The 115343-nt window shown below is 70.5% G+C and carries 105 protein-coding genes and 5 pseudogenes (1 of these 110 cut by a window edge); 59 read left to right on the top strand and 51 right to left on the bottom strand.

Translation table 11 applies throughout. From position 1 onward, the window contains the following. On the bottom strand, positions 1–151 hold the 5' portion of the coding sequence (locus AB0F91_RS03100) for a helix-turn-helix transcriptional regulator (protein ID WP_360594252.1). The gene continues 116 nt to the left of window position 1, outside the view; 151 of the gene's 267 nt are visible here — the first part of the coding sequence; its start codon is at positions 149–151; its stop codon lies beyond the left edge, outside the window. A 97-nt stretch (positions 152–248) separates the two neighbouring features. Here AB0F91_RS03100 and AB0F91_RS03095 point away from each other — a divergent pair, with 97 nt between their 5' ends. From AB0F91_RS03095 to AB0F91_RS03080, 4 genes are all read left to right on the top strand, one after another. After that, positions 249–464 carry an NAD(P)H-dependent oxidoreductase gene (locus AB0F91_RS03095; protein ID WP_360594250.1) on the top strand — a complete coding sequence of 72 codons (216 nt, stop codon included), beginning with the start codon at positions 249–251 and terminating at the stop codon, positions 462–464. 8 nt (positions 465–472) lie between these two features. Continuing rightward, positions 473–859 (top strand): NAD(P)H-dependent oxidoreductase, encoded by a 387-nt coding sequence (locus AB0F91_RS03090; protein WP_360594249.1) that lies wholly within the window; start codon positions 473–475, stop codon positions 857–859. 38 nt (positions 860–897) lie between these two features. Then, positions 898–2421 (top strand): ATP-dependent DNA ligase, encoded by a 1524-nt coding sequence (locus tag AB0F91_RS03085; protein ID WP_360594248.1) that lies wholly within the window; start codon positions 898–900, stop codon positions 2419–2421. Between the two features lie 123 nt (positions 2422–2544). Beyond that, positions 2545–3834 (top strand): S53 family peptidase, encoded by a 1290-nt coding sequence (locus tag AB0F91_RS03080; protein ID WP_360594246.1) that lies wholly within the window; start codon positions 2545–2547, stop codon positions 3832–3834. Positions 3835–3909: 75 nt separating this feature from the next. Here the strand turns inward: AB0F91_RS03080 and AB0F91_RS03075 are convergent, their stop codons facing one another. Together AB0F91_RS03075 and AB0F91_RS03070 are read right to left on the bottom strand one after the other, a co-directional pair. Continuing rightward, complete coding sequence (locus AB0F91_RS03075; protein WP_360594245.1) at positions 3910–4977, bottom strand: iron-containing alcohol dehydrogenase; 1068 nt, start codon at positions 4975–4977, stop codon at positions 3910–3912. Continuing rightward, entirely contained in the window at positions 4961–5503 is a 543-nt protein-coding gene (locus tag AB0F91_RS03070; RefSeq protein ID WP_360594244.1) for a VOC family protein, read from the bottom strand. Before AB0F91_RS03070 ends, AB0F91_RS03075 begins: the two co-directional genes overlap by 17 nt. Positions 5504–5660: 157 nt before the next feature. Here AB0F91_RS03070 and AB0F91_RS03065 point away from each other — a divergent pair, with 157 nt between their 5' ends. Continuing rightward, a complete protein-coding gene (locus AB0F91_RS03065; protein WP_360594243.1) occupies positions 5661–6128 on the top strand; it encodes a MarR family transcriptional regulator in 468 nt (155 codons plus the stop codon). A gap of 70 nt (positions 6129–6198) precedes the next feature. Beyond that, entirely contained in the window at positions 6199–6846 is a 648-nt protein-coding gene (locus AB0F91_RS03060; protein WP_360594242.1) for a Pr6Pr family membrane protein, read from the top strand. On the opposite strand, the gene AB0F91_RS03055 is transcribed toward AB0F91_RS03060, so the two are convergent. Beyond that, on the bottom strand, positions 6806–8026 hold the full coding sequence (locus AB0F91_RS03055) for an NADH:flavin oxidoreductase/NADH oxidase family protein (protein ID WP_360594240.1): 1221 nt from the start codon (positions 8024–8026) through the stop codon (positions 6806–6808). The genes AB0F91_RS03060 and AB0F91_RS03055 overlap by 41 nt on opposite strands. A gap of 108 nt (positions 8027–8134) precedes the next feature. Here AB0F91_RS03055 and AB0F91_RS03050 point away from each other — a divergent pair, with 108 nt between their 5' ends. Beyond that, positions 8135–8758 carry an MBL fold metallo-hydrolase gene (locus tag AB0F91_RS03050; protein WP_360594238.1) on the top strand — a complete coding sequence of 208 codons (624 nt, stop codon included), beginning with the start codon at positions 8135–8137 and terminating at the stop codon, positions 8756–8758. A gap of 147 nt (positions 8759–8905) precedes the next feature. On the opposite strand, the gene AB0F91_RS03045 is transcribed toward AB0F91_RS03050, so the two are convergent. Further along, complete coding sequence (locus AB0F91_RS03045) at positions 8906–9673, bottom strand: helix-turn-helix domain-containing protein (RefSeq protein WP_360594236.1); 768 nt, start codon at positions 9671–9673, stop codon at positions 8906–8908. Between the two features lie 72 nt (positions 9674–9745). Here AB0F91_RS03045 and AB0F91_RS03040 point away from each other — a divergent pair, with 72 nt between their 5' ends. Beyond that, complete coding sequence (locus AB0F91_RS03040) at positions 9746–10474, top strand: SDR family NAD(P)-dependent oxidoreductase (protein ID WP_360594234.1); 729 nt, start codon at positions 9746–9748, stop codon at positions 10472–10474. Positions 10475–10548: 74 nt separating this feature from the next. Here AB0F91_RS03040 and AB0F91_RS03035 read toward each other — a convergent pair whose 3' ends face one another. Then, positions 10549–11019, bottom strand: a complete 471-nt coding sequence (locus AB0F91_RS03035; protein ID WP_360594232.1) for a DUF309 domain-containing protein — start codon at positions 11017–11019, stop codon at positions 10549–10551. 67 nt (positions 11020–11086) lie between these two features. Here AB0F91_RS03035 and AB0F91_RS03030 point away from each other — a divergent pair, with 67 nt between their 5' ends. Next, positions 11087–12526 (top strand): GuaB1 family IMP dehydrogenase-related protein, encoded by a 1440-nt coding sequence (locus AB0F91_RS03030; RefSeq protein WP_360594230.1) that lies wholly within the window; start codon positions 11087–11089, stop codon positions 12524–12526. 245 nt (positions 12527–12771) lie between these two features. Here AB0F91_RS03030 and AB0F91_RS03025 read toward each other — a convergent pair whose 3' ends face one another. Further along, positions 12772–14058 (bottom strand): PhoH family protein, encoded by a 1287-nt coding sequence (locus AB0F91_RS03025; RefSeq protein ID WP_360595125.1) that lies wholly within the window; start codon positions 14056–14058, stop codon positions 12772–12774. A gap of 735 nt (positions 14059–14793) precedes the next feature. Here AB0F91_RS03025 and AB0F91_RS03020 point away from each other — a divergent pair. Next, positions 14794–15039, top strand: coding sequence for a hypothetical protein (locus tag AB0F91_RS03020; RefSeq protein ID WP_360594228.1), 246 nt, complete (start codon positions 14794–14796; stop codon positions 15037–15039). A 91-nt stretch (positions 15040–15130) separates the two neighbouring features. Here the strand turns inward: AB0F91_RS03020 and AB0F91_RS03015 are convergent, their stop codons facing one another. Continuing rightward, positions 15131–15907, bottom strand: coding sequence for an isoprenyl transferase (locus AB0F91_RS03015; RefSeq protein WP_360594225.1), 777 nt, complete (start codon positions 15905–15907; stop codon positions 15131–15133). A gap of 87 nt (positions 15908–15994) precedes the next feature. Between AB0F91_RS03015 and AB0F91_RS03010 the strand changes: the two genes are divergently transcribed. Continuing rightward, positions 15995–16678 carry a hemolysin III family protein gene (locus AB0F91_RS03010; RefSeq protein ID WP_360594224.1) on the top strand — a complete coding sequence of 228 codons (684 nt, stop codon included), beginning with the start codon at positions 15995–15997 and terminating at the stop codon, positions 16676–16678. Between the two features lie 25 nt (positions 16679–16703). On the opposite strand, the gene AB0F91_RS03005 is transcribed toward AB0F91_RS03010, so the two are convergent. Both AB0F91_RS03005 and AB0F91_RS03000 read right to left on the bottom strand, forming a co-directional pair. Further along, positions 16704–16931, bottom strand: coding sequence for a hypothetical protein (locus AB0F91_RS03005; RefSeq protein ID WP_360594222.1), 228 nt, complete (start codon positions 16929–16931; stop codon positions 16704–16706). A 63-nt stretch (positions 16932–16994) separates the two neighbouring features. Further along, on the bottom strand, positions 16995–17501 hold the full coding sequence (locus AB0F91_RS03000; protein WP_360595182.1) for a hypothetical protein: 507 nt from the start codon (positions 17499–17501) through the stop codon (positions 16995–16997). Positions 17502–17540: 39 nt separating this feature from the next. On the opposite strand from AB0F91_RS03000, the pseudogene AB0F91_RS02995 reads away from it, so the two are divergent. Beyond that, positions 17541–17683: pseudogene (locus tag AB0F91_RS02995) on the top strand (hemolysin III family protein); the annotation flags it as partial. A 244-nt stretch (positions 17684–17927) separates the two neighbouring features. On the opposite strand, the gene AB0F91_RS02990 reads toward AB0F91_RS02995, so the two are convergent. Then, entirely contained in the window at positions 17928–18821 is an 894-nt protein-coding gene (locus tag AB0F91_RS02990; RefSeq protein WP_360594221.1) for an MBL fold metallo-hydrolase, read from the bottom strand. Positions 18822–18912: 91 nt separating this feature from the next. On the opposite strand from AB0F91_RS02990, the gene AB0F91_RS02985 reads away from it, so the two are divergent. After that, complete coding sequence (locus tag AB0F91_RS02985; RefSeq protein ID WP_360594220.1) at positions 18913–19788, top strand: AraC family transcriptional regulator; 876 nt, start codon at positions 18913–18915, stop codon at positions 19786–19788. Here the strand turns inward: AB0F91_RS02985 and AB0F91_RS02980 are convergent. Then, positions 19772–21667 carry an acyl-CoA dehydrogenase gene (locus AB0F91_RS02980; protein WP_360594218.1) on the bottom strand — a complete coding sequence of 632 codons (1896 nt, stop codon included), beginning with the start codon at positions 21665–21667 and terminating at the stop codon, positions 19772–19774. The two genes, AB0F91_RS02985 and AB0F91_RS02980, sit on opposite strands and share 17 nt — an antisense overlap. A gap of 126 nt (positions 21668–21793) precedes the next feature. Between AB0F91_RS02980 and AB0F91_RS02975 the strand changes: the two genes are divergently transcribed. Then, positions 21794–22237 carry a hypothetical protein gene (locus AB0F91_RS02975; RefSeq protein ID WP_360594216.1) on the top strand — a complete coding sequence of 148 codons (444 nt, stop codon included), beginning with the start codon at positions 21794–21796 and terminating at the stop codon, positions 22235–22237. Between the two features lie 588 nt (positions 22238–22825). On the opposite strand, the gene AB0F91_RS02970 is transcribed toward AB0F91_RS02975, so the two are convergent. From AB0F91_RS02970 to mca, 4 genes are all read right to left on the bottom strand, one after another. After that, the gene (locus AB0F91_RS02970) at positions 22826–23383 is read right to left on the bottom strand and encodes a hypothetical protein (RefSeq protein ID WP_360594215.1); all 558 of its coding nucleotides are present in this window, start codon (positions 23381–23383) and stop codon (positions 22826–22828) included. 117 nt (positions 23384–23500) lie between these two features. Next, positions 23501–25492, bottom strand: coding sequence for a thioredoxin domain-containing protein (locus tag AB0F91_RS02965; RefSeq protein ID WP_360594213.1), 1992 nt, complete (start codon positions 25490–25492; stop codon positions 23501–23503). A gap of 69 nt (positions 25493–25561) precedes the next feature. Further along, a complete protein-coding gene (locus AB0F91_RS02960) occupies positions 25562–25897 on the bottom strand; it encodes a hypothetical protein (RefSeq protein WP_360594211.1) in 336 nt (111 codons plus the stop codon). Continuing rightward, positions 25894–26808, bottom strand: coding sequence for a mycothiol conjugate amidase Mca (gene mca / locus AB0F91_RS02955; RefSeq protein WP_360594210.1), 915 nt, complete (start codon positions 26806–26808; stop codon positions 25894–25896). The genes AB0F91_RS02960 and mca overlap by 4 nt, the downstream gene beginning before the upstream one ends. A gap of 158 nt (positions 26809–26966) precedes the next feature. On the opposite strand from mca, the gene AB0F91_RS02950 reads away from it, so the two are divergent. From AB0F91_RS02950 to AB0F91_RS02940, 3 genes are all read left to right on the top strand, one after another. Further along, entirely contained in the window at positions 26967–27422 is a 456-nt protein-coding gene (locus AB0F91_RS02950; RefSeq protein ID WP_360594208.1) for a DUF4307 domain-containing protein, read from the top strand. Positions 27423–27619: 197 nt separating this feature from the next. Continuing rightward, the gene (greA, locus tag AB0F91_RS02945) at positions 27620–28117 is read left to right on the top strand and encodes a transcription elongation factor GreA (RefSeq protein WP_360594206.1); all 498 of its coding nucleotides are present in this window, start codon (positions 27620–27622) and stop codon (positions 28115–28117) included. Between the two features lie 76 nt (positions 28118–28193). Next, positions 28194–29006, top strand: a complete 813-nt coding sequence (locus tag AB0F91_RS02940; protein ID WP_360594204.1) for an MBL fold metallo-hydrolase — start codon at positions 28194–28196, stop codon at positions 29004–29006. Here the strand turns inward: AB0F91_RS02940 and AB0F91_RS02935 are convergent. Next, positions 29003–29467: an Lrp/AsnC family transcriptional regulator gene (locus AB0F91_RS02935; RefSeq protein WP_360594203.1), complete on the bottom strand. Its 465-nt coding sequence runs from the start codon at positions 29465–29467 to the stop codon at positions 29003–29005. The two genes, AB0F91_RS02940 and AB0F91_RS02935, sit on opposite strands and share 4 nt — an antisense overlap. Before the next feature lie 121 nt (positions 29468–29588). On the opposite strand from AB0F91_RS02935, the gene hppD reads away from it, so the two are divergent. From hppD to AB0F91_RS02900, 7 genes and pseudogenes are all read left to right on the top strand, one after another. Continuing rightward, positions 29589–30788 (top strand): 4-hydroxyphenylpyruvate dioxygenase, encoded by a 1200-nt coding sequence (hppD, locus tag AB0F91_RS02930; protein ID WP_360594201.1) that lies wholly within the window; start codon positions 29589–29591, stop codon positions 30786–30788. A 309-nt stretch (positions 30789–31097) separates the two neighbouring features. Further along, positions 31098–31646: a YbaB/EbfC family nucleoid-associated protein gene (locus AB0F91_RS02925; protein ID WP_360594200.1), complete on the top strand. Its 549-nt coding sequence runs from the start codon at positions 31098–31100 to the stop codon at positions 31644–31646. A 37-nt stretch (positions 31647–31683) separates the two neighbouring features. Beyond that, positions 31684–31998 carry a type VII secretion target gene (locus AB0F91_RS02920; RefSeq protein WP_360594199.1) on the top strand — a complete coding sequence of 105 codons (315 nt, stop codon included), beginning with the start codon at positions 31684–31686 and terminating at the stop codon, positions 31996–31998. Further along, positions 31998–35984, top strand: a complete 3987-nt coding sequence (locus AB0F91_RS02915; RefSeq protein WP_360594198.1) for a hypothetical protein — start codon at positions 31998–32000, stop codon at positions 35982–35984. Before AB0F91_RS02920 ends, AB0F91_RS02915 begins: the two co-directional genes overlap by 1 nt. Continuing rightward, positions 35962–36399 (top strand): hypothetical protein, encoded by a 438-nt coding sequence (locus tag AB0F91_RS02910; RefSeq protein WP_360594197.1) that lies wholly within the window; start codon positions 35962–35964, stop codon positions 36397–36399. Before AB0F91_RS02915 ends, AB0F91_RS02910 begins: the two co-directional genes overlap by 23 nt. A gap of 63 nt (positions 36400–36462) precedes the next feature. Further along, positions 36463–36909 (top strand): hypothetical protein, encoded by a 447-nt coding sequence (locus AB0F91_RS02905; RefSeq protein WP_285972541.1) that lies wholly within the window; start codon positions 36463–36465, stop codon positions 36907–36909. A gap of 1028 nt (positions 36910–37937) precedes the next feature. Continuing rightward, a pseudogene (locus AB0F91_RS02900) lies at positions 37938–38315 on the top strand (ferredoxin); the annotation flags it as partial. A gap of 6 nt (positions 38316–38321) precedes the next feature. On the opposite strand, the gene ilvA reads toward AB0F91_RS02900, so the two are convergent. Next, positions 38322–39527 (bottom strand): threonine ammonia-lyase, encoded by a 1206-nt coding sequence (gene ilvA / locus AB0F91_RS02895; protein ID WP_360594196.1) that lies wholly within the window; start codon positions 39525–39527, stop codon positions 38322–38324. Between the two features lie 96 nt (positions 39528–39623). Here ilvA and AB0F91_RS02890 point away from each other — a divergent pair, with 96 nt between their 5' ends. After that, complete coding sequence (locus tag AB0F91_RS02890; RefSeq protein ID WP_360594194.1) at positions 39624–39923, top strand: hypothetical protein; 300 nt, start codon at positions 39624–39626, stop codon at positions 39921–39923. Between the two features lie 127 nt (positions 39924–40050). Here AB0F91_RS02890 and AB0F91_RS02885 read toward each other — a convergent pair whose 3' ends face one another. The 5 genes from AB0F91_RS02885 to AB0F91_RS02865 all read right to left on the bottom strand — a co-directional run bounded on the left by AB0F91_RS02885 (position 40051) and on the right by AB0F91_RS02865 (position 46784). Next, entirely contained in the window at positions 40051–41208 is a 1158-nt protein-coding gene (locus tag AB0F91_RS02885; protein WP_360594193.1) for a cystathionine gamma-synthase, read from the bottom strand. Between the two features lie 121 nt (positions 41209–41329). Further along, positions 41330–42067 (bottom strand): hypothetical protein, encoded by a 738-nt coding sequence (locus tag AB0F91_RS02880; RefSeq protein ID WP_360594191.1) that lies wholly within the window; start codon positions 42065–42067, stop codon positions 41330–41332. 94 nt (positions 42068–42161) lie between these two features. Next, positions 42162–42617, bottom strand: a complete 456-nt coding sequence (locus AB0F91_RS02875; protein WP_360594189.1) for a hypothetical protein — start codon at positions 42615–42617, stop codon at positions 42162–42164. 991 nt (positions 42618–43608) lie between these two features. Next, entirely contained in the window at positions 43609–45198 is a 1590-nt protein-coding gene (locus AB0F91_RS02870; protein WP_360594187.1) for a hypothetical protein, read from the bottom strand. A gap of 215 nt (positions 45199–45413) precedes the next feature. Next, positions 45414–46784: a cystathionine beta-synthase gene (locus AB0F91_RS02865; RefSeq protein WP_360594185.1), complete on the bottom strand. Its 1371-nt coding sequence runs from the start codon at positions 46782–46784 to the stop codon at positions 45414–45416. A gap of 191 nt (positions 46785–46975) precedes the next feature. Here AB0F91_RS02865 and AB0F91_RS02860 point away from each other — a divergent pair, with 191 nt between their 5' ends. Beyond that, positions 46976–48196 carry an acetyl-CoA C-acetyltransferase gene (locus tag AB0F91_RS02860; RefSeq protein ID WP_360594183.1) on the top strand — a complete coding sequence of 407 codons (1221 nt, stop codon included), beginning with the start codon at positions 46976–46978 and terminating at the stop codon, positions 48194–48196. Between the two features lie 84 nt (positions 48197–48280). Here AB0F91_RS02860 and AB0F91_RS02855 read toward each other — a convergent pair whose 3' ends face one another. Continuing rightward, on the bottom strand, positions 48281–49837 hold the full coding sequence (locus AB0F91_RS02855; RefSeq protein WP_360594182.1) for a DHA2 family efflux MFS transporter permease subunit: 1557 nt from the start codon (positions 49835–49837) through the stop codon (positions 48281–48283). Positions 49838–50164: 327 nt separating this feature from the next. Further along, on the bottom strand, positions 50165–51031 hold the full coding sequence (locus AB0F91_RS02850) for a Bax inhibitor-1/YccA family protein (RefSeq protein ID WP_360594181.1): 867 nt from the start codon (positions 51029–51031) through the stop codon (positions 50165–50167). A gap of 331 nt (positions 51032–51362) precedes the next feature. Here AB0F91_RS02850 and AB0F91_RS02845 point away from each other — a divergent pair, with 331 nt between their 5' ends. The 4 genes from AB0F91_RS02845 (at position 51363) to AB0F91_RS02830 (ending at position 57315) form a co-directional block, all read left to right on the top strand. Next, a complete protein-coding gene (locus AB0F91_RS02845) occupies positions 51363–52868 on the top strand; it encodes a hypothetical protein (RefSeq protein WP_360594179.1) in 1506 nt (501 codons plus the stop codon). Between the two features lie 16 nt (positions 52869–52884). Beyond that, positions 52885–53604 (top strand): class F sortase, encoded by a 720-nt coding sequence (locus tag AB0F91_RS02840; protein ID WP_360594178.1) that lies wholly within the window; start codon positions 52885–52887, stop codon positions 53602–53604. A 341-nt stretch (positions 53605–53945) separates the two neighbouring features. Next, positions 53946–55937, top strand: coding sequence for an SDR family oxidoreductase (locus AB0F91_RS02835; protein WP_360594177.1), 1992 nt, complete (start codon positions 53946–53948; stop codon positions 55935–55937). Between the two features lie 121 nt (positions 55938–56058). Then, a complete protein-coding gene (locus tag AB0F91_RS02830; protein WP_360594175.1) occupies positions 56059–57315 on the top strand; it encodes a cell division protein DivIVA in 1257 nt (418 codons plus the stop codon). 65 nt (positions 57316–57380) lie between these two features. On the opposite strand, the gene AB0F91_RS02825 is transcribed toward AB0F91_RS02830, so the two are convergent. Together AB0F91_RS02825 and AB0F91_RS02820 are read right to left on the bottom strand one after the other, a co-directional pair. Continuing rightward, positions 57381–58703, bottom strand: coding sequence for an amidase family protein (locus tag AB0F91_RS02825; RefSeq protein ID WP_360595124.1), 1323 nt, complete (start codon positions 58701–58703; stop codon positions 57381–57383). Positions 58704–59075: 372 nt separating this feature from the next. Beyond that, positions 59076–59654 (bottom strand): annotated as a pseudogene (locus AB0F91_RS02820) (NAD-dependent epimerase/dehydratase family protein); the annotation flags it as partial. 113 nt (positions 59655–59767) lie between these two features. Here AB0F91_RS02820 and AB0F91_RS02815 point away from each other — a divergent pair. Next, positions 59768–59815 (top strand): annotated as a pseudogene (locus AB0F91_RS02815) (hypothetical protein); the annotation flags it as partial. 32 nt (positions 59816–59847) lie between these two features. On the opposite strand, the gene AB0F91_RS02810 reads toward AB0F91_RS02815, so the two are convergent. After that, positions 59848–60003, bottom strand: a complete 156-nt coding sequence (locus AB0F91_RS02810; protein ID WP_360595180.1) for a hypothetical protein — start codon at positions 60001–60003, stop codon at positions 59848–59850. Here AB0F91_RS02810 and AB0F91_RS02805 point away from each other — a divergent pair. After that, positions 59995–60138 carry a hypothetical protein gene (locus AB0F91_RS02805; RefSeq protein ID WP_360595179.1) on the top strand — a complete coding sequence of 48 codons (144 nt, stop codon included), beginning with the start codon at positions 59995–59997 and terminating at the stop codon, positions 60136–60138. The two genes, AB0F91_RS02810 and AB0F91_RS02805, sit on opposite strands and share 9 nt — an antisense overlap. Before the next feature lie 102 nt (positions 60139–60240). Here AB0F91_RS02805 and AB0F91_RS02800 read toward each other — a convergent pair whose 3' ends face one another. From AB0F91_RS02800 to AB0F91_RS02790, 3 genes are all read right to left on the bottom strand, one after another. Beyond that, positions 60241–60876 carry a response regulator transcription factor gene (locus AB0F91_RS02800; RefSeq protein ID WP_360594173.1) on the bottom strand — a complete coding sequence of 212 codons (636 nt, stop codon included), beginning with the start codon at positions 60874–60876 and terminating at the stop codon, positions 60241–60243. 203 nt (positions 60877–61079) lie between these two features. Then, the gene (locus tag AB0F91_RS02795; protein ID WP_360594172.1) at positions 61080–61373 is read right to left on the bottom strand and encodes a hypothetical protein; all 294 of its coding nucleotides are present in this window, start codon (positions 61371–61373) and stop codon (positions 61080–61082) included. Beyond that, positions 61370–61663: a WXG100 family type VII secretion target gene (locus AB0F91_RS02790; protein ID WP_360594170.1), complete on the bottom strand. Its 294-nt coding sequence runs from the start codon at positions 61661–61663 to the stop codon at positions 61370–61372. Before AB0F91_RS02790 ends, AB0F91_RS02795 begins: the two co-directional genes overlap by 4 nt. Before the next feature lie 330 nt (positions 61664–61993). Between AB0F91_RS02790 and AB0F91_RS02785 the strand changes: the two genes are divergently transcribed. From AB0F91_RS02785 to AB0F91_RS02775, 3 genes are all read left to right on the top strand, one after another. Next, positions 61994–65284, top strand: a complete 3291-nt coding sequence (locus tag AB0F91_RS02785) for a BTAD domain-containing putative transcriptional regulator (RefSeq protein WP_360594168.1) — start codon at positions 61994–61996, stop codon at positions 65282–65284. A gap of 179 nt (positions 65285–65463) precedes the next feature. Next, complete coding sequence (locus AB0F91_RS02780) at positions 65464–69171, top strand: BTAD domain-containing putative transcriptional regulator (RefSeq protein ID WP_360594166.1); 3708 nt, start codon at positions 65464–65466, stop codon at positions 69169–69171. A 278-nt stretch (positions 69172–69449) separates the two neighbouring features. Then, positions 69450–69575, top strand: a complete 126-nt coding sequence (locus AB0F91_RS02775; RefSeq protein WP_360594165.1) for a hypothetical protein — start codon at positions 69450–69452, stop codon at positions 69573–69575. A 28-nt stretch (positions 69576–69603) separates the two neighbouring features. Here AB0F91_RS02775 and AB0F91_RS02770 read toward each other — a convergent pair whose 3' ends face one another. From AB0F91_RS02770 to AB0F91_RS02750, 5 genes are read right to left on the bottom strand one after another with little or no spacing between them, the layout of a single operon-like run. After that, positions 69604–70980 (bottom strand): GH1 family beta-glucosidase, encoded by a 1377-nt coding sequence (locus AB0F91_RS02770; RefSeq protein WP_360594164.1) that lies wholly within the window; start codon positions 70978–70980, stop codon positions 69604–69606. Then, positions 70973–71800, bottom strand: coding sequence for a carbohydrate ABC transporter permease (locus tag AB0F91_RS02765; protein ID WP_360594162.1), 828 nt, complete (start codon positions 71798–71800; stop codon positions 70973–70975). Before AB0F91_RS02765 ends, AB0F91_RS02770 begins: the two co-directional genes overlap by 8 nt. Next, the gene (locus tag AB0F91_RS02760) at positions 71797–72705 is read right to left on the bottom strand and encodes a sugar ABC transporter permease (protein WP_360594160.1); all 909 of its coding nucleotides are present in this window, start codon (positions 72703–72705) and stop codon (positions 71797–71799) included. Before AB0F91_RS02760 ends, AB0F91_RS02765 begins: the two co-directional genes overlap by 4 nt. 8 nt (positions 72706–72713) lie before the next feature. Further along, positions 72714–73985: an extracellular solute-binding protein gene (locus AB0F91_RS02755; RefSeq protein WP_360594159.1), complete on the bottom strand. Its 1272-nt coding sequence runs from the start codon at positions 73983–73985 to the stop codon at positions 72714–72716. Between the two features lie 14 nt (positions 73986–73999). Then, positions 74000–74593: a LuxR C-terminal-related transcriptional regulator gene (locus AB0F91_RS02750; protein WP_360594157.1), complete on the bottom strand. Its 594-nt coding sequence runs from the start codon at positions 74591–74593 to the stop codon at positions 74000–74002. 175 nt (positions 74594–74768) lie between these two features. On the opposite strand from AB0F91_RS02750, the gene AB0F91_RS02745 reads away from it, so the two are divergent. Then, positions 74769–75965 carry a glycoside hydrolase family 3 N-terminal domain-containing protein gene (locus AB0F91_RS02745; RefSeq protein WP_360594155.1) on the top strand — a complete coding sequence of 399 codons (1197 nt, stop codon included), beginning with the start codon at positions 74769–74771 and terminating at the stop codon, positions 75963–75965. Between the two features lie 58 nt (positions 75966–76023). Further along, complete coding sequence (locus tag AB0F91_RS02740) at positions 76024–76899, top strand: oxidoreductase (RefSeq protein ID WP_360594153.1); 876 nt, start codon at positions 76024–76026, stop codon at positions 76897–76899. Positions 76900–76902: 3 nt separating this feature from the next. Here the strand turns inward: AB0F91_RS02740 and AB0F91_RS02735 are convergent, their stop codons facing one another. The 3 genes from AB0F91_RS02735 to AB0F91_RS02725 form a co-directional block, all read right to left on the bottom strand. Then, entirely contained in the window at positions 76903–77355 is a 453-nt protein-coding gene (locus AB0F91_RS02735) for a hypothetical protein (RefSeq protein WP_360594152.1), read from the bottom strand. A gap of 193 nt (positions 77356–77548) precedes the next feature. Then, positions 77549–77860, bottom strand: coding sequence for a hypothetical protein (locus AB0F91_RS02730; protein ID WP_360594150.1), 312 nt, complete (start codon positions 77858–77860; stop codon positions 77549–77551). 354 nt (positions 77861–78214) lie between these two features. Further along, positions 78215–79243 (bottom strand): LacI family DNA-binding transcriptional regulator, encoded by a 1029-nt coding sequence (locus AB0F91_RS02725; protein WP_360594148.1) that lies wholly within the window; start codon positions 79241–79243, stop codon positions 78215–78217. Between the two features lie 179 nt (positions 79244–79422). Between AB0F91_RS02725 and AB0F91_RS02720 the strand changes: the two genes are divergently transcribed. From AB0F91_RS02720 to AB0F91_RS02700, 5 genes are all read left to right on the top strand, one after another. Beyond that, entirely contained in the window at positions 79423–80733 is a 1311-nt protein-coding gene (locus AB0F91_RS02720; RefSeq protein WP_360594146.1) for an ABC transporter substrate-binding protein, read from the top strand. After that, entirely contained in the window at positions 80730–81716 is a 987-nt protein-coding gene (locus AB0F91_RS02715) for a sugar ABC transporter permease (RefSeq protein ID WP_360594144.1), read from the top strand. The genes AB0F91_RS02720 and AB0F91_RS02715 overlap by 4 nt, the downstream gene beginning before the upstream one ends. Beyond that, positions 81713–82558 carry a carbohydrate ABC transporter permease gene (locus AB0F91_RS02710; protein WP_360594142.1) on the top strand — a complete coding sequence of 282 codons (846 nt, stop codon included), beginning with the start codon at positions 81713–81715 and terminating at the stop codon, positions 82556–82558. The genes AB0F91_RS02715 and AB0F91_RS02710 overlap by 4 nt, the downstream gene beginning before the upstream one ends. 2 nt (positions 82559–82560) lie before the next feature. After that, a complete protein-coding gene (locus AB0F91_RS02705; protein ID WP_360594140.1) occupies positions 82561–83958 on the top strand; it encodes a GH1 family beta-glucosidase in 1398 nt (465 codons plus the stop codon). Between the two features lie 381 nt (positions 83959–84339). Beyond that, positions 84340–85689, top strand: a complete 1350-nt coding sequence (locus AB0F91_RS02700; RefSeq protein ID WP_360594138.1) for a ricin-type beta-trefoil lectin domain protein — start codon at positions 84340–84342, stop codon at positions 85687–85689. A 357-nt stretch (positions 85690–86046) separates the two neighbouring features. Here AB0F91_RS02700 and AB0F91_RS02695 read toward each other — a convergent pair whose 3' ends face one another. Beyond that, positions 86047–86826 carry a hypothetical protein gene (locus AB0F91_RS02695; RefSeq protein ID WP_360594136.1) on the bottom strand — a complete coding sequence of 260 codons (780 nt, stop codon included), beginning with the start codon at positions 86824–86826 and terminating at the stop codon, positions 86047–86049. Positions 86827–86938: 112 nt separating this feature from the next. Here AB0F91_RS02695 and AB0F91_RS02690 point away from each other — a divergent pair, with 112 nt between their 5' ends. Next, positions 86939–87466 (top strand): molybdenum cofactor biosysynthesis protein, encoded by a 528-nt coding sequence (locus tag AB0F91_RS02690; protein WP_360594135.1) that lies wholly within the window; start codon positions 86939–86941, stop codon positions 87464–87466. Further along, positions 87463–87891, top strand: a complete 429-nt coding sequence (locus tag AB0F91_RS02685; protein ID WP_360594133.1) for a cupin domain-containing protein — start codon at positions 87463–87465, stop codon at positions 87889–87891. The genes AB0F91_RS02690 and AB0F91_RS02685 overlap by 4 nt, the downstream gene beginning before the upstream one ends. Before the next feature lie 128 nt (positions 87892–88019). Here the strand turns inward: AB0F91_RS02685 and AB0F91_RS02680 are convergent, their stop codons facing one another. The 3 genes from AB0F91_RS02680 to AB0F91_RS02670 form a co-directional block, all read right to left on the bottom strand. After that, complete coding sequence (locus AB0F91_RS02680) at positions 88020–88247, bottom strand: hypothetical protein (RefSeq protein WP_285972495.1); 228 nt, start codon at positions 88245–88247, stop codon at positions 88020–88022. 237 nt (positions 88248–88484) lie between these two features. Then, entirely contained in the window at positions 88485–90659 is a 2175-nt protein-coding gene (locus AB0F91_RS02675; protein ID WP_360594131.1) for a hypothetical protein, read from the bottom strand. After that, positions 90656–91543, bottom strand: coding sequence for a 5'-methylthioadenosine/S-adenosylhomocysteine nucleosidase (locus tag AB0F91_RS02670; protein WP_360594129.1), 888 nt, complete (start codon positions 91541–91543; stop codon positions 90656–90658). Before AB0F91_RS02670 ends, AB0F91_RS02675 begins: the two co-directional genes overlap by 4 nt. Before the next feature lie 212 nt (positions 91544–91755). Here AB0F91_RS02670 and AB0F91_RS02665 point away from each other — a divergent pair, with 212 nt between their 5' ends. Further along, the gene (locus tag AB0F91_RS02665; protein ID WP_360594127.1) at positions 91756–92463 is read left to right on the top strand and encodes an NUDIX domain-containing protein; all 708 of its coding nucleotides are present in this window, start codon (positions 91756–91758) and stop codon (positions 92461–92463) included. A gap of 214 nt (positions 92464–92677) precedes the next feature. Here AB0F91_RS02665 and AB0F91_RS02660 read toward each other — a convergent pair whose 3' ends face one another. Both AB0F91_RS02660 and AB0F91_RS02655 read right to left on the bottom strand, forming a co-directional pair. Next, the gene (locus AB0F91_RS02660) at positions 92678–93559 is read right to left on the bottom strand and encodes an ion transporter (protein WP_360594126.1); all 882 of its coding nucleotides are present in this window, start codon (positions 93557–93559) and stop codon (positions 92678–92680) included. 78 nt (positions 93560–93637) lie between these two features. Beyond that, on the bottom strand, positions 93638–94168 hold the full coding sequence (locus tag AB0F91_RS02655) for a DUF4232 domain-containing protein (protein ID WP_360594124.1): 531 nt from the start codon (positions 94166–94168) through the stop codon (positions 93638–93640). A 303-nt stretch (positions 94169–94471) separates the two neighbouring features. Between AB0F91_RS02655 and AB0F91_RS02650 the strand changes: the two genes are divergently transcribed. Beyond that, positions 94472–94759 (top strand): hypothetical protein, encoded by a 288-nt coding sequence (locus AB0F91_RS02650; protein WP_360594122.1) that lies wholly within the window; start codon positions 94472–94474, stop codon positions 94757–94759. Here AB0F91_RS02650 and AB0F91_RS02645 read toward each other — a convergent pair. Then, on the bottom strand, positions 94707–95267 hold the full coding sequence (locus AB0F91_RS02645) for a M15 family metallopeptidase (protein WP_360594120.1): 561 nt from the start codon (positions 95265–95267) through the stop codon (positions 94707–94709). The genes AB0F91_RS02650 and AB0F91_RS02645 overlap by 53 nt on opposite strands. A gap of 104 nt (positions 95268–95371) precedes the next feature. Next, positions 95372–96361 carry a metalloregulator ArsR/SmtB family transcription factor gene (locus tag AB0F91_RS02640; protein WP_360594118.1) on the bottom strand — a complete coding sequence of 330 codons (990 nt, stop codon included), beginning with the start codon at positions 96359–96361 and terminating at the stop codon, positions 95372–95374. A gap of 67 nt (positions 96362–96428) precedes the next feature. Here AB0F91_RS02640 and AB0F91_RS02635 point away from each other — a divergent pair, with 67 nt between their 5' ends. From AB0F91_RS02635 to AB0F91_RS02625, 3 genes are all read left to right on the top strand, one after another. Next, a complete protein-coding gene (locus tag AB0F91_RS02635) occupies positions 96429–97619 on the top strand; it encodes an MFS transporter (protein WP_360594117.1) in 1191 nt (396 codons plus the stop codon). Next, the gene (locus AB0F91_RS02630; RefSeq protein ID WP_360594115.1) at positions 97616–98077 is read left to right on the top strand and encodes a MarR family winged helix-turn-helix transcriptional regulator; all 462 of its coding nucleotides are present in this window, start codon (positions 97616–97618) and stop codon (positions 98075–98077) included. The genes AB0F91_RS02635 and AB0F91_RS02630 overlap by 4 nt, the downstream gene beginning before the upstream one ends. Positions 98078–98139: 62 nt before the next feature. Beyond that, entirely contained in the window at positions 98140–99060 is a 921-nt protein-coding gene (locus AB0F91_RS02625) for a hypothetical protein (protein ID WP_360594114.1), read from the top strand. Positions 99061–99105: 45 nt separating this feature from the next. Here the strand turns inward: AB0F91_RS02625 and AB0F91_RS02620 are convergent, their stop codons facing one another. From AB0F91_RS02620 to AB0F91_RS02610, 3 genes are all read right to left on the bottom strand, one after another. Further along, positions 99106–99903, bottom strand: coding sequence for a family 1 encapsulin nanocompartment shell protein (locus AB0F91_RS02620; protein WP_360594112.1), 798 nt, complete (start codon positions 99901–99903; stop codon positions 99106–99108). Continuing rightward, entirely contained in the window at positions 99900–100940 is a 1041-nt protein-coding gene (locus tag AB0F91_RS02615) for a Dyp-type peroxidase (protein WP_360594110.1), read from the bottom strand. The genes AB0F91_RS02620 and AB0F91_RS02615 overlap by 4 nt, the downstream gene beginning before the upstream one ends. A gap of 250 nt (positions 100941–101190) precedes the next feature. Further along, positions 101191–101814 carry a TetR/AcrR family transcriptional regulator gene (locus tag AB0F91_RS02610; RefSeq protein ID WP_360594109.1) on the bottom strand — a complete coding sequence of 208 codons (624 nt, stop codon included), beginning with the start codon at positions 101812–101814 and terminating at the stop codon, positions 101191–101193. 121 nt (positions 101815–101935) lie between these two features. On the opposite strand from AB0F91_RS02610, the pseudogene AB0F91_RS02605 reads away from it, so the two are divergent. The 6 genes and pseudogenes from AB0F91_RS02605 (at position 101936) to AB0F91_RS02580 (ending at position 109125) form a co-directional block, all read left to right on the top strand. Further along, positions 101936–102743, top strand: a pseudogene (locus tag AB0F91_RS02605) (SDR family NAD(P)-dependent oxidoreductase). A 46-nt stretch (positions 102744–102789) separates the two neighbouring features. Continuing rightward, positions 102790–103911 carry a DUF5938 domain-containing protein gene (locus AB0F91_RS02600; RefSeq protein WP_360594107.1) on the top strand — a complete coding sequence of 374 codons (1122 nt, stop codon included), beginning with the start codon at positions 102790–102792 and terminating at the stop codon, positions 103909–103911. 16 nt (positions 103912–103927) lie between these two features. Next, positions 103928–105481, top strand: a complete 1554-nt coding sequence (locus tag AB0F91_RS02595) for an AMP-binding protein (RefSeq protein ID WP_360594106.1) — start codon at positions 103928–103930, stop codon at positions 105479–105481. Positions 105482–105753: 272 nt separating this feature from the next. Further along, positions 105754–107235 carry an LCP family protein gene (locus tag AB0F91_RS02590; protein ID WP_360594104.1) on the top strand — a complete coding sequence of 494 codons (1482 nt, stop codon included), beginning with the start codon at positions 105754–105756 and terminating at the stop codon, positions 107233–107235. 526 nt (positions 107236–107761) lie between these two features. After that, positions 107762–108052: a hypothetical protein gene (locus AB0F91_RS02585; RefSeq protein ID WP_360594102.1), complete on the top strand. Its 291-nt coding sequence runs from the start codon at positions 107762–107764 to the stop codon at positions 108050–108052. Positions 108053–108903: 851 nt separating this feature from the next. After that, entirely contained in the window at positions 108904–109125 is a 222-nt protein-coding gene (locus AB0F91_RS02580; RefSeq protein WP_360594101.1) for a hypothetical protein, read from the top strand. 76 nt (positions 109126–109201) lie between these two features. Here the strand turns inward: AB0F91_RS02580 and AB0F91_RS02575 are convergent, their stop codons facing one another. Beyond that, positions 109202–110392, bottom strand: a complete 1191-nt coding sequence (locus AB0F91_RS02575) for a thioester domain-containing protein (protein WP_360594099.1) — start codon at positions 110390–110392, stop codon at positions 109202–109204. 290 nt (positions 110393–110682) lie between these two features. On the opposite strand from AB0F91_RS02575, the gene AB0F91_RS02570 reads away from it, so the two are divergent. From AB0F91_RS02570 to AB0F91_RS02555, 4 genes are all read left to right on the top strand, one after another. Next, entirely contained in the window at positions 110683–111207 is a 525-nt protein-coding gene (locus AB0F91_RS02570; RefSeq protein ID WP_360594097.1) for a PadR family transcriptional regulator, read from the top strand. Continuing rightward, complete coding sequence (locus tag AB0F91_RS02565) at positions 111204–111884, top strand: ABC transporter ATP-binding protein (RefSeq protein WP_360594095.1); 681 nt, start codon at positions 111204–111206, stop codon at positions 111882–111884. Before AB0F91_RS02570 ends, AB0F91_RS02565 begins: the two co-directional genes overlap by 4 nt. Then, positions 111881–114154: an FtsX-like permease family protein gene (locus tag AB0F91_RS02560; protein WP_360594093.1), complete on the top strand. Its 2274-nt coding sequence runs from the start codon at positions 111881–111883 to the stop codon at positions 114152–114154. Before AB0F91_RS02565 ends, AB0F91_RS02560 begins: the two co-directional genes overlap by 4 nt. A 128-nt stretch (positions 114155–114282) precedes the next feature. After that, positions 114283–115050 carry an NPP1 family protein gene (locus AB0F91_RS02555; protein ID WP_360594091.1) on the top strand — a complete coding sequence of 256 codons (768 nt, stop codon included), beginning with the start codon at positions 114283–114285 and terminating at the stop codon, positions 115048–115050. Positions 115051–115343: the final 293 nt, after the last annotated feature.

The following is a 115343-nucleotide window of genomic DNA, read 5'->3' as shown; positions in this document are numbered from 1 at the left end:
TTTCGACGCTGATGCCGGCCCGCGCGGCGAGGTCCGATCGCCGCAGTCCGGGCGAGCGGCGACGGCCGCGCGAAGGCAGGCCCAGCGTCTCCGGCTGGGTGCTGTCGCGCTTGGCCCGGACGAAGTCCCCCCAGGAGCGTCCCCAGGTCACCGGACATAAGCCGGTTCGGGCGCGCTCAGCGTGGCCGTGGCGGGCCGGCCTGAGCGCGGTCGGGTTGCCACCTCGGCCGGAGCGCACTGTGGTGACCATGGCGAACAGACTCGTGATCATCATCAGCAGCGTCCGCGACGGCCGGTTCGGCCCGGCCGTCGCCTCGTGGGTGGCCGAGCGGGCCCGGGAGCGGGGCGGGTTCGAGGCCGAGGTCGTCGACCTGGCGGACGTCGAGATCCCGCTGTCGCTGCCCGCGGCGTCCCCAAGTACGCCGGCGACAGCTACCCACGCTCCGCCGGGCTGGCGGTGCTGACGTCGGCGTTGGAGGGCACGGACGCCTTCCTCGTCGTCACCCCCGAGTACAACCACGGCTATCCCACGTCGCTGAAAGCGGCCATCGACTGGCACTTCACGCAGTGGACGGCGATGCCCGTCGCGTTCGTCAGCTACGGCGGCGTGGCCGGCGGGCGGCACGCGGTGCTGCACCTGGAGAACGTGCTGACCGAGCTGCACGCGGTGACCATCCGCGACGGCCTGGCCTTCCCGAACTACTTCACCGCGTGGGAGAACGGCCGGCCGCTCGACGCCCAGCTCGGCGAATACGCGAAACCGCTGCTCGACCAACTCGCCTGGTGGGCGGGCGCGCTGCGGTCGGCGCGGGAGGCCGAGCCGCACCCGGCCTGCCGTCTTCGCAGGTCAGGGCCATGATCTGCGAAAATGTCGGTGCTTCGGGTCATGATGGTCGGGTGTTGCTCACCGAGATCGTCACCGCGTCCGCCGAGCTGGCGGCCACCCGGTCGAGGAAGGCGAAGATCGCCACCCTCGCCGCGGTGCTGCGCGCCGCCGAGACGGCCGAGCTGCCGGCCGTGATCGCGTACCTCACGGGGCAGACGGCGCAGGACCGGCTGGGCGCGGGGTGGCGCACGCTCGCGGAGCTGGCCGTCGAGCCGGCCCCGGAGCCGTCCGTCGAGGTGCGGGAGGTCGACGAGGCGCTCACGGAGGTCGCGGCGGCTTCGGGGGCGGGGTCGGTCAAACGCCGGGCCGAGGTGCTCACGGCGTTGTTCACGCGGCTCACTCGCGGTGAGCAGGAGTTTCTTTTCCGGCTGGTCGCCGGAGAGCTGCGGCAGGGCGCGCTGGAGGGCGTGATGGTCGACGCCGTCGCGGCGGCGGCCGAGGTGGCCGCCGCGGACGTGCGGCGGGCGTTCATGTTGTCCGGCAAGCTTTCCGTCACGGGCTACGCGGCGATGACGGGCGGCGCGGCGCGGCTGGCCGAATTCCGGCTCACGCTGGGGCGCCCCATCAAGCCGATGCTCGCGTCGCCCGCGGAGTCGCTCGACGAGGCGGTGGCGGAACACGAGCACGCGATCGTCGAGTACAAAATGGACGGTGCACGCATCCAGGTTCACCGCCAGGGCGCGGAAGTGCACGTGTACACGCGCACGTTGCGGGAGATCACGGCCAGCGTCTCCGAGCTGGTGGACCTCGTGCGGGCGCTGCCGTGCGAGTCGGTGGTGCTCGACGGCGAGACGCTCGCGCTCACCGACGACGGCCGGCCGAGGCCGTTCCAGGAGACGATGAGCCGCTTCGGCAGCACACGCGAGGAACAGGTGCGAGCCCTGCTGCTGCGGCCGTACTTCTTCGACTGCCTGCACCTCGACGGCGTGGACCTGCTCGACGCGCCGCTGTCGGAACGCAACGCGGCGCTGCGGAAGGTCGCGGGCGCGCACGTGATCCCCGGCGACGTGGAGCCGGCCGACGCGGCGGCGGTGCTCGACGCGGCGATGGCGGGCGGCCACGAGGGCGTGATGGTGAAGGACCTGGCGTCGCCGTACGCGGCGGGGCGCCGGGGCCGGGCGTGGCTGAAGGTGAAGCCGGTGCACACCATCGACCTCGTCGTGCTCGCGGTGGAGTGGGGCCACGGGCGGCGCACGGGCACGCTGTCCAACCTGCACCTCGGCGCGCGCGACCCGGACGGCGGGCCGCCGATCATGGTGGGCAAGACGTTCAAGGGCCTGACCGACGAGCTGCTGGCGTGGCAGACGAAGCGGTTCCAGGAGATCGAGACCCACCGCGACAGCTACACCGTGTACGTGCGGCCCGAGGTCGTCGTCGAGATCGAGCTCGACGGGGCGCAGATCAGCACGCGCTACCCCGGCGGGCTGGCGCTGCGGTTCGCACGCGTGGTGCGGTACCGCCCGGACAAGGAGGCGGCCGACGCCGACACGATCGACACCGTGCGCGGTCTCCTGCGGGGTGATCGGGCCGAATGACATCCGGACACCACTGGCCAAATCCCCCGGCGGGGGCCGAAAGGCCAGACGAAAGTCGATGTTGCGCCCTCCGGCGATGCATGAGAGTGGGCTGTACCGCACGCTCACCGCAGGGGAGACGACATGACTTTTCGAGTTCGGTCCGCCGTCCGGCCGATGACCCTGCTCGCGGGTGCCGCGCTGGCCGTCACGGCCGTGGCGGCTCCGGCAGGCGCGGCCACGCACGCGCCGGCTCCCTCGCTGCACCACTTCTCGGCGGCGGCGAAGTCGTTCATCGGCGCGCACACGGTGGCCGACCGCGTCGCGAAGCTCGACGCGGCGATGTCCACGCTGCCCAGGGAAAGCGTCGCGTACAACGCCACGAAACTGTGGAACCAGGGCATCACGGGCGCGGGCGCCACCGTCACCACGTTGGTGTCGTTCGGCGACGACCAGGTGAAGCAGGTGCTCGACGAGTACTCCCAGCGCCACGGCCTGCCCCCGGCCAACGTCGAGGTGCTCCAGCCGTCGGGTTTGGTCCCGGCGTGCACCGACCCGGGTGTCGACACGGCGACCTGCGAGTCCTGGGGCGGCGAAACCGACCTCGACGTCACGATGATGCACGCGATGGCGCCCAACGCGAAGATCATCGTCGCCGCGACGCCGGTCGCCGAGACGCAGGGCTTCACCGGGCTACCCGAGATGATGAACGCCGTCGACTACCTCACGAAGCACAAGCTCACCGACGTGATCTCGATGAGCTTCGGCACCACCGAGGAGAACTTCCCGTCGTTCCAGTCCATCAAGACGCTCGACCCGGCGCTGGAGCGCGCGAGCAAGGCGGGCATCACGATGGTCGCGTCCTCGGGTGACGACGGCCCGACCGGCGGCTTCCTGCAGGGCCCGGGCAACTACCCGTACCGCGTCGCGAGCTGGCCGGCGAGCGACCCGCGCGTGACCACCCTCGGCGGCACGCAGCTGCACCTCGACTCCACCGGCGCCCGCACGAAGCCGGACGACCTGGTGAACGTCGCCGACAACGGCTTCGGCGAAGGCGCGGGCCTGTCGAAGGCCTACGCGCGCCCGGCCTGGCAGGACAGTGTCAAGAAGATCACCGGCAGCAAGATGCGCTCGTTCCCGGACATCAGCATGGAAGGCGTGCAGGGCACTTCGCAGTCGGCGCCGCTGTTCGCCGGCGTGCTCGCACTGGCAGTGCAGGCCAACCACGGCAAGCTCGGCCAGATCAACCCCGCCCTCTACGAGAAGCTCGGCCCGAAGGGCGCCAAGGCCGGCATCGTGGACGTCACCACCGGCGACAACAGCCAGGACGGCGTCGAGGGCTTCACCGCCGCCCCGGGCTTCGACATCGCCAGCGGCTGGGGCACGGTCGACGCGTCGGTCTTCGTCCCGGCCTTGGTGAAGGCGCTTCGCTGACGCGGCTCTGAACTGCTACGACGAAGGGCGCGACCCACGGGCCGCGCCCTTCGTCGTACTTGTGACCGAGGGAAGTCACCAGCTCGCGGCCAGGCGCTCGACCACGCTCGATTCCGCCCGATCCCCTGCTGCCGCGGACAACTCGGCAAGCAACGGCCGAAGCTCAGCTGCACCAAGGCCGACCGAGGCCGCGACTCGCCTGGGGTCGACCTCCGCGGTCAGTCCCAGCCTCACCGCGAACTCGGCCACCGACTGCTCAGCCGACACCCCGGGCCGCAACTCCGCCAGTGCAGCGCGCGCCCCGTCGGCTGCGTCTCCGTAAGCCCGCAGCACGAGCGGAAGAAACAGCGCGTACAGAAGGCCGTACCCCAGCCCGCACCGCGTGGACACCACGTCGCACAGCTGGTGCACCACACCGGGCCGCCCCAGCTCGTGGAGCGCGTGCCCGGCCAAGCCGGCGCCGGCCAAGGCGTCTTGGCACGTCGAGAGATCACGAGCCCCGGCTGCAAGCGAAGTGAGGCTGCCCCACAGCAGAAGCAGCCCTTCGCGAGCCGACGCAAGCGCTTCCTCACTCGCCGGATGGCACAGCACCTCCAGGCAATGCGCAACGGCGGTGATGCCACTGCCCGCCACGACCTCGCGCGGCAGCCCCGCGACGAGTTCCGGGTCGTAGAGCACCGCCCGGGCCAGAACCCGGCCGGACGTTCCCGTTTCCTTGCCGCGGTCGGTGGTGACGAAGTAGCGCGACGTGCGCTCCGCGCCGGAGAAGGTGGTCGGGACCGCAATCAACGGCAGGCGCAGCGCGAGGGAAACGATCTTGCCCAGCCCGATCGCCGAGCCGCCGCCGATGGCCAGGACCGAGTCGGCGTGGGTTTCCTGTGCCGAGCCGACGGCGAGATTGGCCTGGTGGGCGGGCACGTGCGCGGGCACGTCCGACCACCGGCCGAGGTAGCGCCCGCCGAGCAGACCCGGAAGCCGGGCGACGACCGGATCCGCCGACCGGGAGGCCACCGCCAGCACGCGGCGGCAACGCAGATCGTCGGCTACCGCCGGGAGTTCTCGCAGGGATCCGCTGCCCCACACCAGGTTCTGCGCTGGCGCGGCGTCGCGGGGCCGGTGGGCAGGTTCAGCGGTCCGCGCCACCGTGGCCGTCCGGCGTGTACTGCAGCAGGTGCTGTGCGTAGACGTCCGAGCCGATCGCGGCCAGCGCCGCCGGCACCGGCTCGGGGTCCTGCAGGAAGGGCTGCGCGACGTCGCACGGGTGCTGCCACGTGGCGAACTCCAGCGCGATCTTGTTCACCGGGTCCTCGAAGTAGATCGAGTGGCAGAACCCGTGGTCGAGTTCGCTGTTGACCTTGATCCCATTCTCCTCCAGCACCGATTTCGCGTGCTGCAGTTCCCCCTCGGAGGGCACCGTGATCGCGAGATGGTTGCCCGCCCCGAGCAACGAGTTGTCCGCCGCGATCTCGGCGTCCTTGAACTCGAAGAACGCGATCGTGTCCTGCTCGCTGATGCGGAAGAAGTAGTGCCGGCTGCCGGCAAGGTTTCCCGGCACCGCACCGGGGAACGGGTCCGGGTCGGGCAGTTGCAGCGTCACCACAATGGGAAACCCGAGAATCCCGTTGTAGAACTTCACGGTTTCTTCCATGTCATTGGTGACGAAAGCCATGTGATGACACCCGGTCGTCCGAATCCCCATGACGATTCCTCTCACTGTTCCCGACGATGTGAGAATGACAGTACGCGCAATCTTGTTTCCACGTCAACGAGATTTTCACAAAGGACCCTCTCGGCCGAACACGCGCACGCTCGGTTACGGTGTGGGCGTGACCGCGACACCCGGGGAACGCCCGGTGCCCCACCTCTCGGAAGACGAGCTCCTCGCCTGGCGCGGGCTGCTCGAACTGGAAGCCCGCGTGCTCGGCGTGCTCGACGCCGAACTGCGCGCGGATCACGACCTGTCGATCGCCGAGTTCGACACGCTCTACCAGCTGTGGCTCCAGCCCAGCGGCCGCTGCCGCATGAAGGACCTCGCGGAGAAACTGCTGGTCAGCCGAGGTGGGGTGACCAAGCTGATCACCCGGCTCCGCAGCCGCGGGCTCGTGGCGCGCGTATCGCAGCCCGGCCAGCAAGCCGTCGACGCGCAGCTGACCGAGATCGGCGAGGCCCTCCTCGCGAAGGCCATGGACACCCACTTCGACGGCGTCCGCCGCCTGGTCACCTCCCGGCTGTCCGCCGCGGAGCTGCACACCCTTCGCACGGTCACCGCACGCCTGCGCGAGCCGCGTGCCTGAGCATCCCCGACGGGGTGAGACCGGGTCGTTTCGGCTGGGTCCGAACAGGCCGGAACCGTAATCTCACCGCATGCCACCGACGCGACTGACCCGGATCTGGTTCGGGGCGACGGTCCTCGTGGTCCTGATCGGCCTCGTCACGCAGGGCTTCGTGAGCGCGGGAACGCCGGGCCGCTACGCGTCGGCGGGCGCGCGCGTGGCGCACATGTTCGCGTACTTCACGATCGAGTCGAACGTGCTGGTGCTGCTGGCTTCTGTCGCGTTCACGGCCGGCGCACGGGCCAGCGGGCCGCTGCGCGTGCTGTGGCTCGACGCGTTGATCGGCATCACGGTGACCGGCGTGGTCTACCACGTCGCGCTGTCGGGGCTGTCCGACCTCAGCGGCGCGGCCCTGTTCGCCGACGTCATGCTGCACACCGTGTCACCGATCATCGCGGTGCTCGGGTTCCTCGTCGCGTCGCCGCGCATCCTGCGGTGGCGAACGGTCGTGTGGTCAGCCTGCTGGCCACTGGCGTGGCTGGCGTTCACGCTGATCCGCGGCGCGCAGGGCGGTTTCTACCCGTACCCGTTCGTCAACGCCGCCGAGCTCGGTTACGGCCGTGTGGCCGTGAACTGCGTGCTCATCGCCGTGTTGGTCGTCGCGCTGGCGAGCGCCGCGAAGGTCCTCGACGGCTGGCTCACGCACGCACCCGCCGAAACGCGTTCAGCGGATCGTTGATCCCGGTGTGCACCAGCGCGCGCCACGCACCACGGCCGCGGTCCGCCGGTTTGCCTGCCGCCAAGCGGTGCAGCTGCTGGGTGTGCCACTGGACTTCGAGCAGGCTGTCGGCCAGGCGGATCCCGGTGTGCGGGCACAGCCGTTCCGCGCGCGCGTCCTCGCCCGCCAGCAACCGCCCCGGCAGGTCCGGGTCCACAGTCAGCGGCCGGCCCAGCCCGATCACGTCCAATGCCCCGGACCGCAACGCTTCCGCCATTGCGGCGGCGGTGGTGAAGCCGCCGGTGACCATCAGCGCGACGTCGCTCACCTGCCGCGCTTTCGCCGCGTAGTCCAGGAAGTACGCCTCGCGCCGCGCGGTGCTCTCGCGACCGGAGCCCATCATCACGGCCTTTTCGTAGGTACCGCCCGAAATCTCGAGCAGGTCGATGCCCGCGTCGCTCAGCGCGCGGACCACCCGCAGCGACTCGTCCTCGTCGAAGCCACCGCGCTGGAAGTCGGCACTGTTGAGCTTCACCGACACAGGCACGCCGTCGCCGACCGCCGCGCGCACGCGGCGCACGAGCTCCAGCAGGAAGCGGCTGCGGTCGCGGCCCCACTCGTCGTCGCGGAGGTTCGTGAGCGGCGAGAGGAACTGCGAGATCAGGTAACCGTGGGCGCCGTGCAGCTGCACGCCGGTGAACCCGGCGTCGACGAAGGTCCGCGCGGCCAACGCGAACCGGTCCACGATCGTCTCGATCTCGTCGCCGGTCAGCGCGCGCGGCGCCGCGAACGCGGTCCGCACCCCGCGGTTCCCGAATGGCACCGCGGACGGCGCAACCGGTTGGCGGGAGAGGAATCGCGGGCTCTGCCGGCCGGGGTGGTTGAGTTGCACCCACAGCTGCGCGTCGGTGCCGGCCACGCTGCGCGCCCACGGCTCGTACGCGGCGGGATCGGGGACGGCGGGCAGCGCGACGTTGCGGGGTTCGCCGAGCGCGGCAGGGTCGACCATCACGTTGCCGGTCACGAGCAGGCCCGACCCGCCGTGCGCCCACGTCCGGTACAGCTCGGCGAGCTCGCGCGTGGGGGCGTTGCGCCGATCACCGAGCTGCTCACTCAGCGCCGACTTCCCCAGGCGGTGGGGCAGCACGGCCCCGCAGCGCAGCTTGAAAGGTTCGGCCAGCAGATCCCGAGCGGCGATCATGGGCGGCTCCCGTCGTCGCGGCTAACTTACCGAGAGTAAGTCTACCCGAAAGTAGATACCGGCGGTATGTCTGCTGGACGGGCGCTGGGGCACTAGGGTCTGCAGAGCATGACGGCGATAGTGCAGAACCTGGTCACGTCGGGCGTGTTCGAGCTCGACGGCGGCAGGTGGGACGTGGACAACAACGTGTGGATCGTCGGCGACGACACCGAGGTGATCGTGATCGACGCGGCGCACGACGCCGACGCGATCGCCGACGTGGTCGGGGACCGTGCGCTGCGCGCCATCGTCTGCACCCACGCCCACAACGACCACGTCAACGCCGCCCCCGCCCTCGCCGAACGCACCGGCGCGCCGATCCTGCTGCATCCGGCCGACCGCGTTGTCTGGAACCTGACGCACCCGGACCGCGCCCCGGACGGCGACCTCGCCGACGGCCAGACCATCACCATCGCCGGCACCGACCTGAAGGTGATCCACACGCCTGGCCACGCCCCGGGCGCCGTCTGCCTGCACGCCCGGGACCTCGGCGTCCTCTTCACCGGCGACACCCTGTTCCACGGCGGCCCCGGCGCCACCGGACGGTCCTATTCGGACTACCCGACCATCGTCAAGTCCATCCGCGAACGCCTTTTCTCCCTCCCGGACGCCACCTCCGTCCGCACCGGCCACGGCGAGGGCACGACGATCGGCGACGAGAAGGCGGCGTCGAAGGACTGGCCGGAAAGCTGAGCCGAGCGCGCTGATCCCGGGCCGTGGGCCGGCCGGAAACCGAGCCGGTCACGTCGGCGCCTGGGCCGAACGAACCGCCCGCCCAGTCATGGCGGTCGGCGCCGTCCGCACCTCGTGCCCGGCAGCATCCACGCCGCCGGCCGAAAGCTAAGCCAGCCGGGCCAGCGCGTGGGCGGAAGGGCTGCCCGGTTCGGCGTGGTAGAGCAGCACATCCCACTCCCCACCCGGCACCGTCAGCACCTGCCGTCCCAATGACAGCTCACCCACCACCGGGTGGCGGAAAACCTTGCGCGGCGCGGCGTTGGTGCACACGTCGTGGCGGGGCCACAAGCGGGCGAAGTCCGGGCTCGCGGCGAGCAGGTCGGCAACGAGGGCGTCCAGCGCTGGATCACGCAACGCCGTCCGAGCGCGCAGCATCGCCGCGACGTTGAGGGCCATCGCGGCCCAGCCCGGGTGCAACGAGCGCACCGAGGGGTCGAGGAAAAACGCGCGGGCGAGGTTGGTGCCCGGGCGGTACATCGGCGCCAGCACGACGGCGAGCGGGCTGGCGGCGAGCACGTCCATCCGCCGGCCCCACGCGAGCGCCGGGGCACCGTGGTGCTCGACCAGCTCACGCACGCCCGCCGGCAGCTCCCCGCCGGCGACCCGGGGTGGCGACGCGAGCCGGTGGAGGTGGGCGGCGCCGTCGTCGTTCAAGTGGAGCGCGCGGGCCAGCGCGTCGAGCACCTGGGGCGACGGATGCCGGTCGCGGCCCTGTTCGAGGCGCACGTAGTAGTCCACGCTCACGCCGGCGACAGCGGCCAGCTCCTCGCGCCGCAGCCCCGGCACGCGGCGCGGGCCGCCGTCGGGCAGGCCGACGTCGGCGGGGCTCACCAGCGCCCGCCGGGCGCGCAAGAAGTCGCCGATGGCGTTCACATTCCCAGGTTAACCGTGGGTGGCCCTGGTGCGGCCTGGTGACCGTCGAGCCCCGCGACGACGCTGGCCGCCATGATCACAGCCCTCGTGAGCGGCGCCAATAAGGGTCTGGGCCGCGAAATCGCCCGCGGTCTGGCCCGCCGGGGCGGCACCGTCCTGCTCGGCAGCCGCGACCTCGATCTCGGCGAGAAGACCGCTGCCGAACTCCGCGCCGAAGGCCTGGCCGTGACACCGGTCCGGCTCGACGTGACGTCCACAGCGGACATCGACGACGTCGCCCGCCACCTCGAAACCCGCCACGGCAAGCTCGATGTCCTCGTCACCAACGCCGGCGCCCGCTTCTCCGTCGAACCCGCCGAGCTGACCGCAGAACACCTTCGTCGCGCCTATGAAACGAACCTCTTCAGCGTCGCCGCCGTGACGCACCGGATGCTGGACCTCCTGCGGGCCGCGGAAGCTCCGCACGTCGTCAACGTCGCCAGCACCTCCGCGTCGCTCGCTCTCACCACCGCCGAGGGCTCGCAGTTCGCGGCCGCGACGGACACCATCGCCTACTCGTCGCCGAAAACCGCGCTCGTCATGCTCACCATCCGCTACGCGACCACCTTCCGCGCCGACCCCGCGTACGCGCACTTCCGCATCAACGCCATCACCCCCGGCTTCATCGCCTCCGACCTCAACGGCCACACCGGCCCCCGCACCGCCGAACAAGGCGCGCGCATGGTCCTCGACCTGGTCGCGCTGGGCGCCCAGGCGCCGACCGGGACGTTCCTCAACGAGGACGGTCCCGTGCCCTGGTGACCTCAGGACGTGTGCCGGCGGGCGAGCGCGGCACCCACAGCGGTCCGCAGCCTGGCGGCCGGCACCGACGGAAATCAGCCCGCTTTCAGCCGCGGCGGAACGGGCTCGGCCCGCACGCGCGCCTTCGCTTCGCCGGCCAGCTCGCGAGCCCACTCCTGCAAGCCGGGGACGTCGATCCCGTGCGGTGGCGCAGCCGCGAACGGCTCGAGGTTCGCCGCACCGCGCAGCAACAGCGCGACGGCGCCCCTGCCGTTGCCGCGCAGGGCGTGCGTCATGCCGACGGCCAGCTGCGCCAAGCCGCGCCACAGCTCGCGCTCAGGGCCGTCCGTGGCCTTCCACGCGTCCTCGAAGACCTCGTGGGCGTGGAACGGGCGGCCCTCGTCGAGCAGCCGCTGCGCTTCGGTGAGCGTCTCGCCCGGGGCGCGGACCACGCCTTCCGGCTGACGGGCGACACCATCGGCGCCGTACGGCAGGGGCCGGCCGAGGCCGTCGCGCGGGCGGGCGTTGCGCGCTCGGCCCGATTCGTCGCGGTCACGGCCGTTCATGACGGCATTGTTCCACGGGTCACGCCGAGTTCGCGTCCGCGGCGTCAGGCACGTAGTCTGGGGACTCGTGCGCTTTCTCGACGGGCACTTGCCCCCTCACGACCTGACCTACGACGACGTGTTCCTGCTGCCCAACCGCTCGGACGTGGAGTCCCGCTTCGACGTCGATCTGTCGACTGTGGACGGCACCGGTGCGACGATCCCCGTGGTGGTGGCCAACATGACGGCCGTCGCCGGGCGGCGGATGGCCGAGACGGTGGCCCGCCGCGGCGGCCTGGTGGTGCTGCCGCAGGACGTGGACACCGCCGCGGTGGCCGAGATCGTGACGTGGGTGAAGAGCCGCCACACCGTCTGGGACACCCCGCTCGTGCTCACGGGCGGTGACGCCGTGGCCGACGCCCTCAACCTGGTCCACAAGCGCGCCCACGGTGCCGTCGTGATCGTGGACGGCGAAGGCCGTCCCGTCGGCGTTGTCGACGAAGCCGCGTGCGCGGGCGTGGACCGCTTCGCGCGCCTGGCCGAGATCGCGCAGCCCGCGACCGTCGCCGTGCCGCTGGACACGCCGCCGCGCGAGGTTTTCGACCTGCTCCACACCCACGGCGGGCGCCTCGCGCTCGGCCTCGACGCCGAAGGCCGCCTCGCCGGCGTGCTGACCAGCGTCGGCGCGCTGCGCGCGGGCGTGTACACCCCGGCCACCGACGCCGGCGGCAAGCTGCGCGTGGCCGCCGCGATCGGCGTGAACGGCGACGTGGCCGCGAAGGCCGAGGCCGTGCTGGCCGCCGGTGTCGACACGCTGGTCGTCGACACGGCCCACGGGCACCAGCAGAAGATGATCGCCGCGCTGAAGGCGGTGCGCGCGGTGTCGCCGGCCGTGCCGGTGGTGGCGGGCAACGTCGTCACCGCCGAGGGCACCCGCGACCTCATCCACGCGGGCGCGGACGTCGTGAAGGTCGGCGTCGGCCCGGGCGCCATGTGCACCACGCGCATGATGACCGGCGTCGGCCGGCCGCAGTTCTCCGCCGTCGCCGAGTGCGCCGCAGCCGCGCGCGAACTGGGCAAGCACGTCTGGGCCGACGGCGGCGTCCGCCACCCGCGCGACGTCGCCCTGGCCCTCGCCGCGGGAGCCTCCGCCGCCATGGTGGGCTCCTGGTTCGCCGGCACCCACGAATCCCCTGGCGACCTGCGCTACGACGAACAGGGCCGCCCGTACAAGGAGTCGTTCGGCATGGCGTCCAAGCGCGCCGTCGGCGCCCGCACCCGCACCGACAACGTCTTCGAGCGCGCCCGCAAGGCCCTGTTCGAAGAGGGCATCTCCACGTCGCGCATGGCCCTGGACCCCAACCGCCCCGGCGTGGAGGACCTGCTCGACTCCATTTGCTCGGGCGTCCGCTCCTCCTGCACCTACGCCGGCGCGCGCACGATGGAGGAATTCCACGAGCGCGCGTTGCTGGGCGTGCAGTCGGCTGCGGGGTTCGCGGAGGGGCGGCCGTTGCCTTCCGGCTGGTAGGACCAGGCTCACCGCCACCTCACCGGAGGTGGCGGTGACCGGTCACCTCGCTTCGTGAAGCACGGCTCGCGGCCCGCCGGCTGCCCAAGCGAAGTAGCCACGCCACCTCAACCAAAGCGCGTCGACCGGCCCCGGGGAGAGGTACGCGCGTCGGCCCCCGTCGAGCCCAGTCGCGCCACGCCATCTCGAGCCAACTACCCGGAGCCTGCCCGCCCCAGTTCGGGACGGGCAGGCTCACGAGCAGATCAGGCGTGATCCTCCAGCATCTCCGTCACGAGCGCCGCAATCGGCGACCGTTCCGAGCGCGTCAACGTGACGTGCGCGAACAGCGGGTGGCCCTTCAGCTTCTCGATCACCGCCGAGACGCCGTCGTGGCGGCCGACGCGGAGGTTGTCGCGCTGGGCGACGTCGTGGGTGAGGACCACGCGCGACGCGGTGCCGAGACGGGAGAGCACCGTGAGGAGCACGTTGCGTTCCAGGGACTGGGCCTCGTCGACGATCACGAAGGAGTCGTGCAGCGAGCGGCCGCGGATGTGGGTCAGCGGGAGCACCTCGAGCATGCCGCGGTCGAAGACCTCGTCGAGCACGTCCTGGCTGACCAGCGCGCCGAGGGTGTCGAACACCGCCTGCGCCCACGGCTGCATCTTCTCGCTCTCGGACCCGGGCAGGTAGCCGAGATCCTGGCCACCGACCGCGTAGACCGGGCGGAACACCACGACCTTGCGGTGCTGGCGGCGTTCCATCACCGACTCGAGGCCGGCGCACAACGCGAGCGCCGACTTGCCGGTGCCCGCGCGTCCACCCAGCGACACGATGCCGACGTCCGAGTCGAGCAGCAGGTCGAGTGCGACGCGCTGTTCGGCGGAGCGGCCGTGCAGGCCGAACGCCTCGCGGTCGCCGCGCACCAGCCGCACTCGCTTGTCCGCCGTGACGCGGCCCAGGGCGCTGGAGCTGCCCGCGAGCAGCCGCAGGCCGGTGTGGCACGGAAGCTCACCCACTTCGGGCAGGCCGAACTCGACCGGGTCGACGGTGCCACCCGAGAAGAGGCTGTCGATCAGCTCCTGAGGGGCGTCCACGTCGGCCATGCCCGTCCAGCCCGACGGCGTGACCTCGCCCGCGCGGTACTCGTCGGCGGCCAGACCCACGGCCCCCGCCTTGACCCGCAGCGGGATGTCCTTCGTCACCAGCGTGACCGACGGCCGTTCCACCGCGAGGTTGAGCGCGCACGCGAGGATGCGGTGGTCATTGGAGTCGGTCCGGAAGCCCACGGGCAGCACCGACGGGTCGGTGTGGTTGAGCTCCACCTGCAGGGTGCCGCCCTCTTCGCCGATCGGGATCGGCGTGTCGAGCCGGCCGTGCTTGAGTCGCAGGTCGTCGAGCAACCTGAGCGACTCGCGGGCGAACCAGCCGAGCTCGGGGTGGTGGCGCTTCGCCTCCAGTTCACTGATGACGACCAGGGGCAGCACGACCGCGTGTTCGGCGAACCGCGTCACCGCCCACGGGTCGGAGAGCAGCACAGACGTGTCGAGCACGTACGTGGACTGCCCGGATTCGGGCGAGATCGAGGCTTTCTCCGGGCCAGAGGCACCGGTCGAAGAACGGCCAGAGGCCTTGCGGGGTGAACGCTGCGCAGTCACGACGGCATCTCCCTCGAGGGCGTGTTGCACCCCACGCCCGCACTCGCTGGGCCGGGCACCTCCCTGGCTGGGTCCACACTCCCTGACGTTGGCTACGTCAGCGCGCGCGGCCACGAGGGCCGGGTGCCGGCCCCCTCGTGCATCGTGTGGGCGGCTGTACCGCCCCCTCGATCAACGCCACGACCAGGGCCTCCCGTGAGGACCCGCACGGAACGCGTGCCCTCACTTCCGGAAGGTACCGACGGATCGCGGTTCGTGCAGGCAGCCACACAGGTGATTCGCTCATTCGTCACCTCACCGTAGGTCGCCCGACATCGACAGGCCGTCACTGTCACGCTGCGTCACAATGCCAGCGATCGAGCGATCACGCGGTGGGATGATCACGGAAAAACGATCACCGGACGCGTTCGCAAGATCAGCGCAAAGGCTTGTACCACGGGAAGGACGAGAATGCATTTCGCATCCTGAGAACAGAACCGGACCGGGTGAACCACGCGTTTTCGGCCTCACACAATGGGCGTACCCGGCATTCATTTCCGCCTTGGCAAGGGTAATTTTCTCACTGCGGGACACACCACCGGAAACTTCGGTGCCCCGGATCCCAGATATCTCTACCTAGGAGTGTGCGAAGTGCTGAAGAAGGCTGGAATCGTCGCCGGTGCCGCTGCGGGCCTGATGATGATCGGCGGCACGGCGTTCGCCTCGCCGGCAGACCACAGCTACACCCCGGACCCGACGTTCGGCGACGCCTACGCGACCTTCATCGAGGGTGGCGGGGCCCTGGGCTTCGGCGCTGCCTCGCTGGTCGCCGGTGCCTACACGGGCATCGCCACCACCCCGGCGCTGGTCCTCCACTCGCTGGAGCACCACGGCTGATAGCCGACCTCGGCTACGGAAGGGCCCCGGAGTTCCGACTCCGGGGCCCTTCCGCTGTGCGCTGTTCTTTCTCCGGCCAGGTTCGGGCGCCTCAGGTTCCGAAGCGGCGGTGGCGCCAGGCGTAGTCGCGAAGCGCGCGAAGGAAGTCGACGCGCCGGAACGCCGGCCAGTACGCCTCCGTGAACCAGAATTCCGAATGCGCCGACTGCCAGAGCAGAAATCCGGAAAGCCGCTGCTCTCCTGACGTTCGGATAATAAGGTCGGGATCCGGCTGGCCGGACGTGTACAGGTGTTCCGAGATGTGGTCCACGTCGAGGATTTTCGCCAGCTCGCGGATCGAGGTGCCCTCGTCGGCGTGCTGAAGCAGCAGCTTGCGCACGGCGTCGGCGATTTCCTGCCGCCCGCCGTAACCGACGGCGATGTTGACCTCCATGCCCGTCCGGTCCTCCGTGCGGGCCGCGGCGGCGGTGAGCCTCTTCGCGACGTCCAGCGGCAGCAGGTCCAGCGCCCCCATGATCCGCAGCCGCCACGGCACGGCGGGACCCGCGAGCTCGTCGGTGACGTCGGTGATGATCTTCAGCAGCGGCTCGAGCTCGTCGGGGTCGCGGTTGAGGTTGTCGGTCGAGAGCAGCCACATGGTGACGACCTCGACGTCGGCCTCGCGGCACCAGCTGAGGAAATCGGCGATCTTCTTGGCACCCGCGCGGTGCCCGTCGGCCACGTCGGTGAACCCGGCTTCCCGCGCCCACCTGCGGTTTCCGTCGAGCATGATCGCGATGTGCCGCGGATGGCGGCCCCGCGCCTGCTGGATCAGGCGGCGGCCGTAGACGCTGTAGACGACGTCGGACAGGAAGGACCGGAGGCTCACGTCGGCTGAGCGTACGCACCCCCACGTCGCACGTGTGACGCGCCACGGGGGGTGGCGAAAAACCTACGCTCCCGTAGCGTGGGGTCGGTGAGCGTGACGACCGAACCCCCACCGTCCGGCCCTGCGCCAGTGGACACCCGCCCGCGCCTGCGCGGCCACATCCACTTCTGGGCCTTCTTCGGCGCCGTGGCGGGGACCGCCGTCCTCGTGAGCCTCGCCGCGTCGACCGTCTCGCCTTTGGCCGCCCTCGCGACGTCCGTCTACGGACTGACCGTGCTCGGCGTCTTCGGCGTGAGCGCGCTCTACCACCGCCGCCTGTGGGGCCCGCGTGCGTACAAGTGGATGAAGCGCGCCGACCATTCGATGATCTTCCTCTTCATCGCCGGCACCTACACCCCGTTCACCCTGCTGGCCATGTCGAAGCCCACGGGCTACATCATCCTGGCCATCGTCTGGGGCGGGGCGGTGCTCGGTGTGGCGATGAAGATGCTGTGGCCGCACGCGCCCCGCTGGCTGGGCGTACCGATCTACGTCGCCCTGGGCTGGGTGGCCGTCTTCGTCATGCCGGAGCTCGCTCAGCACGCCGGCGTCGCTGCGCTGGTGCTCATCTGCGTGGGCGGCCTGTTCTACACCATGGGCGCGGTGTTCTACGCGGTGAAGTGGCCGAACCACTGGCCGGACACGTTCGGGTACCACGAGTACTTCCACGCGTGCACGGTGTTGGCGGCGGTTTTGCATTACATCGCGATCTGGCTGGCGTTGTACGCGTAGCCAGGGCTTCGAGGGGTTGATCCCTTCACTCCTCGATCCGGTGTCTCGGGCCCGGATCGAGGGACATGCTGCCGATGTTCGTCCACTCGAATCGCTCGCGCCATGTCTTGTCGCGGGAGCACCAGCCCCACAGGGCGGCGACGACCTGGGGGCGATTTCTGGCGTATGCCTGGAAGTGTTCCTGCGGGCCACCAGCCCGGTACTCGATCTGATAATCACCCTGCGGGCGCCGCGTCGACTGGACGTAGTGCACGTCGGGTGCGGCGGTTCTTTCGATGATCAGGAACTGACCCGCGGTAACCGACGTCGTTGCGGATCAGGTCTTCAGTGAGGTGGTACCTGGTGAAGCCGTTCGACCATCGCATGATCGCGTCGACACGACGAGGCCCGCGGGTTCGGAGCTCGGCAAGGCCGCGACTTCCACGGACGGCCGAGCGAGGTGCGCGGAAGGCTCCTCCCCGTAGTCCCGAGCTTCGTCTCCGACCCCGTAATCCCGCGGGCGCGCCAACCCAGCCTCGAAGGACGGATGTCGTTCCCGATGCTCCGGGGGAACCACGCTCACGTTTCCCGTCAGCTTCCGGCGGCCACGAATGAGGTCCTGCGGCTTGCCCTCGCGCACGTAGACCGAGGCCGGCGCCAAGGCTTTCGCCGGCATCATGCCGCCCCCCGACGGGTTACTGGGACCGCGCAATTCCAGCCAGTCCCCCACCGAAGCGATCCGGAGGAGCTCGTCCTCCGTGCAGGTCAAGACCCAGTGCGCGGTTTCGACCTCGCCGTACTGAACCAGGTACCCGGCAAAGCTCGAATCGCCGGCGTTGATCATTCCCGCAGCTTATCGCCGCCGGCACGCGAAACTGCTGGTTACACCTTGGGCACGGTGTTCACGCGGTGAAGTGGCCGAACCACTGGCCGGAGACGTTCGAGTACCACGAGTACTTCCACGCGTGCACGGTGCCGGCGGCGGTGTCGCATCCCGTCGCGATCCGGCTCGTGCTCTACGCCTGACTCACCTCAACAACAGGAACACCGCTGCCACTGAAGTCCCCCTGCTGACCAGAACCAGGAGCGCGTAACGAACCGTTGTCGCCCAACCGGCTTTGGCGGCGGTGAGCCGGGTGGCGTGGCTGGTCCCCCGGGTGGCTGTCAAGGCCAGGACCTCCAGTGATGGGGATGAAATCCCCCAGGCGACCGCAGAACCGACGCCTGGCCGAACAGTAGCGGGAGGTCCGGGGGCGGCGCGAGGGGCCGATCAGGTGGCGTCGCGCCATGTGTGGATGGAGAAGGCCGCGCCGGAGCGATGGATCTCGACGGCCGAGGAGTCTGCGAAGTGGGCCGGGACGACCAGCTCGCCCAGGTCGGCCGCGCGGTTCAAGACCCGGGTGCGCGTGGTGGCGGCTTGAGCGCGGTCTTCGCAGAAGCAGCTACTGTGTTCGGGTGCCAGGAGCTGCACGGGGCTGTGCAGCAAATCCCCCACGAAAACCGCGCGATCCGAACCGGAAGCCAAACGCAGCAAGGAAGAACCGGGCGTGTGGCCGGGCGCGGACTCCAGCACCAGGTTGCCGTCGATGCGGTAGGAGTCCTCCCACAGCACGGTGCGGTCGAGGACCGGCGCGATGCTGTCGGCGTAGACGAGAAGGCTGCCCTGCAAGCGAAGCGGCTCGACGGACCGGCGGTGTGCGTTGCGCGGGTCGAACCACTCCTGGTCGGCGCGCGGGATCAAGTAGGTGGCGTTCGGGAAGGCCGGGACCCAGCCGTCGCCGTCGGCGCGGGTGTTCCAGCCGACGTGGTCGTAGTGGATGTGCGTGTTGACCACGACGTCGACGTCCTCCGGGCGCACCCCGGCGGCGGCGAGACGGCCCGGGAAGTCCGTCTCCAGGTGGTCGAACAGCGGGATCTGGGGACGGTTGCGGCCGTTGCCGACACCGGTGTCCACGAGGATCACCTTGCCCTCGCTGCGCAGCACCCACGTCTGCACGGCGGCGTGGTATGCGTCGGCCTCGGGGTGCCAGTGGTCGGGCGCGAGCCAATCCCGGTTGTCCCGCCAGAGGTCCGCGGGAGCGTCCGGCAGAACGGCGGAGACGGGCGCGATGTCACCCGACCATTCGACGACCTTGGTCACTTCGACTTCACCGAGCTGAATCACGTCTTCGACGGTAATCACCGCGAGTGAGCATTCCAATGCTCAACAGCCGCATTTCGATGCGCGAAAGTCTCACCGCCGTATGCTGGTGAGCATGGATGTGCTCAGTGACGCGATCGCCGTGATGCGCACCGGCGAGCCGTCGTCCAACCGGCTGCGCGTCGGCGGCGAGTGGTGCTACCGGTTCGCGCCCTACGCCGGGGCCGGGTTCCACGTGGTCCTGCGCGGCACGGGCTGGCTGCTCACCGAAGGCGAACCCGTGCAGCTCAGCCCCGGCGACGCCGTGCTCGTGCCCCACGGCGCCACTCACGTGCTGTCCGCCACGCCCGACCGCCGGCGCGCCGTCCCGTTCGAAACCGCCGTCGACGATCCGGGGGGCGGCACGGACCTGCTCTGCGGCAAGTACCGCTTCGACCGCTCGCGCGCGCACTTCCTCGTCGAGGGTCTGCCCGACGTCGTGCACCTGCCTGCCCGAGTCGGCGAGCACACCGAGCTGCGCACGGCCATCACACTGCTCGGCGGGGAAGTGCACGGCAGCCGGCCGGGTCGCGACGCCGCCGTCGCCGGGCTGCTGGACTTGCTGCTGGTCTACCTCGTACGCGCGTGGTTTTCCGACCACCCGCAAGCCGGCTGGCCGAAAGCGTTGCGGGACCCGGAAATCGCCGCGGCCCTGCAAGCGTTGCACGCGGACCCGGCGCGCGCGTGGCGGCTCGAAGACCTGGCCGCCGAGGTCGGCCTGTCACGCGCGACGCTCGCCCGCCGCTTCACCGCCCTCACCGGCCGCGCGCCGATGGCCTACCTCGCGTGGTGGCGCATGGCCACCGCCGCACGCCTCCTGCGCGACGGCGACCGCGCGCTGCCCGCCATCGCGCGGCAAGTCGGCTACGGCTCGCCGTACGCGTTTTCCCACGCCTTCAAACGACATTTCGGCGTGGCCCCCGGCCAGTACCGGCTCAGTCCCGCAGCATAGGCGCGGCCAGGAACTGCGACGGGATCGCGAAGGCGTCCACCAGAGTCCGGGCGTGGGGACGCAGCTCGCCGCACAAGCCGTTCACCGCGGCGGTCACGGCCTTGGCGCGGGCAGCCGTGAGGCGGCCGTGCTCGAGGAACCAAGCCCGGTCCTCCTCGATCGCAGACAGGGCGTACAGGTCGCACACCCGCGAGAGCAGTTCCGCTGCCTCCGGATCGGAACAAGCGTCGACCGCGCGGGCGAACGCCGAGAGCACAAGGTGATCCACGTGCACCTGGCCGGCGCGCAGCACGTGGTCCTGTGCGGCGTTGAAGACGCCGAACGGGTCTTCGGCGGCTTTGCGCAGGCGGTTGGCGACGCCGTCGAGCACGTGTTCCTCGCGGTCCTCGAACAGGCGGAGCTGCCATTCGCGGTCGAAGAGCACCTCGGCGTCGTCCGATTCCGTCAGGCGCTCCACGAACTTGCGGGCGGAGGTGCGCTCCAATACGGCGCCCACGAGTTGTTCGGCGACGAAGCGCGCGGTCGCAAGTGGACTGAGGTCTTCGAAGTGCTCTTTGTATTGCGTGAGAAGGCCTTTGGCCACTAGCTGGAGCAGCACCGTGTTGTCGCCTTCGAACGTGGTGAAGACGTCGGTATCGGCTTTGAGGCCGGCCAGCAGGTTTTCCGACAGGTAGCCGGCGCCGCCACAGGCTTCGCGGGCGGCCTGGATCGTGGCGGTGGCGTGCCAGGTGTTGGCGGCTTTCAGACCGGCCGCGCGGGATTCCAGTTCGCGCTGTTCCTCTTCGGGCGCGTCGGGCGCGATGTCGTTCAGCTTCGCGACGAGCTCTTCCTGCGCGAAGTGCAGCGCGTACGTCTTCGCGAGCGCCGGCAGGAGTTTGCGCTGGTGCCCGAGATAGTCGAGGATCACGACCTCCTCGCCGTCGGGGCTCTTGAACTGACTGCGCTGCTCGCCGTAGCGGATGGCCAGCGTCAGCGCGCGCTTCGTGGCGCTGCCGGCGCTGCCACCGACGCTCACGCGGCCGCGGATGAGCGCCCCGAGCATCGTGAAGAAGCGGCGGCCGTCGCTTTCGATGGGGCTGGAGTACGTGCCGTCCTCGGCGACGTCACCGAAGCGGTTCAGCAGCGCTTCGCGTGGGACACGGACATGGTCGAAGGCCAGCCGGCCGTTGTCGACACCATTGAGGCCCGCCTTGCGGCCGCAATCCTCGATCGTGACGCCGGGCATGGGCGCGCCGGAGTCGTCGCGGATGGGCACGAGAAACGCGTGCACGCCACGGGAATCGCCGCCCGTCACGAGCTGCGCGAACACGACGGCGGCGTGGCCGTCGCGCGCCGCGTTGCCGATGTATTCCTTGGTGGCGCTCGGATCCGGGCTGTGGACCACGAACTCCTGCGACGCCGGGTCGTACGTCGCGGTGGTGTGCAGGTGCTGCACGTCGGAGCCGTGGCCGTGCTCGGTCATCGCGAAGCAGCCGAGCAGGTCGAGGTCCATGATGCGCCGCAGGTACTTCTCGTGGTGCCGTTTCGTGCCGAGGAGCTGGACGGCACCGCCGAACAGCCCCCACTGCACGCCGGCCTTGACCATCAGCGACAGGTCGCCCAGGCCGAGCATCTCGAACGACACCACGGAACCACCGATGTCGCTCTGCCCGCCGTACGCGCGGTCGAACCCGAGCGCCGGCCGGTCCGTGGCAGCGAGTTCGTGCAGCTGGTCGAGCACCTGCGCGCGGTGCGCCTCGACGTCCAGGTCGACGGGATCGCGGAACTCCTCGGCCGACATCTGCGCGCGCACACCGCCGCGCAGCTCGGCCCAGCGGCCGTCGAGGACGGCGGTGAGCGCGTCCGGGTCCACCTTCGCGGGAACGGCAGGGATGTCCACGGCTCCTCCTCGGCGTGACTGGCTACTCACTGGTAAGCCTGCTCCGGCGGCCTCGTCGTCGCAGGTCGAGGTGACGAAGACGACTCGATCGTTTGGCGCGTGCCGCGCCGGGGAAAGCCCGCGGCGATGAGTTCGCAAGTCACCGCCACGTGGGTCTCGGCGATCGGCAGCGCCGGCTCACTGCTCGGGTTCGCGTCGTACGTGTGGATCATGCTGCTCAACCGCAAGGACCAGCCCGAGATCCGGCAGGAGGAACAGGCCCACTCCGTGTCCGCCTGGCTCGACGAGGGCCGCCGCCACGACCGCGCCGAGGACTACGTCGTGTGCGTGCACAACGGCGGCGACGCCCCCGCGTTCGACTGCACGCTCACCGTTCGGCGCCCTGACGAAGACACCCCGCACCGACTGCGGCTCGCGATCGTCCCGCCAGGTGCCACCGCCGTGCGCGGCCTGCCCTTCGGCCACACCCAGCTCCCGCCCGACGACCTGTACTCCACCGCCGCCGTACCCGGCCTGGAGTTCACCGACTCCCACGGCGGGCACTGGGGCGGGACTCCGGCGGGCTGCTGACGCGGACGGACCGGCGCACTGTGCGGGGACGGTGGCGTTCCCGGACCTGACGGGAGCACCCGGCCGACGAATGCACGACCGCAGCGATCAGTAGCCGGCCCCGCGCGCGGGGACTTTCGCGGCGCGGCGACAACCCGGGCTCGACGACCCCTCCACGAACACCACCGCGACACCGGGCAACGCACATCGTCGGCTCACGCACGCCGGGGGCTCTCCACACCGTCAGCGAAACGCCCGCACCCCCACGCACCGGGCGCGGCAACAACGTGCTCGACGGCCGCTCCGCGAACACCATCGTGACACCGGGCAACGGACATCGTCGGCTCGCCCACATCGGGAACTCTCCGCACGTGAGCGAAACGCCCGCACCCCCACGCTCCAGCACAGCGAGAACGTGCTCGACGGCCCTTCCCGAACACCACTGCGACACCACAACCGACAGTCGTCGGCTCACCCACGCCGGAACTCTCCGCACCGTGAACGAAACGCCGCACCACCACGGTCGGGGAACTCCGCGCGAGTCGGGCGCCCCACGCACGGAAGGGACTCTCGCGCCGAAGCACGAGAGTCCCCGCCGGTGTCCGGCCGTCAGCTCAGGTCCGGGCCCTTCGAGCGCAGGTCGTCGACCTTGGTCATCGCGTCGCGCAGCTCGGCGAGCCACGTGTCGGCGTGTTCACCCACGAGCCGGACGGCCCAGGCCAGCGCCTCGGAGCGGGAGCGGGCGACGCCGGCCGCGACGAGGGTGTCGAGGACCAGGCGCTCGGGCTGGCGCAGCCGCGTCATCACGGGCGCGGACAGCGTCGTGAACAGCACCTGGGTGCCACCCAGCTTGGCGCCCCAAGCCACCTTGCGCTGGTAGCGGTGTTCGGCCTGCCGCGCGATCTCGATGCGCTCGTCGCGCGTGTCCTCGCGGAACCGGCTGATGCGGCCGTCCTCGGCGGCCGCGCGGGCCGCGTCGTCGGCGTATTCGCCGGTCAGCGGGGGCAGCTCGCCCACGATGATGATTTCCTCACGGTCGACCGTGACCTCCGGGTCGCCCGTGAACCAACCGTCCGGGAGGCGCCCGCCGAACCAGGCGGCCGCGTCTTCTGCCGACGGCACCTCGGCCTGCTGCCAGCCGCCGCGGCCCTTCCAACCTCGTCCCATGTGTCCCACCACCTTGAAGTGCGTGTACATGATCGCCTCTGCGATTACATGATTACCTCGCTACTCAAGCTACGCCGAATACACGACAGGCTGGGCACTGTTCACCAGGGGCGGAACTCAGAGCTGCGCGAGCAAGTCCTCCGCCGAGGTCACCGGGCGATCGCACACGTAGCCGCGGCAGACATACGCCGCCGCAGCGCCCTCCACCAGCGGACGGTCCGCCAGCAGCGGCACGCCGGGCGCATCCGGAGCGCCACCCAGCACCACACCGCCACCGTGGATCTGCCGCGCAGCAGCCGCGACCAACGCCGCCCGGTCCTCCCCGACGACGGCCACCTGCACCGGCCCCGACTGCGCCGCTTCAGCCACCGAGAGCCAGTGCCCGGCGAATCGCGGCGCCCGGTCGACCAGCAGGCCGGCGCGCTGCAACGCCGCATCGGCCGCGTCCCGATACCGCCCGGCCTGCTCGTGACCGGCCAGTGCGGAAGCCGTCAGCAACGCGCCCGCCAACGCCGAAGCCCCCGAGGGGCTCGCGTTGTCCGTGGGGTCAGAAGGGCGCTGCACCAACGTTTCCGCGTCGTCCGCGGTGTCGTGGTAGGCGCCCGCGGCATCCGAAGCGAAGTGCGTCAGCGCCAGGTCCAGCAGTCGCGAAGCCTCCTCCAGCCACCGCGGCTCCCCCGTGGCCTGGTGCAAGGCAAGCAGGCCGTCGGCCAGGCAGGCGTAGTCCTCGAGGACGCCCGCGGGCACGCCGGCCACGCCGTCGCGCGAGCTGCGCCGCAGACGACCGTCCACCAGGTGCGTGGACAACAACAGCGACGCCGCCCCACGCGCCAGCTCGATCCACTGTGGACGCTCCAGCGCGACGCCCGCCTCGGCGAGCGCGGTGATCGCGAGACCGTTCCACGCGGCCACCACCTTGTCGTCGCGCGCCGGCTGCGGCCGCGAAGCCCGTGCGGCCAGCAGTGCCTGCCGCACGCGCTCGAACCGGTCGGCGGACTCCGGATCACCCGGCAGCTGCAGTGTCGAGGAGCCCTTCTCGAACGTCCCGTTCTCGGTCACCGAGAACACCGAAGCCGCCCACGCGCCGTCGTCTTCACCGAGCACTTCGCGCAGTTCAGCTGGCGTCCAGACGTACGTGAGGCCCTCGACGCCGTCGGTGTCCGCGTCGAGCGAAGCCGCGAAGCCGCCCTCCGCGGTCAGCAGATCCGCCTCCAGGAACCGGACGATCCCCTCGGCGACACCCAGAGCGAACGAAGACCCCCGGCGCGCCAAATGGGCGTAAACCCGGAGCAGCAAAGCGTTGTCGTACAACATCTTCTCGAAGTGCGGCACGATCCACTCGGCGTCTACGGAGTACCGCGCGAAGCCGCCGGCGAGCTGGTCGTGGATGCCGCCGCGGGCCATGGCCTCCGCGGTCGACGAAGCGAGCGACAGCGCTTCAGCCGAGCCCGTGCGCTCGTGGTGACGCAGCAGGAACTCCAGGACCATCGACGGCGGGAACTTCGGCGCGCCGCCGAACCCGCCGTGGACGGGATCGACCTCGGCTCCGAGCTTCTCCACGGCGGCGGCCAGCACGCCGGAGTCCACCGCCGAAGCCTGCAACGGCCCGCTCTGCTCGGTGAGGTGCCCGATCAGCCGCTGCGCGCCCTCGCGCAGATCCTCGGCACGCTCGGCCCACGCCTCCGAGACAGCCACGAGCAGCTGCCCGAACGACGGGATGCCCGGCCGCGGCGTCGGCGGGTAGTAGGTGCCGCAGTGGAACGGCTCACCCTCGGGCGTGAGGAAACAGGTCATCGGCCAGCCGCCCTGGCCGGTCATGGCCTGGGTGGCGGCCATGTAGACCGCGTCGATGTCCGGCCGCTCCTCGCGGTCGACCTTGATGTTCACGAAGTGCGCGTTCATCAGCGCCGCGGTGCCCTCGTCCTCGAAGGACTCGTGGGCCATCACGTGACACCAGTGACACGCCGCGTAACCGATCGAGAGCAGGATCGGCACGTTGCGCCGCCGCGCCTCCGCCAGCGCTTCAGGGCCCCACTGCCACCACTCGACGGGATTTCCCGCGTGCTGCAGGAGGTACGGGCTGGTCGCGTCCGCCAGTCGGTTCGCCATACCACGAGGGTGGCACGGCACTGGTCGGTCGCGGTCAAGCGCGTCGGCGAATCCGCCCGGCGAGCGAGATCAGTCGGATTTGGCCCGCGCCGGGTCGGCCGGCTCCGCGGCCTTCACCTCGGCCTGCTCGCCCGCCACGTCCGAGTCCGGCGTTTCGCCCGAAGCGTCCGAAGGAGCCTCCTCCTTGTCGAAGCTCGCCGGCACCTTCTTCAGGTGCTTGCTCATCGACCGGATGAGGAACGCGACCGCGATCAGGAACAGGATCAGCACCAGCAGGCCGACGGGCGAGGACTTGCCGAAGTCCTCGCCCTGGCCGCCGTTGTCACCGCTGTCGGGCTGCTGGGCCAGGAACAGGGCCGAGGCCGTCAGCGGGGCGACCGCGACGGCCGGCACACCGAAACTCATGGACTCACCTTCTCCTTGATGCCGGCGAACAGATCATCCTCCGGCAGCGTGCTGTCCACCAGGGAGCGGTTCAGCTCGTACTCCTCGGTCGGCCACGTCTCGCGCTGGATCTCGAGCGGGACCGCGAACCAGCGGCTGGTCGGGTCGATCTGCGTGGCGTGCGCCTTCAGCGCCTCGTCGCGCACCTCGAAGTATTCACCGCACTCGATCCGGGTGGTCACCCGCTCCATGATGTCGGCCCGGTCGGGGTCCCAGGACTTCAGCCACTCCTCGTACGGCGAAGGCAGGCCGGCCGCCTTGAGCGCGGTGTCGAACGCGATCATCCGGGCTTTGGAGAAGCCGTGCACGTAGTACAGCTTGAGCGGCTGCCACGGGTCGCCGGCTTCGGGGAAGCGGTTCGGGTCGCCCGCGGCGTCGAACGCCGCCATCGACACCTCGTGGGTGCGGATGTGGTCCGGGTGCGGGTACCCGCCGTTCTCGTCGTAGGTGATCAGCACGTGGGGCTGGAACTCCCGCACCACGCGCACCAGCGCCTCGGTGGACTCCTCCAGCGGCACCACGGCGAACGAGCCCTCGGGCACCGGCGGCAGCGGGTCGCCCTCGGGCAGCCCCGAGTCGACGAAACCGAGCCAGTGGTGCTGGACCCCCAGGATCTTCGCCGCGCGCGCCATCTCGTCGCGGCGGATCTCGGCCATGTTGGCCAGCACCTCAGGCCGGTCCATGGCGGGGTTGAGGATGCTGCCCGCCTCACCGCCCGTGCACGTCACGACCATGACCTCATGGCCCTCGGCGACGTACTTCGCCATCGTGGCGGCGCCCTTGCTGGACTCGTCGTCCGGGTGCGCGTGCACCGCCATGAGACGCAGGTTTGAGGCGCGGTCGCTCGTCATCAGCTCGTCAGCTCGCACCATGTTCCGAACGACCCTTTCGTGTCCCGTTATTCCGTCGTACCCTGCCCCGGCTCCACGCCACCGCAACGGCTCGCGGATACTCGACGACAGGTGGTGCCCCCAGGCGGGCTCACCCCATTGTCCCCGCGGGTACGACAAGAACGACCGGAGGCCCGGACTTGCAGACCGGAGAGACCGCAACCGCCGAGGGAGACGCCCGTCCGGGGCCGCCCGCGGACCGGTACGGCTCGCCCGCCAAGACCGGGTCGAAGCGCTGGAAGCGCTGGGTTTTCGGCGCGGCCGCCGTGATCGCGAGCTTCGGCGTGGCGTGGATCGCCTACGTCAACCTCGGCCAGACGTCGATCGACGCCGAGCGCGTGGCGTTCGAACCCCGCCCGGGCAACGCGATGGAGATCACCATCAACGTCACGCGCGACGACCCGGACAAACCCGGGGTGTGCGTCGTGCGGGTGCAGGACAGGTCCGGCTCCGAGAGCGGCCGGAAAGAGGTGCTGGTTCCCGCCGGGGCCGGCCACAGCCGGGTGAGCACGGTGGTGAAGAGCATCGGGGAACCGGTGACGGCCGACGTGTACGGCTGCTCGTACTCCATACCACGTTACATGTCAACCCCATAGCGGCCAACGGGGTGAAATGCGCGGCGAGTGCCCGCGCGACGTGGAATGGACCGGCGTCGCTGCACGCTGCCGTGATAAGCTGACACACCAGCACGGCCCGAGGCGGGCCGTGTTTTTCCTTTATCCAGCCGTGCGGGCGCAGTGAGCCCGTGCGGAGGCCGGCTTGTACACCCAAGCCTGGCAGGCCCGACGAGGAGATGGTGACCGTGAGCGACAAGGTGACCTGGCTGACCCAGGATGCCTACGACAGGCTCAAGCACGAGCTCGACGAAATGATCGAGAATCGTCCGGTCATCGCTGCGCGCATCAACGACAGCCGCGAAGAGGGAGACCTCAAGGAAAACGGCGGCTACCACGCGGCGCGCGAAGAGCAGGGCCAGGCCGAGGCGCGCATCCGCCACCTGCAGGAGCTGCTGCGTTCGGCGAAGGTCGGCGAGGCTCCCGAGGACGACGGCACCGCCGGTCCCGGCAAGGTCCTCACCGTGAAGTACGCGGGCGACGACGACGAGGAGAAGTTCCTCCTCGCCACCCGCGAAGAGGGCGCCGAGGGCGCGCTCGACGTGTACTCCCCCGAGTCGCCGCTGGGCAAGGCCCTGCTCGGCGCCAAGGAAGGCGAGTCGCGCGAGTACGAGCTGCCCAACGGCCGTACGCAGCAGGTCACGCTGGTCAAGGCCGTGCCCTACAGCGAGGCCTGAGCGGCCTTCGCGTACCCGGCTCGCGAGAGCCGGGTACGCGACTAACGTGGCCCCTGAACACCACTGGGAGGCCACGATGAGCACCGAACCGATGTGCCGCGCTTGCGGAATGCAGTACGCCGGACCCCGTGACGACTGCCCGGTCTGCGAGGACGAACGCCAGTACGTCCCGCTCACCGGCCAGGCGTGGACCGACCTCGCGACGCTGAGGTCGAGCGGCGAGTACCGCCCGCGCGTGGAAGAACAGGGGCCGGGCGTGATCGGCATCGGTTCCGAACCCGGTTTCGCGATCGGGCAGCGGGCGCTGCTCGTGCAGGCCGGATCCGGCAACTTCCTCTGGGACTGCGCCGCCTACCTCGACGACGCGCTGGTGCGGCAGGTCACCGACCTCGGCGGCATCACGGGCATCGCGATCAGCCACCCGCACTACTACACGACAATGGTCGAGTGGGCCCACGCCTTCGACGCGCCGATCTACCTGCACGAAGCCGACCAGGAGTGGATCGGGCGCCCCGACCCGTCGATCCGGCTCTGGTCGGGCACCACGCTCGACGTGGCCGACGACCTGCGGCTGGTCAACCTCGGCGTGCACTTCACCGGCGGCACTGTGCTCCACTGGCCGGCGGGCGAGGACGGCCGAGGAGCGCTGCTGTCGGGCGACATCGTGCAGGTCATCCCCGACCGCACCCACGTCGGCTTCATGTACAGCTACCCGAACCTGATCCCGGAACGCCCGAGCGTGGTGCGCCGCGCGGCGGAACTGCTGGAGCCGTACGCGTTCGACGCGATCTACGGCGCGTGGTGGGACCGGATCGTACGCAGCGACGGGCACGAGGTCGTGCAGCGTTCGGCGAAGCGTTACCTGGCCCACGCTCTCGACGCCTTCTAACCGCGCGCGGTGCGCTCCAGCAGCGGGCGCACGCGCGGCGGCACCGGCGTGGACAGCGCGATCGAGGTCGACGTGCGCAGCACCCCGTCCACGCCGACCACCTCGTCGATCACGCGTTGCAGGTCGTCGTTGTCACGCGCGACCAGCCGGACGAACAGGTCGCCCTGCCCGGTTGTCGCGTGCACCTCGCACACCTCTTCGATGGCGGCCAGCGCCTCGGCGACGCTACCGCGCCGGCCCTGCGCGATCTCCAGCACGGCGAACGCGGTGAGCCCGTAGCCCATCGCGGCGAGGTCGAGCTCGGGCGGGAAGCCGCCGAGGATGCCGCGGTCGGTGAGCCGGTCCAGGCGCGCCTGCACGGTGCCGCGCGCGACGCCGAGGCGACGCGCGCACTCCAGCACACCCAGCCGAGGCGAGTCGGTGAGCAGCAGCAACAGTCGGGCGTCGAGCGAGTCGAGCACGGTTTCCTCCCTGCACAGGTTGCCCACGTTGACCGCAGCATACGGGTTTCCGCTGCGCACATTGTCCAGTGAAATTGGTGACCGTTGCTCATCTTGCCGAGACGGATCCATGCTTCAGAGCATGACCCACACCATGGATCCGCAGGGCGCACTCGACGACGTCAGCTTCGACCAGCTCCGTCAGCTCGTGGGGCTCGTCGAGCACGACGCCACAGGCGACCCGTTCCCGGTCAAGGCTCTCGACGCGGTGGTGTTCGTCGCCGGCAACGCGACGCAGACCGCGTGGTTCTACCAGGTCGCGTTCGGCATGCAGCTCGTCGCGTACTCCGGACCCGAGACGGGCCGGTTCGACCGCAAGGCGTTCGTGCTCAAGTCGGGCTCGGCGCGGTTTGTGATCACCGGCGGCGTGCGGCCGGACTCGCCGCTGCTCGACCACCACCGCCGCCACGGCGACGGCGTGAGCGACCTCGCGCTGGAGACGACCGACGTGGACAAGTGCGTGGAGCACGCCCGCGCGCAGGGCGCGACGATCCTCGAGGAGCCGCACGACGTCTCCGACGAGCACGGCACCGTGCGAATGGCCGCGATCGCGACGTACGGCGAAACCCGCCACTCGCTGATCGACCGGTCGCGCTACGACGGCGTGTACCTGCCCGGGTTCGAGGCGCGCGAGAGCACGGTGACGCGGCCGGAAGGTGCGCCCAAGCGCCTGTTCCAGGCGGTGGACCACTGCGTCGGCAACGTCGAACTCGGCAAGATGGATTACTGGGTCGACTGGTACCACCGCGTGATGGGCTTCGTGAACATGGCGGAGTTCATCGGCGACGACATCGCCACCGACTACTCGGCGTTGATGAGCAAGGTCGTGTCCAACGGCAACCACCGGGTGAAGTTCCCGCTCAACGAACCCGCTGTGGCGAAGAAGAAGTCGCAGATCGACGAGTACCTCGAGTTCTACGAGGGCGCCGGCTGCCAGCACATCGCGTTGGCCACCAACGACATCATCGCCACGATCACGGCGATGCGCGCCGCGGGCGTCGAGTTCCTGGACACGCCTGACTCCTACTACGAGGACCCGGAGCTGCGCGCGCGGATCGGCGAGGTGCGGGTGCCGATCGAAACGTTGCAGGAGCACAAGGTTCTGGTCGACCGCGACGAGGACGGCTACCTCCTGCAGATCTTCACGAAGCCGATCGGCGACCGGCCCACGGTGTTCTACGAGCTCATCGAGCGGCACGGTTCGCTGGGCTTCGGGAAGGGGAACTTCAAGGCGCTGTTCGAGGCGATCGAGCGGGAGCAGGAGCGGCGAGGCAATCTTTGACGCCGACGCGCCATCGGATACATCCGCGGGGATCTCTGCCGCCCGTGCGGCACCATACGAAACCCTCGATCGGCCTGGCTGTCGAGGACTGAGTGGTACGAGCGGCCCGTTCGCGACAAAAAGTCGCGGGCGGGCCGCTTGCCACGTTTTGTGTCGGTGCGAGCACGTACAGTCGATTTCAGGTGCCGGCCAGACCGGTTGACCCGGATGGCAAACTGGGCCGATCGGATCAATTCGGACGGCGCGGGAACCTGGGGCGGGCCGGATCCGTCACTGTGGGGAAGTCGGCTCGAGAGGAACGGGGGCCCGATGTCGGACGACGTCGACGCCAGCCAGCGCATGGTGGACGGCTGGGCGCGGCAGTTGCAGGAGACGGCAGCGCGCTATCAGGCGATGGCCGACCGCATGCAGGGTCAGACCGTGACCGAGCGGACGAAGGACGGCTCGGTCACGGTGACCGTGGATGCCAAGGGACTGTTGAAGAATCTCGTGATTTCCGAGTCCGCGGGCGGCAAGCGGATGGCTGAGGTGTCCGCGCAGGTGATGCAGCTCGTGCAGAAGGCGCAGGCGCGGATTCCCGAGCTGCTGCGGCAGGTTGCGTCCGAGACGCTGGGCAGTGACGCCACCGGCGACAAGCTCGTGGAAGACGCGAAGAGCACGTTCCCCGCGCCACCGCCGGAAGAGCCGTCGGCGCCGCCCGCACCCGTGCACCGGTTCGGGCCCGAGGAGAACGACCCGCCTCCCCCGCCGCCGGCAGCACCGCCGCGGCAGCAGGCGCCGCCACCGCCGTCTCCGCGTCGTCGCCGAGCCGAGACGTCCGACGATGACGACGACTTCGGCGGCTCGATCCTCTCCTGACTCCGGTTTCGCACAGCCATCCTGGGGGATGAACACCATGGCACCTAAGGGATACGAGGTCGGCAGCGACCTCAAGGCGCACGCGCGCCAGCTCGACGGGATCGGCGACGGGCTGCGGCAGGCCGTCGACGCCGCGAACCGGGTCAGCATGCCCACCGACGCGTACGGCATCCTCTGCCAGCCGTTCCGGGCCATGCTCGACCCGGTGGAGGAGTTCGGCATCAACGCGTTGCAGAACACCGTGACGGCGATGGACGCGCAGGCGCAGAAGGTCCGCAACGCCGCACAGGCGTACGAGACCTACGAAACCGGCACGACCGACGCCATCGCCTCCACGAAGGTGCCCGACTGATGGCCGACGGCAACCCGCTCGTCGCGCAGGCGAAGCAGGACGGCGACGGCCCCGGGCCGCTCACGGCCGGCAACGGCGACTACGGTTACGCCACGGGCATCGGCGTCGCCGAGTCGGCGATGGACGCGTTCAACGGCATCAAGGACGGCGACTGGGTCTCGGGCGGCCTCGGCGTGCTGAGCCTCGCGGGCGAGATCGCGGGCGCGGCGATCGACCCGTTCGGCTACCTGATGTCGTCGGTGGCGTCGTTCCTCATGGAGCACGTGCAGCCGCTGAAGGACATGCTCGACTCGGTGGCGGGCAACCCGCCCGTGATCCAGTCCTATGCGGACACCTGGGGCAACGTCGCGAAAGCCTTGCAGGACAGGCAGACCGACTACACCAACGCGGTCAAGACCGGCACCGCGGAGTGGACGGGAGACGCCGCCGACGCGTACCGCAAGGGCGCGGCGGAATGCGCGGAGGCCCTCGGCGGGGCGGCGACCGTGGCGAGCGCGATCGGCACCGTCACGATGATCATGGGCCAGGTCGTGTCGTTCGTGCGGGAGACCGTGCGGCAGCTGATCGCCGACCTGGTGGGCAAGCTGATCTCGTGGGTGATGGAGGAGGTCTTCTCCCTCGGCTTCGGCACGCCGCTGGTGGTCGCGCAGGCCGTCACGGCGATCTCCAAGTGGGGCGAGAAGATCAGCGGCCTGCTGACCAAGCTGTGCGACACGATGCGCCGGGTGTCGCCGCTGCTGGGCAAGCTGGCCGACGTCTTCGCGAAGATCATCAAGATCCTCGGCAAGCTGGCCGGCAAGGTCACGGGCCTCGACGTGATCAGCACCAAGAACATCAAGGCCGGCGGGTTCGCCCACCGCACGGGCGGTGGTGGCTCCGGAGGTGGTTCGCACCACAGCGGCACCGATGGTGACGGGGACTCGCCCGGCAGCGACGGCTCGGACAGTCCTGACGGCTCGGACGGTTCGCATTCCGGAGACTCGGACGCCGACAGTTCCCACTCCGGTGATCCGGACTCCGGCACTTCGCGGTCCGGTGACTCGAATGCCGGCAGTTCGCACTCCGGTGACTCGGACTCCACCGGCCCGCACTCCGGCGACGGGGACTCCTCGTCGTCGAGCCGGGACGGTGGCGGTCCCTCCACAAGGGACGGTTCTTCCGGCGACTCGTCGCGGCGCAGCACGGGCAACGGCACCCACGACGGCGACACGGGCGGGGCCGGTGGCGACAACTCGGCGTCGACGTTCAGCGGCGAATCCCCCTCCCACAGCAGCTCCGCGCCACACACCACCAGCGGTCCGTCCGGCGGCGGGTCGCCGAGCCACGCCGGCTCTTCGTCGAGCTCGCCGAGCCACGCGGGCAGCTCTTCACCGTCCGGCGGCGGCAGTTCCGCACCCTCGCACACGGGCGACGCTCCGAGTGCCCGCACTGGCGACGCGCCGAGCTCGTCGCACGCGGGCGGCTCGCCGTCCGGCGGCTCCGCGCCCCACAGCACCGGCGGATCCGGCAGCGGCGCCCCGGCCCACTCCGCCGGTGGCTCTTCCGGGAGCAGCTCGCCGTCTTCGCATCAGAACTCGGGCGACAACTCGACCTCGGCATCGGGCTACGCGCCGCCGAAGGTCGACGAACCCGCGCCCAGCGCACCCGCGCCGCGCACCGGCGATGGTGCTGGTGCGTCAGGTTCCACCACGCCGAACCAGCCCGTCGCGGGTGGTCTGCCGCCGCAGGGTGGTGGCGCTCCGGCAGGTTCGCCGTCGGGCGGTGCCCCCGGTGGCGCACCGGCGGCCCGGCCCGGCAGCGGCGGGGGCTGGACCGGCACGCCGGGCAGCCCGGGCGCGCGCACTCCGGAGACCTCAGGTCCGCGCACCGGCCCCGATCGCGGGCCCTCGGCGCGGCGGCCCGGTGAGGGTCCTGAGCCCTCGCCGCGACGACCCGACTCGGGTTCACCGCGCCGCCCGAGTGACCCGAACACGCGCTCACCCCAGGGCCCGGACGGCTCGCGTCGTCCGGGGGAGCCGGCGGCGGGCAGGCCGCAGCGGCCAGGTGACGCGCCCGAGCCCGTCGCGCGTGGTGGCTCGCCGACGACGACCCGCCCGGAGGCCGACAGTCCGCATCGGGCTCCTGGGGGAAAGCCCGGCGAGCGGACCCCGCACCGCGAAGGGCCGGACGACCACGCTCCCCATCACAACGAGCCGGATGACAGGGCACCTCACCACGACACCGACGGCTCAGCCGACCACCACGACAACCCCGATCACCACGGTCCGTCCGATCACCACGACAACCCCGATCACCACGGTCCGTCCGATCACCACGACAACCCCGATCACCACGGTCCGTCCGATCACCACGACACGCCCGACCACGAGGGCGGGGCGCACCACCACGACGACGAACCCCTGACGCCGGACGAGGTCAACCAGCGCCACTCCGAAAGCACACCGGCGGGCAGCTCGTACCACCGCGGCGACACGGACCTGGGCGACCTCCCCCACCGCGTGCAGCCGGATCCGGACGGGCGCTACACCGTCGACGTGCACGTGACGTCCGACGGGCACGCACGCATCGGCGACCGGCACTACACGCCGGAGGAGTTCGCCGACGTCCTGCGCCACAACGCGGACTACGACGGCCGGCCCATCCGCCTGATCGGCTGCGACGCCGGTTCCAACGATTTCGCCAACCGGCTCTCGCGCGAGCTCGACACCGACGTCATGGCGCCCACCAAGCCGGCCTGGACCGACTCGACCGGCCGGGTCTTCTCGTCCGACTACGAGATCGGCCCCGACGGCCGGATGCGGCCGCGGATCCCGCCGGACGGCGAGTGGTCCGTGCACCACCCGGACGGCACGTCGCACCACGCCGGCCAGGACGGTTTCGCGCCCGAGTCGCATCACCACGACCCGCACGACGTCGACGCCGACAGCGCGCACGCGCGGGGCGGCGACGCCAACGGGGGCGTCCCGGAGGAGGAGTTCGACCTTCCTCCGGCGACCCGCACGTACAACCCGGACTCACCGGAGTTCGACCGGCGGTTCGTGGACTGGGACCGGGCCGGCGACGCCGAGTTCACCGGCCCGCGCCATCGCGACGGCCACCCGGACATCGACTCGCCGCGCGACCTCGACGGTGTACCCGCGCGGACCAGCAACGCCGACCCGGACCCGGACGGCGTGCCACAGACGCTGCACGGCGAGCGTCCGCTGGCGGGCCACGCCGAGTACCGCGTGTCGTACGAAAACGGTGCCAGCACGCGGTTCTACACCGACGCCGACGGTCATATCACGTACGTCGAGGCCACTCCGGGCACGTCGTCGCCCAACCACAACCCCGACCTGCGCTACCCGCTGATCCCGGGCGCGCAGTACCGCGTGCCGAACTTCCACGACCCGGCGAAGTCGTGGACGTTCCACATCGACGAAAACGGCAAGCCCGACGCGATGACGGGCGACCCGAGCTTCGACGGCCGCAACGACACCTACCGCGACACCAACTCGCAGAACCGCTCCGGCGGTGAGGGCAAGGAGGCGTTCGCCGACCACCCCGAGTACGGCGACAAGTACGAGAAGGTGCGCTGGGCGGGCGGCCACCTCGCGGCCAACGAGATGGGCGGTCCGGGTGAGTACGTCAACATGCACCCGCAGATGGCGGCGTCCAACAGCGGCAACTACCGCGACGGCTGGATCCACGAGGCTTCGTGGCGCAACCAGGAGACAGAGCTCGGGAAATTCGCGAACACCGAGGGCCAGGACATCCAGAACTACCAGGTCGCCATGCACGGCGACAGCAACGGCGTGCCGGAGAGCGTCACGATGCGCTGGCAGGAAGTGGTCTACAAGACTGACGCCAACGGGCACGTCGTCCTGGAGAACGGGAAACCCGTCGAGATCTCGCGCGTGACCAAGGAGCGCGAGTTCCCGAACAACCCCGCGGACATCAACTTCGGAAAGAACAGGCAGTACAGTGACCGATCCCGTTCCCGCTGAAATCGCGACGGCACTGGGGAACGCGGCACCGCCCGGGTGGGCCGAGATCGTGCTCACGGTGTCGGCGACCGTGGTGGCCAACGACTTCGCGCTGCAGGTGCGGATGCGCGACGGCTCCCCCGGCTCGATGGAGCTGCCCGCCCCGGTGAAGGCCGCGTTCCGCGCCCTGCGCGACGAGATGTACGAACCCGGCCGCGGCACGTGGTTCTCCGCGAAGGTCGTGCTGCGCCCGGATTCCCCGCCGGAGTTCACCTACGACCTCGACGGCGACCCGAACTGGTGGCCGCCCTTGCATCCCAGCGCGTTCACGCGTGATCTGGAGGCCTACCCGCGCGACGACGAGCACGTGCCGGCGTGGCTGCGGAAGCTGCTCGACGAGGGCGGCGAGCAGGAGCGCCTGCGGGCCCAGGAGTGACCGCGGGGCCCGTGCCATGATGGGCCCGCCCGAAAAGTCCGAACGATCAGGAGGACACGACCGATGCCGTTCAAGTGGCCGGAGCTGGACCCGATCCAGCAGAACGAGCTGCTGGGTGAGATCACCACGGCCGTGGTCGAAGCCCTGCCGCCGGGCTGGCAGCAGGTGATGATCGACTACCGCATGGTCGGCCGCAACGTCGATGTGGCCGTCGGCGTGAAGGACCCCAGTGGCACGTTCCGCCCGTGGGACCCGCCGGTCGATGTGTGGAAGATGTTCCAGCGCCTGCGCGGCGGGATGTACACCGAGGGCGAGGGGACGTGGTTCTCCGCGCGCTTCGGCATCGAGCCGCCGAGCCGGTTCACGATCCAGTACAACTGGCGCAACGAGCCGGACTTCGACCCGTATCCGGCCGCGGAGCAGTTCGCGATCGAGCAGGAGCGGTTCCCCCGCACCGAGGAGTTCATGCCCGACTGGTTCCGCGAGCGGCTCGCCGCCGCCGGCAACTGACACCACCCCGGGGAGACGCATTGAGCCAACCGCCGGTACCCCTGAGCCCGGCGCAGCAGCAGGACCTCGTCCAGCGGATCGGCCAGGCGTGCGCCTCGGCCGTGCCGCCGGGGTGGCGGCAGCTGCGGGTCGAGTACCGGGCCGTGGGGCGGCACGTCGAGGCCGACGTCGTCACCACGGCCCCGGACGGGCGCGACTACCCGGCCCGCCCCCACCCCGAGGCCGTCCGCCTCCTTTCCGTCCTCCGCGGCGGCATGTACCTCCGCGGCCGCGGCACCTGGCTCAGCGCGACGCTCCTGTTCACCCCTCAGCACCCACCCCGGCTCGACTTCCGCCCGGACGTCGAGCCGGTCTGGCGCCGGCCGCCCCCGCAACTCGGCTTCCAGGACGAGCTGCGGTTCTTCCCGCGCTCGGAGGCCTTCATCCCGCCTTGGCTGCGGACCCGCGCGGGGCTGCCGCCGCTCCCGGCGCCGTGGACGCCGGACACGCCACCGCCCCCGCCCGACCGCGCGCCGGCTCCGCAACCGAGCCCGGTCGCGGTGCCTCCACCCGTCGCGCCGACACCCCACGCCCGCACACCCGCCCCGCAGGACAACGCCACCGCGGTACCGGCGAGCGGGGTCGTAAACGCCACCGCGCCAGTACCGGCGGCCACAGCAGCTGCGCAAGAAGCCACCGCAGCACCGCAGAGCGCCGCACCGCCGCCCGTTGTGCCGGCGTCGCACGCCGACGCACCTGCCGCACCGCGACAGGATGCCGCCACTCCGGCGCCGACGGACGGAAGCGCAGCCCCCACCTCGCCGCAGGAGAACCCCGCCGTCGCACATCCGGCGAGCGGGGGCACCCCCGCGGCCCAGCAGCAGGGCTCGACCGCACCAGTGCCGGCGGCTGAAGAAGCAGCCGTCGCAACGCCGGCGGACACCGCTGAACCGTTGCCGGAAGGTGCCGCCGTGCCGTCCGCGGAAGCGGCCGGCCCCGTCGCACCGGCTGAGCCCGGCGTCGCGGATCCGCCGGCGACGACGGCGGCCGAGATGCGGACGCCGCGGGTCTACGACGGGCTCGACGAGGCCGGGCGGCCCGTGGTGGAGCGGGAGGCGCTGCCCGAGGCGGAGCGCGAGCGGGTGCTGGCCTACCTCGAGTCCGCGCCCGCGGTGTTGGCGTCGCGGAGTTTCGACGTCGACGCGTTCGACCCGGGCCGCGTGGACGTGGTGCCGTTGACGTTTCGGACCGATGGCAGCTGGGTGTGGCCCGGCGCCGTCGCGTACTACTTGCGGGAGCACGCCGTGACGCCGGACCCCGAGTTGCTGAGCCACATTCGCGGGCGGCGGTTCGAGGTGCCCGAGGTCGGGGAGCCTGCGCGGGAGCTGGCGCTGGCGGCGGTCACCGGGGAGCAACCAGTCCACTGAGGACGGTCACGGGACGATGGTGAACCCGGCGTCGGCGAGGGCGGCCTCGACCTCCTTGCAGTGTTCGGGTCCGCGGGTTTCCAGGGCGAGCGCCACGTCGACCTCGCCGAGGGCGAGGCTGCCGGAGATGCGGGAGTGCTCGACGTCGAGGACGTTGGCGCCGAGCTCCTTCACGCACGTCAGCACGGAGACGAGCGAGCCGGGCCGGTCGGGCACGCGCAGGTGGAGCTTGAGGTAGCGGCCGCCGGCCGTCATGCCGTGCTGGATGATCTGCTGGAGCAGCACGGGGTCGACGTTGCCGCCCGACAGGATCGCCACCACCGGCGGCTCGAAGGCGCCCGGGTGCTGCATCAGCGCGGCTACGGTCGCGGCGCCGGCGGGCTCGACCACAAGCTTGCGCCGCTCGAGGCAGAGCAGCACCGCGCGGGACAGCGACTCCTCGCTGACCGTGACGACGTCGTCGACCAGCGAAGACACGTGCGCGTAGCTGACCGGGCCAGGCTCGCCGACCGCGATCCCGTCGGCCATCGTGTGCAGCTCGCCCAGGCGCACGGGCGAGCCGGCGGCCAGCGAAGGCGGGTACGCGGCGGCGGCCTCGGCCTGCACGCCGACCACGCGGATGTCGGGCCGCAGTCCCTTCACCGCAGCCGCGACGCCCCCGACGAGGCCGCCACCGCCCGTCGCCACGAGCACGGTCTTCGCGCCAGGCACCTGCTCCAAGATCTCCAGGCCGACGGTGCCCTGCCCGGCGATCACGTCGACGTGGTCGAACGGGTGGATGAACACCGCCCCGGTGCGCTCGGAGAACGCGATGGCTTCGGCGAGCGTCTCTTCGAGGACGGCGCCGTGGAGGTGCACGTCGGCGCCGTAGCCGCGAGTGGCCGCGAGTTTCGGCAGGGGCGCGCGCAGCGGCATGAAGACCGTCGACGAGATCCCCAGCAGCGACGACGCCAGCGCCACGCCCTGCGCGTGATTGCCGGCGCTGGCCGCGACGACGCCGCGGGCGCGTTCCTCCCGGGTGAGGCCGTGGATGCGGGTGTAGGCGCCACGGATCTTGAACGAGCCGGTGCGCTGCAGGTTTTCGCACTTGAGGTAGACCGGGCCGCCGTGTAGGCGCCGCAGGTCACGGGCGTGTTCCATGGGGGTCACCCTGGTGATGCCCTCGAGGAGCTTGCGCGCCTCCTCGATCCGCTCGATGCTGACCAGTTCCATAGGTCGCGATGATGCCACCGACGGATGGCCGAGGTGCCACCGCCGCGGGACCGGTACTCTGATAACGGCAACCACACGTGATCAGGGAGTGCGACCATGGCCCGCGCGAAAAACGCGACGACCGCCGGCGGGTCGCGCGCGACCCGTTCGGCCGGAGTCCTGCCCCTCGTGCTGGGCGTCGCCTCCGCCGTCGCGCTCACCGGCGCCGCCTACTTCACCGTCGACGCCGCCGGCTGCGGCGCGCACCCCCAATACATCCGCCACGACAACCACGTCGAGCTCGTCGGCGGCTGCATCGACGGCTCCGAGCTCCCGCCGGCGCCTGCCGAGCAGCAGGAGGCCGTGCACCACTCCCTCCACACGGCGGGTCCGCAGCCGAGCAGCTACCGGCCCTGACCGGTCCAGACCTGCCCGATCCCGACCCCGCGGCCGATCATCGGCGCGGGGTTTTGTGTATGTGCGGGTCCGTGTGCGCAGCAGAAACCCCCGCACCGAGTGGCGCGGGGGTTTCTGAGGGGCGAGCTCAGCCCAGCGCGGCCGTGAGGTCGGCGACCAGGTCGGTGCCGTCCTCGATGCCGACGGAAAGCCGCAGCAGGTCATCCGGGACCTGGAGCGTGGAACCCGCCGTGGAGGCGTGGGTCATGCGGCCCGGGTGTTCGATGAGCGACTCGATGCCACCCAGGGACTCGGCCAGGATGAAAAGCTTGGTGCGCGACGCGACCTCCAGCGCGGCCTGCTCGCCGTCGGCGTGGCGGAAGGACACCATGCCGCCGAAGCGACGCATCTGCTTGGCCGCGACCTCATGGCCGGGGTGCTCGGGCAGGCCCGGGTAGTAGACCTTCGAGACCTTCGGGTGCTTGGCGAGCGTCTGCACGATCAGCTCGGCGTTGTCGCTGTGCCGCTCCATGCGCAGGGCCAGCGTCTTCAGGCCGCGCAGCGTCAGCCACGCGTCGAAGGGACCGGGGACGGCGCCGGCCGCGTTGCGGAGGTAGAAGAGCTGCTCGCGGACCTCGTCCTCGTTGGTGAGCACGGCCCCGCCGACGACGTCGGAGTGGCCGCCGAGGTACTTGGTCGTGGAGTGGACCACGATGTCGGCGCCGAGGGCCAGCGGCGTCTGCAGGTACGGCGTGGCGAAGGTGTTGTCGACGACCAGGCGCGCGCCCGCGTCGTGGGCCACGCCGGCCAGAGCCGCGATGTCGGCGATGCCGAGCAGCGGGTTGGTGGGCGTCTCGCACCAGATCAGCTTGGTCTCGGGCCGCAGCGCGGCGCGGACCTCGTCGACGTTGGCCAGGTTCGCGACGGTGTGCTCGATGCCCCAGAGACTCAGCACCTTGTCGATCAGGCGGAACGTGCCGCCATACGCGTCGTTGCCCAGCACCAGGTGGTCGCCCGGGCGCAGCGTCGTGCGCAGCACCGCGTCCGACGCCGCCATGCCGGACGCGAACGCCAGCGCGTGCCGAGCGCCCTCCAGCGAGGCCAGGGCCTGCTCCAGCGCGCTGCGGGTGGGGTTCGCCGTGCGCGAGTACTCGTAGTCACCCTCACGAGTGCCGCCGACACCGTCCTGCGCGTAGGTCGACGTCTGGTAAATAGGCACGATGACGGCGCCCGTCCGCGGATCGGGCTGCTGCCCGGCGTGGATGGCGCGTGTTTCGAAACCCAGCACGGAGTAGTCGTCGACCATGGTTCCAGGGTACGGCCCGGTACCGACAATCCCGCCAGGTGGGACGGAATTCACGCCGGCCCGGACCTGTCGTCGCAGGTCCCGCCGATGCGGTCCCCCAGTGCGCCGGTGGGACCGTTCGTCACCAGCCCTGTTGCGGAGGGTAGGTGCCCGGGTACTGCGGCTGCGCCGGCGCGCCGAGTCCGACCCACTGCTGGGTGGGCTTGACGATCGCGAGGACCAGCGTGGCCACCGGCGGGATGAGCCCGACGATCGCGCCGGCGATGCCCACGCCCAGGAACTCGGCCGACGAACCGAGAGCGGTGGCGCCGGCCGCGGTCAGGATCAACGAGATCACGGAGAACGCGATCGAGACGCCGCAGCCGATGATCACGCACATCCGGCCCGCGGGTTTGTGCATGATCAGCGCGATGGCGCCGTAGAGCAGGAGACCGGCAAGCGCCAGATCAACGACCAGCGAGACGATGAAGAGCACCTCGGTACCGCGCAACGTCGACAGCCCGACGATCGAGCCGACCACCCCCATCAGCGCGACGATGCCACCGAGGATCGCCAGGACGGCCGCGGTGATCGCGGTGCCGCCGCTCGGCTTCTGCTGGAGCACGCCCGGACCACCCGGGTACGCGGGGAAGGGCTGGCTGGGCTGGCCGTACCGCTGGGGATACTGGCCGGGCACCGGCTGCGGTCCCGAGTACGGCGGCCCCGGCATCGGTTGCGGACCGGAGTACGGCGCCGGCTGCTGGCCCGGGTACGGCTGACCGTAGGGCTGCTGGCCGGCGAAGGGCTGCGGACCGGACGGCTGCTGGCCGTACGGCTGCTGCGGATTCTGCCCCTGGCCGGGGTTCTGGGGATAGCTCACGGAAGTCCTCGGGAATCCGGCCCCCACCGGCTGCGGGGAGAGGTACCCGTATCGTGCCAGGCCGGAGACGTTTTCGGGGCGAGAATCACCACTGTCAGGGCACGTACGCCCGGTACCTGAGATACGAGAACGTCGGCCGCAGCGCCGCCAGCACCAGGATGAGCGGCGCCAGCACCACCAGCACGGCCCGGTCGACGGCCGTGAAGCCGTTCAGCGTGAACACGACCTCGAAGTAGGCCGCGTAGCTGCCGTTGCCGAGCGTCGGCTCCAGCAGGATCGCGCCGATGGCGAAAACCGCGCCGAGGATCAGCAGCACGGCACCGGCGGTGGCGCGGAAGATCGTGGCGAGCGCGCCGACGAGCAGGAAGAGGCCGGCACCCAAGTAGCCGCCGAGATCCACGAGTGTCCACACAGGAAGGTCACCGAGGCTGAACCCCGAAGGGATGTCGATGAACAAGGTCACCGGCAAGTAGCCCGCCGCCCCGGCCGCCACGAGCCCCAGCAGCGCCGCAACCAACGCCGTCGCCCCCGACGGCCGGCCGCGCCGCACAGGCGGTTCCCCGTGCGCGGGACCTGACCGCTGCTGCGCTGGAGATCCGTGCGGGCCGCTCAACTCTGCTCCCCCTCGGGCCGAAGGCGAAAACGAACGGCTCACCCTAGCCCGGAAATCGCGATCATGGACGAGAAATGGCGAAGCGATGAAGAATCAGTGCCCGTTCCGTCCAGGTGGGGTAATGGTTCGAGGTCAGGAGGGGTGTTACCGAAAAACAGCATTTCTCAATTTTTCGCAAAGACCCGCTGTGTGGGTGACGGGGCGCTGCACAGCGGGTGCTGTGCTCCCGGAGCGCAACGGGAGAATCGCCCACAGTGGGGAACACAGTGGGGAAATGGCCCGCGAAGCCTGGGCGGAGCCGGCTTGAGCAGGTGGGCTCGCGATACCGATCAGTATTCGACGAGCGGCCTTGAGTATCTGATCCGCAACGCCACTCTCGACAGCGAGCCCCACCGCATCGCGAAACCGAACAGCCCCGAGAGTCACGCCGACGGCGCAGACGACCGTTACGACAGAACTCAGTGGCTCGCCACGACTTCGCACAACGCACCCCACAACTTCGGCCATCGACAGCAAGCTCGGGCGGTCCAGAACGGCCGCGGCCGACTTCGCAGCGCAGGCCGGGACGCGAAGCAGACTCCGCGGACGGTCGGGTGCCGACGCGATGAAGGCCCGCAAAGCTCGGCAGTCCGCCACCGCGCGGCGCGGGGTGGGCGCCGGCCGCGGCGACTTGCGAACTGGCGGCCCGCAGTCATTGCCCGGCGGCGGCGCGGCGGGCGGAGCCGGAACGACGTCGCCCTCAGCACAACCGCCGCCGTGGGCGCGGCACCGCAAAGACGATCGTGAGTCACCTGAGAACGGGCAGGCCGCAGTGACTGCGGGCGGCGGTGCGAAGGCGACCCCGCTGCAGAGCCAAAGAGCCGCCGGACGGCAAAAGGCCCCTTCGATGCCGGGCACCGAAGGGGCCTTTCACGCGAAGCTCAGCTGGTCACCACTGCTGTTGCTGCGGCGGCTGACCGTAGCCCGGGGGCTGCTGACCGGGCGGGGGGCCGTACCCAGGGGGCGGCTGCTGGCCGGGCTGGCCGTAGCCGGGGGGCGGGCCGTAGCCCGGAGGGGGCTGCTGGCCATAGCCGGGCTGGCCGGGCTGGGGCTGGCCCGGCTGCGGGAAGCCACCGCTGCCGGGCTGTTCGCCGGGCTGGCCGTAGCCGTGCTGCGGGGGCTGGCCGTAGCCGCCGGGCTGCGGGAAGCCGCCGCTGCTCGGGTTGGGCGTGCCGGGCTGCTGGCCGAAACCGGGCTGCCCGAACGAGGGCTGCTCGCCCGGCTGGCCGAAGCCCGGCTGCCCAGGTTGACCCGGCTGACCGCCGAAGCCCGGCTGACCGAAGCCCTGCTGCGGCTGGCCGAAGGGGCCCGGCTGGCCGAAGCCGCCGGCGCCACCCGCGGGGCCGCCGAAGCCGCCCGCGTCGCCCGGGGTGCCGCCGCCGAGGCCGACGAACTGCGCGGTGGGCGGGATCAGGCCAAGGAGACCGACGATGAAGATCAGGATGCCGAAGATGAGCGTCGGCATGCCGATGCTGTCGGCGCCGTTGCGGCCGGCCTGGTCGAGGAGCTCCTGGTTCGGCGTGGAGCCGGCGATGAGCAGAACGCCGAAGACGCCCAGCAGCACGCCGCCCACGGCGACCACGATGGGCACGATCTTCTTGATACCGCCGCCGAGGCGGCCGGCCAAGATGAGCCCGGCGCCGCCAGCGATCGAGACGACCGCGCCGACCAGGACCATGATCACGTAGAACCAGATGGCGCCGGGCGAGGCGAGGCCGGACTGACCGAGCAGTTCGTCGACCTTCGCGTCACCGGCCGTCTGGCGGGCCCGGTCGAGGCTGGACGAGTATTCGCTCGCGTCGCCCATGTACAGGAACGACCAGATCAGCGACAGCACGCCCAGCAGCGCCACGACGCCACCGGCGATGAAGCCGTACATGCTGTTGCCGCCACCGGACGCGACGGGCGCGGCGCCGAAAGCCGGCGGCGCTCCGAAACCGCCCGGCTGACCCGGCTGCCCGGGCTGACTCGACTGACCGAAACCGCCCTGCGGCGGGGCACCGAAGGCACCCTGGCCCTGGTCGAACCCGCCCGGGGCACCGAAGCCCTGGGACTGGCCCGGCTGGCCGAAGCCACCAGGAGCACCCGGAGCACCGGGCTGTCCCCCGAAGCCCTGCTGGCCGAACCCGCCACCCATGGCAGCGGGGTTGTCGGCCGCGCTCGGCGGCGGAGAATACGGGATGGCCGGCGGCTGCGAGCCGGGCGGGACGAGCTGCGTCGACTCGGCGCCGAAGTGGCTTTCGCCGCCGGCGTTCGCGTCACCGGGCCGCACGACTTGCGTGGGCTCGGGGGCTTCGCCGAACAGTCCGCCTTCGCCCGAAGACGGGGCCGGCGAGTACGGCTGGCCCGGCTGGACCACCTGGGTCGGCTCCGACGCGCCGAAAGGACTGTCCTGCTGAGGTGTGGGACCACTCGGTGGGCCCTGCGGCGGCTGCTCGCCGCCGTCCCCGGGCTGGTTCGGTGGCTGCGGAGCACTCATGTGGGTCTTGAACCCCCTTGACGAGGACGCGAAAAAGTTCTATCGCGCCCACGCTATCGGATAGCGGGGCAGGGCGCTCGGAACGCCCCGGCCCGCGTAGCACGTTTACCAATCCGGCCGGAAGTGGGCGGGAACCTGACCGGAAGTGCCGCATCCGGCAACCATCCCCGCCGTGACTGTGGTCGGATTGGTATCAGAGAGCGCGGTGTCGCCAGTTACCGCCCGGCGAGGAACCCGAGCAGATCGTGCCTGGTGACGACGCCCGCGGGCTTGCCGTCGATCAGGACCAACGCGCCGTCCGCGCCCTCGAGTGCCTTCATCGCGGAGCCGACCTGTTCGCCGGCGCCGATCGTCGGCAGCGGCGGCGACATGTGCGTCTCGAGCTTGTCGGCGAGCTGCGCCTTGCCGGTGAACAGCGCGTCGAGCAGGTCGCGCTCGTTGACGGCACCCACGACCTCGGCGGCCATGACCGGCGGCTCCGCGCTGACCACGGGCATCTGGCTCACGCCGAACTCCGACAGGATCGCGACGGCCTCGGCCACGGTCTCGTTCGGGTGCGTGTGCACCAGGCTGGGCAGGGAGCCACTCTTCTTGGTGAGCACGTCGCCCACCGTCGCGCCCGAGGAATCGGGCGGGAGGAAGCCGAAGGACGACATCCAGTCGTCGTTGAAAACCTTGGTGAGGTAGCCGCGGCCGCCGTCGGGCAGGAGGACCACCACGACGTCGTCCTCGGTCAAGCTCTCGGCGAGCTTCAGCGCGGCGGCGACGGCCATGCCGCACGAGCCGCCGACCAGCAGGCCCTCTTCCATCGCGAGGCGGCGGGTGGTGTCGAACGAGTGCGCGTCGGAGATCGGGATGATCCGGTCGGCGATGCCGCGGTCGTAGGTCTCGGGCCAGAAGTCCTCGCCCACGCCCTCGACCAGGTACGGCCGGCCACTGCCGCCGGAGTAGACGGAGCCCTCGGGGTCGGCGCCGACGACCTGCACGCGGCCGTCGCTGGCCTCCTTGAGGAAGCGGCCGGTGCCGGAGATCGTGCCGCCGGTGCCGACGCCGGCGACGAAGTGCGTCACCTTGCCCTCGGTCTGGCGCCAGATCTCGGGGCCGGTGGAGAGGTAGTGGCTCTCCGGGTTCGCGGGGTTGGCGTACTGGTTGGGCTTCCAGGCGCCGTCGATCTCGCGGACGAGGCGGTCGGAGACGTTGTAGTAGGAGTCGGGGTGCTCGGGCGCCACGGCCGTCGGGCACACGACGACGCGGGCACCGTACGCCCGCAGGACGTTGCGCTTGTCCTCGCTCACCTTGTCCGGGCAGACGAACACGCACTTGTAACCCTTGCGCTGCGCGACCATGGCCAGGCCCACGCCGGTGTTGCCCGACGTCGGCTCCACGATCGTGCCGCCCGGCTTGAGGGCGCCCGACGCCTCGGCGGCCTCGATCATCCGCAGCGCGATGCGGTCCTTCACGCTGCCGCCCGGGTTCACGTACTCGACCTTGGCGAGCACCAGCGGCTTGAGCCCCTTGGTGAGGGAGTTCAGCTTGACCAACGGGGTGTTCCCCACGAGGTCGACGATGTGCTCGGCGTACTCCACGACTGCGCTCCTGCCCTTCTGCGCCGGATCTCGGCGGCCAGGCCCAGCCTAAACGCTGGGCCTGCGGCGCTGTCCACTCAGGCGGACCGCCCGATAGTGGTCCGCGTCGCCTTCGGCTTTGCCGGAGGCGGGATAAGCGGCACTATGGTGAGCAACCGCTTAGTGCCGCCGACCCGAGGAAGTGTCACGCCATGCCCGAAGCCGTCATCGTCTCCACCGCTCGCTCCCCGATCGGCCGTGCCGCCAAGGGCTCGCTGGTCAGCATGCGCCCCGACGACCTCGCCGTGCAGATGATCCGCGCGGCGCTCGACAAGGTGCCGCAGCTGGACCCCGCCGACATCGACGACCTGATGCTCGGCTGCGGTCTGCCCGGTGGCGAGTCCGGGTTCAACATGGGCCGCGCGGTGGCCGTCGAGCTCGGTTACGACCACCTGCCCGGCTGCACGATCACCCGGTACTGCTCCTCCAGCCTCCAGACCACCCGCATGGCGATGCACGCGATCAAGGCCGGCGAGGGTGACGTCTTCATCTCCGCGGGCGTCGAGACGGTGTCGCGCTTCGCGAAGGGCAGCTCGGACTCCTGGCCCGACACGCACAACCCGCTCTTCGCCGACGCCGAAACGCGCACGAAGACCACGGCGGAGTCGGGCACGGACAGCTGGACCGACCCGCGCACGGAGGGGAACCTCCCCGACGTTTACATCGCGATGGGCCAGACCGCCGAGAACCTGGCGCGGCTCAAGGGCATCACGCGCGAGGAGATGGACGAGTTCGGCGTGCGCTCGCAGAACCTCGCGGAGAAGGCGATCGCCGACGGCTTCTGGGCCAAGGACATCACGCCGGTCACCCTCCCCGACGGCACCGTCGTGTCCAAGGACGACGGCCCCCGCGCCGGCGTGACCATCGAGGGCGTCTCCGGCCTGAAGCCCGTGTTCCGCCCCGATGGCCGCGTCACCGCCGGCAACTGCTGCCCGCTCAACGACGGCGCCGCCGCGGTGATCGTCATGTCCGACACCAAGGCACGCGAGCTCGGCCTCACGCCGCTGGCCCGCATCGTGTCGACGGGCGTCACGGGCCTGTCGCCGGAGATCATGGGCTACGGCCCGGTCGAGGCCTCGAAGCAGGCCCTGGCCCGCGCCGGGATGTCCATTTCGGACATCGACCTCGTCGAGATCAACGAGGCGTTCGCCGCTCAGGTCATCCCGTCCTACCGCGACCTCGGCATCGACCTCGACCGCCTCAACGTCAACGGCGGCGCCATCGCGGCCGGCCACCCGTTCGGCATGACGGGGGCGCGGATCACGTCGACGCTGATCAATTCGCTTCAGCACCACGACAAGCAGTTCGGGCTGGAGACCATGTGCGTCGGCGGTGGGCAGGGAATGGCAATGGTGCTGGAGCGCCTTTCCTGAGGTCGAGCGCATTTTCTGAAATATGGACAGAAGAAGGGCCGCTCGCGACAGTTTCGCGAGCGGCCCTTCGTCGTGCAAAGCCAGTCAGTGCAGCGGCGCCACCGGCACCGCGGCTGCGGCGTCGTCCGAGCCGGTGGGCGGGGGCGACGGAATGAAGCGCTTGTTCGGCAGGAAGGCGGCGGGCACCAGGCACACGGCGAGGATCACCGTGGCGATCAGGAACGGCGTCGCGAAGGCGCCGGCGGCAAGGGCGGACGCGGCGGTGTGCGTGGCGGGGTTCAGGGTGGCCGCGGTGGCGGCCAGCTGGCCCTGGTTCGTCGGGACGCCGAAACGCGAGCCGAGCAGGGCGGCGAGCACGATGGACATGATCGCGGAGCCGATGGCGCCCGACGTCTGCTGCAGGATGCTCGTGGTGGTCGAGGCCTTGGCCATGTCCTCGGAGCGCAGCGTCTGCAGGGCGGCTGACGTGATCGGCATCATCGTGCAGCCCATGCCGAGGCCCATGACGAACGCGGCCGAGAGCAGGAGCGCGTACGGCGTGGTCGACGTGACCTGCGTGAACGGCACCATGCCCACCACGATCAGCGCCAGGCCCGGCAGCACGATGCGACGGGCGGCGAACTTGTCGAACAAGCGCCCCGCGATCGGCATCATGATCATCGCGCCGAAGCCCTGCGGCGCGAGCAGCAGGCCCGCGTGCAGCGCGGATTCGCCGCGCACCAGCGTGAAGTACGTGGGCAGCAGCAGCATCGCGCCGAAGAAGCCCATACAGAACACCGAAAGCGTGATCATCGAGACCGAGAACGTCCGGTTCTTGAACAGGCCCAGGTCCATCAACGGGTCCGCCACCCGCAGCGCGCGCAGCACGAAGCTCACTAGCAGCACGATGCCCGCGAGCGCCGGCAGCCACACCTCGATCGCGGTGACCGTGCCCGTGGACGGGATGCGCGAGACGCCGAAGATCAGGGCCGCGAGGCCCGGCGACACCATCAGCAGGCCCGCGAAGTCGAAGCGGCCCGACTTCGTCGCCTTGTCCTTCGGCAGCAGGCGCAGCGCGAGCACGAACGCGATGACGCCGATCGGCACGTTGATGTAGAAGATCCAGCGCCAACTCACGGCGTCGACGAGCCAGCCGCCGAGGATCGGGCCGCAGATCGGACCCAGCAGCATCGGCACGCCGAGCACGGACATCACGCGCCCGATGCGCTGCGGACCCGCCGTGCGCGTCAGGATGGTCATGCCCGCGGGCATGAGCATGCCGCCGCCGAGCCCCTGCACGACCCGGAAGAGGATCAGCGACTCGACGTTCCAGGCCAGCCCCGCCAGCATCGACCCGATCAGGAATGTGCCGATGGCGAGCAGGTACAACCGCTTGGTGCCGAAGCGATCCGACGCCCAGCCCGTGATCGGGATGACCGTGGCCAGCGCGAGCATGTAGCCCGTGGCGACCCACTGGATCGTGTCGAACGACGTGGAGAACTGGATCGTGAGCTTCTGCAGCGCGACGTTGACGACCGTGGTGTCGAGGATCGCCATGATGGCGCCGAGCACCACCACGGAGGCGATCTTGAGCACGCCGCGGTCGAGTTTGTCGTCGAGCCCGGCGGCGCCCGGCGCGGCCGGACTCGGTTGTGCGGACATGCGGCGGACCATCCCCATCGTCAGAGAGCAAAAGGACGCGCAAGCCCCAGGATGAATCCCCTTGCGCGACGTCGCCGAGGCTAGAGGACGCCACCGACAAAAAGCCATCGATTTCGCCCGAAGCAAGACGTAGACGACTTTTCGCCTTCTCCACCCGCCCGCGGAAAGTCCTCCACCGGCAGCGTTTCGGCCGGGAATTGGCGCCGCACAAGCACTCTGCGTACGCACTCCGTCGCGCGAAGAGCGATTTTCCCGGGTACAGAACGCGTGCACAGAAAAGGCGCCCCGTAGTACACGGAGCGCCTTCTCGGGAGTCCTGCGCGAATACTAGTCGCGCAGGTAGGACAACAGCCGCAGGATCTCGAGGTACAGCCACACCAGCGTGGTCATGAGGCCGAAGGCCGCGAACCACGCCCACTTGGCCGGCATCCCCGACCGGATCATGCGGTCGGCCTGGTCGAAGTCGAGCAGGAAGCTGAACGCGGCGATGCCGATGACCACCAGGCTGAAGATGATCGCGATCGGCCCGCCGTCGCGCAGCGGGTTGAAGCCGAAGAACAGCGCGGTGACCAGGTTGACCAGCATCAGGATCACGACGCCGCCCAAGGCGCCGACGATCCACTTGGTCAGCTTCGGCGTGACCTTCACGGCGCCGGTCTTGTAGACCACCAGCATCGCGATGAACACACCCGCCGTGCCGATCAGCGCCTGCAGCGCAATGCCCGGGTAGACGAGCTCGAAGAGCCCGCTGAGCGCGCCGAGGAAAATACCCTCCGCGGCCGAGTAGGCCAGCGTGAGCGGACCGCTCGCCTTCTGACCGAAGATGATCACCAGCGAGAGCACCAGCCCGACGATCAGGCCGCCGAACAGCGCGCCGAGCAGCGGACCGCTCATGCCGGTGACACGGCCGAGCGTGTCGGTCACCAGCTGGGTCTGGGCCCAGAGGGCCGTGAGGACGCCGAACACCAGGGCGGTGCCCAGCGAAAGGCCGGTCTTGACGACGACGTCGTCGACCGTCATCGGCCGGTCGGCGGAACCGGCGGCGATCTGCCCGGGACCGTAGCCGGGCACACCACCCTGGCCCTGCGGAGTGCCGTAGGGCCGCTGGTCGAAGCCCACGTTCGGCCCGTACTGCCCTGAAGCGGCCGAACCGCGGGACAGGTTGCGGAACGCCGGGTTGCTACTGGAACGCACCTGATCCTCCTGGATCTGCTGGCACCTTGCATGGGGTTCAACGACCGCTCGGGCCTGCTGGTTCCCGTCGAGGCGGTCGAGTAAAGGAGACTTTACCCTTTTGCCCGATCAGGGGGACCGGCCCGCGCTGGGCTACACCGTATGCGACTGAGATCACGACCGTTCACCGCAGGTCACCCGATAGCCCCTAGACAATCCGGGTGATCAGCCGCGAACCTTCACTTCGCGTGTTCGGGATGTGACCGAAGGCGTGTCGGGGCGTTGTTCGATCGTGTGACCTGCGTCGACGCAAAGGCGTCACTGCAGAGCATGTTGAAGGAGTCAACACACCATGGGGTGGTCTTCACGCCCGCGCGCTCGCCTGCGCGCGGCCGCCGGTCTGGTCGCCACGGCCGTGCTCGGCGCACTCTCCCTCACCGCAATCGGCCAGACCGCCGCCGACGCCGCGACCCAGCAGGGCATCGGGGTCGAGGTCCCGGCGCAACGGTTCGACAACAAGGATCACAGCGGCAACTGGCTCGGGTCCTACCTCGTCGCCGGCAAGCAGGTGTTCTGCGTCAGCTTCCAGCTGAAGGCGCCGGACTCGAACGAGAAGTACAAGCCCGGCGACAAGCTGCTCACCAAGTGGGGCGACGAGATCCCCGCCGACAAGGCGGGGAACATCTCGTACCTGCTGCTGCGCTACGGCGACACCAAGGACGCGAACGTAGCCGCCGCGCTCGCGCACCTGCTGCACTCGTGGACCTCCGCGCCGCGGCCCGGGCACGACGACCTCAACGAGGCGCTGCCCGCGGACAAGATCGGCTACGACATCGCCATGCACCTGCAGGGACTCAAGGACAAGGCCCCCGTGGCGTACGACGACGTCGCCAAGCTGACCGCCGACGCCGAGGCCAACCGCGGTCCGTGGACGGCTTCGGTCACGCCGCCGAAGGAGGACCAGCACCTCGGCACCGCGGCGACCTGGACGGTCACCGTGAAGAACGCCAAGGGCACCGGTGTCCCGGACGTCGCGGTGAAGCTCGACGCCACCGACGCGACGCTCACCACCGGCACCGGCTCCGACTCGCAGGATGACGCCCAGGCCACCGACACGGCCAGTGGCAGCGCGACCGTGCAGGGCGCGCGGACGGAGACCACGCTCAAGACCGGCGCCGACGGCACGATCTCGGTGCAGCTCACGCCGACCGGCGACCAGCCGAAGCTCGCGACGTCGCTCTCGGCCCCGGCCGACCGGCCCTACGTGCAGAACCCGGTGAACACCGGCATCCAGAACGTGGTGTCCACCGGCGGCGAGAAGACCCTGACCGCGGAAGGCGTCGTGGCCGTCGCGAAGCCGGGCAAGGTCCAGGTGACCAAGACCGACGCGAAGACCGGCAAGGGTATCGGCGGCGCGACGCTGCGGATCACGGGGAAGGACAAGAAGTCCGCCGCCACCGGGCAGGACGGCAAGCCGCTCGACGGCCCCGACGGGCAGCCCGTGGTCGTCACGACCGCCGGCGACACCGGCGCGGTCACCGTGGACGATCTGCTGGCGCCGCAGGACATCTGCGTGGTCGAGGTGAACCCGCCGCCGGGCTACGAGAACGCGTTCGACCCGAAGAACCCGCCCTCGGTGTGCGGCTCGCTGAAGCCGGGCGACACACTGGCGCTCACCGTCGCCAACACACCGAACGAGGTTCCCCACGCGATCCCCGCGGGCGACCAGCCGGTGGCGATGGCGAAGGGTGCCGTCGAGACGAGCTTCTCCACGCCGGGGCTGATCGGCCTCGCGGTGCTCGCGCTCGTCGGTTCGGGTCTGGTCGGGTTCGCCGCGCGGCGCGCGTCCCGGAGGTAGTGAGAGCGGAACGGGTATGGCACGCAAAAGCCGGTTGATCACCGGTTTCGTCCTCGGCGCGGCGAGCGTTCTCGTGGTGTCGCTCGCCACCGTCGTGATCAGCGCACCCCCGGTGGCGGTGGTGGCCGGCAGTGCTCAGCCGGCCACCACCGCCTTCGCGGGTTTGCGGCCGGCCGCGCCTTCGGAGGCGCCTTCTTCGGCACCTCCTTCACTACCTCCTTCACCACCGTCGTCCACCGCGCCGGCCGCGCCGCCGCCCGCCGCGCCGGTGGAGCACAAGCAGCCCCCGCTCGCCCCGCAGAAGCCGGGCACGCTCCGGCTGCCCGGCGGCGGGACGGCCGCGATGGTGCGTCAGAGCCTCGGGCCGGGCAACACGCTGCCGGTGCCCTCGGACATCGGGCAGGCGGCCTGGTGGGGCGCCGCGCTCGACGCGGTGAGCGGCGCCAGCGTCTTTGCGGGGCACGTGAACTGGAAGGGCGCTACGGGGCCGTTCGCCGAGCTGTGGAACGAGCGCATCGGCGGCGAGGTGACCATTGTGGACAATGCGGGGAAGACCTCGAAGTACCGGATCTCGCAGCTGGTCACCGTGCACAAGAATGATCTGCCGGCCCGCGCCGACGACCTCTTCGGACAGGCCGGGCCGCATCGTGTGGTGCTCGTGACCTGTGGCGGCCGGTGGGTCGGCGGGGCCGACGGGTACGAGGAGAACCGGGTCGTCGTCGCGGATCCGGTCTGATCCTGTTCACCGCGCGTCTCAAGAGTGCTTTCGACATCGGTGCCCCGGCGGGATTTCGCCGGGGCACCGTTTTCTGCCTTTTTCTCCCGCGTGGCGGGCAACGGCGTGCAGTTCGCGTGGTACGAGGGGACCCTTCGCACTGCGCGGCGGGTGTCGCGAACGGTCACTTCGTGCCACTCATCGGGACACTGTCGCCGGAAAAAGGTGCCTGCGACCTGCGGACCCGGATTTCGCCACAAGTTACTAGTGAGTAACATCGCTTGGGCGCGCTGTGGTCAGCGCGGCTTCCATGCAGCAGAATGCGGCAAGGGTCCAGCGGTGCACGGCGGAGGGTGATGGAGATGGCGACGTTCTTGGTGACGGGTGCGACCGGCTTGATCGGCCGCCAGTTCACCCGGCTGCTGCTCATGCGGCCGGACGCGGAACGCGTCGCCCTCGTGGTGCGCGCGTCGTCGAGGGAGAAGCTGGCGAAGCTGGTGGACGGGCGGCCGCACGCGGACCGTGTGACGCTCGTGACCGGTGACCTCGGCGAGCCGATGCTGGGCGTGTCCCAGGAGGACCGCGAAGACCTGCGCGGCGTCGACCACGTGGTGCACCTGGCCGCCCTCTACGACATCACCGCCGACGACGAGACCAGCATCAAGGCCAATGTGGACGGTACGCAGCACGTTGTCGACCTCGCCGCGGACCTGCGCGCCGGCGCGCTGCACCACGTGTCGTCGGTGGCCGTGGCCGGCGATCACGAGGGCCTGTTCACCGAGGACATGTTCGACGTCGGGCAGCGGCTGATCACGCCGTACCACCGCACGAAGTTCGAGGCCGAGAAGCTGGTGCGCGAGCAGCACGAGGTGCCCTGGCGCGTGTACCGGCCGGCGGTGGTCGTGGGTGACTCCGAGACCGGCGAGATGGACAAGATCGACGGCCCGTACTACCTCTTCCCCGCCATCAGCAAGCTCGCCGGGCTGCCCGACGTGCCGATCGTTGGGCCGGACCTCGGCGACACCAACGTGGTGCCGGTCGACTACGTGGCCAAGGCGCTCCTGGAGCTGGTGACCACGCCGGGTCTCGACGGGCGCGCCTTCCACCTCGTGAACCCCGAGCCGCAGCCGGTGGTGTCGGTGTACAACGCGTTCGCGCGGTCCGCAGGGGCGCCGACGATCACGGTGCAGCTGGGCGAGGGTGTGTCGAAGGGGCTCGTCGGGCTGGTGAAGCTCAGCGAGCACATCCCGGGCTTCACGATCGCGCGCGACGCGGTGATGGAGCGCCTCGGCATCCCGCCGGTGCTGCTGGAGACGATGGCGTTCCCCTCGGTGTTCGCCTCGACCGAGACGCGCAAGGCGCTGGCGGGCACGGGCGTGGAGGTGCCGCGGCTCGAGGACTACGCGGCCACGCTGTGGCGCTACTGGCGCGAGCACCTCGACCCGTTCCGCGCCCGCAAGCACGGCCCGCGCGGTGAGCTGGACGGGCGGCGCGTGATCATCACGGGCGCGTCTTCGGGCATCGGGCGGGCGACGGCGCTGAAGGTCGCGGCGGCGGGCGGTGTGCCGCTGCTGGTGGCGCGGCGGCAGCACGAGCTGGAAGAGGTGCGCGACGAGATCATCGCGGCCGGCGGTACGGCGTCGGTGTACCCGGCGGACCTGACCGACGAGGAGTCGGTGCACAAGGCCGTGGACGCGATGCTGGCCGAGCACGGCCGGATCGACATGCTGGTGAACAACGCGGGCCGCTCGATCCGCCGGTCGATCAAGCTGTCGTACGACCGCATGCACGACTACGAGCGCGCGATGGCGATCAATTACTTCGGCGCGGTGCGGCTGATCCTCGCGGTGCTGCCGCACATGTCGGAGCGGAAGTTCGGGCACATTGTGAACGTGTCGTCGATCGGCGTGCAGGGCATCGCGCCGCGCTTCTCCGCGTACGCCGCGTCGAAGGCCGCGCTCGACTACTTTTCACGGATCGCGGCGACGGAGACGCACGGTGACGGGATCACGTTCACCACGATCCACATGCCGCTGGTGCGCACGCCGATGATCCGGCCGACGAAGATCTACGACGCGTTCCCCACGAAATCGCCGGAGCAGGCGGCCGACATGGTCATGAAGGCGCTGATCGAGCGGCCCAAGCACATCGGCACGCCGGCGGGGCAGGCCATCGGGCTCACGTACTCGCTGGCCCCGGGCCTCACCGACGCGATCGCGTACCAGGGTTTCCGCATCTTCCCCGACTCGACGGCGGCCGGCGGCTCGGGCCGGCTCAAGATCGGCCGTGGCGAGAAACACCTGTCGCGGGCGGCGATGGCGCTGGCCCGGCTGTCGCGCGGGTTCCACTGGTAGTCACGGTGCGTTTCGAGGGTGAGGCCGTTCAGGGGACGATCACCAGGTAGGGCCGGACACGTGGCGGTGAATCACCACGCCTGACGCCGACGACACAATGTGCGCGGGTACGGTCGGGCCCATGGTTCCCGAGCGAGACAACGGCCTCCTGCCCCTGCGGCGCGAGTACACCCAAGCCTGGCACGGCTTCGACCGCAACGAGGTGCGCCAGTACCTCGATCACCTCGAGGCGCAGCTGCGCCGGCTGCTCAGTGATCGCGACGCGGCGGCGACGCAGGTCGCCACGCTGTCGCGCGAGCTCGAGGCCGCGCGCGGTGAGGTGACCAAGCTGCAGGGTCGCGTCGAGGAACTGATGAAGCCGCCCGAGCGGCTCGAGGACCTGGACGAGCGCATGCAGCGCACGGTGCAGCTCGCGCAGGCGCGCGCGGACGAGATCACCAAGCGCGCGCAGGTGGCGGCGGAGAAGCACTGGGCGTCGTCCACCGAGGCGTCGACGAAGCTGCGCGAGCGCTACACGCGCTTGGTCGCCGAGCTCGACAAGCAGGCCGAGGCGCTGCACTCCGAACACGAAGCGGCTTTGAAGGAGACGCGTGCCGAGGTGCAGCGGCTCACCGTCGAGGCGGCGCAACGCCGGGAACTCCTCGACAACGAAGCCGAGCGCAAGCGCCGCAAGATCGAGCGCGACTTCGACTCGAAGATCACCGCCGAGCGCACCGCGCACGAGAAGCTGATCGCCGACCAGCGCACGGCGAGCAAGAACCAGGCCGAGCGCCGCATCGCCGACGCGACGGCCGAGGCCAAGCGCCGCGTCGACGAGGCCACGACGGAAGCCAAGCGGCGCCTCGACGAAGCCACCACACAGGCCGCCCAGCGCACCACCGCCGCGACCCGCAAGGTCGAGCGCCTCGCCGAAATCCGCGAGCAGGCGCGCAAGAACCTGGCGATGGCGGACGAGGTGCTGAAGAGCAGTGAGAGCCTGCTGGCGGCGCTCCCGGCGGAATCGGTGATCCCCTCGGCGTCGAAGCTGGTGGGTGGGGATGAGCCGGCTGTGGCTTCTGCGGCGGCCAAGCCTGCTGCTTCTGCACCTGCTGTTGCCAAGCCTGCCGCTGCGCCTTCGCCGGCCCCGGCTGCTTCCACCAAGCCTGCTGCCGCGTCTTCGCCTGCCCCGGCTGCTGCTGCCAAACCCGCTGCCACACCGGCACCCGCGCCGAAGGCCGGTCCGGCCCCGAAGCCCACGCCCGAGGTCGTCTCGGTCGACTCCCCGACCACCCCGGCCCCGACGGTGAAACCCAAGCCCACTCCGGCAAACGGCAACAGCAAAGCCAACGGCACCACGCCTCAGCCCGTCTCACAGGCGGCCGGCAAGTCCCACTCCTGATCCGCCCTGCACGTCGGAAGGCCGCTTTCCCGGACAGGGGAAAGCGGCCTTCGTCGTCTGCGGGGTCAGCGGCTGCGGGGCCAGGGGTTGGCGGCCTCCAGCTGTGCAGCCAGGCCCAGCAGCAGCGATTCGCCGCCGGGTGGGGCGATCAGCTGGACCGACGTGGTGAGGTCGAGGGTCGGGTGGTGGCCGACGGGGACGGAGAGGGCGGGGAAGCCCGCGAGGTTCCAGAAGCCCGTGAAGTCGGCGACGCGGACGGCCGGCAGGGCGTTAGCGAACCACGAGCGGCGGTGCCAGCGCTGGGCTTTCGGGGGCAGGGTCGCGAGCGTCGGGGTGATGAGCACGTCGTGGGACGCGAAGAACTCCTCGGCGCGGGAGATCCAGGTGGTGCGGGAGCGGTCGCGGACGAAGGCGCGCGTGAGGTGGCCCAGGCGGACGTGGGTGCGGGTGCGGGGTTGGAGGTGGCGGAAGGTGAACTCCGCGTCGGCTTGGGCGGCGGGGCCGGCGAACCAGCGGGCGACGAGGGCGAGCATGGTGTCGAAGCCGTAGGCGGGGGTGGCTTCCGTCAGCGAATGCCCACAACCGGCCAGCAACGTCGAGGCTTGCGTGACGGCCTGCCCGAGCGGGCGCGGGAGCGGGGCGCGCGTGACCGGGACCTGGGTGGAGAAGGCGATGCGCTGCGGGCCGGGCACCGGCACCTCGGCCAGTTCAGGTCGCTCCCCCAGCACGGACATCAGCAGGGCCGCGTCGGCGGTGGTGGTGGCGAGCGGGCCGTGCGTGGACATGCCGTACCAGCCCTCGACTGGCTCCTGGACGACGCCGTGGCCGGGCTTGAGGCCGACGAGGCCGCACATGGCAGCGGGCAGGCGCACGGAGCCGAGACCGTCGGTGCCGTGTGCGAGGGGGACGAGGCCGGCGGCGACGGCGGCCGCGCTGCCGCCCGAAGAACCGCCCGCGGTATACGCGGGTTCCCACGGGTTGCGGGAGACGCCGGTGGGGTCGTCACTCATCGGGTACAGGCACAGCTCCGGCACGCGGGTGAGGCCGACGATCACGGCGCCTGCCGCGCGCAGGCGTGCGGCGATCACCCCGTCGGAAGAAAACGGGGCCCGCGGGCCGGCGGCAGAGCCCCAGCCCGCGTATTCGCCGGCGACCTCCGTGACGTCTTTCACCGCCACCGGAACGCCGGCCAACGGCAAATCACGCAGGTCCGGGCGGGCGGCGAGCTCGGCTGCCTCCGCGAGGGCCTCCGCGGCACGCACCCGCCGGAACGCGCCGACCACGCCGGCGGCCGCGGCGATGCGGGCGAGGGCTTCTTTGGTCACCTGGACGGGATCCAGCTCACCGGCGCGCACCGCGCGCGCGATCTCCACCGCAGTCTGCACCATGACCCGCACCCTAACCGTCCTCAGTGGACAGCGCCAAGGCTCCGCGCGCAGTCGACGACGGTCGCGGCTGCGGGCCGGGGCTGCCAGCCGAGCAGCTTCTGCGCTTGGCCGAGGTGTACACGTTCTTCCGGCCGAGGTCAGGCACCACGTCGCGCACGCCCGCGTTGACGAGTGCGAAGCCGCGCAGCACGAAATCGGGTAACCCGCGCGTGGGTACCTTGGCGGCGTCGGGCCCGAGCTGCGCGCGGATCTCGCGCGCGGCCTCGCGCAGCCACAGGAACTCGCCGACGACGACAAACCGCTCACCCGCGGCCTCGGGCGCAGCATGGCGCGAATGTGGAGATCGGCGAGGTCACGGACGTCGGTGACGCTGTAGCCGAGCCGCGGGACGCCGGGGAGGCGGCCGTCGAGCAGGGCGCCGATCAGCTGCACGGAGCCGAGCGCCTGGCCTTCCAGCACGGGGCCGAGGACCGCGCCCGGCAGCACAGTCGCCGGCGAAGTGCCGCCGCCCGAGGACTCGGTGAAGTCCCACGCCGCGCGCTCGGCCACGGCCTTGGACCGGCGGTACGGGTTGCGGCGGCGCTCGTCGGGGTCGGTCCGCCGGGTCTCGTCCAACACCTCCGCGCTGCGCGTGCCGATCGGCGGCGCGGCGGCGGCCAGCGAGGACGTCATCACGACCCGCGACACCCGGGCCTCGGTCGCAGCTTCCAGCACCCGCAGCGCACCGTCGCGCGCGGGGCCGATGAACGCGCCGGGGTCGCGCGAACCGTCGCCACCCAGCGGCGATGCGACGTGCAGCACGTAGGTGCAGCCGGCCACCGCCTCGGCCCAGCCGGCGTCGGACGTCAGGTCGGCGACCACGCCCTCCAGGCGGTCGCCGGGGTCGGTCTCGCTGCCGACCGCACGGCGCACGGCGGCTTCCTCGGCGGCCGAACGCACCGTCGTCCGCACGTCGTGGCCGCGTCGCAGCAGCTCGGCGAGGCACCAGCCGGCGACGTAGCCGTCCCGCCGGTCACCAGTACGCGCACGAGTCTCTCCTCGAACTTCATCAGCCGGCGCAAGCGCTGTTCGCCGAGCACGGGTCCGAGGCCACTTCGCTGCAGCTGATCGCCGACACCGTGGGCGTGACGAAAGCCAATGTCTACTACTGCTTCCATTCGAACGCCGAGACCATCGCGGCGCTCCTGCAGAGCAGCATCACGGCGTTCGACGAACTCCTCGAAGCGGCCGCGAAGGTCCAAACCGGACAGCCGGGCGCGAGCTGCTCGTCGACGGTGTCGTGGATCAGGTCGTGGCCCATCGTTCCGTCTCGCTGCTCAGCCGCACCGACCCGGGCGCGCGGCGGAACGAGGGCATCGGCCCCGCGCCAAGAGGACTGGACCAGCGCTCCGACGACGACCTGCGCCCTCTCTGCCTGCGGGTTCTGGATGTCTGAACCACAAACGGACAGACGCAAGAAGGGCCTTCCCCGGAGAAAGGGAGAAGGCCCGAAGCAAGGGCGGCGACACCGCCCCGGTCGCCGCCCGGCGAGAGTGGTTCAGATGGCGCCGGCACGCAGGGCGTAGGCCACGGCGTGGGCGCGGTTGTTGAGGCCGCAGCGGGTCATCAGGCCGTAGAGGACGTTCTTCACGGTCCGCTCCGAGTAGCAGAGCTTCGTCGCGATCTCCTCGGTGCCGTAGCCCTCGGCGACGAGCCGCAGCACGTCGCACTCGCGGGCAGCGAGGCCGGACAGGGTGAGGCCGTTGGGCTCGAGCACGTCGCGGCGCATGCGCTGGACCTGGCCCAGCAACGCGCCCTGCAGGCGCGGCGGCAGGCTGGCGGTGCCATCGCCGGCGGTGAGCACGGCGGACACCAGTTCGGCGCCACCGGTCTCGCGGCGCGGCAGGATCGCGACGACGCCGCACTCGATGGCGGTCATCAGGTCGCTCTCCCGGAAGTGGTCGGCGACGATGACGAGGTGCGGTCCGGCCGGCTGCTCGGACTCGCGACCCAACTCCTTGACCCGCGACAGCACGCGGTCGGTCACGTGCTCCTCCATCACGAGGACCACGTCGGCCTGCGCGGCCGAGTCCTCGGGGAGGACCTGCAACTCGGGGCGGGTGCCCAGCAGACTCGCGGCGCCGGCCTTGGTGATCGGGTCCGAGGCGAGAACAGCGACTTTGACGAGCTTCACGAGATCTCCTACCACCACTCCAGGTTGACGGTGACAAGTCTCGCGCGGACGACTTCACGTTTTCTTACCAAGATTCTTCACGCCTGCCGCGAACGTGGAGAATCTCCCGACAATCGCAGGTCAGCGCACTCTACGCGCGCCTTCACGAGCATCTTGACGGCAGGGTTGAGCCGCCCGCCGGCCCGGTCTTCACACGCCGGCCTTCACGCTTCCGAGCACACCCCGCACGCGCCCGGCCCCGCCGCGCCGGAGTCCCCGGCGATTTCCCGGAATGCCTCCCGCGCCCGCTCGACGCAGTCGGGCATCCGGCCGACGGCCTCGGTCCACGCCTGCTTGGCCGCCCAGTAGCGCGCCTGCGCCTCCGGCGTCCAGCCCGCCAGGCCCCGTTCTACAGTGGACTCCAGCTCCGCCAGCACAGCCCGGATCCCGCCGGTCGTCCTGCCCATCCGGTCGAGGATCTCGTCGGCGTCGGTGAAGTCGAAACGCCCTGGACTCATACCCCGCTCAGGCCACCCGTCCACGGCGTCGCCCGCTCGTCGGCGGCCGGGCCGCCGGTGACCGCGAGCAGGTCGGCGAGCCGGCCCAGGATGAGGTCGTACTGCTGTTCCCAGTCGTTCATCGCCTGGCCGAAGCGCACCGAAGCGTCGCCCCGCCACGAAGCCTGCAGCGCCGCCATCTCGCTGTTGACCCGCCTCAAATGGGCGTTCGCCGAGTCTATGGCGCGGGCGAACTCACCCGCCGCACCTCGCATGCCGTCCGGCACCACCGTCGGAGGGATCGATTTCACGACGCTCTCCTCACCACACGTCCCCAGAACCCGCGCCCGTGCCGCCCGGGCTTACCACCGAGCGTGACCCACCGACAGGGGTGGCGAAACCGGGGACCAGGTGGTATGCCCGATTTTCGGATATCCTTGCCTGCCGTTCCACCGGGGTCTCGGCCGCGGAGTTTCCCCGGTGTTCGCCGTCACGCCGAGTGGCCGCAACACCGCGCGCGGAGACTGACGGTCAGGGCAGCCGGCGAGACGCGGCCCCGGCCCGCTCCACCACCCGTTCGGGCGTAAGATCACCACTGGCATCCGGCGTGTGACGATCCGTCTACGCGTGAAAGGAGACCGATGTCGGCAGCGGACGGCGCGGCAGGCGGTATCACCGCGCCGAAGATCCGGCTGCTCGGCCCGGTCCGCGCCTGGCGTGGTGACACGGAACTCGGCAGCGCCAAGCTGGATTTGGGCTCCGCCCACCGCCGCACGGTTCTCGCGGTGCTGGCGATGTCGCCCAACCGCACCGTTTCCCGCGAAGAGCTGATCGACGCCGTGTGGGGCGACGCGCCCCCGGCCAGCGCTCACGGCAGCATCTACACCTACATCTCCGGCCTGCGCCGCGCGCTCGAACCCGGCCGCGCGAAGGGCGCCGGGCCGCAGCTGCTCGCGTCCATCGGGTCGGGTTACTCGCTGTGCGTGGACCCCGAAACCGTCGACGTGCACCGCTTCGAAGCCCTGCGCGACCAGGCCCAGCGCCACCTCTCCGCCGGCGAACGCGGCCCGGCGCTGGCAAAGCTCGACGAAGCGCTCACGCTGTGGCGCGGCGAGCCGCTGCAGAACCTGCCCGGCCCGTTCGCGGCGTCGCAGCGCACGCGGCTGGAGGAGCTGCGCCTCGCGACAGTCGAGCGCCGTGCGGAAGTCGTGCTCGGCAACGGCAGGCACCTGGAGCTCGTCGACGAGCTGCTCGAGTCCGCGCGTGAACACCCGTTCCGCGAGCCGCTGCACGGGCTGCTCATGCGAGCGCTCGCGCTCGGCGACCGTCGCGAGGAAGCACTGGCCGTGTACACGGACATGCAGGACAAGCTGATCGAGGGCTTCGGCACCGAACCGGGCCCGGCGCTGCGCGAGCTGTACGAGCGCCTGCTGGGCGGTGGCTCCGCGACGGAGACCCCGGCTCCCGCGCCGCGACCGGCTCCGACGCCCGCTCGCGTGCCGCGCTTCCCGCTGCCGGTGCTGCCGCCGCGCGCGGAGATCTTCTTCGACCGCGCGAGCGAGACCTTGCTGCTGCGCGAGGCCGTCGCCGGTCTCGCCGGCGGGCTCGGCCGTTCGGTGTGGGTCGAGGGCGAACCCGGCATCGGCAAGACTGCGCTGCTCGCCGAAACCCTGTCGATTGCCCAGGACGCGGGCGGCAAACCGTTGTTCGCCTCGGCCGACGCGCTCGACCAGCGCTTCACCCTGCGGCCGCTGCTCGACGCACTGGGTGTGCACCCGCGCGCGTCGGACCTGCGCCGCGCGGAGCTCGCCGTCGCGCTCGCCGAGAACCCCGGCGCCGATCCGGTGGAGGGCATCCTCGGGCTCGTGCGCGAGCTGTGCGCGGACGAACCGCTCGCACTCGTGGTCGACGACCTGCAGTGGGCCGACGACACGACGCTGCGCGTGTGGCGCTACCTGAGCCGCGAGACGCGGCGGCTGCCCCTGCTGCTGATCGGCGCGTGCCGCCCGGTCCCGCGTCCCGCCGAGCTGGACGGCCTGCGCGCGGAACTGGCGGCCGACGGCACCGAGCTGCTCACGCTCGGGCCGCTGCCGGAAAGCGCGATCCGCGACCTCGCAGGTGATCTCGCCGGCGCCCCGCCGGGTCAGGTGCTGCGCACGCTGATCTCGTTCGCGTCGGGAAACCCGCGCTACGCCAAGGAAATCGTGGAGACACTGCTCTCCAACGCGATGGTCCTGCTCGACGGCGCGCAGGCGATCGTCGACGGCAACAGCTGCCGCACGATCCCGGCGCCGCTGGGCTCGCGCATCACCCTGTACCTGAGCTTCCTCTCCAGCGGCACGCGCGACGTCCTGCGCTGGGCGGCCTTGCTGGGCAAGGAGTTCTCGCTGTCGGACATCGCGATCGCCACCGAACGGCAGGCGACCGCGCTGGTCGGCGCCGTCGAAGAGGCGCTCGCCGCCGGCGTCCTCACCGAATCCGACGAGCTGCTGGCCTTCCGCCACCCGCTGCTGCGCCGCGTGCTCTACGAAAAGACGCCGGCCGCGATGCGGGTGGCGCTGCACCGCCAGCTCGCCGAGGCGTTCCAGGGCGCCGGTGCGTCGCCCGAGCGCGTGGCCGAGCAGCTGGCCGCGGCGCCGGTGCAGGTCGACTCGTGGGTCACGGGCTGGCTCACCGAGCACATCGGCACCGTCGCCACCGAGGCGCCGCGCATGGCCGTCGACCTGCTCAAGCACGTGGTCACGCAGGCCTCGCTGCCCGCCGACGCCCGCGAACCGCTGACGGCCACGCTCGCGCGGCTGCTGTTCTGGCTCGGCCGCGAGCCCGAAGCCGAGGCGCGCTCGGTCGTCGCGCGGACCGAGGACAGCAGGCAGGCGGCGGAGATGCGCTGGATCCTCGCCTACATCTACTACCGCCGCGGTGAGTTCGCCGAAGCGTCCGAAGAGGTCCGTAGAACGCTCGCCGACCCGAACGTGCCCGAGATGTGGCGCGGCCGGCACGAAACACTGCGCGCGACGCTCGAACGCCTGGCCGTGGACGAAACGTCCGAACCGGACTTGTCGGAGCTCGGTGTGCTCGACGGCCTCGACGACGCCGCCGAACCGCTGAGCACTGCGCGCCGGCTGGCCGCGACCCGCGCCGTGCCCGGCGAGATGCACCTCGCGGGCGCCGTCCACTACTACTGGCGCGGCCGCTGGCCGGAGGCGCTGGCCGAGCTCGACACGGTGATCAAGGGCGGTGCGGAGACGGCGTCGTACGTGTTGCGCAGCCCCGGTTCCGCGCTGCTCGTGCACGGTGTCGGCGCGTTGATCGCGAGCCACCGCGACGAGCCGGAAGAAGCGAGCGCGCACCTCGACGCCGCCGCGCACCAGCACTGGCCGCAGGGCCTCGAACCCAATGGCGGCGACTATCTGCTGGCCGCCGAGGCGCAGCTGTTCGAACTGGAGGGCAACCCGGAGGCTGCACTCGCCGCGCTGACGCCGTTGCTGGACGAGGGTTATCCGCCTTCGGCGCGCCAGCAGTGGCTGCCGGACCTGGTGCGGCTGGCGATGCAGCTGGGCGAGAAGAACCACGCGTTCCAGGCGCTGCGGCTGGTCGGTGCCACCGACGGCACCGACGTCCCGCCCGCGCACCTGGCGGCCGCGGCGCACTGCCGCGGCCTGGTCACGGGCGATCCCGACGCGATCCTCGGCGCGGCCGCGCACTACGAGGCCGCCGGCCGCGTGCTGAAACACGCGCGCGCCACCGAGGACGCCGCGATCCTGCTGGCGGAACACGACCGGCTCGACGAGGCCCGCTCGGCGTTCCGCGCCGCCCTCACCAGCTACACCACGCTCGGCGCGGCGTGGGACGTGCGCCGAGCCGAAACCCGGATGCACCCGCACGGCATCCGCCGCGCGAACCCCGTGCGCAGCCGGGCGGCGGGGGAATGATCCCGTTCTCCCGCTGAGCGGGACTGGCCGTCGGGCCTTTGAATCGGGCACGGGCGCGCGGCACCTCCGTCGAGGGTGGCGGCGGGGCCATGGATGGAAGTGGCCACTCGTACGATGCCGGGTGATCACCGGCTCCCGGTAAGCTCGTCGAGTCAGACCGGTACGTCGAATGGAACGGCATGCCAGGGGATGCGCACAGCGGGTTGCGGGTGGACGTGCTCGGCCCGTTGCGGGCCTGGCGGGGTCCGGCCGAGATCAAGCTCGGGCCCGCGCGCCAGCGTGCCATCTTCGCGATGCTCGCGGTCAACGCCGGCCGCTCCGTGCCGCGCGCGGAGCTCATCGCGGGCGTGTGGGGCGACTCGCCTCCTGCCAGCGTCGAGGGCAGCGTGCACACCTATGTCTCGGGACTGCGGCGCGCGCTCGACCCCGAGCGCACGAAGTGGGCGGCCTCGGGCGTGCTCGTGTCCGACGCCGGAGGCTATTCGCTCGCGCTGGAGCCCGGAGACCTCGACGCGGCCGTGTTCGAACGCCACCGCGAGCAGGCCCAGCAGCACGCCGCCGCCGGTGAGCACGACAAGGCCGCCGCGGAGTACGACGCCGCGCTCGCCCTCTGGCACGGCGAAGCGCTGTCCGGTGTGCCCGGCGAGTTCGCCGAGCGCCACCGCGAACACCTGGCCGAGCTGCGGCTCGACACCTTGGAGCGCCGCGCCGCCGCCGTGCTGGAGCTCGGCGGCCACCAGGATCTGATCGCGGAGCTGACGGTGCTCGTCGGCGAGCACCCGCTGCGGGAGGCGGTGCGCGAGTCGCTGATGCTCGCGCTCTACCGCAGTGGCCGGCACTCAGATGCGCTCGACGTGTTCCGCGATGCCCGCGCCACCCTTCGCGCGGAGCTGGGCGTGGAGCCCGGGCCGCGGCTGCGGGAGCTGCACCAGCGCGTGCTGGCGCAGGACTCCGCGCTGGACCTGCCCAAAGCGAAGGCACCGGAGCTCCTGGCGGCGCCCGAGCCGATTTCCGTGCTGCCACCGCGCGTCAGCCGGGCGCTCGACGACGGGGACGACAGCCCGTTGTTCGGCCGCGAAGCGGAGACGGCGCAGCTGACCGAGCTGCTGGCCGAGGTCCGCGACGGGCGGGGCCGGGCCGTGTGGATCGAGGGCGAGCCGGGCATCGGGAAGTCGGAGCTGCTCACCCGCGTGTTCAGCCACGCCACCGGCGGCGGCCTGCAGCTCGCGTGGGTGGCGGCGGACGAGCTGAGCACCCGGTTCCCCCTGCAGGTGATGCTGGAGTGCCTCGCGATCGACGCCGCCTCACCGGATCCGCGCCGCGCGCGCGTGGCGAAGGAGCTGATGGGCGAGGGGCCGGCGCAGCGTGCGTGGGGTTCGAGCGACCCGGTGCTCGGGGCGGTCGACCGGCTGTTGTCCCTGGTGGACGAGCTGTGTGCCGACGCCCCGCTGGTGCTCCTGATCGACGATCTGCAGTGGGCCGACGAGTCGAGCGTGCTCGTGTGGCACCGGCTGTGCGCGGCGACGCGGCAGCTGCCGCTGCTGCTCGTGGCCGCGACCCGGCCGGCGCCCGACCGCGCCGAGCTCGCCCAGCTGCGCCGCGGCGTCGAGTCGCGCGACGGCGTGGTGCTGGACCTCGAGCCGCTGGTGTCCGACGACGTCGTGCGGCTGATCGAGGGCCTGCTGGGCGCGGACCCGGGCCCCGGTCTGCGTGAACTGGCCGCTCGTGCCGCGGGAAACCCGTTGTACGTCAAGGAAATGGTAGACGTCCTCGTGCGCGCCGGCGCGGTGGAGGTGGACCGCGGTTACGCCGACGTCGACGACCCCGCCGAGTTCGAGACGCCGCGCTCGCTCGTGGCGGCCGTCGACCGGCGACTCGACTTCCTGCCGGCCGAGACGCAGGACGTGCTGCGCTGGGGCGCGTTGCTGGGCATGGAGTTCGCGGTCGGCGACATCGCGGCGGTGCTGGGCATCCGGCCGTCGGACCTGTTGGGGCCGTTGGAAGAAGCGGTGGCGGCCAACGTCCTCATCGACACGGGCACGCAGCTCGCGTTCCGGCACCCGTTGCTGCGCCAGGCGCTCTACAACCGGCTGCTGTCGGGCACGCGGGCGGCGTTGCACCGGCAGGCCGCGGAGGCGCTCGCGAGGATCGGCGCACCGGTGAAGCGCGTGGCAGAGCAGCTCGTGGCCGCACCGTCCACTGTGGATCCGTGGGTGCTGGACTGGCTCACGGAGAACCAGACGGCCGTGACCAACCGGGCGCCGCTGATCGCCGTGGAGCTGCTGGAGCGGTCGCTCACGGCGTGCTCCGCCTCCGACCCGCGGCGCGAGGCGCTGATCACCGCGCTGACGAAGGTCCTCTTCCGGCTGGAGCGAAACCCGGAAACCCTTGCCGTACAGGCACTCGAGCTGTCGCAGGACCCGGAGAACGTCGCCGAGATGCGGCACCTGCTGGCCACGCTGCGGTTTCGCCGCGGGGCCGTCGCGCTCGCCGTGCAGACCCTCGAAGAGGCCGAGGACGATCCGGCGCTGCCCGAGATCTGGCACGTGCGGCGCCGGCACCTGCTGGCGAACTTCCGCCGCGGTGGGCTGGACGACCTCGACGTCGCGGAGGCCAGCGCGCACCAGGCCCGCGCGGAAGCCGACGGCGATCCGTACCTGTCGGCGCACGCGCTGCAGACGTTGTGGCTCGTGGATTCCGTGCGCCGCCACCACGAAAGCGCGCTGGCGCACATCGACCAGGCCATCGAGGCCGTCGGCGACGAACACGAGCTGGCCGACTTGCACCTGGACCTGCTGGACAACCGCGTGTTCACGCTGCAGAACCTCGACCGGCTCGGCGAGGCCGACCGCACGCTGCAGGCGGCGGGCGAGATCGCGCAGCGGCATTCGATGCCGATCGGCTTACAAGTGTCGGTCGCGGTGCACCGCTACTGGGAAGGGCGCTGGGACGAGGCGCTGGTCGAGCTCGACACCGTGACGGAAGACGGGCCGGCGATCACCTTCTACGGCCTGCGCGAACCCGGCGCGGCGGCGTTGCTGCTGCACGGGGTGGCGTCGCTGATCGCCGCCCGGCGCGGCGAGCGCGGGCAGGCCGCGGCGCACCTGGACGCGGCGGAGGAGTACGCGCCGGCGACCGGTGCCGAGCGCGAGAGTTTCGACTTCCTGCTGGTGGCCAACTCGGTGGTCGCGTGGCAGCGAGGGGAGATCAAGGAAGCGCTGGCCGTCCTCGAGCCGATCCTGAACCCGACCTACGCGCAGATGATGTTGCGGCACCAGTGGCTGCCGATGTTCGTCGGGCTGGCACTGGAGGCCGGCGACCAGGCGCTCGCGCTGCGCGGGCTGGCGGTGTGCAAGGAAGAGGCGGCCAAGGAACGCGAGCGGGCCCGGGCCCACGCGGCGATGGACTGGTGCCGCGGCCTCATCGACGGCGATCCGGCGCCCGTGCTGCGGACCGTGGAGCACTTCCGCTCGGTCGGCCGCCGCCCGGAGCTCGCCGCGGCCCTGGAGGACGCGGCGGTGCTGCTCGCGCGCACCGAGGACCTGCCCGCGGCCCACGCGGCGCTGGACGAGGCCGCCGAGCTGTACACCGCGCTCTCGGCCCGGTGGGACTTGCAGCGGGCGGAGAAGCGCCTGCGCGAACTCGGCGTCCGCCGCGGTGGCCGGTTCGTGGCCGCCGCCCGGCCGGGGCATGGGTGGGATTCGCTGTCACCGCTGGAAGTTCGGATCGCGACGCTCGTGGCGGAGGGGCGGTCGAACCCCGATATCGCGACCGAGCTGGCGTTGCCGCGGCGCACGGTGCAGGCGCATGTGGCGCGGTTGCTGGGTAAGTTGGAGTCCCCTTCGCGCAGCGGTGTGGCAAACGCGGTGGCGCGGCGGATCGGCTGAGGCGGGGCTGCGTCGAATGGGGGAGCCGCGCGACTGGGCCGAGGTGGCGCGGCCGGGCCGGCCGAGCGGGGGGGGAGACGCTCGGTGGCCGGATCAGGGGTGTGGCGAATCGGTGCTCGCCCCAGGGCGGCTGGCGGTCGGGGCGGCGTCGAGACAGCCGCCGAGGACGCGCGCGTCGACGCGGCCGTGGCAGCACCAGCGACGGAACCCCACGCAGCCAACACACCGCACCGGCGTGGAAACTGCTGTGGGGCAACACCACCGGACCCAAGTACGACGTGACCCTGCTCGAAGACATGCACTACAGCTTCACCGACGTGCAGGCCATCCTGCCGCAAGTGCCGGCCGATCCGCGGACGCGGCGCCTGCGGATCGGCACGATCGATCCCCGCATCAGCGTCTAGGTGACAGCGACGGGCGCTGGCTTCGTCCTCAGGACGGCAGTCGGTTGAGCTTGGCGACCTCGCCCAGGAAGCGGCCCGAGTCCTTGATCGTGCGGACCTGCGTGTCGAAGTCGACGTGGATGACGCCGAAGCGCTGCGTGTAGCCCATGCCCCATTCGAAGTTGTCCAGCAGGGACCACGCCAGGTAGCCGCGGACGTCGGCGCCCTGGGCCAGGGCGTCGTGGACGGCTCGGATGTGGGTGTCGAGGTAGGCGACGCGGGCGGGGTCGTGGACCCGGCCCTCGACAACGGTGTCTTCGAAGGACGCGCCGTTCTCGGCGACGACCAAAGGCAGGCCGCCCGTGTGGGAGTTCAGCCACACCAGCAGATCCGTGAGCGACGACGGTGTCTGCTCCCAGCCGAACGACGTCAGCGGGGCGCGGGCGGGCAGGACGTCCATGCCTCGTAAACCGGGCAACGGGCAGTTGCTCGGGGCGAGCGGATCGGCCAGCGGCGCGACGCGGGCGGGCGCGTAGTAGTTCACCCCCAACCAGTCGACGGCGGCGGCGATGAGGTCGGTGTCACCGTCCTGAATGGACGCCGCGAACCGGCCGCCGTGGTGTTCGACGTCGGCCATCACGTCGGCCGGATAGCCGCGGCCGAGTACCGGGTCGAGGAAGAAGCGGTTGTGGATGCCGTCGAACTTCCGCACGGCCTCACGGTGGGCGTCGGTATCACCGTCGGCCAGCGCCGGCGCGAAGTTCAGCGCGAGCGAGAAGTCCTGGCCGGGCCGGGCCTGTTCCGTCAACGCCCGCATCGCCAGGCCGTGGCCCAGCAGCAGGTGGTGCGCGGCGACCAACGCGGTGTCGTAGTCCTGGATGCCCGGCGCGTGGACACCGCTGCCGTAGCCGAGGAACGCGGCGCAGAACGGCTCGTTGATGGTCGTCCACTGGGGCACGCGGTCACCGAGGTAGTCGTGGACCACGGCGGCGTAGTCGGCGAACCGGAAGGCCGTGTCCCGCGAAGGCCAGCCGCCCGCGTCCTCGACGGCCTGCGGGAGGTCCCAGTGGTACAGCGTGAGCACCGGCAGGATGTCGCGGCTCAGCAGCTCGTCGACGAGCCGGTCGTAGAACGCGAGGCCCTCGGCGTTGCGCGTGCGGCCGTCGGGCATCACGCGCGGCCACGCCACCGAGAACCGGTAAACGGGCAGGCCGAGCTCGGCCAACAACGCGACGTCCGTGCCGTACCGGTGGTAGTGGTCGCACGCGACCGCGCCGGTGTCGCCGTTGAGGACCTTGCCGGGCGTCGCGCTGTAGGTGTCCCAGATGGACGGTCCACGGCCACCCTCGGTCACCCCGCCTTCGATCTGGTACGACGCGGTCGCCGCGCCCCACCAGAAGCCGGGCGGGAACTCGAGTTCAACCATGGACAGCACCTTTCAGGATCCCCCGCACGAGGTAGCGACCCAGAACCAGGAACAGCGCGATCACCGGCAGCACGCCGAGTGTCGCGCCCGTCAGCATCAGCGCGTAGTCGGTGTAGTAGCCGCTGGCCAGCTGCGAGAGCACCACCTGCACGGTCGGCGTCTCGTGGGGATCGAGCACCACCAGCGGCCAGAAGTAGTCGTTCCACGTGGCCATGAACGTGAGCATCGCCAGCACCGCGGCCTGCGGCCGGATCGCTGGCACCGCCACGTGCCAGAACGTGCGCACCGCCGACGCACCGTCCACAGTGGCCGCGTCCACGAGCTCGCTCGCCACCGCCCCCTCGCACGCCTGGCGCATCCAGAACACGCTGAACGCGCTCACCAGCGCCGGCACGATCACCGCCTCCAGTTTCCCGTACCAGCCGAAGTCGCCGACCACGAGGTACAGCGGGATCACGCCGAGCTGCGCCGGCACCATCGCGGAGCCGACCACGAAGAGGAAAAGACTGTTGCGGCCCGGAAACCTCAGCCGGGCGAACGCGAACCCGGCCAGGCTCGCGAGGACCACATTGGACACCATCGCCGTCACGGCCACGATCAGCGAGTTGCCGATCGCCAGCCAGAAGTCGACCGTGTCGAACACGCGGCGGATGTTCTCGAACAGGTGCCCGCCCGGCAGCAGCAGCGGTGAGGTCTCCCCGATCGCCGAGTTGTCGCTGGTGGAGATCACGAACGACCAGTACAGCGGGAACAGCGAGGCGCCGACCACACCGACCAGCACCACGTACACCCACGCGCCCGCGCGTCGCCGCGGCATCACGGCGCGCTCACGAACCGGCGCACCAGCCGGTAATTGAAGAACGCGAACAGCACGCAGAACACGAACATCACCCACGACAGCGCCGCCGCGTAGCCCGCGTCGAACTTGCCGAAACCCTTTTCGTACAGGTACATCGTGAGCGTCTGGAACTGCCGGTCGTTGCCGCCCGTGCCGCTGGAGCCGGTCGCGTCGAACAGCTGCGGCTCGGCGAACAGCTGTAGCCCGTTGACCGTGCCCGCCACCGCCGTGAACGCGATGGTCGGCCGGATGCCCGGCACCGTCACCGACCAGAACGACCGCCAGCGCGAAGCCCCGTCGAGCGCCGCCGCCTCGTACAGGTCCTGCGGAACGGCCTGCATCGCCGCCAGGTAGATCAGCGAGTTGTAGCCGGTCCAGCGCCACATCACCATCGTCGCGATGGCCAGGTGTGAGGACCACTTGCGCGCCTGGAACGAGATCGGGTCGATCCCGAACCAGCCGAGCACCTCGTTGACCACGCCGTAGTCGCGGCTGTAGAGCTGCGCGAACACCAGCCCCACGGCCACGACCGACACCACGTTGGGCAGCAGCACGCCGGTGCGCCACCACGTCGCCGCGCGCAGCGGCCGGTTCAGCAGCGCCGCGATCCCGAGTGCCAGGAAGAACTCCGGGATCGCGGCGAGCAGGAAGATGCTCGTGGTGTTGAACAGCGCGTTGTAGAACCGGCCGTCGGTGACCAGCTCGGCGTAGTTCGCGAGCCCGAACCCGCCCTGGTCACCGGCGAGCAGATCCCAATGGTGCAGGGAGACCCAGGCCGTGTACACGAGCGGGAACGCCCCGAACACCACGAACACCGCGAAGAACGGGGCGATGAAGAGGAACGGCGTGACCTTGCGGTCCCAACGCACCGACAGGGGGCCGCGCATGCGGGGCCTTACTTGATGGCCTCGCGGCCGAGCTTCACGGCGTCCGCCCAGGCCGCGTCGACCTTTTCGGACCCGTCCTCGATCCGCCCGAGCGCGCGGCCGAACTCCGGCCGGACGTCGGCGTCGTGCAGGCCGCGGTAGTTGGGACGAAGGGTGTCGGCGGACGCGGCGTAGATCTGGCCGATCGGCGCGCCGGAGAAGTACGGGTCGGTGTGGGCCACGACCTGCTGGTCCTTGTAGACGCTCGGCTCACTCGGCAGGATGCCGTCGGAGAGGAAGATCTTCTTCTCCTGCTCGGGCGCCGTCAGCCACTTCGCGAGGTCGTAGGCCTCCTTGGGGTGCTCGCTCTGCTTCGGGATCGAGAGGAACGAGCCGCCCTGGTTGCCGCTGGCGCCGGGGACGGTCGTGACGTCCCACTTGCCGGTGTTGCCGTCGCCGCCGGCTTCCTTGATCTGCGTGAGCATCCAGGCCGGGCACGCGATGGTGGCGAACGTGCCCTGCTTGATCGCGACGTTCCAGGCCTGCGTGTACGTGGTCGCGCCGGCCGTCTGGCCCTTCTGCGCGAGGGTGCCGGCGAGCATGAAGGCGTTGCGCACGGCGGGGTTCTGGTCCGCGATGTAAGAATCGTCGCGCGAGGAGAAGTAGTTCTCCGGCGACTGGTTCAGCATCGCGGTGTACACGGTTCCAGCCGAGTCGGCGAACTTCACCTTCGGCACCTTGTCGGTGAAGCGCTGCGACAGCTGGGCGTACGCGTCCCAGGTCGGCATGAGCGCGGCGACGGCCTTGCGATCGGTCGGCAGGCCGGCCTGCTGGAAGAGGTCGCGGCGGTAGCACATGGCGAGGCTGCCCATGTCGGTGCCGAGGCCGAGCACGTCGCCGTCCTTCGTGCCCTGGGCCCACTTCCACGACGCCCACTGGTTCTGCAGCTGATCGGCGCCGTAGTCCGCGAGGTTCACGAACTTGTCCTTCACCCCGAGGTACTTGGGAATCTGCTGCTCCTCGATGGCGACGACGTCGGCCGCACCGTGGCCCGCCGCGAGCTGCGTGGCGAGTGTCTTGAAGTGCGTGTCGAAGTCGGTGACCCGGCTCTGGATCTCGATGTTCGGATGATCCTTCTCGTACTGGGCGAAGAGCGGACCGTAACCGAACTCACCGAAGGTGGCCACGGTCAGCTTGATCTTCCCGCCTTCGGCGGCGGAGCCGCCGCTGCAAGCGGTCACCAGCAGGAGGAGCGCGGTCGTCAGGACGGCGACGGCCGGGCGCCGGGTCAGCGTTCGCACGGGGTGAGCTTCCCTCAGATAACACCTGCGCGCAGGGCGTAGGCGACGGCATGCGGTCGGTTGCGCAGCTTCAGCCTATTGGTCATCCCGTAGATGACGTTCTTCACGGTCCGTTCCGAGTAGCAGAGCTTCCCGGCGATCTCCGCGGTGTCCCAGCCCTCGGCCATCAGCCGCAGCACGTCGACCTCGCGCGGCGACAGCGCCGCACCACCCGCGGTGTGCTGCAGGGTCTCGGCCTGACCCAGCAGATTGCGCAGCGAGGTCTCCTTGCCCGACGCGGCGGCGGTGATGCTGCGCACCAGCCGGTCGCCCGCGATGGCCTCACGGGGCAGCACAGCCACGACGTGGCACGCGGCCAGCTCCGGCAGCTCGTCGGCGTCGACGTACCCGGCGACGAGGACGATCGCGGCCGGCGTCTCCGAGGCGGCCGCGCGCAGGGCGGCCTTCAGCTCCGGCGTCACGCGGCCGGCGGCGAACACGAGCACCGCCGCTTCCCCGCGCCGCGGGCCGGGCAGCACCTGCACCTCGGGCCGCGCGTGCAGGTGGTCGATGAGCCCCGCGAGCGCGATGGGATCCGAAGCCCACGCCGCCACCCTGACCTGATCCATCGCTGCGACCTCCCTGAAGAAACACTCATCCCGTGTCTGCCAGTCTGGAGACTGCGGCTTCACGAATTCTCTAGCCGCGATGACGTCGTTCTTCACGACGTGAAGTTGGGCTCCACCAGGGGTTCCGCTAGCGTCGCGTCGACACCGGGACCAAACATGTAAGGAATTCATGAAGATGCCCGCACGGAAGCGGCTACCTGCGGCGATCGGCGGCGCCGTGCTGGTGGTCGGCACCCTCGCCGGATGTGCTTCCGCCCACCCGGTTTCCGGTACCGCGCTGGCCGAACCGGGTGCTCAGCCGAGCACGAGCACCGCCCCGACGGCCTCGGAGCCGTCCGGGACGTCACAGCCACCGTCTTCACGGCCGGTTTCACCGTCTTCATGCGACTCGCTGATCTCTTCACTCGGTGTGCGCGCGCAGGTGGCTCAGCTGGTGGTCCCGGGTGTCGACGCCGCGAATCCCGCGGCGGTGACAAAACTTGTCCAGCAGCAGCAGATCGGCGGGTTCTTCGTGGGAGGCAATAAAACCACGCTGTTGCAGAACCACGCGCTCGACGCCGTGCAGAAGGCCGCGAAGATCCCGGTGTCCGTCTCCGTCGACGAAGAGGGCGGGCGCGTGCAGCGCATCGACGACCTCGACGGCTCGATGCCGAGCGCGCGCGAGCTCGCCGCCACGAAAACCCCCGCCGAAGTCCGCACGCTGGGCGTGCAGCGGGGCAAGCAGCTGCGTGCGCGCGGGATCACCGTCGACTACGCGCCCGACGCCGACGTGAGCGACGAACCGGACGACGCGGTGATCGGAGACCGTTCGTACAGCTCGGATCCCGCCAAGGTGCGCCAGTACGCGATGGCGTTCGCCGAGGGCCTGCGCCAGGGCGGCGTGACGCCGGTGCTCAAGCACTTCCCCGGCCACGGCCACGGGTCCGGCGACTCGCACAAGGGCACGGTCACCACGCCGCCGATCGACCAGCTGCGCAAGGTGGACCTCAAGCCGTACGAGAACATCGCCGACTACGGCGCCGTGGAAGTGATGGTGGGCCACCTCGACGTGCCGGGGCTCACGAACGGCGTGCCCGCGTCGATCTCCCCCGCCGCGTACCGGCTGTTGCGCGGCGACTACCACTTCACCGGGCCGATCATCACCGACGACCTCGGCGGCATGAAGGCCATCACCGACCAGTACCCGCTGCCCGACGCCGTGCTGAAGGCGTTGCAGGCGGGCGCCGACGAGGCGTTGTTCTCCTCGGGCAACGGCGACGTCGGCGCGGTGCTCGACCGGCTCGTGAAGGCGGTGTCGAGCGGCGAGCTGCCCGCGGACCGGGTGGCCGCGTCGGTGAAGCGGGTGCTGAAGTCGAAGCACGCGTGCACCTGATCGCAGTCCACTCCGGACTAGGCTGGCGGCCGGATCACCGTCTCGGGAGGAGCACCACATGACGACGGACGCCACGGCGGCCGGCACCCTGCAGCTCGGCGGCGAGCTGACCGTGACCCGGATGGGCTTCGGCGCGATGCGCCTGGCCGGTCCCGGCGTCTGGGGGCCGCCGCAGGACCTCGCGGAGGCGTCCGCGATCGTGCGAGAGACGCTGGCGCTCGGCATCACGCACATCGACACGTCGGACTACTACGGACCGCACACCGTCAACGAGCTGATCCGGACCAATCTCGCGCCCTACCCGGACGAGCTCGTGCTGGTGACCAAGGTGGGCGCGCGCCGCAGCGCCGACCGCGGCTGGCCGCCCGCGCTCAAGCGCGACGAGCTGATCTCCGCCGTCCACGACAACCTGCGCAACCTGGCCGTCGAGGCGCTCGACGTGGTGAACCTGCGCTTGGGTGACGAAACGGGCGGATACCCCGTGGACGTGCCGATCGTGGAACCGTTTTCCGTGCTGGCCGAGCTGCAGGAACAGGGCTTGATCCGCCACCTCGGCGTGAGCCATGTGACGGCCGAACAGCTCGACGCGGCACGCGAGGTGGCACCGGTCGTGTGCGTGCAGAACGCCTACAACCTCGCGCACCGCGAGAACGACGACCTCGTGGACAAGTGCGCCGAACTCGGCATCGCGTTCGTCCCGTACTTCCCGCTGGGCGGGTTCAGCCCGCTGCAGTCCTCGGCGCTCGACGCGTGCGCCGCGCGGCTCGGCGCGAAGCCGATGCAGGTCGCGCTGGCATGGCTGCTGCAGCGGTCGCCCGCGATCGCCGTGATCCCGGGCACGTCGTCGATGGCGCACCTGCGGGAGAACGTCGCAGCCGCCTCGCTCGAGCTGCCGGCCGACGTCGTGGCCGAGCTCGACGCGATCGGCGCCTGAGTCCTAGCGCGGAGTCACCTCCAGCGTCACCGTCCGGTTCGCGGCCGCGTCCGTGCCCTCGTGCACGGGCGTGGCCTGGTCGGCGCTGGTGATCGCGAACGTCGTGAGCGGCTGGCCGCTCGCCGTCGCCAGCACGCGGGCCGCGGAAGCCGCGCGGGCCAGCGCGGTCGACCAGCCACCTGTGGCCGGGCCGCCCGGCACGGCGACGCCGTGGCCGATATCCGTGACCCGCACGTCCTGTCCCTCGAGGACGGCGCCCCAGTGCGCCAGCGCGCGCCGGCCGTCGGCGCTGGGGCTGATCGCGTCAGGGCCGAAGAGCCCGTCGTCAAAGGTGATGGTGACGGTCGAACCGGTCGTGACCTGCACGCCGTCGCCGCCGAGGTGCGCCGCCAGCGCGGTGAGCTTCTGCTGACGGCTGTGCTCTTCCTCGGCCAATTTCGACTGCGACGCGCGCAACCAGTCCAGCTCGGCCTACCCGGCGGGCTGGTCGTCGCGGGCGGTGCGGCCGTCGGCGCCGGTTCCGGCGACGACCACGGCAGCGTCGCCACGATCACCGCCGCCGCGGCCACGACCACCACCGCCGCGCCGGCGGCCGCGAGCCGCCGGCGGACCGGGCGCTTGCGCAGCCGCCCCGAGCGGATCTTCGCGATCAGCCGCCGTCCGGCCAGCGCGGGCTCGGACTCCGGCGCCACCTCCAGCACCCGATCAAGTCCGACATCCAGGCGCGGCAGAATTCCCTCGACGACCAGCTCCACCAGCTCGGGACCGCCGCGAACGACCGGGCTTCGGCCGACCGCCAAGCCGAGCACGACAAGGGCAGCGCGCCGCCGCCGATCCACCCGTCGGACGCCGCGCAGGCCGCGATCGACGCGGCGCAGACGTGGACGGACGTCTGGCAGCGGCGCAACCAGGTCGGCTCCGGCGCGCCGTTGACGGGCAGCGGCAAGTGCTTGTCGTTCAACGCCGCCACCTCGGTGGACCCGGGCACGCTCGCCCCGGGCCTGGACCAACCCGACGCCGGAGTTCCTCGCGCGCCCCGCGCGACCCGGCCGTGTCAAGGCACAGCTGGCGGCAGCCGTGCCGCGCTCGAACGCCGCGGTGGAATCGGATACCACGGTGGAACAGCCCGAGGGCACCTACACCGAGCTCGCGATCCTCCGGGCGCCGCACGGGCCCACGGGCTGTCCGCCGCCTTTCCCGTGCGCTGCAACACACGGCCGCCCTCCTCGCGCCCGCGCCGCCCTCGGAGTCGTTCACGCGCGGGGCCGCGGCGGAACTAGGTGGGCCGCCGGTGAAACTCTTCCCCTGACGGACTTCAGCTCGACTCACGCACGGTCAGCGACACCGGCAGAATCTGCCGACGCGGCTGGGGTTCCCGCCCGTCGAGCAGGTTCATCAACGTCTCCACCATCGCGCGCACCTGCTCGCGCGGGTCCTGGTGCACGGACGTCAGCGGCGGGGTCATCTCGGGCGCCAGCGTGGCGTTGTCGTCGAAGCTGACCACGGCCACGTCGTCCGGAATGGACCGGCCCGCCGACGAAAGCGTGCGCAGGGCACCGACGGCCATCATGTCGCTGGCCACGAACACGGCGTCGAGATCGGGGACGCGGTCGAGCAACGAAGCCATCGCGCGGGCGCCGCCGGCGAGCGTGAAGTCGGCTTCCTCGACGAGATCCGCCGGGTCGAGGCCCGCGTCGACGAGAGTTTTGCGCCAGCCCGCGAGGCGGTCGATCGACGCGCCCTGGTCCTGGGGCCCGGCAATGGTCGCGATGCGGCTGCGGCCTGCCGACACGAGGTGCTGCACGGCGAGCCGCGCGCCGCCCTCGTTGTCGAAGTCGACCACGTGCACGCCGCGGCGCAGGTCGGCCGCCTGGCCACCGAAGACGACGGGCACACGCAGCAGTCGCAACGCCCGGGGCAGCGGGTCGGCGCGGTGCGGCGCGAAGACGAGCACCCCGTCGACGTGCCCGCCTTCGAGGAAGCGCACCGTGCGTGTGAGGTCTTCCCGGGTGTCGCTGAAGATCAGCACCATCTGGCAGCCGACGTCGGCCAGCTCGCGGTAGCCGGCGCGCATTACGGCCGTGCGGTACGGGTCGTCCAGCAGCCGCGCCTCCGGCTCCGACAGCACCACGGCGATCGCGCCCGTCCGCCGCGTGACCAGCGATCGCGCGGCCTGGTTCGGCGAGTAGCCGAGTTCACGCGCCGCCGCGAGCACCTTTTCCCGCGACCGCGCGCTGACGTAGGTGTCGTCGTTCAACGCTCGCGAAGCGGTGGAGCGCGACACACCGGCGAACGCCGCGACGTCTTCGAGCGTCGGGCGCTCGTCCTCGGACCGAGCCGCCACTGCACCACCCCTCCACTTGTGATCGCCGGACAGCTTAGCCGCACGATTCAGGGAGCGCTCCCGGAAAGGCACGCTCCGATAACCACCCTTGACATGGAACTCCAGTCAACCCACACTCGTCAACCGTCTGGGAGCGCTCCCAGAACCTGACCTTCAAGGGGCTGACGGTGTTGACAACGGTGACAACGTTCCGGAAAGGCCTGGCACTCACGCTGGGCATCACGATGACGGCGCTCGCCGTGGCGGCGTGCGCCGGCGGCGGCAGTAGCAGCGGCGGTGACATCCCGGCGGCGGCCGGGCCGAACGAGCACGTGGAGCTCACGCTGGCCACGTTCACGGAGTTCGGCTACGAAGCGCTGATCCCGGAGTACGAGCGGCTGCACCCGAACATCAAGATCACCCACCGCAAGACGGGCCAGGGCGGCCCGTACGCGCAGGACATGATGACCAAGCTCGCGGCGGGCTCCGGCCTCGCCGACGTGCAGGCCGTGGAGGAGGGCCACCTCTCCGACATCCTCAGCAAGTCGTCGAAGTTCTACGACCTCACCCAGGTCGGCCCGGCCGACGCGAGCCCGGACCGCTGGCTGTCGTGGAAGTACGAAGCGGGCAAGGACAAGAACGGCAAGCTCATCGGCTACGGCACGGACATCGGACCCGACGCCATGTGCTACCGCAAGGATCTGCTCCAGCAGGCCGGCCTGCCGATCGACGACGCGTCCGTGAAGGCGATGTTCGCCACCTGGGACAGCTACTTCGCCGCGGGCGCGCAGTACTCGCAGAAGACCGGCAAGGCGTGGTTCGACTCGGCCGCGCAGAACTTCAACGCCATGGTCAACCAGCTGCCCGTCGGTTACCTCGACAAGGACGACAAGCTCACCGTCGAGTCCAACCAGGGCATCAAGGACGCCTGGGCGAAGGTGACCGGTGCCGTCGGGAAGGGCGAGTCGGCGAAGCTCACCGCGTTCAGCAACGAGTGGAACTCCGGCTTCCGCCAGAGCGCGTTCGCCACGAAGGTCTGTCCCGCGTGGATGCTCGGCGTGGTCAAGGAGCAGGCCGGGCCGGAGAACGCGGGCAAGTGGGCGGTCACCGACGCGTTCCCCGGCGGGGGTGGCAACTGGGGCGGCTCGTACCTGACCGTGCCGACGCAGAGCAAGCACCCGCGTGAGGCCGCCGCACTGGCCGCGTGGCTGACGGCGCCGGAGCAGCAGCTCAAGGCGTTCCAGGCGAAGGGCACCTTCCCCAGCCAGGTCAAGGCGCTGGAAAGCCCCGAGCTGCTGAACCAGACCGACGCGTACTTCGGCGATGCGAAGATCGGCGAGCTGTTCGTGGCGCAGGCCAAGAAGGTCGCGAAACCGCAGTACAAGGGCCCGAACGACGGCCAGATCCAGGACAACGTGACGGCTCCCGCGCTGCAGGCCGTGGAGCAGGGCAAGTCGCCGGCCGACGGCTGGCAGCAGCTCGTGGACGGCGCGAAGAAGCTCGCGCGGTGACGACCACCGTCACGCGCGAGGGCACGCAGGCCGGGGTGCGGCGACCCGCACCCCGGCCGGGGCTGCGCGACCGGCTGTCCAGGTGGGACGTGAAGGCGTCGCCTTATCTTTACGTGGCGCCGTTCTTCATCGTCTTCGGCATCGTGGGGCTGTTCCCGCTGCTCTACACCGCGTATGTGTCGCTGTTCCACTGGGACGCCGGCGACGACAACCCCGACTTCATCGGCCTCGACAACTTCAGGGAGCTTTTCGCCGACGCGCAGTTCTGGCACTCGCTGGAGAACACCGTCAGCATCTTCCTGCTCTCCAGCGTGCCGCAGCTGATCATCGCCGTGCTCCTGGCCGCGATGCTCTCGACGCGGCTGCGCGGCGCGACCGGCTGGCGCGTCGGGATCCTGCTGCCGTACGCGGCGAGCCTGGTGGCGCTCGGGATCATCTTCGCGAACCTGTTCGGGCCCAGGTACGGCCTCGTGAACGGACTCCTGCAGACCATCGGACTGTCCCCCGTGGACTGGCAGGCCAACCGGTTCGCGAGCCACGTGGCCATCGCCATCATGGTCAACTGGCGCTGGACCGGCTACAACGCGCTGATCGTGCTGGCGGCGATGCAAGCCATCCCGAAGGAGCTGCACGAGGCGGCGCTGATCGACGGGGCCGGCACCGTGCGTCGGTTCCGGCACGTCACGCTGCCGCTGCTGAAGCCGACGCTGATCTTCGTCACGATCACCTCGACGATCGGCGGCCTGCAGATCTTCACCGAGCCCAAGCTGTTCGACGCCATGCCCGGCTCGAACAACGGCGGCTCGACCCACCAGTTCCAGACGGTGACGCTGTACCTGTACCAGACGGCGTTCGAGAACTTCGACCTCGGTTACGCGTCGGCAATCGCGTGGGTGCTGTTCCTGATCATCGTCGTCATCGCGGGCCTGAACTACCTGCTCACCGGCCGGATCGCCCGAACCTCGAAGCGGAGGGGCGCATGACGACGTTGACCACGCGAGTGAGCCGGCTGGGCAAACCGCGCAAGGCCACCTACTGGGTGCTGGCCGTGTTCGTGCTCGGCTCGCTGTTCCCGTTCTACTGGTCGTTCCTCGTCGCCAGCCGCGACAACGGCATGCTCACCGAACGCGTGCCACCGCTGCTGCCGGGTGGGAACTTCTTCGCCAATGCGGCGCGGGTCTTCGACACCGTGCCGTTCTGGAAGGCGCTGGTCAACAGCGTGATCGTGTCGGGCACAGTCACGCTCACCACGGTGCTGTTCTCCTCACTCGCCGGATTCGCCTTCGCCAAGCTGCGCTTCCGCGGCCGCAACGCGCTGTTCGTGTTCATCGTGGTGACGCTCGCGGTGCCCACGCAGCTGGGCATCATCCCGCTGTTCATCGCGATGTCGAAGCTCGGTTGGGCCGGCGGGCTGCAGGCCGTGATCGTGCCGAACCTGGTGACCGCGTTCGGTGTGTTCTGGATGCGCCAGTACACAGTGGACGCCGTGCCGTACGAGCTCATCGAGGCCGCGCGCGTGGACGGCTGCAGCATGATCCGGATCTTCTGGAACGTGTGCCTGCCCGCCGTGCGCCCCGCGGCGGCGATCCTTGCGATGTTCACGTTCATGATGTCCTGGAACGATTTCCTGTGGCCGCTGGTGGTGCTCGACGTCGGCAATCCGACCGTGCAGGTGGCACTGGAGAAGCTGCAGAGCGGCTACTACGTGGACTACTCGCTCGTGCTCGCCGGCACCACACTCGCGACGATCCCGATTCTCATCGTCTTCCTCCTGCTCGGCCGCCAGATCGTGGCCGGGATCATGCAAGGTGCTGTGAAAGGGTGACCATGTCCGTTGATTCACAGGCCGCCGGGGCCGGGCTCGCGTTCCCGTCCGGGTTCGTCTGGGGCGCCGCCACGGCGGCGTTCCAGATCGAGGGTTCGACCACTGTGGACGGCCGCGAACCGTCCGTGTGGGACACCTTCGCCAACCGGCCGGGCGCGATCCGCGGCGGCGACACGGGCGAGCCGGCGGCCGACCACTACCGGCGCGCCGGCGAAGACGTGGCGCTGATGCGCTCGCTGGGCCTCGGCGCGTACCGGTTCTCCCTGGCGTGGCCGCGGATCCAGCCCGGCGGTGTGCCCAACGTGCGGGGCATCGCCTTCTACGACCGGCTGGTCGACTCGCTGCTGGCGGCAGGGATCCAGCCGTGGGCGACGCTGTACCACTGGGACCTGCCACAGCGGCTGGAGGACCTCGGCGGCTGGACCTCGCGCGACACGGCCTACCGCTTCGCCGAGTACGCGGAGACGATCACCGCTGTGCTCGGCGACCGCGTGGCGAGCTGGTCGACGCTCAACGAACCGTGGTGCGCGGCGATGCTCGGGTACGCGAAGGGGATCCACGCGCCGGGTCGGGTTTCGGCCACCGCCGCGGCCGCGGCGACCCACCACCTGCTGCTCGGCCACGGGCTCGCGATGGACGTGCTGCGCCGCGACGCCCCGCGCGTCCCGGCCGGGATCACGCTCAACCTGTACCCGGTCACGGCGGACTCGGCCGCTTCTCAAGACGCCGAGGCCGCGCGGCGCGTCGACGGGCAGCAGAACCGGCTGTTCCTCGACCCCGTACTCCGCGGCGGCTACCCGGCCGACGTGGTGACGGACCTCGCGCCGTTCGGGTTCGCCGACGTGGTGCGCGACGGCGACGAGGCCATGATCGCCACACCGGTCGACTGGCTCGGCGTGAACTACTACCGCGGCTACCGGGTCGCGGGCTCTCCTCGGCCCGGCAGTTCACCCGCCGGTTCGGAATGGCTCGGCGCGGCCGACGTGCACTTCGTCCCCGACCCGGCGGCGCCGCTCACGGACTCGGGCTGGGAGGTGCAGCCGGCCGGGCTCACCGCGTCGCTGCTGCAGGTACACCGCGACTACCGGCCGGTGCCGCTGTACGTGACGGAGAACGGCGCCTCCTACCCCGACGAGCTGCGCGACGGCGAGATCGCCGACACCGACCGCGTCGCGTTCCTCGACGCGCACCTGCGCGCGGCGCACGACGCGCTGGACCAGGGCGTGGACCTGCGCGGCTACTTCTACTGGTCGCTGCTGGACAACTTCGAGTGGGCCGAGGGGTACGCGAAGCGCTTCGGGCTGGTGCACGTGGACTACGCGACGCAGCGGCGGACGCCGAAGCGCAGCGCGCAGTGGTACTCGGAAGTGATCGCGCGCGGGGCGGTGGGCGTGAATTAACCCGGCTTTCCCGGCCGGAATGCGTTTCACCCGGAAAGCGCAAAGCGTCATTCACCGGAACAAGCAAAGAGACCAATGCGACAAACAGGACGCCCGGTGTTCACACACCCGAACACCGGGCGCACCATGGCTCGGCTTGGTCTGGACCTGTCGGCCAGGACGCGACCATGACCTGCTGTGATCGCCCCACAACCCGTTGCCAAGGACTGGGGACGACCGGTATAACTTTCTTCACTACACGCACGAAGTGGCCGGCAATTCGGTCCCCACCGTTTCTCCGGAATTGCCCGCCCGTACTCGGTCCTGCCGTTTTCGCGAATTCGGTCGGACGCGGGTAATCGTGCGCGCAATTTCCCTCCCCGTCCCCCTGGAGTTCACGGAATGCGCATTTCGAAATTCAGAACGCTGGCTGCCGCGGCTCTGCCCGTGCTGGCCGGCGTCGCCCTGGCCACCGTCAACCCCGCCGTGAGCGAAGCCGCCCCGGCCGCGGGCGCGGCTTTCCCCGCCCACTACTCGGCCCCGTACCTGCAGGTCAGCGACGGCGACATCGGCCAGATGGCCGCCGACCTGAACGCGACCGGCACGAAGTTCTACACCTTGGCCTTCCTCACGCCCTCTTCCGGCTGCAACCAGCTGTGGGAGGCCAACGGCACGGGTGTCGGCTCGTTCAAGTCGCAGATCAGCTCACTGCAGGCCGCGGGCGGCAACGTGATCCCGTCGTTCGGCGGCGCCGCCGGCGGTGAGATCGCGCAGACCTGCACCGACACCTCGAGCCTCACAGCGGCCTACGCCAACGTGGTCAACACGTACGGCACGCCCCGCCTGGACTTCGACATCGAAGAAGACACCATCAAGGACACCGCGGCCAACGCACGCCGCAACTCCGCGCTCGCGGCGCTGCAGCAGCAGAACCCGAGCGTGCAGGTGGACTACACCCTCGCCGTCGACCCGAGCGGCCTCGGCTCCACGCAGATGGACATCCTGCGCGACGCCAAGAACAAGGGCCTCAACGTCAGCGTCGTGAACCTGATGGTGATGGACTTCTACGACGGCCAGCCGGTGCTCGGCGACGCGCTCGCCTCGGCGCGCACGGCCGCGAGCCAGCTCGCGAGCCTCTACGGCATCTCAACGTCGGCGGCCTACGCCAAGATGGGCCTCACGCCGATCGCCGGCCGCAACGACGACGGCGCGCAGTTCAGCCAGTCCGACGCGCAGCAGCTGGAGACGTTCGCCGCGCAGAACGGCGTGCAGGAGCTGTCGTTCTGGGAGCTCCAGGACTACGACCGAGCGACCGGCTACGCGTACTCGCGGATCTTCAACGCCATCACCGGAGGTGGCGGCACCACCCCGCCGCCGACCGGCGGCAAGCAGATCACGGGCTACGGCGGCAAGTGCGTGGACGTGGCCGGCGCCAACTCCGCCAACGGCACCAAGGTCGACCTCTACACCTGCAACGGCACCAACGCGCAGCAGTGGACCTCCACCGGCGGCACGCTGCAGGCGCTGGGCAAGTGCATGGACGTCGCCTCGGCCGGCACCACCAACGGCACGAAGGTGCAGCTCTACGACTGCAACGGCACCGCCGCGCAGCAGTGGACGCATTCGGGCAACCAGCTCGTGAACACCGGCTCCGGCAAGTGCCTCGACGCGACCGGGCCCAGCTCGGCCGACGGCACGCCGCTGCAGATCTGGACCTGCACGGGAGCTTCGAACCAGTCATGGTCGCTCTGAGTCGGTGATTTTCACCCCTCTTGGCCGAGCCGGTGGGGAGTGTTTTCCTTGCCCCCCACCGGTTTTTCTTATTCTGAAGAACTTCTCGCGTTTTGCCGTCATGGCTCGCGCGGCCGGTCGTCGGATCCACGTCGGGCCGGCCCACGAGCAGAAGCGAGGCAAAACGATGACCGTTCAGTGCCACGACGCGGTAGAAGAGGTCGGCGTCTGGTTGACCGGCGAGTTTTCGGGACGGGTGCCCGCCACCACGGTGGCGGACGTGGTACGCGCGACACGGCGGGACCTCGAAGGCCGCATCGCGACGGAGGAGCTCGGCGAGATGCTGCACCGCATGGCGCGCGCGGCTGCAGCGAATGCTCAGTGCGGGCGGCCGGATCCCGCGTTCCCGCTGACGGGTTTCTCCTTCAGGTCCGGGTTCGGCGTTCCGCCGAAGAGGTCCCGCAGGCGGTTGTGGCGCGCGGTGTAGCGAGCGCCGAACCGCCGGCGCGACCGGTCGAGCTTGCGCCCGGCGTAGCGGCGCCGGGCCCACGCGGAGTCGGGTTTCGCCAGCCGCAGCGCGCCGACCAGGGCGATCAGCGGCACGACGACGCCCAGCACGCCCGTGGCGAGCTTGCCCTTGAGCAGGCAGACCAACGCCGTGACCAGGTGCACGGCGATGCCCAGCAGGTACGACCACATCGCCGATTCCCCGCGCATCTCGCCGATCGGCGACGCTTCGAGCAGGAGCAGGACACCCAGCGAACCGCCGATGAGCACGGCGTCGATGGACTTGCGGCCGTTTTCGGCCCAGTAGACGTCGTCGAGGTAGAACCAGAGCGCGAACTCGTCGAGCACGAGCGCGGCACCCACCCCGAACAGCGCGGCCAGGATCTCGCCCCACGGCGCGTCGGGCGAGAACCGGAACTCGAGCGCGCCGACGACCAGCACCAGCAGGATGCCCCACACCTGGTGGTGCACGTGGACGCCGCCGATGTGGATGTCGCCGAGCAGGCCGCGTTTCGCACTCGCCTTGCGGTGTTTCGCGCGGATCCGGCGCGTGATGCCGCGGACGAGCCCGAACGTGACGAGGAACCCGACCACCGCCCACATCGCAGCGGCGCGGCCGGTGTCGACGAAAACGCGGTCGTACCAGTTCACGGCCGTCTCCCCCGTGCTTGGTGGCGCAAGACGCTACCACCGGTTGATCCCGGTTGTCCTTTTCCCGGATCCGGTCGCGGGCCGAAAAACCCTGCGCAGGTAGGGTCGAGGTGTGGAAGACACGCCGGTGGAGATCGTTTCGCTGCTGACCTCGCCGGTGCACGCGTTCGAGGGCCGCCCGTCCGACGGCCCGCGGCCGGACCCGGGACCGGTGTCGCGCTCGTGTGTGGAGGTGCGCGCGGGCTTGGGCCTGGTCGGCGACCGCTATTTCAACCACGCCGCGCACCGCGACGCCGCCGTGACGGTGTTCGATGTCGCGGCGCTCGACGCGTTCGGCCCGGTGGACCCTCTGCTGACGCGCCGCAACATCCTGCTGCGCGGCTTCCGCATCGACGACCTCGCCGCCACGCGTGCACATCCGGGAGCCGTGTTCGCCCTGGACAGCGGCGAGGGCCCCGTGCGTTTCCAGGCCCGCCGCCCGGCGAACCCGTGTGCCTGGATGGACGTCTCCGTCGCCCCCGGCGCCTTCCGCGGCCTGCGCGGCCGCGGCGGCGTCCGCTGCGTCCCGCTCGACGACGGGGTGCTGCGGGTGGGACCGGCTCGCCTTACGGTGATGGAATCAGCAATGGAGGCCCGATGACCGACCAGTGGCACCAGCCGTTGCGCCACATCCGCGGCGGCTCGTTGACCGGGGACACCAACCAGACCACCGGGATGCGCCGGCTCGAAGCCATCTCGGGCAAAACGGTGGGCTCGCAGAAGGTCTGGATGGGCGAAACGCACGTCACGCCCCACACCAACTCCGGCGACCACCACCACGGCGAGGCCGAGACCGCCATCTACGTGAAGTCGGGCCACCCGGTGTTCGTCTTCGCGGACGGCCCTTCGGAGATCCGCCTGGAGACTTCGCCGGGCGACTACGTGTTCGTCCCGCCGTACGTGCCGCACCGCGAGGAGAATCCCACGGGCGAGGACGCAGTGGTGATCATCGCGCGTAGCAGCCAGGAGGGGATCGTGGTGAACCTGCCCAGTTTGTGGGCCGAGGTGGAGATCCCTTCGGACTAGGTCCAGGTCTCGAGCTCGAGCAGCCCCCGCCCGTCACCAGAGAGGCGGACGCCCCCGACGCGTGCGTCCTGGCGAAGGCCTACGCGAAGTCGACCATCCTGCTCGTGCGCGGGTCCTGAGCGCCCGCGTCAGGACCCCGGCAGCACCCGGCTGCTCAACGGCAACGCCTGGCGCTCCGGCGGCCACCACACCTGCGCGGGCGGGGGCGGCACGTCATCGTCGGGCAGTTCGAGGGCGTCCAGGCCACGCTGCCACCGGCTCCAGTGCGCGGCGCACAGCCCGCGCCACAGCGAGTCCTCCGAGCACTCCTGCCGTCGGCACGGCTGCACTTGCTGCCCGCTATCCACCACGTTCACGTCTCCAACCCGCGACTCGGCTCCCGACGCTCCCCAGCTTGCCTCGGAAACGATCGGAGCACCCCGTGTCCGCGCCAACACAACCCTTGTGCAGCAACGACAACGAAGGACTTCAGCGTACTCCCGTCCCTTCACCGCGCGGGCCGGGGCGTGCAGCACTCGTTCAGCGGTTGACGCCGCCGCCGGCCGAGGCCCGGGGGCGGCTCGAAGACCGCCCCCGGGTTTCCCTCCCCCGGGTCACCGTGGTTCGGGGACCTCCGGTCCCGCCTCCGGGCCGTCTTCACCGAAGGGGTCCCGCAACCCGTCGGCGAGCAACCTCGGGCCGGAGGCGCGCCGCCAGTCCTCCGACCGGCGCCGACGGCGTTCCTGCTCCCGCGCGATCCAGTCCCGGCCCTCGGCCGCGACGGCTTCGAGCACGTGCAGCGCACCGACGATGCCGGAGGCCTCGAGCGCGACGGAGTTGAGCCGGGCCGCGTCCTCCTGCTCCGTCACGTCGACCTGCCTGCGGTAGGTCTCGACGACCACCGAGATGTCGTCTCCGTCGAGCAGGCGCAGCCGGAACGCCCGTTTGCGCAGGGTGTGCTTGTCCAGGTGTGCGGCGGTGTCGTCGGTCCGCACGATGTAGCGCTTGTTGTCGGCGTAGCGCACGCCCACTTCGGACACCCGCGCAGACGCCAGGGCGTCGTACCGGAAGGAGGTCCGGCGCTCGTCGAGGGTGTTCGCGGTCAGGAAGTCGAGATCCACTTCGATCTCCCGCACCCCGCTGCGCGTCAGGAGGAAGACGAGGACCACGTACTTCGAGTACCGCATCGGCCCACCGGCTTCCCGGGCGCGGAGCGCGGAAGGATCACCTTCGGTGAGAACCACGTGCGCGACCACGTCACGGTTCGCGAGCGAAGCCCAGCGCAGAGCCGAGGTCTTGAGGTGGGACTTGTCGAGGTCCAGCCACACCGCCATCTCCGCGTCCGTCGGCCGATCCGCGAGCACCGCGAGCCAAGCGTCGTAGCCCTGCTGTTCCTCGGCGAACAACCGCCGGCCGGCCGCTTCCTGCTCCCCGTGCAACTGGCGCGCGGCGTAGACCTGCACGACCGGACGCCACACGAGGAACGCGCCGACCGCGGCGAAGACCGCGGCGCCGACGTAACCGGCCTGCGAGGTCGCCATTCCCACGAATCCGGCGACCGCCGCCGCGAAACCGAGGCGGAACAGCGCGGCCGTTCGCGAGGACGGCAGCAAGCCCGCGCGATAGCCGAACCTCGTGCCGGCCAGCCAGCCGTCCGCGACGCGTTTCGCATGCCACCGGATCAGCCAGTTCACCATGGGCGCCTGGACCTGGGCGTTTCCGTAGAGGGTGAGGAAGCGCCACTTGAGGTACTCGCGAACCCCTTCGGTCGCCGCCGGCCACTGACCTTCAACGTGCGGCCGGGCTTCGGAGAACCGCGCGTCCACCTGCTCGTGGATCTGCCGGACGAAGTCGGTCGAGACCCAGTGCCCCGGCGACACCATCGCCTGTCGCTGCAACGTGTACCCGTGCTCGGCGTCCAGCCACGCCAGCTTCCTCGCCCGCAACTCCCGGTCGAGCCCGGATCGCAGAGCGCCGCCGAAGCCGGCACCGAAAACGACCAGCGCGACCAACCCCAGCGCAGTGTTCCCCGAACCGATCGAAGACAGAGCCACGATCACCGCGATCACGAACGCCGCGACCCCCAGCCAGATCCGGGCCCACGTGGCCGTCGGAACGTTCACCGGCGCAACGCCGAGGGCCCTGGGCTTGGCCGGGGTCGGCTCGAAGAACTTCCACGCACGTTTCGCTCGACCGCCGTCCAGCCGCGCCTTCGCCACCCGCTGGGCTTCGACGACGTCAAGGTGGTCCTGGATCGCGCCGCCGAGCATCATGTCGAGGTGCCGGATGATCTCGATCCGGCGGCCGGCAGGCAGGGCGTTGAAGTTGTCGATGGCCTTCGTCAGCGCGGTCTGGTCGAGAACCTCCCCGCTTTCCTGCCGCCACACGCACGAGAGCAGATCGGCCACCACGGCGAGCGCGGTCCGCCACTCGTCGTCCGGGAACCGCGCCGCCGTGCGATTCGCGTCCCGGTACCGCGAGTACATTTCGTCACCCATCTCGTTCAGCGAGCGCTCGCTGAAGACGGAGAGCGCGTAGTAGTACGCGATCCGAGTGCTGGCGTGTCCGTTTCGCAGGAGGTCGGCGAAGATCGATTCGGCAGCCCGCGCGGTACCACCCCGCAGGTGGTTGAGCGCGACCTTGAACTTCCTTTCGGGCGGGTCTTCCTGGTTGACGTAGTACGTTCCGTTGTTGTGGAACGTGGTTTCCCCGAAGTTGACGCCGATCTGCTGGTCCACGTGCGCGTGGTCCTGCGCGACCGGACCAGATCGGTCAGGAGGGAAGTTCACCACTGGCCTCCGCCGAAATGCGTGGTGCCGTGGTTGATCCCGATCTGCTGGCCGACGCGGGCGTTGTCTCGCGCGATCATCGTCGGGGCAGGGCTCGGCGGAATCGCCGGGTCCTCCTTCGCCCGGCCCTCACCGTCCCGCCCGTCGTCGAGAGCGGCGGCCAGCGCGACGGCAAAGGCGGCGGCGTTGCGGGAAGCCGGCCCCTGCCAGCCTTCGCGGTCGGTGAGTTCCTTTTCGCCGTCGGCGTGGTCACTGATGCCGCGGATCGTGACGGCGGGGATGTTCTCGTTGAGGTGACCGGCCAGCGCCAGGCCCGCGCTCTCCATCTCCACGGCCACGGCGTCGTTGTAGTTCTTGCGCAACAGCTCCGCGACGTCCGAAAGCTCGGAGTCGAGCACCACGTCCCCGGCCGCGATCGGTCCCAAGTGGACCCGCGGGGTAGCACCCTGGCTCTGCGCGGGCAGGGAGTGGCTCCATGTGCCGTCGCGCTTGAGCGAGCGCGCGATCTGGTCGGCGCGGTGGGACAGCTCCCAGGCCCGCGGCCGGCTCAGCAGCCCTTCGTCGACGCTGCGGCCGCCCTGGTAGGCGTAGACCTTGTCCGCCACGATCACGTCGCCGAGCTGGAGCCATTCGCGGAGGCTGCCCGCGACGCCGACGAAGAGGATCGCCGCCGGGGAGAACTCCGCGACGGCCCGTTCGGCGAGCGCGGCCGCCGTGATGTTACCCATGCCCGTGACCGCGAGGGCCACGGTGCATCCCGGCCAGTCGTCGAGCGTGCCGACGTCGAACAGCGTGCCGGCCCGGTGGCTGCGCTGCTCCACACCGGTCATCCGGGCACGGACCGCGCCGTACTCGATGTCCAGCGCGGTGAGGATGACGATCATGGGGTCGCTCCGATTCGTTCCGTCATGGCGTTTCCTCCCGGGCAGCACGGGGTGACCGGCGGCCCGGTCGGACGGGGTCGGCGGCGGGAGGTGATGGGTGCAAGTTGCACGGTAGACCGCAAGGCTCATTCTCGTCAATACGACGAATATTTTCCCGCCAGCTACACTGTGCACTATGGACACTCGACCGGACGCCGCGGAACGCGCCGACGATGCCTGACGACGAGGGTTGGACCCTGCCCGAAGTCGCCGTCGCCGTGGACCTCGCAGTGCTCACAGTCCACGACGGAGCGTTGCAGATCATGCTGGTGAAGCGCGGAATCCCGCCCTACGAGGGGATGCTCGCCCTCCCCGGCGGCTTCCTCGCCTCGACCGAGGAAGACCTCGACGTCGCCGCCGCACGTGAGTTGCAGGAAGAGACCGGGCTCCACGCCAAGGATCTGCACCTGGAGCAGCTGCGCACTTACGGGACACCGGGGCGCGATCCGCGTCGCCGGGTCATCACCGTGTGCTACCTCGGCTTCTCGCCGAACTTGCCCGAGCCCGCGGCGGGCGGAGACGCGAGCGAGGCGGTGCTGATGCCCGTGGACAAGGTGCTGCGGCCGCGGGCGGCGGTCGCGTTCGACCACAAGAAGATCATCGCCGACGCCGTGGAACGCGCGCGGAGCAAGCTCGAGTACACCACGCTCGCGGCCGCGTTCTGCGGTCCCGAGTTCACCGTGACGGACCTGCGCGAGGTCTACGAGATCGTCTGGGGCGAGACCCTCGACCCCCGCAACTTCCACCGCAAGATCATGAGCGTGCCGGGTTTTCTGGTGCCGACCGGTGAACGGGTGTCACGCCAAGCCGGCCGTCCCGCGGCCGTGTTCCGACGCGGCCCGGCCACCATCCTGCACCCCGCGATGCTGCGCAGCTCCTGACGCAATTCTCGTCACCTTGACGTTAAAGGTGAGCAGGCCTACCGTGTACCCCATAATCGTCACATTGACACGAATGGGGGCCACATGGAGATCCACTGCACGGCGAGCTACGCGGTCCGCGCCGTCACGCTCGCTTTCGCCGCCGGCGCGACGCTGGGCGGCGTGCTGACCGGGTGCACGCTGGACACGGCCGCACCTCAGCAACCGCCTCCGGTCACCACCGCTGCTCAGGCGGCTTGGTCGGTTCCGGACGGGGATGGCTGAGGTCGTACTCCCGTGCCGCGGTGCGCTGGGGCCGAGTGCGGAGCAGGCTTTCGTCCGGGGAGTCGTCCACCTCGTTCAGGCCGAGGGAAACGGCGCGGCGGATTTGTTCGCGGTTTTCCCTCACCACAGCGGAGAAGAAGTCGTCGATGCGCGGGTCCAGGAGAACCTCGAGCAAGACCCGGAAGGACGCGTCGACGGCCGCGCGGACGATCTCGTCGTGGAAGGGCAGGCGGCGCAGCCGGCCGAGTTGTGGGTCGGCCGCGAGTTTTTCAGTGATGATGGCCCGAAGTTCCGCCTTGTTCTCGCTGAGCGACTTCGCGAGGTTCTCCGGGTAATTGCCGGTCTCGAGGACCTTGACGACCTCGTCCAGCACGGCGATCGTCACGGGTTTCTTGATGGCGAGGACGATCGGGTCGGAAAGTTTCTCCACCAGGCGGTAGAAGAACTGCTCCCCGACGGCCCGGTCGGCCGCGCGGCCGATGCGGATGAGCAGCAGCAGGCCGGCGATCACGTGGTGCTGCGCGACGAACGGCGGGTACGCGACCGGGATCATCGCGAAAACCTCGTACCAGTTGCGCGTCAGGAAGGCCATGCGCCAGGCGACCTTGCGCCACCGCCAGAGGAAGTGGAGCAGGAAGATGCCGCAGACCACGCAGTCGACGCGGAAGAACCACGCGTCGAGCTCCGCCGGTGGCGGGGGCCCGAGCAGCAGGTAGCCCAGGCCCCCGACGGAGACGACCGCGAGCAGGAACATCACCCAGTCGTCCACGTGCACGTTGCCGGGGAGGATCCCGCTGTTGAGCTCGGCCTCCCGCCGGCCGGTGGTAGTCATGCCATCTCCAGGAATCGACGCCGCGTGGCCCGATCATGGCACGTCAGCACGCCTCGGGCCGCGCGACGAGCCCCGGCGTCAGGCAGCGACGACCGGACCCACCGTGACGGTGTGGGCCTCGGCGGAAGCGTCGAGGGGCGACTGGTCCCACGGCAGCGTGATCTGCGGGTCGCTGGTGTCGCCGCGCGGGGTCGTGGTGCCGGAAGCCGTAATGGTGACGGCGGAGGGCTGGACCTGGTGCTCGGGCGCCTCGATGCCGCTCCAGTGCAGGAGCATCGTGGCCTGCTGACCATCGGCGATGGTGACCAGGGGCGCGTCCGAGGAGCCGGCCTCGGGGGTGACAGTGACGCCGTCGGCGCCGGTGAACGACACCGGCAGGGCGCCTTGGAAGTTGCAGGACTCGCCGGGCTTCGCGGTGAACACGACGTTCGCGTAGCGCTGCCCCGCGCCCGGGTCCCCGGCGACGATGGAGGTGTCGACCTGCGCCGCGGTGCAGCGGAAGTCGGTGGGCATGGCCGAGGCCGTACCCGCGCCGAGGAACGCGACGGAGGCGGCGGCCGCGCCGGCCAGAGCGGTGACAGTGGCGGCGCGGCGAAGAGTGCTGGTCATGGAGTGGCTCCCTCCCGGTACGCGAGCGGACGGTCCGCTGCGAGCGCGGCCGCCGGTGATTCATTAACCGGTCGAGCTCGCTCACTCGAAATATGCCCACGCCACGGGTGGATTACCGCCTGAAGTGGGATTGCCCCCACGGAAGCAACCTTGAGTGACCACGAGCGTCCACCACGTAGTGGACGTCGCGGAAGGATGACTGCGCGCCGGAAACCTCACCGAAGTATGACCTAATGCGTAACCCATGTGACCGGTTACGAATCCGCGCGCCAAGCTCGGTGCCCCGAACCGAAGGAGGAGCGGATGAAGACCATCGACAAGGGCGTCGCGGCGCTGGCCGTGATCGGCGGCTCGCTGGCGTTCGAGGTGGTGCTGGCCACGGCGTCGGCCACCGGCGCGGCCTTCACCGCCCGGAACGGCCGCGTGGTCACCCCGCCGGGACCCGGCTTCGGCACCCCGCAACACGGCGGCGACCCCGTCGCGTGCTTCCTGATCGACACGTTTCGCCGCCGCAGTGGGAAAACCGGACCAGGGAAAGCTAGCCCGCCGCGTTCGGCAACGGCGCCGGGCAGGTGCCACCTGGCGTCGTGAGCAGCTCGAAATGCCAGAGCTCATTGGAATACGCCTGGCAGAGGCCGTAGTCGGCGCCGTGGCGGATCAGCCAGTCGTCGGCGTCGGTCGGGCCGAGGTCCACGGCCTTGCCCGAGACGTGCGTCGATTTCTCCGGTGTGTTCACGTACTGACGCGCGTTTTCGAGGCTCCCGTACTTCTGGATCCCCTCTTCGAGCAGCCGTTGCTGATAAGCCTTGCTCCGCCAGCCTGAAGTCACCTTGAACTCGATCCCCCGCCCCCGCGCGTCCGTCGCCGCCTGCTGCAGCGCCTTCAGCAGATTCGGGTCCAGCTTCGACACGGCGGGATAGCTCGTGTCGAACGGGGTGAGGTCCTTCCCCGATGGAATCCCGCCCTGCGCCGGATCGGTGTCGGGCTCGGAGGAACCCGAGGCGACACCCGTCGGCCACTCCGCCGCCGCCGTGGAACACCCCGCGACGAGCACCGCGGGCAGCAGCAACAGCACGAGCTTGGCACGGAATTCAGGCATTCCCACTCCCGGACGACCCCACGACGATCACCCGGACCACGGTGCAACCCGCGTGTCCCCGGACCGTCAGGCGAATGTCCGCGCCGCGTAACAGCTGCGCAGGATCACGTAACAGCGCGCCGGCCGAGCAGCGCCGCGCCGAGCGGAGTCGTCAGGTACAGCACCGAACGCCCGGACCGCTGCCCCGCGACCAGGCCGTTCTCCCGCAACACGCGCAGGTGCTGCGAGACCGCGCTCGGCGAAACACCGAGCGACAACGCCAGATCCGTGGTCGTCGCCGGCGACCGCAGGGCTTCCAGCAGCTTCGCCCGCGGCCGGCCCAGCAGACGGACCAGGGCGTCGCCGTCCGGGGCGGCCCCGACCGTCCACAATGCACCGACTCCGCGCGCCGGATACCGCACGGTGGTCTGCGTGGCGGTGTTGCGCTTGATCAGCACGTCAGGCGAACCGAGCACGACCGGCATCAGCACCAGACCACCCGGCCCCCGGTTGACGACCACGTCCCGGCCCGTCCCGGACAGCCGCAAGCATCCGGCCGACCAGCTCAGCTCGGGATGCAGATCGGCGAACAGCCGTTGCGCGCCACCGACCGCCAGCTGCCGCGCCCGGTGGCCGACGTCGGCGTCCAGCACGGCCCGGATCCGCGGCCAATGCGGCGCCACCAGTCGTTCGTACGCCAGGCGCAACTCTTCCGCCAGCACCCGCAACCCCGCCGCCGGACGCGCCGCGAACTCCGCGACAGCCGACGGCGGATCGTCGCCGAAAACTCGCGAAATGCTGGCCCGCACCTGCCGCGCCGTGGTGCGCCCGAGCATGGCGAGATCGTCGTCGAGCGTGCTGGTCGCGTGCGCCGGAGCGGGGACGAGGAAGTTCGGCCAGCCCAACCCTTTGGCGGTCAGCAAAGCCCACGCCAGCGGCACATCGAGCGGCTCATGCGCGAGCTCGTCGGCCACCCACCGCAACCACGGCTGGTGCATCTGCCCCCGGGAGCGCCCCGTGACCTGCAGCAACGCCGCCACCGTCTCCGACAACGGCGACACGGCGAATCGCGTCGCCGCCAGCTCGGCGACGCCCACCTCGACGATGTCCGCCACACCACCGAGTATGTAGCACCCGGCTAAATCATGTCGTCACCGACGCAGCACCGCCAGGATCCCCGTCGTGACGAAACTGCCGCCGGGGTACCGGAAGCTGTGGTGGGCCAACGGGATCGACAACGTCGGCAACGGTGCCTTCGTCACGGCCATGCCGCTGCTGGCCGTCACCGTCACGCGCGATCCGCGGCTGGTTTCGCTCGTGGCCGCCGCCGAGTATGTGCCGTGGCTGCTGCTGTCCTTGCCCGCTGGTGCCTGGGCCGACCGGCACGACCGCGTCCGGCTCATGACGCGCGCCCAGCTCGCGCAGGCCGCGGTCGCCGGTGCCGTGGCGGTGCTCGTCGCCGGCCACCAGGCGACGATCGTGCTGCTGGTCCTCACGGCGGTCGCCCTCGGCGCGGGCGACGTCGTGTTCGGCACCGCCGCACAGGCGTTCCTGCCCGACGTCGTCCCAAACCCGTTGCTGCACCGCGCCAACGGTTCCCTTCAGGTCGCGAAGACGGTGGGTGTCCAGTTCGCCGGTCCCCCGCTGGGCAGCGCGTTGTTCGCGCTCGCCGCGGCGCTCCCGTTCGGGCTCGACGCGGTTTCCTTCGCCGTCTCCGCGGGACTCGTCGCGAAGCTGCCTCGCCGCACGCACCAAGCCACGCGGAAAGCCCGGATCGCCGAAGGACTCCACTGGCTCGCGCACCACCGGCTGCTGCGCACGCTCGCGATCCTGCTGGGCGTCAACACCTTCTGCGGCCAGCTCGCCACCGCGACCCTCGTCCTCCTCGCCACCCAGGTCCTCCACGTCAGCCCCGGCGGCTACGGGGTGCTGCTCGCGGCCGCGGCCGTCGGCAGCGTCGCCGGTGGGCTGGTCAACGCCCGGATCGTGGCGCGAATCGGGCCGCTCAGCGCACTCGTCACCAGCCTCGCCGCGAACGCCGCCGTCTTCGCCGCCATCGGCCTCAGCCCGAACGCCGTTGTCCTCGGTGTTTTCCTCGCCCTCAACGGTTTCGTCACCACGCTCTGGAACGTCGTCACCGTCAGCCTCCGCCAGGACCTCGTCCCGGCGCCGCTGCTCGGGCGCGTCACCAGCGTCTACAAACTCCTCGGCTGGGGCCTCATCCCCCTCGGCACGCTGACCGGAGGTTTCCTCGCGGCAGCCTTCGGGCTGCGGGTCCCTTACCCGGTCGCGGGCGCCGTGCGCGGCCTCGCGCTGCTGGCCGCGTTGCCGGTGCTGGTGCGAAACCGGCCCCGGTACCATCGCCCCTCATGACGGAACCGCGCTGGCTCGGCGACGGCGAGCAGCGTGTCTGGCGCGCCTTCCTCGCGATGAACCAGCGGCTCGACCACGCGCTCACCCGCCACCTGCAGGACGAGTTCGGCCTCTCCGGCGCCGACTACACGATCCTGGTCACCCTCTCCGAGGCCCCGGACGAGCGGATGCGCGCGTACGAGCTCATCGAGTCCACCGGCTGGGAGAAAAGCCGCCTCTCCCACCACCTCAAGCGCATGGAACGCCGCGGCCTCGTCTGCCGCGAGCCCACGGACAACGCGCGCTCCCCCGAGTTCTGCCTCACCCCCGAGGGCCACCAGGCCATCGTCGACGCCGCCCACGCCCACGTGGCACAGGTCCGCAAGTTCTTCTTCGACGTCGTCTCGCCCGCCGAAGCCACCCGCTTCGCCGCGACGTGCGAGAAGATCCTCGACGCCCTCGGCGGCACCCCCGCGTAGCACGATCGGGCAATTCACCGGGCCGGGCCGGAACCGCCCCCGCCCCCGGCCGTCTCCTGGTCATGACGATCTTGACGATCCGCCGCACGCTGGTGACCATCGCGGCTGTGGTGGCCGCGTCCGCCACAGCGACCACCGCCGTCTCGGCCGCCGGCGAGAACGACGTGACCGCCTTCGGCGCCGCCGACCGCGCGGCGGCGCTCGCGTACTGGACACCAGAGAAGATGAAGGCCGCCGGGGCCGACACGATCGACCGCGCGGAGCAGGTGGCGAAGCGCTGGGCCGGACCGGGGCCGCGGGGAGTCGGGCGACTCTTCTTCACCGAGGTCTCGCCTGGCGAAGCGCCACAGGACAGCTGGTGCACCGCCACCGCCGTGCCGAGCACGAGTGGCGACGTCCTCGTGACGGCCGGGCACTGCGCGTACGGCGGGCTGAACCGCGAGGACCAGGTGATCTCGATCAAGAACTCCGTTTTCGTGCCCGGCTACGACCAGGGCCGCCGCCCACAGGGGGTGTTCGCGACGCGCGCGCTCGCCTTCCGCCACTCCTACACCACGGGCAGCGAACCCGACGTCGCCATGGTCGTGCTCGACCAGCAGCAGGGGCGCCACGTCGCCCAGGTCGCGGGCACGCAGCGGATCTCCTTCGACCACAAGGGAACCACGCAGGCCGCGATCGTCGGCTACCCCGGTTCGAAGGCGTACTTCGGAGAAGCGCTGATGTGGTGCGACCTGCCCACGCACCAGGACCTGACCATGTCCGACCACTGGATGTCCACGTGCGACATGGCCGGCGGGGCGAGCGGCGGCCCGTGGTTCGCCGGCTTCAACCGCTGGACCGGCACCGGCGAGATCTTCTCGGTCACCAGCCGCGGTGAACTCGACTACGACGACACCACCGGCGAGTCCAAGACCCTCAGCCTCGAAGGCGCCCCGCTCGGCGCGGAAGCGAAGAACCTCTACGAAGCGGCCGAACAGCTCTGATGAAACGGGGAAGCCGCCCGAGCAGGGCCGCTTCCCCGTTCAACATCAAGCAGTGAGACCGACCGCGGCCTCGGCCGTGTTGACCAGGAACGTCAACGTCTCGCGGAAGTACAGCTGCACGCTGTCGGCGTCGTGGCTCGTGTAGCCGATCGACAGGTCTTGCCCGAAGTGCAGCTCGTAGTCGCCGCCGCGGGTCGTGAGCACGCAGGCTCCCTCGATGGCCGGCGTGAGGATCAGGTCCCCGTCCACGATCTGCTTCAGGTGCTCCAGCACCGGGTAACCGTGGTCGGCGGCCTCGATCGCGGCGGTGTACGCGGCGTTGCTCAGCAGCACCGAGTACGGCCCCGCGACGCCGGCCGAACGCAGCTTCGCCAGCGCGTCGCCGATCGCCTTGGGGTACGCGCTCGCCTCGCCGGGCAGCGCGACCGGGCTCAGCGAGGACGCCGGCCGGATGCCCGCGATGCCGGCGCCCGCGAAGCCGTCGAACACGATGCGGTCCTCGGCGTACGCGATGGCCTGCGCGGCGTCCTTCACCGGCTGCCAGTCCGCGTCCTTCGCGCCCCACTCCACGGAGTCGACGGCCTCACGCGTGACGGTGAAGGGCACCTTCAGGTCCACCATCCGCTGCGCCGTGCGAAGCCGCGTGGTCACTCCGGCCAGCGGGCTCTCGACGCCCTCGACGTGCCCGGTGCCCACGGCCGAGAGCGTCGCGTCGTCGGCCACGACCACGTCGACCACCTTGCGCGCCGACGCGAATTCGGCGAACGTGCGCCGAGCCTCGTCCTCGAGATCCGACCAGGCGACGTCGGAGATCGGGGCGAGTTCGCGATGCAGGTTGTTCATGACCGGTGACTCCTTCGCAGGCTGCCGATGCCCAGCGACGTACCGGGCTGGGGCGCCGGGGGCTGGGGTTTGAGTGACGGGGGCTCGGACTCGGGCTCGTCCGACGCATCGCTCGCGACGGTCGGGTCTTCCAGGAACTCCGCCGTGGGCACGTAGAACAGCGCACCCGTGAGCGGCGTCGAGAAGTCGAGGATGCGGTCGGTGTTGCCGGGCGGCGAGCCGACGAACATGTTCTCCAGCATCGTCTCGATGATCGAGGGCGTCTTGGCGTAGCCGATGAAGTACGTGCCGAACTCGCCGTACGCGGGACGCCCGAAGGGCATGTTGTCGCGCAGGATCTCGAGCTCGTTGCCGTCTTCGTCTTCGATCACGTTGAGCGCGATGTGCGAGTCGGCGGGCTTCTCGTCGTCCGACAACTCCACATCGGACAGTTTGCGCCGGCCGATCACCAGCTCCTGCTGCTCGGTGGTGAGCTTGTTCCACGCCGTCATGTCGTGCAGGTACTTCTGCACGACCACGTAGCTGCCGCCGTTGAACGCCTCGTCGTCGTCGACCAGCACGGCCTCGACGGCGCCGCGGCCGGTCGGGTTCTCGGTACCGTCGACGAACCCGAGCACGTCACGCGCGTCGAAGTAGCGGAAGCCCTGCACCTCGTCGACGACCGTGACCACGCCCTCGAGCCGCGCCATGATCAGCGACTCGAGCTCGAAACACAGGTCCATGCGCTCGGCCCGCAAGTGGAACAGCAGGTCGGCCTTGGTCGTCACGCTCGTGTGCTTGTCGCCGGCGAACACGGGCAGGTCGTGCAGCTCGGCCGGCTTCGGCGAGCCGTAGATCCGGTCCCACGCCGACGAGCTGATGCCGGCCACGCAGGTGAGGCCGCCGTCCAGCGACCGGAACCCGACGGAACGCTGCAACCCGGCCAGATCGGCCAGCAGGTCCTTCGCCACGGACTCCCCGCCGGGGTTCACCCGGACCAGGAGGAAGATCGCCGCGCGCGTGAGCGGGCCGACCACCCCCTGGGGCTCCGGAGGCAACTCAGCTGAGGATGCCGTCACCGAGCACCCCCCGCGCAGCGCGCTTTCCCGACCACTGGCCCTCCTGCCTGCCCGACTGAACGTCGGAATCCTACTGTGCTGCCCGTTGCCAATCCGACCACAGTCACGGCGGGAACGGTCGCCAGACACGGTAACGTCCGATCGGGTTCCCGCCTACTTTTGGCCGGATGGGTAAACCTGGTGCGCTGGAATCGCCCGCCGCACTCGACGGGCCGGGCAGCGCGCGAGGTCAGGCTGTGCAGAACAGTTGCTTGACCACGCGCGGCACAGCTTCACCCAGCTCGTCGGCTGCGGTCTCGCGCCCGGCGAGGTGCCGGACCAGGAACTGCTGGAAGAGGCCGTCGAACGTGGCGTACGCGACCGCCTCGGACACCTGCGGCACGGCGTCGGCCAGCTCGGCGTAGCGCTCGACGACGCGCCAGATCATGGCCTGCCTGCGGTCGTCTATCTCGAGCACGTCGGCGCGGAAGGACTCCTCGAACAGGCTCTGGTTGCGCAAGTCGTACCAGAGGCGGTGCATCACGGCGTCGGTGCGCAGCGTGGCCGCCATGGCCGCGCCGAAGCCGCGTTCGAGCTCCTCGGCGGTGTGCGCCTCGGCCACCACGTCGTCGTAGCGCGTCACGCAGACCTCTTCGAACTTGCGCACCGAGTAGGTGAGCAGCTCGACCTTGTCGGCGAAGTAGTAGTGCAGCACGCCGTGGGAGAAATCCGACTTCTGGGCGATCTCGCGCAGGCTCGTGCGGGCGTAGCCCAGCTCGGCGAGCGCCTGCAGTGCGGACTCCGCCAGCTGCTCGCGCCGCTGGGCGAACTTGTCCACGCCCCGGCGCGAGATGCGCTCCTTTGCCTGCGTCACGCCGGGAGTCTAGCGCCGCCCGGCACCCTGCGCGGAAATTCCTTGACAACTGTCCAAGAAAATCTTGACGACTGTCCAAAGTTACCTACGGTGTGACCTACGCCGCTGCCTCTAGGAGGAGATGTCGATGGTTTCCTACGACCTGAGCGGGCGAACCGCGCTGGTGACAGGTGGGGCACAGGGCCTGGGGGCCGGGATGGCCGAGGCGCTCGCGAAGGCCGGGGCCACCGTGGTCGTCGCCGACGTGCAGGACGAGCTGGGCCGCATGACGGCCGACTCCATCAAGCAGACCGGCGCCACGGCCGGGTTTGTCCACCTCGACGTGACCGAAGACGCGGGCTGGGAGCAGGCCGTCGCGGCGGTCGTCGGCGAGCACGGCAGCCTCGACGTGCTGGTGAACAACGCCGGCGTGGAGATCACCGGCCTCGTCGCCGACCTCGATCCCGCTCATGTGCGCAAGATGCTCGAGGTCAACGTGCTGGGCACCGCGCTCGGCGTGAAACACGCGTTCCGCGCGATGCGCCCCGGCGGCGCGGCCGGCAACGGCGGGTCGATCGTGAACATCTCCTCGGTCGCCGCGACCATCGTTCCCCGGGATCGCGGGCTACTCCGCCACGAAGTCGGCCGTCGACCGGCTCACGCGCGTGGCCGCGATGGAGGCCGGGAAGCTCGGTTACGGCGTGCGCGTGAACTGCGTGTACCCGGGCCTCGTGCCCACACAGATGGGCAACCAGCTGGCCAACGACGTCGTCGAGGTGGGGTTGTTCCCCAGCGTCGAGGAAGCGATCGGCGCCGTGGTCGGGCCGACGCCGGCGGGGCGGCTCGGCGAGGTGACCGACATGGCCGACGCGGTGGTGTTCCTCGCCTCCGACGCCGCCCGCTTCATCACCGGTGCGGGGCTGCCGGTCGACGGCGGCATGGGCATGTGACCGGTACTCCCCTGACTTCAGCGACCTCTGCGAAAGGACAACCGTCGTGAGCAAGCCCGTCGTCGTCTACGGCGCTTCCGGCTACACCGGACGCTTGATCTGCGAATACCTGCGTGAGTACAACGTGCCCTTCGTCGCCGCGGGGCGCGACAAGGCCCGGCTGCAGGAGTCGCTCGACCACATCCCCGGCCTCGACACCGTGGACCACGAGGTGGTGGAGGTGGCCCACGAGGTCGGCCCGCTCACCGAGCTGTTCGCGGGGGCCTCGGTGGTGTGCAACACCGTCGGCCCGTTCAGCGAATACAGTCACGAGGTCGTGCAGGCCTGCCTCGCGGCGGGGGCGCACTACCTCGACACGACCGGCGAGCAGGACTGGCTGATCTCGGCCGAGGAGCGCTACGGGGCCGACATGGCGGCCCAGGGCCTGCTGCTGTCTCCGGGCATCGCGCAGATGTACACGACCGGCGAGATCGCCGCGAACATCTGCCTGGAGACCCCCGGGCTGGACACCCTCGACATCCTGGTGTTCTGGAAGGGCTACCCGACCGTCGCGTCGACTCGCACCATCCTCGTCAACGCGGCGCTTTCGTCGGCGTACTACCTGGAGCAGAACGAGTACCAGGAGTGGCCGGCCGACGGCGGACTGCACGACGTCGTCGTGCCGGGTCACCACGAAACCGGACTCGCGCTGCCGTGGGGCGGCACTTCGCACCCGGTCTGGTTCAAGCGCGACCCGCGCGTCGCGAACGTGAAGGCCATCGGCGGCGTGTTCGACCGCGCACTGATGCAGGGCGTGCCGATGATCGTCGCCGCCGTGCTGGAGCAGGTGAAGGGCCTGCCGGAGGCCGGGAAGCTGAAGGTGCTGCACGAGCAGGCCGCCGCCGTACGCGACGAGATGCCACCGCGGGAGAACCAGCGGGTCAACACGTCACTGGACTCCGTGCACGCGTCGGGCCCGCTGGGGCGCGCCCACTGCGTGATCCACGGGACCTGCAACTACAAGCAGACGGGCCTGTTGCAGGCGTACGCCGCGTACTCGCTGTTGCAGCAGCCACCGCGGCGCGCCGGGTTCGCGTCGGCGTGCCAGACGTTCGGGCACCGGGAGCTGCTCGGCGTGCTGCGGTCGTTCGGGCTCGTGTCCAACCCCGTGCTGACCGTGCACGCGTGAGCCGGGGAGACGAGCGGTGCGGCTGATCGACTACCTCGACAAGGGCGCCTCGCTGGGTGCTTCGGCGCCGTGCTTGACGAAGGACGGCGTTTCACTGAGCTACGGCGAGGTCCAGGAGCTGTCCTGGCGGGTCACCCGTGCGCTGGCGCGCTCGGGCGTGCGGCCGGGCGAGAAGGTCGCGATCCTCTCGGGGAACGACCCGGTGTCGTTCGGTTGCGTCTTCGGCATCAGCCGCGCAGGGGCGGTCTGGTGCCCGGTCAACCCGCGCAACGAGGCGGCCGAGAACAGGGAGCTGCTCGACCTGTTCGACTGCACGTGCTTGCTGGTGCAGTCGTCGTTCGCACCGCTCGTCTCCCGCATTCTGCCCGACCTGCCGGCGGTGAAGACCGTGGTGTGCCTGGACGGTTCGATGCCGGGGGCGGTGTCGTTGCCGGAGTGGCTCGACGGGCTCGACGGGCTCGGCGCGGCGCTGTGCGACATGTCGCCGTTCGAAGCAGCGCCGCCCGACGACGTCGCGCTGCTCGTCGGCACAGGCGGCACCACGGGCCGGCCGAAGGGCATCGTGCTGACCGGGCACAACATCGAGACGATGTCGGCGCTCACGCTCATGAGTTACCCGTTCTCACCGCGGCCGCGGTACCTCGCGTTGGCGCCCCTGACCCACGCGGCCGGCGTGCTGTGTTTCCCGGTGCTGACGCTGGGCGGCGAGATCGTCGTGATGGCAAAGCCGGACCTGGGCGAGTTCCTGGCCTTGGTGCAACGGCACCGCATCACGCACACGTTCCTGCCGCCGACGTTGATCTACTCGCTGCTGGACCATCCCGATCTGTCCACAACGGACTTCAGCTCGATGGACTGCCTTTGGTACGGCGCCGCCCCGATGTCGGCGGCGCGGCTCGAAGAGGCGATCACGCGGATCGGCCCGGTACTGGGCCAGCTCTTCGGCCAGAGCGAAGCACCCATGATGATCTCGACCCTGGCACCGGCCGAGCACTTCCACGCCGACGGTTCCCTCGCCCGCGAACGCTTCACCTCCGCGGGCCGGCCCACGCCGCTCACGCGGGTGGCCATCATGTCCGACGACGGATCCCTGCTGCCCTCCGGCTCGCGCGGCGAGATCGTGGTGCGCGGGCCGCTCGTGATGCCGGGCTACTACAAGAACCCCGCGGAGACGGAGGACGTCAGCCGCTACGGCTGGCACCACACCGGCGACATCGGTTACCTCGACGACGAGGGTTACCTCCACATCGTGGACCGCGCCAAGGACATGATCATCACGGGCGGCTTCAACGTGTACTCCGCGGAAGTCGAGCAGGCGCTGATGACACACCCGGACGTGCAGGACTGCGCCGTGGTCGGCCTGCCCCACGAGAAATGGGGCGAACAGGTCGCCGCGGTCGTCCAGCTCCACAGAGGACGGTCGGTGCCGCAGGACGAGCTCCGCGCCGTCGTGAAGGAGCTCCTGGGCAGCGTCAAAACCCCGAAGGTCGTCCGGATCTGGCCCGACCTCCCGCGGTCGAAGGTGGGCAAAGTGCTGAAGGCGGACGTCAAGGCCCAGCTGCTCCGCTGAGCGGCACCCGCCGGACAATCGCCGCCGCGACAGGGACACAGGCGTCCCCGCGGCGGCGATTTTCGCGTGTCCGCGTGAACACGCTGCGCCAGCCCGCGCGCCTCCGCGAACAATCACCGGCACAGCCCTTTGTCCGATCTTGTCCACTCCCGTTGCGACACCGAAATCGCCCCCCGGCCGAGGCCGGAGACGGGGCCGCTACCGTTGGCATTTCGAGCACCGGACGGCGTCGGGCCCCGGTATGCCGGAGAACCTGCAGAAGAGGAGCCCTGATGCGTCGCACCAAGGCCTCCGGTCCGCTGCGTGCGGCCCAAGTCGTGCTCGTCGTTGTGTCGCTGCTCGTGCTGGGCGGCACCGGTTACGCGTGGTCGACCCTGCAGTCGCTCACCGACGGCCTGACCAGGGCCGATGTGATCACCGGCGCCGACCAGCCGCCGCTGGGCGAGCAGAACATCCTCATGGTCGGCCTCGACACGCGCACCGACGCGCAGGGCAACCCGCTGCCCGCCGACGTGCTCTCGCAGCTGCACGCGGGCGGTGCCGACGACGGCGGTGACACGACCGACACCATGATCGTCATCCACATCCCCGCGGGTGCCGGCCAGGCGACGGCGATCTCCATCCCGCGTGACTCCTACGTGAAGATCGCCGGCGACTACGGCAAGCACAAGATCAACTCCGCGTATACCTACGGCCTGGTCGCGGAGAAGAACAAGCTGGTCGCACAGGGTGTGTCCGGTGCGCAGCTGGAGACGGACTCCGCCCAGGCCGGCGCCAAGACGGCGATCGACACCGTGCAGCAGTTCACCGGGCTCACCATCACGCACTACGCAGCCGTGAACCTCGCCGGCTTCTACTACCTGAGCGAGGCCGTCGGCGGCGTGCCGGTGTGTCTGAACAAGGCCGTGCACGACTCGTACTCGGGCGCGAACTTCGCGGCGGGGCCGCAGAGCGTCGGCGGGGCGAAGGCGCTGCAGTTCGTGCGCCAGCGCCACGGGCTGCCCAACGGCGACCTCGACCGCATCAAACGCCAGCAGGTGTTCATGGCGAGCATGGCCAAGACGATCCTGTCGGCCGGCACGCTCGCCGACCCGGGCAAGCTGGGCGACCTGATCACGGCCGTGAAGAAGGCCGTGGTGGTCGACTCCGGCTGGGACATCGTCGGGTTCGCGCAGCAGCTGCACGGGATGAGCGCGGGCGCGCTGAAGTTCGTCACCGTGCCGGTCGTGAACATCTCGCTCAAGACGCCGTCGGACGGCGACGCGGTGGAGGTGGATCCCGGCCAGGTGCAGCAGTTCGTGCGCCAGCAGCTGGGCACGCCGACGACTTCTTCGTCGAACGCACCCGCTGCGCCGGGCGACTCGAGCCTGAGCCAGTACACCGTGGACGTGCGCAACGCGTCGGACACCAGCGGCCTGGCCGCGAGCGTGGCCGAGAAGCTCGCGGCCGCCGGGTACGCCAAGGGCACGGTGGCCAACGCGACCACGCGCAAGATGTCGATCGTCTTCTACGGCCACAGCCAGAAGTCCGAGGCGACGCAAATCGCGAAGACGCTCGGCGGGATCGCCGTGAGCCCCGACTCCTCGCTGGACAAGGACCACTTCCGGGTGTTCCTGGGCAAGGACTACGAAGACTCCAGCGGCTCGTCGAGCACCGGCGGCGCGCCGCAGGTGCGCCCGGCGGCGTACGTGAGCCCCGCACCCGCACAGGCCCCGCCGCCGATCACCGGCGACGGCGTCCCCTGCGTGAACTGAGTCCTTTTCGCCCGATAACTCGTTCGAACATTCTGGTAATTCGCTTTTGCTTCGCGCCTTCGGTAACGCTTACTCCGCGCTTTAAGCCAACATGAAAAGGGTGGCCGCGAGTGCCGAAGAGCTCGCGCAGCGTGTGCTCGCGCCCGGCGGTGCCCGTCAGCCGGAGTCCCGGATCTCCGCCGGCTCGCAGACCTACTGGCGCCGGCCGAGCGCGGAGATCACTGGCAGGCCCACGCGCATTGGCGCGACGCAGCCGTGTTCCAAGGCAGCGATCTGTGGTCGCGCCTCGGCCGCGAGCACCTCGACCCGTTCGACGCGGGCGCCCGGATGGCGAGCTTCACCGGCCCGTGGCACCGCGTTCTGGAATGGGGCTGCGGCGGTGGCGCACCGGGCCCCGACGTCGCGCCTACCGCACCGGGCTGGCCGAGATGACCGCGTACGGCACCGACGCGTCCTGGCAGACCGCCACCCCGTCCTGAACCCCCACGAAGACGGCGTCTCCCTGGACACCTACGTCGGCTGGCTCGTGGCGGCCGGGTATCCGATCAAGCGCATCGACGACTACGCCGAATGGTTCGCCCGCTTCGAGACGGCCATCCGCGGGTTGCCGGAGAAGCAGAAGCAGCACTCTTTGCTGCCGCTGCTGCACGCCTTCTCCGCGCCCGCCGACCCCGTCGACGGAGCCGGCATCCCGACCGACCGCTTCCGCTCGGCGGTGCAGGACGCCGGCATCGGCGCGGACAAGGACATCCCGCATGTGACGGCGGAGCTGATCCGGAAGTACGCGGCGGATCTGTCGCAGCTCGGGCTGATCTGAGGTGCCGTTGTCCGGCGCCGGGGGAATCTGGCGCCGGACAAGGCTTTCGGGGCGGGATCCCGAGGGGCTCGGGCTCTATCGTCGCCTTGGGTTGATCATTGCTGGGCGCCGCGACGAGAGGCGCGCTGTGCCGGAGCACGCCTGGAACCGGTTGACCGCCACCGAGCCGCGGGACCTCGCCGAACGCGACGCGGTGGTCCGGTGCCCGTCGGTGTCTTCCGGGGTCGCCGAGCACCACCTGGCTTTCCGCCTCGGATGATCAGCAGGAGACAGGTTTTCGCAGGTGCTCGCCGGCGGGATGCGACGGCCTCGGTCGTCGGTGCCGCTTCTGCGGGTGTCGCGGCTTCTGGAGTGGGCGGTCACACGTCGTTCGGCCCGTGGAACCAGGTGCGAGGCGGCGTGCTGAACATCGGCGACGCGCAGGCGTGCCCGCCAACGGACCGGTGGTGCTCCTGCTGCACGGGTGACTGTACGACATCCACAGCTACGTCGACGTCGCGCCCGCGCCGGCGGCGTTGGGCTACCGCGTGATCGTGCCGTACCGAACCCAGTCGAAGCCGCCGATCACGGCCCGGCCGACCTTCAGCGCGTCCATCAGCGCGATGACGTCGGCGCGACGGCGGACCGCTCGAAGCGAAGCTCCACCAGAGCCCTGCCATCGCCGTCCCCACCATCACCGTGGCCGGCGACTTCGACGGCGCCGCCGCCGACGGCTCGAGCTACCGCAAGCAGTTCACCGGGCAAGTACGACCAGCATCCTGCCCGGCATCGGACACAACGTCCCCCAGGAGGCCCCGGCGGACTTCACCAAAGCCATCGTGCACGCGGACCGGCTCTGAGTACCGTGCCCCATGGGCCACAAGGGCATCCGCGACGGCGGGCCACCGAGAGATCCGAAGTTCCGCCCTGAAGACGTGGTCGGGTTGCCGATCCGCAAGGCCGTGATCGAGCTGACCCGCCACGGCTACCTCATCGATTCGCCCACTCCTCACGACCGCGCGCCGATCAAACTGCACCACCGCGTGCGACTGGTGGCTCAGGAAGGCGTGATCACCGAGGTGGTCGTCGGCTGATCACCGGAAACCCGGCACAAAAAAGCGGGGCCGATCCACAATGGACCGGCCCCGCTTCTTCGTTCAGCTACAAAGCTCAGGCGTTGCTACGACGACGACGCACCAGCACCAGCATCGCGCCGCCGGCCAGGACGAGGGCCGCGCCGATGCCGATGGGCAGCGAGGCCTCCACGCCGGTGTTCGCCAGGGGCTGCGAGCCGCCCGCCGGCGGGGCGGCCGGGGCGGCCGGGGTGGTCGGCGCCGCCGGCGTGGTCGGCGGGGTGACGCCGGCTTCGGTCCAGGTGGCGGTGGCCGAGGTGTCGACCGTGGTCTTCTGCGACTCGGCGACGATCAGCGACTGCGCCGGGTGCTTGGCGTAGTTCTCGCCCACGAACAGGCGGCCGGTGTCGAGGTGGCCGACGGCCTTGAGCGCCAGCTCGGCGGTGCCGGCCTTGGCGTCCTTGGGGACGTCGAGGTACAGCTCGGTGCCGTCCTTGACCTCGCCCTCCGTCACGGCCTTGCCGTCGGCGTCGGTCAGCTTGACGCCCTCGGGCAGCTGCGTGGTGAGGTCGGTGATGTCACCGGTGGTGGCGATGGTGAACGGGCCGATGCGGGTGCCGGCTTCGCCCTTGGCGGAAGCGGGGGTGATGCTCAGCGTCGGCTTCGGCTGCTGGCCGATGCCGACGTTGTCGCCGCCCGTGAGGTAGTCGTACAGGGCGAGCACGTCGGCGCCGTTGTCCGCGTTGCCGTACTGGACGGGCTTGTCGCGGTCCAGTTCCTTGCCGTCGCTGAAGTGCCAGACGGCAGCCTGCGTCGCGGCGATCGCCTCGGCCTGCGACAGGCCGTCGTGCAGCGTGACACCCTTCAGCTCGGCCTCGATGCCCTTGAGGTCCTCGGTCGGGAAACCGTGGTGCAGGACCCAGTTGATCTTCGCGTTGTTCTTGTTGAACGGCGAGTCCGGGTTCGGGTACTTGTCCCACGGCGTCTCGAGCATGTCCTGCTGCTCGTCGATGTTCGTCTCGATCTCGACGCAGTACAGCTTCAGCGTGCTGCCGTCGGAGAGCTTGAGACCGAACAGGACCGTGTCGTAGTAGTGGTCCTTGCCGTTCTCGTTCAGGTTGACACCGAAGCCGTTGGTGAACGCGCCGGGGACGAGGCGCCCACGCGCCGCGCCGTCCTCAGCCTTCGCACCAGTGTCCGCGGTGGCGCCCTGAGCTGCCGCCATCAGCGCGACGGCCGCGGCGGCAGCCGCGATCCCGCCTCGCACCAGACCTGATCTGACCTGCATCTGTTCTCCCATCCAAGCCCGCACCAGAAAGTCGGAGCCGCGTGAGAAAACACACCCCGATCACGACGGCCACCAATCAGGTGAGAATCCACCCAGCCAAGCGATGCGGAAGCCTACACACAGCTGACATGCCCACCCACGGTGGTCCCCACCACCGTGAGGGCCGTCCACCTGGGCGTCACCACGCCGTTCACGCACCGCCACTGAGCAAATCGGACACACCTCGATCACCTGCGTATACACGCGATGTATAGTCTCGACGTATAGTGATCGTCCGAAGGGGACCAGACATGTCGGTGGGGACCACCCTGCTCGCCTTGCTCGAGCCAGGACCGCGGCACGGGTACGACCTGAAACGCGCGTACGACGAACAGTTCGGCCAAGACCGGCCGCTCGCCTATGGGCAGGTGTACGCCACGCTCTCGCGCCTGCTGAAGAACGGCCTCGTCGAGGTCGCCGGCGTCGAGGCCGGCGACGGGCCGGAGCGCAAGCGCTACACGATCACCGACGCCGGCATCACCGACGTCGAGCACTGGCTCGCGACTCCGGAGAACCCGGAGCCGTACCTGCAGAACACGCTCTACACCAAGGTCGTGCTCGCTCTGCTGTCCGGACGCAGCGCCACGACCGTGCTGGACGCGCAGCGCGCCAAGCACCTCGACGTGATGCGCGAGCTCACCCGCCGCAAGCGTGAGGGCGACCTCGCGACGCAGCTGATCTGCGACCACGCGCTGTTCCACCTCGAAGCCGACCTGCGCTGGCTCGAGCTCACGGCCGCGCGCCTCGACGAGCTGGCCCGGGAGGTGCGGTCATGACGGAACCGCTGCTCGTCGCCGACGGCGTGGAGAAGGCGTTCGGCCCGACGCAGGCGCTGCGCGGCGCCGGCGTGTCCGTCGCGGCCGGGGAGGTGCTCGCGATCATGGGTCCGTCGGGCTCCGGCAAGTCGACGCTCCTGCACTGCCTCGCGGGCATCGTCCACCCCGACGCCGGCACCATCACCTACGACGGCCGCGACCTCGTCGCCATGAGCGACCGCGAGCGCAGTGCGTTGCGGCGCACGGAGTTCGGCTTCGTGTTCCAGTTCGGGCAGCTCGTGCCCGAGCTGACGTGCCTCGAGAACGTCGCGCTGCCACTGCGCCTGGCGAAGGTCGGGCGGCGCGAGGCCGAGGGCGTCGCGCGCCAGTGGCTCGAGCGGCTGCAGGTGTCCGACGTCGCGGACAAGCGCCCGGGCGATGTCTCGGGCGGGCAGGGGCAGCGCATCGCCGTGGCCCGCGCGCTCGTGACCCGGCCGAAGGTGGTCTTCGCCGACGAGCCGACGGGCGCGCTCGACTCGCTCAACGGCGAGAAGGTCATGCGCATGTTCACCGAAGCCGCGCGTCAGACCAACGCGGCCGTCGTGCTCGTGACGCACGAAGCGCGCGTCGCCGCGTACTCGGACCACGAGATCGTGGTGCGTGACGGGCGCGTGGCGGATCGGGAGTTCGTACAGTGATCGCGAACCTCCTTCTCGGCCTCCGGCTGGCCGTCGGGGGCGGCCGGATGTCGGGACAGGCGCTGCTGCGCCTCACGATGACGGCGGTGGGCATCGGGCTTGTCGTGGCCGTGCTGCTGCCGGCGGCCTCGGTGAGCTCGGTCGTCGACGCGCGGGAAGACCGCGCGGCCGCGACCGCCGAGATCACGCAGCCGCAGCCCGGCGTCGACCCGCTGTACGTGGTCAAGTGGTCGGCGATCCGCGGCAATCTGTTCGTGGACCTGCGCTCGGTCGCGGCCGCGGGGCCGCACGCGCCGGTGCCACCCGGGCTGAGCGCGGTGCCAAAACCGGGTGCGCTCATCGTGTCTCCCGAGCTCGCGCGCCTGCTCGCCGGGCCGGACGGCGCCGGACTGCGTGCCCGTCTGCCGGCGGCACCGGCGGGCACGATCAGCAAGCCCGGGCTCGTCGACGCCGGCGAGATCACCGCGTGGTACGGCACCAACCTCGCCGACGCGAAGTCGAACCCGGACGTGGAGACCGTCTACGCCTTCGGCGGCGGGGAGCCGCCGCGCCTCGCCGTGGCGACGTCGATGCTCGTCGCGGTGCTGCCGGTGGTGATCGCGCTGCTGCTGCCCTTGCTGATCTTCGTGACCACGGCGTCGCGCATGGGTGCGGCGCAACGCGATCAACGGCTGGCGGCGCTGCGGCTGCTCGGCGTCGACGCGCGGCAGATCCGCTGGGTCGCGGCCGGGGAGTCGTTGCTGGGCGCGACGATCGGCCTGGTGCTCGGTGTGGCGCTGTTCCTGGCGGTGCGCCCGACGCTCGGGTCGCTGGACCTGTTCGGCTACCGCGTGTTCGGCGAGGACTTCGTGCCGTCGTGGCCACTCGCGGTGCTGGTGGTGGTCCTCGTGCCCGCGCTGGCCGTCGGTGCGGCGCTGTTCGGGCTGCGGCGCACGATCGTCGAGCCGCTCGGCGTGGTGCGCCAGGGCAAACCGGTGCGGCGGCGGATGTGGTGGCGCTGGATGATCACCGGCGTGGGCGTGCTGCTCGTCGGCACGGCGTACGCGACCGAACCGGGACAAGGCAGCGACATCGTGCTGATCGCGCTCACCGGGGGTTCCGCGTTCCTGCTGGTGGGCGTGACCGTGCTGCTGCCGTGGATCGTCGAGGGGATCGCGAGCCGGCTGCGCGGCGGTTCGCCCGCGTGGCAGCTCGCGGTGCGGCGGTTGCAGCTCGACAGCGGCACGCCGAGCCGGGTCGTTTCGGGGCTGGTCGTGGTGGTGGCCGGCAGCATCCTGCTGCAGGTCGTGCTCAACTCCCTGCTCGCGGCGGACGAGGTCGAGGCCAAGACGGATCCTTCGTGGGCGGGCGCGGCGCACGTGAGCGTCCTCGCGGACAAGGCGGCGGCCGCCGAGGTGCAGAAGCGGGTGTCGGGCGTGGCCGGGCTCACTCAGGTGGACGCGATCCGGCGCACGTCGGCGGTCTCCGGTGACCAGTGGACCGAGCTGGAGATCGGGTCTTGTGCCGCGCTGGCGTTGCGGGCACAGCTGCCGTCCTGTGTGGACGGAAATGTCTTCGCGGTCGGTGACACGCCGGTACCGACGGGGCCGGTGCGGCTCACGACGTCCGCTTCGGAGACCGGGGGTCCGATGTGGACGGTTCCGGCCGACGTGGTGCGCCTGCCGGTGAACTCGGCCGGGCGGCGCCTGGACGGCGCGCTGCTGGTGACCGAGGGAGCGGTCGCCGGCGTTGCGCTGCCGGTCGAGCTGACCACGGTGTATGCCAAGGGCCCGGGGACTCCCGCGGCCGTGGCCGACCGCGTGGCGGCCGCCGTCGCGAGCCTGACCTGGCACGTCGAGGTGGACACGGACGAACGCTCGAGCGCGCCGACCGGTGTGCTGGGCACGATCCGGGCGGTGCTGCTCACCGCGTCGCTGTTCGTGCTCGCGGTGGCGGCACTGAGCCTGCTGATGCTGGCTGTCGAACAGATCACCGAGCGGCGCCGGGCGTTGGCCGCGTTGGCCGCTTCGGGTGTTCCGCTGGGTGTGCTGGCCCGCAGCTCGTTCGCGCAGACCGCACTGCCCGTGGTGATCGGGGTGGTGCTGGCGGTGCTCACGGGGACCGGGCTGACGTTGCCGATCCTGCGTGCGGCGGACATCCCGTTGAAGCTCGACGGCGGCCTGATCGCGAGCATGGCGGGCGCGGCCGTGGCGGCGGTGTTCGTCGTGACGGCGTGCACGATTCCGCTGCTGCGCCAGGTCACCAAGGTGGAGTCCCTGCGCTCGGAGTGAGTGTTCACCGGCTCGAAAGGCCCGCGACCCACCTTCGTCGCGGGCTTTTCGGGTCCGACTCCTTCTCCGCGACGGCTTGGTGCGCCAGCATGATCAACGCCCTGTCCCCCTTCGGAAGGTCGACCTTGATGCGAACCTTCAAACGGCTAGGTGCGGTGCTCGGCGCCACCGTGCTGGCGCTGGTGATCCCGGCGGCCGCGGCGTACGCCGATCCCCCGCACAACCTCCCCCAGAACGCCGGCGGCTACGACCAGTCGTTCTCGCCCGCGTACGACTACGACGGCGACGGCTGCTATGCCACCCCCGCCATCGGCCCGGACGGCACGCTCGCCCCCGGCCTCAACACCACCGGCGCGGTCAACGGCAGCTGCCACGACCAGTCCGACCTCGACAACTCCCAGACGTACTCGCGCTCGAAGTGCAACAACGGCTGGTGCGCGGTGGTCTACGCCAGCTACTTCGAAAAGGACCAGGCCGTGGACGGCAGCGGCCTCGGCGGCCACCGCCACGACTGGGAGCACGTGATCTCCTGGATCAACCAGGCGAGCAACCAGGTCGAGTTCGTGACCACCACCCAGCACAGCAGTCAGGTCACGTACCCGCGCTCACAGGTCCGCTTCGACGGCACGCACCCGAAGGTCGTCTACCACAAGGACGGCCTGGGCACGCACTTCTTCCGCCTGGCCGACAACAACGACGAACCGCCGGAGAACCACTACCACAACTGGCGCTACCCCCCGCTCGTCGGCTACGACGGCTACCCCTCCACCGCCCTGCGCGACAAGCTGATGTCCGCCGACTTCGGCTCGGCGACGATCAAGATCAACGACACGCGGTACAACGACCTGCTGGCGGCTTCGCTGCCGGCGGGGATTCCGTTTGATCCGCGTGGCTGAGGTCTGAGGGTTCGTCCTGAAGGACGGGTGTCATCCTCCTCGTGCGGGCGGCACCCGTCTTCGCCTTTGGCAGTCGGCACCAGCGCCACAGCGGGGACGCGACGGTCGATTGCGCCGGTCGTCATCCAGGCGCCGACCCTGACACCTTCCGGCAATCCGGCGGGTCCGGCACACCATCAACACGCGAGTCGACTTGCCGACCGGGCCACTCTCCAGCCTCCCCTGAGCCCCCGCGAACTGCCGGCGGGATGTCTGCGAATTCGCCCCAACCACGGATGTCATTCTCTTCGTGG

Source organism: Amycolatopsis sp. NPDC023774 (genome assembly GCF_040639695.1).
In the GTDB taxonomy this organism is placed as follows: Bacteria; Actinomycetota; Actinomycetes; order Mycobacteriales; family Pseudonocardiaceae; genus Amycolatopsis.
Note: the sequence above shows the minus strand (reverse complement) of the source record. Positions and strands in the feature narration are given on the sequence as shown.

Coding starts and splice junctions, on each gene's coding strand:
- AB0F91_RS03095 (WP_360594250.1), top strand. CDS start 249: ATGGCGAACAGACTCGTGATCATCATCAGCAGCGTCCGCGACGGCCGG.
- AB0F91_RS03080 (WP_360594246.1), top strand. CDS start 2,545: ATGACTTTTCGAGTTCGGTCCGCCGTCCGGCCGATGACCCTGCTCGCG.
- AB0F91_RS03070 (WP_360594244.1), bottom strand. CDS start 5,503: ATGGCTTTCGTCACCAATGACATGGAAGAAACCGTGAAGTTCTACAAC.
- AB0F91_RS03060 (WP_360594242.1), top strand. CDS start 6,199: ATGCCACCGACGCGACTGACCCGGATCTGGTTCGGGGCGACGGTCCTC.
- AB0F91_RS03055 (WP_360594240.1), bottom strand. CDS start 8,026: ATGATCGCCGCTCGGGATCTGCTGGCCGAACCTTTCAAGCTGCGCTGC.
- AB0F91_RS03050 (WP_360594238.1), top strand. CDS start 8,135: ATGACGGCGATAGTGCAGAACCTGGTCACGTCGGGCGTGTTCGAGCTC.
- AB0F91_RS03040 (WP_360594234.1), top strand. CDS start 9,746: ATGATCACAGCCCTCGTGAGCGGCGCCAATAAGGGTCTGGGCCGCGAA.
- AB0F91_RS03035 (WP_360594232.1), bottom strand. CDS start 11,019: ATGAACGGCCGTGACCGCGACGAATCGGGCCGAGCGCGCAACGCCCGC.
- AB0F91_RS03000 (WP_360595182.1), bottom strand. CDS start 17,501: ATGATCAACGCCGGCGATTCGAGCTTTGCCGGGTACCTGGTTCAGTAC.
- AB0F91_RS02985 (WP_360594220.1), top strand. CDS start 18,913: ATGGATGTGCTCAGTGACGCGATCGCCGTGATGCGCACCGGCGAGCCG.
- AB0F91_RS02975 (WP_360594216.1), top strand. CDS start 21,794: ATGAGTTCGCAAGTCACCGCCACGTGGGTCTCGGCGATCGGCAGCGCC.
- AB0F91_RS02970 (WP_360594215.1), bottom strand. CDS start 23,383: ATGGGACGAGGTTGGAAGGGCCGCGGCGGCTGGCAGCAGGCCGAGGTG.
- AB0F91_RS02965 (WP_360594213.1), bottom strand. CDS start 25,492: ATGGCGAACCGACTGGCGGACGCGACCAGCCCGTACCTCCTGCAGCAC.
- AB0F91_RS02960 (WP_360594211.1), bottom strand. CDS start 25,897: ATGAGTTTCGGTGTGCCGGCCGTCGCGGTCGCCCCGCTGACGGCCTCG.
- mca (WP_360594210.1), bottom strand. CDS start 26,808: ATGGTGCGAGCTGACGAGCTGATGACGAGCGACCGCGCCTCAAACCTG.
- greA (WP_360594206.1), top strand. CDS start 27,620: ATGGTGACCGTGAGCGACAAGGTGACCTGGCTGACCCAGGATGCCTAC.
- AB0F91_RS02940 (WP_360594204.1), top strand. CDS start 28,194: ATGAGCACCGAACCGATGTGCCGCGCTTGCGGAATGCAGTACGCCGGA.
- hppD (WP_360594201.1), top strand. CDS start 29,589: ATGACCCACACCATGGATCCGCAGGGCGCACTCGACGACGTCAGCTTC.
- AB0F91_RS02925 (WP_360594200.1), top strand. CDS start 31,098: ATGTCGGACGACGTCGACGCCAGCCAGCGCATGGTGGACGGCTGGGCG.
- AB0F91_RS02920 (WP_360594199.1), top strand. CDS start 31,684: ATGGCACCTAAGGGATACGAGGTCGGCAGCGACCTCAAGGCGCACGCG.
- AB0F91_RS02915 (WP_360594198.1), top strand. CDS start 31,998: ATGGCCGACGGCAACCCGCTCGTCGCGCAGGCGAAGCAGGACGGCGAC.
- AB0F91_RS02905 (WP_285972541.1), top strand. CDS start 36,463: ATGCCGTTCAAGTGGCCGGAGCTGGACCCGATCCAGCAGAACGAGCTG.
- ilvA (WP_360594196.1), bottom strand. CDS start 39,527: ATGGAACTGGTCAGCATCGAGCGGATCGAGGAGGCGCGCAAGCTCCTC.
- AB0F91_RS02890 (WP_360594194.1), top strand. CDS start 39,624: ATGGCCCGCGCGAAAAACGCGACGACCGCCGGCGGGTCGCGCGCGACC.
- AB0F91_RS02885 (WP_360594193.1), bottom strand. CDS start 41,208: ATGGTCGACGACTACTCCGTGCTGGGTTTCGAAACACGCGCCATCCAC.
- AB0F91_RS02870 (WP_360594187.1), bottom strand. CDS start 45,198: ATGAGTGCTCCGCAGCCACCGAACCAGCCCGGGGACGGCGGCGAGCAG.
- AB0F91_RS02860 (WP_360594183.1), top strand. CDS start 46,976: ATGCCCGAAGCCGTCATCGTCTCCACCGCTCGCTCCCCGATCGGCCGT.
- AB0F91_RS02855 (WP_360594182.1), bottom strand. CDS start 49,837: ATGTCCGCACAACCGAGTCCGGCCGCGCCGGGCGCCGCCGGGCTCGAC.
- AB0F91_RS02845 (WP_360594179.1), top strand. CDS start 51,363: ATGGGGTGGTCTTCACGCCCGCGCGCTCGCCTGCGCGCGGCCGCCGGT.
- AB0F91_RS02840 (WP_360594178.1), top strand. CDS start 52,885: ATGGCACGCAAAAGCCGGTTGATCACCGGTTTCGTCCTCGGCGCGGCG.
- AB0F91_RS02835 (WP_360594177.1), top strand. CDS start 53,946: ATGGCGACGTTCTTGGTGACGGGTGCGACCGGCTTGATCGGCCGCCAG.
- AB0F91_RS02830 (WP_360594175.1), top strand. CDS start 56,059: ATGGTTCCCGAGCGAGACAACGGCCTCCTGCCCCTGCGGCGCGAGTAC.
- AB0F91_RS02825 (WP_360595124.1), bottom strand. CDS start 58,703: ATGGTGCAGACTGCGGTGGAGATCGCGCGCGCGGTGCGCGCCGGTGAG.
- AB0F91_RS02810 (WP_360595180.1), bottom strand. CDS start 60,003: ATGGGCCACGACCTGATCCACGACACCGTCGACGAGCAGCTCGCGCCC.
- AB0F91_RS02795 (WP_360594172.1), bottom strand. CDS start 61,373: ATGAGTCCAGGGCGTTTCGACTTCACCGACGCCGACGAGATCCTCGAC.
- AB0F91_RS02785 (WP_360594168.1), top strand. CDS start 61,994: ATGTCGGCAGCGGACGGCGCGGCAGGCGGTATCACCGCGCCGAAGATC.
- AB0F91_RS02780 (WP_360594166.1), top strand. CDS start 65,464: ATGCCAGGGGATGCGCACAGCGGGTTGCGGGTGGACGTGCTCGGCCCG.
- AB0F91_RS02770 (WP_360594164.1), bottom strand. CDS start 70,980: ATGGTTGAACTCGAGTTCCCGCCCGGCTTCTGGTGGGGCGCGGCGACC.
- AB0F91_RS02760 (WP_360594160.1), bottom strand. CDS start 72,705: ATGCGCGGCCCCCTGTCGGTGCGTTGGGACCGCAAGGTCACGCCGTTC.
- AB0F91_RS02750 (WP_360594157.1), bottom strand. CDS start 74,593: ATGGATCAGGTCAGGGTGGCGGCGTGGGCTTCGGATCCCATCGCGCTC.
- AB0F91_RS02745 (WP_360594155.1), top strand. CDS start 74,769: ATGCCCGCACGGAAGCGGCTACCTGCGGCGATCGGCGGCGCCGTGCTG.
- AB0F91_RS02740 (WP_360594153.1), top strand. CDS start 76,024: ATGACGACGGACGCCACGGCGGCCGGCACCCTGCAGCTCGGCGGCGAG.
- AB0F91_RS02710 (WP_360594142.1), top strand. CDS start 81,713: ATGACGACGTTGACCACGCGAGTGAGCCGGCTGGGCAAACCGCGCAAG.
- AB0F91_RS02705 (WP_360594140.1), top strand. CDS start 82,561: ATGTCCGTTGATTCACAGGCCGCCGGGGCCGGGCTCGCGTTCCCGTCC.
- AB0F91_RS02700 (WP_360594138.1), top strand. CDS start 84,340: ATGCGCATTTCGAAATTCAGAACGCTGGCTGCCGCGGCTCTGCCCGTG.
- AB0F91_RS02685 (WP_360594133.1), top strand. CDS start 87,463: ATGACCGACCAGTGGCACCAGCCGTTGCGCCACATCCGCGGCGGCTCG.
- AB0F91_RS02670 (WP_360594129.1), bottom strand. CDS start 91,543: ATGATCGTCATCCTCACCGCGCTGGACATCGAGTACGGCGCGGTCCGT.
- AB0F91_RS02665 (WP_360594127.1), top strand. CDS start 91,756: ATGCCTGACGACGAGGGTTGGACCCTGCCCGAAGTCGCCGTCGCCGTG.
- AB0F91_RS02660 (WP_360594126.1), bottom strand. CDS start 93,559: ATGACTACCACCGGCCGGCGGGAGGCCGAGCTCAACAGCGGGATCCTC.
- AB0F91_RS02655 (WP_360594124.1), bottom strand. CDS start 94,168: ATGACCAGCACTCTTCGCCGCGCCGCCACTGTCACCGCTCTGGCCGGC.
- AB0F91_RS02650 (WP_360594122.1), top strand. CDS start 94,472: ATGAAGACCATCGACAAGGGCGTCGCGGCGCTGGCCGTGATCGGCGGC.
- AB0F91_RS02645 (WP_360594120.1), bottom strand. CDS start 95,267: ATGCCTGAATTCCGTGCCAAGCTCGTGCTGTTGCTGCTGCCCGCGGTG.
- AB0F91_RS02630 (WP_360594115.1), top strand. CDS start 97,616: ATGACGGAACCGCGCTGGCTCGGCGACGGCGAGCAGCGTGTCTGGCGC.
- AB0F91_RS02625 (WP_360594114.1), top strand. CDS start 98,140: ATGACGATCTTGACGATCCGCCGCACGCTGGTGACCATCGCGGCTGTG.
- AB0F91_RS02620 (WP_360594112.1), bottom strand. CDS start 99,903: ATGAACAACCTGCATCGCGAACTCGCCCCGATCTCCGACGTCGCCTGG.
- AB0F91_RS02590 (WP_360594104.1), top strand. CDS start 105,754: ATGCGTCGCACCAAGGCCTCCGGTCCGCTGCGTGCGGCCCAAGTCGTG.
- AB0F91_RS02580 (WP_360594101.1), top strand. CDS start 108,904: ATGGGCCACAAGGGCATCCGCGACGGCGGGCCACCGAGAGATCCGAAG.
- AB0F91_RS02575 (WP_360594099.1), bottom strand. CDS start 110,392: ATGCAGGTCAGATCAGGTCTGGTGCGAGGCGGGATCGCGGCTGCCGCC.
- AB0F91_RS02570 (WP_360594097.1), top strand. CDS start 110,683: ATGTCGGTGGGGACCACCCTGCTCGCCTTGCTCGAGCCAGGACCGCGG.
- AB0F91_RS02565 (WP_360594095.1), top strand. CDS start 111,204: ATGACGGAACCGCTGCTCGTCGCCGACGGCGTGGAGAAGGCGTTCGGC.
- AB0F91_RS02555 (WP_360594091.1), top strand. CDS start 114,283: ATGCGAACCTTCAAACGGCTAGGTGCGGTGCTCGGCGCCACCGTGCTG.